The following is a 113,895-nucleotide window of genomic DNA, read 5'->3' as shown; positions in this document are numbered from 1 at the left end:
GAGCGGTTTCTCCTCGATGCCGGTTTCCAGGCGATCCCCGTTCCCGATGAGACGGGCTCCCCGAAAGAGCGCCTGGAGTCCCATGCAGAAGAAGCCCGGAGGATTAGCGACGAAGTAACTGCGGTCAATGCAAAGATCGCGGGTATCTGTAAGCAGCACACCGGCTTCCTGGTAGCATGCGATGAACTACTCACGGCTGACGTAGAGCGGGCGGAAGCCCCGTTGCGGTTTGCTACCACGGAAGAGACCTTCATTACCGAAGGGTGGGTGCCGGAAGACCGGGCGGAGAGGGTCCGGGATGCGCTGGAGAAAGCGACCGACGGGAAGATCTACATCGAAGACCTGGAGATCGACGACGACACCGCGGTCCCGGTGGAGTACGAGAACCCGTCGTTCGCCAGACCGTCGCAGTTGCTCATGGACCTCTACGGGCGGCCGCGCTACTCCGAGCTTGACCCGACGCTGCTGCTGGCCATCGTCTTCCCCATCTTCTTCGGGATGATCCTCGGAGACGTGGGCTACGGCGCCGTGCTGCTGGCCCTGAGTCTCGGGCTGCGGAAGTTCCTGAAGGGCGAAGGAGGAAGAAATCTGCTCAAGGTGCTCGGGGTTTCAAGCATATCAAGCATCATCTTCGGCGTACTCTACAGCGAGTTCTTCGGGTTCTCGCTCCCGTGGGCGCCGGTGATCTTCTCCCGGCACCTCAACATCGGGGGAGCCGCGAGCGGTCACGGGCCTCAGGTTGTCGAACTGATGATCGTTGCGATCTGGATCGGTATCCTGCACATCACGCTCGGGCGCCTTATCGGCGTTCGCAACGCACGGAGCCTTTATCACGGCAAACACGCGACAAAGGCGATGATCTCCAACCTCGGCTGGCTCGGGGTCATGTGGGGCATCCTGCTTCTGATCTGGGCGTTCTTCCCCATCCCGCTGATGCCCGACCTGACGGGTCTGCCCGTTGTCGCCATGGGATTCAACGTCTCCGCTGTGGCGGGGATCGTCCTCTTAGTGGCCGGCGTCATCGGGATCGCGCAGGAGAACCCGCTCGAGATCGTCGAACTTCCGACGATCGTCAGTCACGTGCTGTCGTACGCCCGTTTGACGGCGGTGGGCTTATCCTCGGTCGCAATCGCAATGGTGGTCAACTACATCGCGATCGGGATGATGATCGAGCCCCAGCTTGCAGCAATCACGCCGGTCGGCGTGGTCCTCATTATTGTCGGCATTCTCGTCTTCCTGCTGGGGCACGTGCTGAACACGGCACTCGGCCTCCTCGGCGGCGGTCTGCATTCGATTCGTCTTCATTATGTTGAGTTCTTCACCAAGTTCTACAAAGGTGGAGGCAAAAAGTACAACCCATTCGGTATGAAACCCAAGTTTACGGAGGAATAAGAAAATGGTAGATGTTGGCACAACTCTTGAAATGGTACAGGCATCGCAGGCAGGAATGAGCGCAGTCGGCGCAGGTCTCGCAGTGGGTCTCACCGGCGTCGGTACCGGCCTTGCTGAGATGGGCATCGGTGCGGCGGCCGTCGGTGCGACCGCAGAGAACAGGGATATGTTTGGTCTTGCGCTGCTCTTCACTGTGATTCCGGAAACCATCGTCATCTTTGGTCTTGTGGTTGCACTGCTGCTTCTGTTCTGATGGAGTGAACCATGGGACTCGAAGCAGTCGTCAACGAGATCCGGGAGAAAGGGCGAAAAGAGGTCGAGGCGACCCGGGCGGAGACCCGGGCCGAAGTCGACGCGATCCTCCGGGACGCACAGGAACGTGCTGCCGGGATCAAGGTGTCGGCACAGGAGGAAGCGGACCGGGCGGCCACCCACATCATCAACCAGGAGACCTCTGCGGCGAACCTCGTCGTCAAACGACAGGTCTTAAACGCCCAGAAGACGCTCCTTGACCAGGTCTATTCGGCCTCGCTCGCCGCTGTCGGTTCGCTGCCGGCCGAATTCCAGGAGAAGGCGCTCACCGAGTTGTTGAAAAGAGCGGCGAAGGTGATCAAGAAGGGCGTCGTCCATGCGAACGAGCGGGACCTTCCTATGGTCGAGGCGATTATCTCCCGGCAAAGGACGCTCTCCGGCTATACCGTGGGCGACCCGGTCGAGATTGCCGGAGGCGTCATCGTCGAGAGCAACGACGGCGAACTGCAGATCGATTACAGTTACCGCACGTTCCTGGACGAAGTCTGGGAGTCCGACCTGAAGGATGCGTCAGATATCCTGTTTACATGAGGAGGGTTCATAAATGGCAGGAGTAAGTAGCGGATCGGCCCAGTACATTTACGCCTGCACCCGCATGCGGGTGCGTAAATCGCTGCTGATACCGCGCGAGGATTATCTCCGCATGCTGAATATGAGCCTGCCTGAGATCACCCGGTTCATCGGCGAGACCAATTACCGGTCCGAGATCGATGAACTCGGCACCTCCTTCTCCGGTATCAACCTTGTCGAGGTGGCCCTGAGCTGGAACCTCGCGAAAGAATATCAGAGCATCCTGGAACTTGTCCCGGGAGACCTGAAGCACTTTACCGTCAGTTATCTGCGCCGCTGGGATATCCAGAACGTCGTCACGATCCTGCGCGGTAAGCTGCAGGGGATGCAGCCGGGCAAGATCAAGGAGGTCCTGGTTCCGGCCGGCGGGCTTGACAAGGTCGCTCTCGATCGTCTTCTCGCCGAAGAGTCGCCGGAGAGGGTCGCCGAGGCGCTCAGGGGCGAGCGGTTCTATCCCGTCATCGAGAGGGAACTTCCCCGCGCGACGGAGACCGGGTCGTTTGCCCATCTGGAGAACGAACTCTACAAAGGGTATTATGCCCGGCTCATCGCCGACGCGAAAGCGGGCGTGAAGGGCGGGGATATATTCCTGAAGTACATCGAGCTCGAGATCGATATCCGGAACATCCAGAACCTCTTCCGCCTCCGGGCGGGGCACGTTCATGAGGATGTCCGGGAACTGATGCTTCCCGGCGGCTCGTTCTCGGTGGAGGAACTGCAGCGGCTCTCGGGGATCGAGAACCGGGACGAGTTCATCGACGCTCTTAAGCGGCAGGTGAAGATGGTCCCGCTCTTGAATGCGCTCGAAGGGGTCCGGGACAAGAGTGCCATCCACGAGATCGAGGTTGCATTGACCCGGGTCCAGCTTGAGCAGATGGAGCGGATGTCGAAACGGTATCCGTTCTCGATCCTCCCGGTCCTCGTCTACCTGGAGGAGAAGAAATACGAGGTCGCGAACCTTCGCGCCCTCGCCCGGGGCAAGGAAGCCGGCCTCCCCGGTGAGCGGTTACAGGGCTACCTGGTGATGTAGAAATGGAGATCGCAGTTGTCGGTACCGGTGAATTCATCCTCGGTTTTCGGCTTGCAGGTGTAAGAAAGACCTATACGGCCGAGACCGACGAGCGGCTGGTCGAGTACATCAACCAGGTGCTGGATGACAGAGATGTCGGCATCCTCGTACTGAAGGGCAGCGACATGGAGCGGATCCCTCTGCGGCTTCGCACCACCCTTGAAAACTCCGTCAAGCCGACGGTGATCGCGATTGGCGGAGAGGCGGGCGGCCTGTCGATGAGAGAGAGAATCAAGAGATCGGTGGGTGTTGATCTGTGGAAGTAATGGAAAAAGCAAAAGGAAACAGGACTCAGGGAGTCCTGAAACGGATTTCAGGGCCGGTCGTCACTGCCGTCGGTCTCGACGCACACATGTACGACGTGGTGAAGGTCGGCAATGAAGCACTGATGGGGGAGGTCATCAAGATCCAGGGTGAGAACATCATCATCCAGGTCTACGAAGATACCGCCGGCATCAGGCCCGGCGAGCCGGTGGAGAATACCGGCCTATCGCTCTCGGTGGAGCTCGGGCCCGGGCTGCTGACCAGTATCTACGACGGGATCCAGCGGCCGCTCGAGGTGCTCGTGAACAAGATGGGCAACTTCATCGAGCGCGGCGTATCGGCCCCGGGCCTCTCCCACGAGAAGAAGTGGGAGTTCGTACCCGTGGTGAAGGCCGGCGACGAGGTCCGGGCCGGGGATATCCTCGGCACGGTCCAGGAGACGAACATCGTCCATAAGGTCATGGTCCCGCCCCGGTCGAAGGGCGGCAAGATCAAGAAGATCTCGGGCGGTACTTTCACGGTGGATGAGACCATCTGCACCTTCGAGGACGGCACCGAGGTCACCATGCTCCAGCGCTGGCCGGTCCGTGTGCCCCGTCCCGTGAAGGAGAAGTTGAACCCGGACGTCCCGCTGGTCACCGGCCAGCGAATCCTGGACGGCCTCTTCCCTATCGCTAAAGGCGGAACGGCGGCCATCCCCGGACCGTTCGGGAGCGGCAAGACGGTCACCCAGCAGCAGCTCGCGAAGTGGTCCGATGCCGAGATCGTCGTCTATATCGGCTGCGGCGAACGCGGAAACGAGATGACCGAGGTGCTGACCGAGTTCCCGGCGCTTGAGGACCCGAAGACCGGCCGGCCGCTGATGGAGCGGACGGTTTTGATTGCAAACACCTCGAACATGCCTGTGGCCGCCCGTGAGGCATCCGTGTACACGGGGATCACGATCGCCGAGTACTTCCGGGACATGGGCTACGACGTCTCCCTGATGGCGGATTCCACCTCCCGGTGGGCCGAAGCCATGCGTGAGATCTCGAGCCGTCTTGAAGAGATGCCCGGCGAGGAAGGGTATCCTGCATACCTTGCGGCCCGCCTCTCGGAGTTCTACGAACGGGCCGGCCGCGTGGTGAACACAAACGGCACGAGCGGTTCGGTCTCGGTCATCGGCGCGGTATCGCCGCCCGGCGGCGACTTCTCGGAGCCGGTCACCCAGAACACCCTGCGTATCGTCAAGGTCTTCTGGGCACTGGACGCAAAGCTCTCCCAGCGCCGGCACTTCCCGGCCATCAACTGGCTGAACTCCTACTCGCTCTACCTCGATTCGCTCAGCGAGTGGTACGACCGCGAGGTCTCGCCCGAGTGGAACACGCTCCGGTCCTGGGCGATGGGCGTCCTCCAGAAGGAAGCCGAGCTCCAGGAGATCGTCCAGCTGGTCGGTTCCGACGCCCTGCCCGACGAGGAGCAGGTCACCATCGAGGTGGCGAGGATGCTCCGTGAGATCTTCCTGCAGCAGAACGCCTACGATCCCGTGGACACCTACTGCTCGATGACCAAGCAGTACGACATGATGCGGGCGATCAAGCACTACGCCGACCTTGCCCGTACCGCCCAGGCGGGCGGAGCGACCCCGCAGCAGGTCATCAGCGTGAAGAGCAAGAACGAGCTCCCGCAGATCAAGTTCACCCGGGACTACGAGCCCATGCTCGATGCGATCATGAAAGACATGGAATCTGAATTCGATGCGTTGAGGGCGGCGTGACCATGAAGGAGTACAGGACGATTTCACAGATTGCCGGCCCCCTGGTCTTCGTCGAGAAGACGGAGCCGGTGGGCTACAGCGAACTCGTTAACATCGTGACCGCCGACGGTACGGTCAAGCGCGGCCAGGTGCTGGACACGAGCGACGAGATCGTGGTCGTTCAGGTCTTCGAGACCACCGCGGGCATCGGCAGGGACTCGGGCATCCGCTTCACCGGCGAGACGATCAAGATGCCGGTGGGAAGGGATATGCTCGGTCGTATCCTCTCCGGCGGCGGCAAGCCGATCGACGGCGGCCCGGAGATCGTGCCGGAAAAGCGGCTCGAGACCACCGGTGCGGCCATCAACCCCTACGCCCGTTCGTCTCCCGCGGATTTCATCCAGACGGGTATCTCGACGATCGACGGGACGAACACCCTGGTCCGAGGTCAGAAACTCCCGATCTTCTCGGCATCGGGTCTCCCCCACAACGATGTGGCGCTCCAGATCGCCCGGCAGGCAAAGGTGCCCGGCTCGACGGAAGAGTTCGCCGTGGTCTTTGCGGCCATGGGCATCACCCGGGAAGAGGCCAACTACTTCATGGCCGACTTCGAGAAGACGGGCGCTCTTGAGCGGGCGGTCGTCTTCTTAAACCTCGCGGACGACCCGGCGGTCGAGCGGATCATCACGCCGCGTCTCGCGCTCACCACCGCCGAGTACCTGGCGTTCGACCTCGGCTACCATGTGCTGGTCATCCTGACGGATATGACCAACTACTGCGAGGCGCTCCGCCAGATCGGCGCGGCCCGTGAAGAGGTACCCGGCCGGCGCGGCTATCCGGGGTACATGTACACGGACCTCGCCAGCATCTACGAGCGTGCAGGCATCATCAAGGGCGTCAAGGGCTCGGTGACCCAGATCCCGATCCTGACGATGCCGGGCGACGATATCACGCACCCGATCCCGGACCTGACCGGCTACATCACCGAAGGGCAGATCGTGGTCAGCCGTGACCTGCACCGAAAGGGTATCTACCCTCCGATCAACGTGCTGCCCTCGCTCTCCCGTCTGATGAACCTCGGTATCGGGAAGGGGCACACCCGCGAAGACCACAAGAAGGTCTCGGACCAGCTCTATGCGGCCTACGCGGAGGGTAACGACCTTCGCGGGCTTGTCGCCATCGTCGGGAAAGACGCGCTCTCGGAGCGCGACCGGATGTTCCTTGAGTTCGCCGACCTCTTTGAGGACCGGTTCGTCAGGCAGGGCCTCTACGAAGACCGGTCGATCGAGGAGACGCTCGACCTCGGCTGGGAACTCCTCGCGACGCTCCCCGAAGAGCAGCTCGTGCGCATCGACCGCGAACTGATCCAGAAGTATCACCCGAAGTACCGGAAGAAGGCCCAGGAGTAAGTGTCCATGGCGCTGCAGGATATCAAGCCGACCCGGTCGGAGCTGATCAACGTCAAGCGGCGGATCAAGCTCTCGGAGCGCGGCTACAACATCTTAAAGATGAAGCGCGATGGGCTGATCCTGGAGTTCTTCAAGGTGCTCAAGCAGGCAAAAGAGAGCCGCGGCGCACTGATGGAGCGCTATCGCCACGCGATGGAGATGATCGCCCTCGCCGAGACGGTCGAAGGTGCGATCGGGGTGAAAGCAGCCGCCTTCTCGACGGCGGACATCCCCGCAATCTCCGTCAAGAGCAAGAACATCATGGGCGTCGTCGTCCCGGAGATCCAGGCGTCGTCCGTCCGGAAGGGCGTGCTCGACCGCGGCTACGGGATGCTCGGCACCTCGGCCGTCATCGACGAGACCGCGGAGGCGTTCGAGGACCTGCTTGAAGCCGTCATCGAGGCTGCTGAGATCGAGACGACCATGAAGCGGCTGCTCGATGAGATCGAGGGCACCAAGCGGCGCGTGAACGCGCTTGAGTTCAAGGTGATCCCCGAGCTCACCGAGGCCAGAGACTTTATCAAGATGCGGCTCGATGAGATGGAGCGTGAGGAGCTCTTCCGCCTGAAAAGGGTTAAGGCAAGGAGCGCCTGATCGGGGTTAGGTGATATCCGGTGGGGATCGGTACGCTTGCAGATGTGGGGACGTTGACGGGGACGGTGATGCTGCGGGTGGATTTCAACTCACCCATCGATCCCTCGTCAAACCAGATCCTGGACGACAAAAGGTTCCGTGAGCATCTGCCGACGGTGCAGGCACTTGAGGACGCGCGGCTCGTCGTCCTCACGCACCAGAGCAGGCCCGGCAAAAAGGACTATACGACGCTTGAAGCGCATGCGGCTAAACTGGAGCGGCTCCTCGGCCGTCCGGTGACCTACGTCGACGACATCTTCGGGCGGTGCGCCCGGGAAGCGATCAGGAACGCGGAGCGCGGGGACGTCCTGATGCTCGAGAACCTCCGGTTCGCCGCCGAGGAGAACCTGACCTTAAAACCCGACGCAGCGAAGAAGACCCTTCTTGTCCGAAAACTGGCGTCGATGGCCGACTTCTACGTCAACGACGCCTTCGGCACGGCGCACCGGTCGCAGCCGTCGATCGTGGGGCTGCCGCTTGTGCTCCCGTCGGTGGCCGGCCTCCTGATGGAGAAGGAGGTTGCGAACCTTTCAAGAGTTTTCACCGGTGCGCCGCGCCCGGTCACCTTCGTCCTCGGGGGGACGAAGGTGGACGACTCGATCGCGGTCGCACGGAACGTTCTCGAGCGGGGCACCGCCGACCACGTGATCGTGGTCGGTGTGGTCGGCAATGTCTTCCTGCTTGCGGCAGGCCACGAGATCGGGCGCCCATCGGCCCAGTTGATCGACCAGCTCGGTTACCGCGACGAGATCGAGAAGGCCCGAGACCTCCTTTCGACCTACCGGGACCGTCTCTTTCTGCCGGACTCGGTCGCCGTCCGTGAAGACGACAGGCGCGTCGAGTACCCGGTGGACGCCGTTCCTGAGGACGCTCAGGTGCTGGATATCGGGAGCGAGTCTATCGCCCGCCTCTCAAAGGAGATAACGGGGTCGGGAACGGTTGTGGTGAACGGGCCGGCCGGGCTCTTTGAGGAGGAATCGTTCGCCGTCGGCACGTTCGAACTCCTGAAGGCCGCTTCTACCGTGGAATTCTCGGTGGTGGGCGGCGGACACTCCGGCGCGGCCATCGAGCGGCTCGGCATCGAAGACCGGTTCACGCACATCTCCACCGGCGGCGGGGCGGCAATCGAGTTCCTGACCGGGAAGAAGATGCCCGCCATCGAGGCGCTGGAGATGTCCCGGAAGATCTTCTGGTAAAGGGCGCACTCGCTCCTCTTTTCCCCGAGTTTCCCTTTTTCGGCAGGAGGATCTTGCCTATGCCGTCGGTGCTTGATAGGAGAAGGGCACCGCGTGGCAATGGATGCGGTTCTCAATGACCGCGAAAAATGAGGCGGGGACCACACCCGGAGGTTTCATGGGCCGGTGTAATCTCACTTGTGGTCGCTGGAATGCTGGTGGAACGGCCCTGTCTTCGGGCCGTATCCCGACCGAACCCGTTGTGCCCCTGGTCTTGGGAGGTGTGGACGGTTGTGGTGATTGCTGACTGGTAATGAATGAGTGACTGATGGTCGTCGGGTGTGGTTTTCCCCACACCTGTATCTATATTTGGATGATATAATAATTTCCAAAGAATATTTCAAACAATATACTTGTCGAATCGCTATCCGGCGTCATTGAACGCGTCGTCATGCAAAAGGGAGCGTTATACCCCGATAACTGTCACCGTCATCCTTATATTGCTGTTGTTGCCGGGCAAGGATGCCGGGGCCTCCGCCGGAACCCGGGGCCGGCTACTCCCGGAGGAGGGCGACCCGGGAGCCGACGGGTAGCCCGATATCCGCCCCGATCGGGCCGCACTTGACCGACATCAGGTAGGCTACGGGAGGAAGGTCGCGGTCATCGGAGAGCGACTCGTAGTTTGCCATGCCCTTTGAGATGACGAGCGTCGCGCGGTCGAGTGCGTCGACGAGGGCCGGCGGGGCGAGTTCCCGGTTGAGGCCGAGTTCGGCGACGCCGTCGGTGGTGGTGGTGAGCAGGTCCACCCGCTGGTCGAGGCCGAGCGCCGTTGCATCCTCAAGGGTCGCATCGTTTAAGATCGGTGCGCCCCGGACGGCAACCGTGACGTGCGACCCGTTCTTCTTGAGGCGGTCGGCAAGGAGGGCGTCAAAGACGATCTCCCCGCAGTTGTCGGTGAGGTAGACCACCCGGGAGGCGAGGGTTTCGATCGCATCGGTATCGTCGACGGTCAGCCCCGCCGCAAACTCCCGACGAAAGAACTCGACGAAGTTGTCGGTGACGGTGTGAGCCGAGGAGCCGTAGTCCAGCGTGTTGCCGACGACCGATGCAAGGACGAGGTCGCGGAACGTCGAGAGGCTGCCGCGCACCGCCAGAGAGACCGCCGCCGCGTCTTCGTTGTTGGCCCTCTTCAGGGACCGGTAGGGGTCGGCGTCGCCGATCATCTCGTAGGCGAGGCGGTGCACCCTGCTTGCGATGACCGGTGCGGGCACCGGGTCGGCGGCGATGCGCTGGAGAAGGGCCCGGCACGCCTCGACGGTCTTTCGCACGCGCGCAGGATCGTCGACCGCGAGCCGGCTTTCATATTCTACCCGGGAAATCAGACAATCCGTGCAGTTCCCCTGAAATCTCATGCTACAGGTACTGGAACCTGATACGGGAAAAATGGTATGATGGGGCCACTGCGATTTGAACGCAGGTCAGAAGACCCCCAGTCTCCTAGGATGGCCAGGCTACCCTATGGCCCCTCCCTCTAGTATATGCTCGAATTGCACATATATCTTCTCTTCCGGCGGGGCGTGATCCGACCCTTAGCCCCGCGTTCTCTTGTACTCCTCAACGCTTCGTGTCAACTGTTCCAGTTCGCTGCCGGTAATCTCCATCCTGCCTGTCAGTGCGTTGACCTCGGCGAGAAGCTGCTGAATACGCACGTACATAATGTACATGATAAACAGCAGACAGATGATGATCACCGAGAGCAGGACTATCATGATTGCATTGATGTCCATCATGTTTCTCTCCTGAAAAGTGCGCGGGCAAGCCGCTCGATAAAGCCTTCTTGTACCTTTTCGGGCTCCTCCTCAGCGGGGAACCCCACAAGACGAGCTGCAATTCTTCGGAATGCTTTTGACGATTCGGATCCGGGGGACCCGACGATGACCGGTGTCCTCGCCGCTGCAGCTCTTCGTATGTTCACGTCCTCGGGGATCGTATCGATGATCGACACGCCGAGAGTCTTCTCGATCTTTCCCCTGCTCACGTCGCTGTTCTCCAGGGTCGCCCGGTTGAGGATGGCTCCTCCGACGGCGCCGTCGATCATTTCCGTCAGGATCTTGATCTTCAGGGCATCCACGAGCGAGGATATCTCGGGATTTACGACCAGCAGCACTTCGTCCGCAACGGTGAGCGGTATGACCCCGTCCGCGCCGATGCCGGCGGGCGCGTCGAAGAATAGGAAGTCGCAAGCGTCGGTAAGGTCGCACATCACATCTTTGAGCTTCTGCGGGTCGGCGTTCTGGAACCCCTGGAGCGACAGGCCGCTCGGCACGATCTTGAGACCGTACGGGCCCTCGTACATCGCATCCTGAATCGATGCCTTCCCCGCGAGGACTTCGTGGAGCGTGACCGGTGTCTCCGTGAGCCCCAGCACCAGCCCCAGGTTGGCCATACCCATATCTGTATCGACGACGCAGGTCTCTCTACCGTACTGGGCCAGTGCCGTTCCCAGGTTCGCGGTGACGGTCGTCTTACCGGTCCCGCCCTTTCCTGAGGCGATGGTGTAAGCCCTGATCATCTAAAACCGTCTCAAGGATAAATAGCAGCCGTTATATTTAATCTTATTTGTTTTGCCCTCCCCCTGGGGAGACTCAAATACACTTTTAACGCCGTATGATATCCTTTCTGGGGCATATCTCCGGTTATATGGTTACGGGGTCGGCGCGGTCTTCTCCCGGAGTCGATCTGCAGGCGAACGCCGCTTGCGGGCGGGAGTACCTGCGGATCGGCTCCGGGCTCTATAGGGTGCTGCGATAGCGTGTATATCCTGCGCTCTGCGGCAGGAATACCCTTGTAATTGCAGTGAAATCCAGGAAAAAGGCAATTCGAAGGCAAGAAAGATTCGATATTCATATATTGTGCAATGCAGATATACATGTGATGTGCCTGGGGTTACCTGTATGAATCATCAGCTTTCCATTGTAGAAAACGCCCAAAGATGTATCAATGAGGTTCGGTCCGTCGCCGGTGTCGTTTCCTGCGCTCTTGTATCCAGTGAGGGTACGGTTCTAGGCAGGCACTTCCGGGAAGATGAACAGTCGTCGCCCCTCTTTGCGGTCATGTGTGCGACGGTTCTTGCGTCGGCAGATGCAGCGTGCGGCAGCGTTCATGTTCGGCGGCCATCCTCCGTTACCGTCGCCGCGGCCGACGCTACTATCTTCATCGTGAGTGCGGGGGAGGCCGCTCTGATCGCAGCGGTAATACATAAGTCTGCAGATCTCCCTACAGTACAGAGACGGTTATCGGAACTTGCGGTCAGGTTTGGAGAGGTGGCATAATGTATACGATACTTATCGTCGACGACAGCCCCATGATTGTCGACGTTTTCAGTACCATGCTGGAGCGTGGTGGCTATCGGCCAGTCACCGCGTTTAGTGGTGAGGAGTGCCTGAAGGTCATGAAAACGGCTCCGCCGGATCTGGTTCTTCTGGATATTATGATGGAGCCGATGGACGGCTGGGAGACGCTCGAGAGAATCAAGGCCGATCCCGAGACGCGCGACATCCCTGTGCTCATGCTGACCGCAAAGCCCCTCACCCCCGAGGAGGCCAACGAATACGGGCCCTATATCGAGGACTACATTCTCAAACCCACAACCCACCACCAGCTCTACGAGGCCATCGAACGTGTGCTGGCACGTCGACACTCCATCGCCGCCGATATCGAGCGGGCGCGCAAGGCCGGCGTCGACCCCCAACTCGTCGATGAGTATGAGCGCCTCTCGCGGAGCGTCGATATCAACAAACGCCTCCTGAAGATTCTGGAAACGACCTACAGCATCAAGGATGCCCGGACGGGAATCGGCGAGGACATCACGCGGGCCATAAAGAGCATGGCGGCAAGCATCAAACTCCAGGAAGAGCGCCTGAACCAGGTCAGGATCAGGTTTGCGGATCTCCTGGAGGCCCGGTGATCGCGTTTATCTTCCCGCTCCCGGGAAACCCTTTCTTAGAGCGGCGCGTCGGCCTTTTCCTGCCAGGAGAATGCCGTTTTTAATAACTGTTTTCGCGCTCCTGCCGCCCGATGTAGATGATCGCGATTGTCAGGACGAGGATTGCAGCAAGCGTCATGCCGATATCGAGGGGCGCGACGGACTCGACCCCGAAGGTCAGTACCCGCCGCACCATCGCGGTGATGCCCGCGATCAGGATCGGTGTCACCTGCACCCGATTGGTCCTGAAGTACGCCGTTACCGTCTCCAGGATCTCGACGATGATGAGGGTCAGGAGGAGCGCGTGCAGAACCCGGAGCACGCCCGCGGTCATGTCTTCGGTATGGACAAGCGCTACTATCTGCAGGGCGACGTCGTAGAACGAGATGATCGCAAGCAGAGAGAGTGAGACGGCGATGAGCAGGTATATGCCCTGAGATACCCATGATATGGCGGATGTGACCGTATCGGCATGGTCTTTATAGGGATTCATGCGGACACCCTTGCTCCGGTAAGATATACCTATGAACAGGCTATCGGGGGGGCATTAAACGTTCCGGTTGGTCTCGCGGGGATAGAGAATTGAAAAGTTTATATCGTTGGACTGCGAATTATATGATACGCCTGGAAGTAAGTTATTTATACTATTCTTGCATTGTAATAATGCTGGATGGCAAGTACGCGCGGGGTCTATAGCTCAGTTAGGTAGAGCGCCTGGCTTTTAACCAGGTGGTCGGGGGTTCAAATCCCCTTGGGCCCGTTGCCATGGGCGATGTCTATGGATTTTAAGGTGATGCATCTGATACGCAACTTTTTCGTCGGTGGGGTGTAAGGCGATGGGCACACCACTTGACGTACTCAAACATGAGATGGTTCCGGACCATCAGATTATGGGTGAAGCGGAGGTTTCGGACCTCCTTGCGACGTACCATATCTCCTTAGAACAACTGCCTAAAATTTATCACGACGATCCTGCAGTAAAAGCTATCGGGGCCGATGTCGGGAACGTCATCCGGATTACCCGTGAAAGTCGTACGGCGGGCAGAGCCGAGGCGTATCGCCTCGTCGTGAAGAGACCGAAGAAATAATACATTAGGCCGGGAGCTGATCCATCTGTTAGATAGAAGTGTTTTGTCGAGAGCATACTTTTCACGGGAACACGTAGCACGTCACCAGTTAGATTCTTACAACTACTTTCTTCTGCACAACCTCCAGAAGGTCGTCGATGAACAGCGTGTTATCGAGACCGATATCGAGACCCGTGGTAAAGGTAAAGAGGCCGTATGGGTTGAGCTGGGTAAGATTGAGGTGAAAAAGCCGCTTGTCCGTGAGGCGGACGGCTCGCAGTCCGAACTCTTTCCGAGTGAGGCGCGCCTCCGGAACCTCACGTATGCGGCACCCATTCAACTTGCGATGACGCTCGTCCAGGGCGACGTTCGATCGGACCCGATCGTCACCACCATCGGGCAGCTGCCGGTGATGGTGGGCTCGGCCGCCTGCAACCTCTACAACATGAGCGACGCCGAGCGAACCGAGCACGGTGAAGATCCCCTCGATCCCGGCGGTTACTTCATCGTCAACGGTACGGAGCGGGTGCTGATGACGCTTGAGGACCTTGCCTCGAACAAGATCATGACCGAGTTTACCGAGCGCTACAACGAGCGGATCTACGTCGCAAAGGTCTTTTCGCAGTTCCGGGGTTACCGTGCGCTTGTGATCGTCGAGCGCAACAGGAAGAACCTGCTTGAGGTCTCGTTCCCCTCGGTCGCCGGGCACCTTCGCTTCGTCGACCTGATGCGGGCGCTGGGGCTCCAGGGCGACCACGACATCGTGGAGGCGGTCTCCACCGACGAGGAGATCCTCACCTTCATGATGCAGAACCTGGAGGAGAGCGAGTGCGACACGGTCGACGACGGCGTCATGTACGTCGGGAAGAAACTCGCCCCGAACCAGACCCGCGACTACCAGCGCAAACGGGCGGAGTTCGTCCTCGATAACTACCTCCTCCCGCACTTAAACTACCTGATGCCGGTGGGCTTGAAAGAGGAGGACCCCGGATACCGCGCGGCGGTCGAGGGTGTCCGCCTCGCAAAAGCGCATTTCCTCGGCCGGATGGCCGAAGCCTGTTTCGACCTGGTGCTTGACCGGCGCCGGATCGACGATAAGGACCACTACTCGAATAAACGGCTGAAACTTGCCGGCGACCTTATGGAAGACCTCTTCCGGATCTCGTTAAACCGCCTGACAAGAGATGTGAAGTATCAACTCGAACGGGCCAGCATGCGTCACCGCGACCTCTCGATCGGCACCGCCGTGCGCGCGGACGTTCTGACCGAACGGCTGCTGCACCCGCTTGCCACCGGCAACTGGGTGGGCGGGCGCACCGGCGTCTCGCAGCTCCTGGACCGGGTAGACCACATGGCGGTGCTCTCGCACCTCCGGCGCGTGATCTCCCCGCTCTCCCGTTCGCAGCCGCACTTCGAGGCCCGTGACCTGCATCCGACTCAGTGGGGCCGGATCTGTCCGAGCGAGACCCCTGAGGGTCCGAATTGTGGTCTGGTAAAGAACTTCGCCCAGATGGTCGAGATCAGTAAGGGCGTCATCGATGAAGAGGAAGTGAAGAATATTCTCTATGATATAGGCGTCATTGCCCTCCGGAGGGAGACGGCATGAGGCAGTCGCGTGTCTTCGTCGACGGAGCCCTGATCGGGCTTGTGGACGACCCCCGTGACCTTGTCGCCCGGATGCGCGATATGCGTCGACACGGCGAGATGTCCGGCGAGGTCAATGTCTCCTACAAGGAGTTCAACAACGATGTCATCATTCACACCGATCGCGGAAGGGCGCGCCGCCCATTGATCGTGGTGCGCGACGGCAGGCCGCAGGTGACCGAAGACGACATCGAGCAGCTCCGAAACGGTGAGATGGCTTTTGTGGATCTCGTTCACAAGGGCGCGATTGAGTTTGTCGACGCCGAGGAGGAGGAAGACCTCTACATCGCCATCAACGAAGAGGACCTTACCCCCGAGCATACGCATCTCGAGATCGACCCCTCGCTCATCCTCGGGATCGGTGCGGCGCACGTCCCCTTCCCCGAGCACAACGCAAGTCCCCGGGTCACCATGGGTGCCGGGATGGTCAAGCAGGCGCTCGGGTTCGGGGCGGCAAACATGAAGCTCCGCCCCGATACCCGGGGGCACCTGCTCCACTATGTCCAGAAGCCGCTCACCTATACCCAGACCTCCGACGTGATCGGCTCCGACGAACGGCCTGCGGGCCAGAATTTCGTCGTTGCGATCATCTCGTATGAAGGCTTCAACATTGAAGACGCTCTGATCATGAATCAGGCTTCCATCGACCGGGGCCTCGGGCGCTCGCACTTCTTCCGCACCTACGACGGCGAGGAGCGGCGCTACCCCGGCGGCCAGGTCGACCGGATCGAGATCCCGGACGAAGAAGTCTCCGGCGCGCACGGTGCCGAGTACTACGCGAACCTCGATGTCGACGGCGTCATCAACCCCGAGACGGTCGTCCGCGAGAAGGATGTGCTGATCGGAAAGACCTCTCCGCCGAGGTTCCTTGAGGAACCGACAAGCGAGTTGATCTCCGTCGAGAAACGGCGCGACACTTCGGTCACGATGCGGAGCAACGAACACGGTATCGTGGATACCGTCATCATCACGGAGGGCGAGAACTCCTCGCGCCTCGTAAAGGTCCGGACCCGGGACCTCCGGATACCGGAGATCGGCGACAAGTTCGCGTCCCGGCACGGTCAGAAGGGTGTCATCGGGCTCATCCAGCCTTCGGCGGACATGCCGTTCACCGAGTCGGGCATGACGCCCGACCTGATCATCAACCCCCATGCAGTCCCGAGCCGTATGACCATCGGGCATATGCTCGAGATGCTGGGCGGCAAGGTCGGCTCCCTCGAGGGCCGCCGGATCGATGCGACGGCGTTCCGCGGCGAACGCGAGGCCGACCTTCGGCATTCGCTCAAGGAACTCGGTTTCTCCCACAACGGCCGCGAAGTGATGTACGACGGCATAACCGGCCGGCAGTTCGACGCCGACATCTACATGGGTGTCATTTACTACCAGAAACTCTACCACATGGTATCGAGCAAGATGCATGCGCGGTCGCGCGGCCCCGTGCAGGTGCTCACCCGCCAGCCGACCGAAGGGCGTGCCCGTGAGGGCGGTCTCCGGTTCGGTGAGATGGAGCGGGATGTGATGATCGGTCACGGTGCGGCCATGGCCTTAAAAGAGCGGCTGCTCGACGAGTCAGATAAGGTGACCCAGTGGGTCTGTGCGAAGTGCGGCATGGTGGCGATGCTCGACCGGAAGAGAAAGGTCACGCGGTGTCTTGCCTGCGGCAGCGAAACCGACATCTACCCCGTCGAGATGAGTTACGCTTTCAAACTCCTCCTCGATGAGATGAAGAGCATGGGCATTGCTCCCCGCCTGAGACTCGACGATATGGTGTAACGACAAGGGGGCAGTTTCAAACTATGACCAGTCCAAAACGTGTTGGAAGGATCGAATTCGGGCTCTTCTCCCCGAAGGAGATCCGCAAAATGAGCGTCCGGAAGATCATCTGGGCGGATACCTACGACGACGACGGGTTTCCCTACCCGCAGGGCCTGATGGACTTAAACCTGGGCGTCATCGACCCGGGGCTCCGGTGCAAGACCTGCGACCAGAAGGCGGCCGATTGCCCGGGTCACTTCGGGCATATCGAACTCGCGAAGCCCGTCATCCACGTCGGCTACACCCGGCTGATCCGGAAACTCCTGCGGGTGACCTGCAGGTCCTGTTCCCGGCTGCTGATGACCGAGGAAGAGGTCGAGAAGATCACCGGGCCCGACGAAGGCGAGCTCGCGGGAGATATCGTCTCCGAGAAGGATATCAAGAAAGAGCGTGTCTGCCCCCACTGCGGAGAGCAGCAACTCAAGATCAACTTCGAGAAACCCACCACCTTCTCCGAAGTCTTTGTGGAAGACGGGAGGAAGGTGGAGCACAAGTTGACCCCGGCGGATATCCGGGCGCGCCTTGAGAAGATCCCGGACGAGGACCTGCGGGCGATGGGGGTCAACCCGGACGTCGCACGGCCGGAGTGGACGATCCTTACCGTCCTCCCGGTCCCGCCGGTCACGATGCGCCCTTCGATCATCCTTGAAAACGGGCAGCGGTCTGAAGATGACCTGACCCACAAACTTGTGGATATCATCCGGATCAACCAGCGGTTCAAGGAAAATCAGGATGCCGGCGCGCCTCAGTTGATCATCGAGGACCTCTGGGAACTCCTGCAGTACCACGTCACCACCTATCTCGACAACGAGGTGGCGGGGTGCCCGCCCGCCCGGCACCGGAGCGGCCGGCCCTTAAAGACCCTCTCACAGCGGCTCAAGGGGAAAGAAGGGCGGTTCCGCGGCTCGCTCTCCGGCAAGCGTGTGAACTTCTCCGCCCGTACGGTCATCTCTCCCGACCCGAACCTCTCCATCAGCCAGGTCGGGATACCGCTTGCCATCGCAAACGAGATGACCGTCCCGATCCGGGTAACCCGGTTCAACATCGAGGAGATGAAACAGTACATCCTGAACGGTCCCGAGCGCCCCACCATCAGGTCGCCCTGCGGTGCAAACTACGTCATCCGGCCGGACAACCGGAGGATGCGCCTCTCCGATACGAACCTGGAGACGGTCACGGAGATGATCGAGCCGGGCTGGACTGTGGAGCGGCAGTTAAAAGACGGGGATATCGTCCTCTTCAACCGGCAGCCCTCGCTGCACCGGATGAGCATCATGGCGCACCGGATCGTCGTGATGGACGGGAGGACCTTCCGGCTGAACCCGGCCGTCTGTCCTCCTTACAACGCCGACTTCGACGGCGACGAGATGAACCTGCACATCCCGCAGACCGAGGAGGCGCGGGCCGAGGCCGAGATCCTGGTCTCGGTGCAGGCAAACATCCTCTCGCCGAGGACCGGCGGCCCGATCATCGGGGGTATTCACGACCACATCTCGGGGATCTTCCTCCTGACGCACACGGTCCGTTACTTCGACAAGGAGACGACGCTCTACCTCACCCAGCACCTCCCGATCGAGCACCTCCCCGCACCGGCCAAGATGGATGAGGCCGGTAAGCCTCTCTGGACCAACAAACAGATCTTCTCGCTCATCCTCCCCGACAGCCTGAATATGATCTTTCGTGCCTCGTCGTGCCAGAACTGCGAGACCTGCCGGCGGGAGATGTGCGAGAACGATGCGTACGTCCGGATCGTCGACGGGAACCTGCTCTCCGGCACCATCGACAAGAAGGGTATCGGCGCGTTCGACGGCCAGATCCTGCACCGGATCATCCGGCAGCACGGCATGAAGCGGGCGGTTCAGTTCATCGACGACGTGACGCAACTCTCGATCCGGGGCATCATGCTCAGGGGGTTCTCGTTCGGCATTGACGACGAAGACCTGACCCGGACCGAATACGGCCAGATCGATGAGGTCCTTTCGGGTGCTCTCGGCGATGTCGAACGCCGGATCAAGATCTACAATGAGGGGCAACTTGAACCGATGCCGGGCCGGACGCTTGAGGAGACGCTCGAGATGCAGATCATGCAGGTGCTCGGCAAGGCCCGTGACCGCACCGGTGAGATCGCCGGTCGGCACCTCGGGATGGACAACAGCGCCGTGGTGATGGCGGTCTCCGGCGCTCGCGGTTCGATGCTGAACCTGACGCAGATGGCCGGTTGTCTCGGGCAGCAATCTGTCCGTGGCGAGCGGATCATGCGTGGTTACGAGGACCGGACGCTGCCGCACTTCCGGAGGAACGACCGCGGTGCTGAGGCGCACGGATTCGTCACCAATAGTTACAAGAGCGGTCTTACGCCGACCGAGTTCTTCTTCCACTCAATCGGCGGACGTGAGGGTCTTGTGGACACGGCGGTCCGGACGTCGCAGAGCGGTTACCTGCAGCGGCGGATGATCAACGCCCTGCAGGACCTCAAGGTGGAATACGACGGTACCGTCCGAACGACGGGAGGCCGGATCATCCAGTTCCGCTACGGCGAGGATGGAACCGACCCCGGCCGGAGCAGTTACGGCGCCCCGGTGGACGTGAAAGGGATCGTTGAGAGCGTCTTAAAGGAGGAGGTCAAATGAACAGCGATATGGAGCAGCGGATCGATGCCCTCGATCTGCCCTACCGGACCCGGCAGGACCTGATGACGAGTCTTTCGGGCGTGGATGTTACGGAAGAAGAATTTGACCGTATTCTCTCGATGGTCTTCTCCGAATACGAGAAGAGCCGGATCGAGCCCTGCGAGGCGGTCGGTATCGTGGCGGCGCAGTCCATCGGCGAGCCCGGCACCCAGATGACGATGCGAACCTTCCACTACGCCGGTGTGGCCGAGATCAACGTTACCCTCGGTCTTCCCCGTCTCATCGAGATCATGGACGCCCGGCGCGAGCCGAGCACCCCCACGATGGCGGTTTACCTTCTGGACGACTGGGCGTTCAACCGTGACCGCGCCCGTGAGGTGAGCTGGCAGATCGAGGCCGCGCCGCTCCACGAGTTCGGGGATATCACCATCGACATGGAGAACATGCAGGTTCTCGTCCTGTTGAATAAATCGGTCTGCGACCGGCGTAAGATTGCGGTGGAAGAGATCTTCGAGACGGCGCCGAGGAAGATCCGGGAAAAGCGGCACTTCCGCGACTTCGATGTCGAAGGCGACGTGAAGAAGGCCTCACTCACGTTCACCCCGAAAAACCGGGAAAGTTACCAGAATCTCTTCCAGCTTGCAGAGCATGTCAGAAACGTCATCGTCCAGGGCATCGACGACATCGAGCGGGTCGTTGTCAGAAAAGAAGGCGGGGAGTATATCCTTTATACTGAGGGCTCCAACCTAAAAGATGTCTTCGAAGTTGAGGGAGTCGATACCTCCCGCACCCGGAGCAACAACATCAGCGAGATCGCCGATGTGCTCGGTATCGAGGCGGGCCGGAACATGATCATCCAGGAAGCCTTAAGCACCCTGAACGAACAGGGTCTTGGCGTCGACGTCCGCCATATCATGCTCGTCGCCGACATGATGTGCATGGACGGCGAGGTCAAGCAGATCGGCCGGCACGGTATTGCCGGTGAGAAGGAAAGCGTCCTCTCCCGGGCCGCATTCGAAGTCACCGTCAACCATCTGCTGGATGCAGCAATCGCAAACGAAGTGGATGAATTGAACGGCGTCACGGAGAACGTGATCGTGGGTCAGCCCATTCAGCTTGGCACCGGTGATGTGAAACTCATCGCAAAACCCGTAAACCTGAAAACCTAGGAGAATTACAGTATGGACTTTAATGCTTCGCTACGTAAAGCTGTGAAGACCGGAACCGTGTTCCTCGGCCAGAACAAGACCCGGGAATGCATCGAAGAGGGCAAGGCCAAACTTGTTGTGGTGGCCGCCAACAGCCCCGAATCCGTCAAAAACCTTGTGAAAGAGATCGATATCCCTGTCTACGTCTACGAAGGCTCGAGCGTCCAGCTCGGGAAAGCCTGCGGTATGCCGTACGTCGTCAGTGCGCTTGCTGTGATCGAGCCGGGTGAATCCGATATCCTGAATGCTGCGAGAGTGTAGGACTATGCCACAGGTCGTGCTGACTGAGGAGTGCATGCGCCTTATCTCCCAGTTCGAGAGCCTCACCGGCGCAGGCAGCCGCGACTGCATCGTTGACAACCGCAACGAGCGCATCATCTTCGTGATCAACCCCGGCGATATGGGACTTGCCATCGGCAAGGGCGGGTCGAGCATCAAAAAGGCGTCCGACGTGATGGGTAAACGGATCGAGGTCGTGGAGTACGCTCCTGACCCGGCCCAGTTCCTGCGGAACTGTTTCCTCCCCGCTCAGGTCACCGGTATCGAATTCTCTACCAATGAGGAGGATCTGCAGGTCGCCCTTGTCGAGGTGCGGGATGAAGACCGGGGTCTTGCCATCGGTAAGGGCGGGAAGAATATTTTCAAGGCAAAGGTTCTTGCGCAGCGGCAGCACGATATCGCCGATGTCCAGCTGGCACAGAATGAGGTTGCCTGAATCCCTCTTTTTTGGTCGTTGTTCGTGTTCCACCCCGCGGGTGAGCGATCCGGAAATTCCGGAGGGGCATCTCTATCCGGGAAGTCCCGGGTGTTTCCCGATCAGAAATCTATTTATATTCGTCCGTGCTCCATGAGACTCTCATGAAGAGGGGGTCCGGTGGGCGCGTGGATCTTCACGTCTCTGCAGTGGAACGGGCAGCGTTGTCAGGGGGCCTTCTCCTCGCATCCCTGGCCCTGGTGCTCTGTGTCGGCCTGGCTGCTCCTCCCGCGTCCGCTCTCCCGGACACCGGGGAGAATGCGACTGTGACGGCAACGACCGTCCCCGAGACGGACGACTTCGACGACGAGGAGTCTGAAGAGACGGCGATACCGACCCTGGAAAGGTATGCACCGCCGCGACCGGGCGCAACGATGGCGAAAGCGCACCAGTCGCACGACCGCCCGCTGGTCCAGAGCAGTCACCACCTTGTCGGCCCCGCCGCAGCCTCCCGCACCTCGGAGGAGAATGAGACCGAAACGCCGCTTGAAGCCGCCGGGCCGCGCGACGGACTGTTCGTCAAAGGTGTCGGGGTGCTCCTCCCCCGGACTCCGGAGGACGTCGCCCTCACCCGGAACGGGGTTGAGATTGCAAACCTCGAATGGCTGCTCGACACCGCCATGCACCTCGGCGGCCGGCACCCCCGGGTCGCGTTCGAGGGGGAGACGTTCACCGTCACCGTGACGGTTGAGGCCCGGAACGTGTCGATCACCGAAGAGAACCCGGCCTATGTCGTCCTGGTGCCGCCGCCGGGCGAGACCGGGGTCTACGAGATCACGCGGACACGCGAACTATCGGGTCTCCGGGACGGGGAGCGCGGCGCCTGGGAGTTCTCGGTCACCACCCGCACCGGAAGGCTGACGCTCGACAACCTCACCCTCCCGGAGGAGCGGCTGGTCACCAACCTGACGTCGAACCCGGACGTTTTCGCCTTCCAGGCATACGCTTTTACCGGCGACCAGGAGGTCCCCTCTGCAGGCTTCTCCGACCCGGTGATCGCCGTCCGACCCGACGCGGGAGCGGGAGCGGCGGCGGAGTTGCCCCTCCCCGAACTCTATACGCTTGCAGGCATCGAAAATTCGACGCTCCTCCCGTCGGAGACATTGACCGACGCGTGGGGGCGGGGCGTCGGCCACGAAACAATCGTCGCCGGGGCAACCGGGCACCTTGAGGCCCTGCAGGGCCTCGGGACGGAACACCTGGGGGTCATCTACGACAAAGAAGAGGGCGGCGCGGCGGAGGAATCGGGTGTGTCCCCGTCGTCGCCGCTCGACCTGTTCGCGAAGTTCTTCCGCGGGCTCATGGGTCAGATCTCGGGGACGACAGAGGCAGGCTCTTCGTGAGACATGTTACCCCGATCACCCCTCCCGAAACCGCTTCCAGAGGTATGCGAGCCCGAAACACCCCGAGAGCATCATGTCCCCGAAAGGTGCCGCCTGGTAGGCCTCCGGCAGCAGCCGGAGCCGGTTTGGGCCCGTGACGACCACGGCATCGGTGGCGAGGGGTTTTCTGATCGCCGCCCCGTGACCGCCGTCGTCGAAGACCTCCTTCGAAGTCAGCGTGCCGTCGGTGAGCCGCCGGACGTAGTGTTGCAGTTTTGCGGGGTCGAGCGCGCCGGTGTGATGTTCAAAGAGCCCGTAGATCTCGTGTCCTTTCAGGGTAAAACAGAGGGTGTGCCCGTTCCCGGCGTTGACGAGGGTCACCCCGGTCTCCGCCATCTGCCGGACGTTCGGGTCGCAGAGCGCCCCGATGAGGGCGACCGGCCCGGTGTCGGTGACGAGCGCACCCGGGGCCTGCTTTAGCGCCGCCTGCATCCGGGTCATATCGGGAAGGGGCGGGTCGGTGGCGAGCGAGAGGAGGTTCCAGTCCCCGTCTTCCAGCCGGTCCCGCATGAGCTCGAACCGGTGGATACGGTTGCTCCGGTGCGGGGAATAGCCGTGATCCTGGACCGCGATCGCGACGTTCTCCGGGTATTCGACGCCGAAGAGCGTGAGCGCTTTTCGGATCTCCGGTTCCATATAGTCGGTGGCGTGAACCCTCGCCGCGTCCTCCGGCGGGGTGTCCCTGATCGTAACGCCAATCGCACGCACCCTCTCTAAGTCGTCGTGGATGGTCACGGCGGCTTCGGGAGTGGCATAGACGGGAAGACCTGCTGCGAGGTGCGCCCGTATCGCGTCGGTGCTTGCGCCGCCGCCCATCAGGAACCCTTCCAGGAAGACCGGGCGCCCGGCTTCGGTCGCCTGCCGGACTCTCTTTGCCGTCACCACGGTCGGGGAGGGGAGGACCAGTTTGATGCTGTTCTCAATCGTTCGGCCGGGTTCGTAGACCAGGATGTCCTGGGTGCCCCGGCCGACGTCGATAGCGAGAAGTGATGCCGTCAGATCAATCATCGATCAGAATCTCCTTACACGGCCAAAAAAGGTACGATAGCGGTCAGGCGTCCGCCCGGTTCGCCGCCGGGGACACCCCGCCCACCTTCCCCTGGTCCGGGTGCTTCGGCCTGAGGTCCCGGTACTCCTTCAGGGAGACCGTCAGGTCCCGGGTGAAGGCGAAGTAGCCGATCTGGGTCGTCCGGCAGAGGTTCATCGCCATCTCCATCAGCCCCCGGGGGTCGGGGCGTGCCTCTCCGAGCCAGATATGAAAGATGTTCCCGCCGTCTACGATGGGGAAGAAGACATGCTCGATCTCGATCCGTTTCGTGAGCGGGACCGGGGCCGCCGGAGTGACATGGGTCCCGTTGGTGTAGTAGATGGGGAGGTCGAGCGTCGTGCCGAGCATCTCGAGCGCCCGATCCGCGTCGCCCTTGACGACCTTGATCGCGTGGTCCCGGAACCGCTCGTCGAGGAGGTCGGCGACCGCAAACCGCTGGCCGGTCGTCTCCGCCGGGGTCCGGGCAAGAGCAATCGTCATGTTGTGCTTCTTTGAGAGTTCGCGGGAGTACATCTCGAGTTCGGTCATGGCCCGGACGGCGAGGCGGAACGCCTCTTTTGACTCGTGAAGCTGGTGGCCGGTGAAGTGCTGCACCATCTCGTTGACACCGACGACGCCGATGGTGTAGACGAGTCCTTCGAGGTCGACGGCAACCGCACCGCGTTCACCGGTATTCGGGTCTTTCGGGCGCTGCATCGCAAACGGCATCCGCCCGTTCGCTCGAATGAGGGACATCCACCGGCGCTTGATCCGGTAGAGTTCGACGGCGGTGTCCATGAGCGACTTCAGCTCGGCAAAGAGCCGGTCCTGGTCGCCTTCCGCCTTATATGCCGCCCGCGGGCAGTTGATGGACATCACCTGCCAGGAGCCCATCGAGAAGTGCTTCCCCTCCCGGAAGTAGAGTTTGTCTTCAAACTCGTCGTCCTCGTTGGCGAGGGAGGAGAACTGATAGGCGCAGCAGTTTCCGGTCACGATGCCGAGCGCGGTCGAGAAGGTATGGGTGCCGGTGACGTCGACGAGGTCGTAGACGTAGCCGTTGTAATCGACCGGTTCGATCGAGCGGATGCGGAGCGGGTGGATATCTCCCCGGGCGAGCCTTCCCGTCCCGGCATCGCGGACGACGGGGGGGAGGACCAGCGATACCTGGATTCCCTCTATTCCGCCGAAATTGCATCTGCTCGCGCAGGCAATGCCGACGCACCCGGTTCGGGCTTCTCTCTCCGGGAGGTGCGTGAAGGTCCCGTCGGTCTGCCGGCCCTGCGGCACCTCCGCACGGCATCCGGTCTCCGCGTAGAACCTGTCGATCTGCTCCTGAGCCGTGATCCTGCAGATATAGGTCTTTTGCGGGGCTTTCCTGGTTTCCCGCTCGGCGTAGCTCATCTGCACGCCGAGTTGTCCCGCAAGCCAGATCAACTTCTGGACAGCGTCCCGGGAGGCTGTATTCAGCCTGATGCTCCGGGCACGGCGGCCGGAGGTCGTCCTCCCCGTCGTGCAGAAGGCCGCACCGAGGTAGTTGCCCGCGAGGGTGCGGTCGAGGTTGAAGAGAAGGTCGGGCACCGTTTTATTCTCCCCGGAACCGCACCCGAGGGCGTCGACCAGGAGATATACGAGTTTGCTGTTGATGACGACGGTGGTCCCCGTCGCCGACTTGCGGACCTGCGGGACGCAACCGAGAGCGGTGCGGACGCAGGCAGCGGCGTCCGCCGCAATCTCCGATTCGTGCCCCTTAAACGAGAGCCTGACGGTGTACCGCCGCCCGGCACGGTCGCTCGACCCATCCCTGAGATAGTAGCCGAGGAGCGTTACGAGGTCGCGGCCGACCGGGAGGGTGCGGGGCAGACCGGGCCGTCCGGCGCTCCGGAGCCTCACGCCGTCTTCGGTGACGCGGACTGAATCGGCGTATCCCGCCCGTGTGAGGACCTCGAGAACATCGAGCTCCGTGATCGGGTCTTCGCAGAATCCGCTGGTTCTTAACACCGGCAGGTAGTCGCCGGTCTCGAGGTCCCCGGCGGTCTCTTTCGTGAACCCGTCGCCGTTCAGGACATAGACCGGGTGATCGGGGGTGACGGTGATCTTCCGTCCCGACTCCAGGGTGATCCGGAGGAGGTCCCCGGTATATCGCCGGCGCATCACGCCCCGAAACGGACGGAGCGACGCTTCCAGAGTGGTGAAGTCGACGCTCGGGGCCTTCCCGTCGTAGTAGGCGAGTTCCGTGCCGAAGGGATCGACCCGCCGTCCGTTCGTCGCCGCGGCATCGAAGAGGTCCCGGATCGCCCTGACGGCAACCCTGCCGTCAGGGTCGGCGACCGGGACCAGTTCGTCGCCTGCAAGGCACTGGTAGCATGAGATCCCCTCCCCGGCGCCCCGGTAGCCGGGGATCTGGTTGTCGTAGTAGGGGGTGCCGTACTTGGACGCGAGTTCGAAGGTCATCAGGTAGAGGTCCTGGTAGGTCGGGAGGTCGGGGTGCTCGCGGTTGAACTCCTCGTTCTCGACGAGGAAGTCGGGTTCGATGCTGATCTCGGGTTTCGGGAAGGAGAAGGGCTTGCCCCAGTAGTCCCCTTCGAGCATCACCTCCATCAGCGCCTTGAAGAGGAGCCGGACCTCCCGCTCGAACTCGCCGTAGGTCCGGAGCGGCGCCTGTTTTCCGTCCCAGACCTTGCCGCGGTAGACACAGGGTTTGTCCTTCCAGAGGGTGGGGACGCCCGGGGAGAGCTGGACCGACGAGAAGACCACCTGGCCGCCCCGGGCGACCATCATCTGGGTCATCTCGTAGACGAACATCTGCATCAACTGCTTGATCTCGCCGTAGTCCATCCCTTCGAAGAAGGGCGCCATGAACGTGAGGAAGTTGTAGTAGCCCTGGCCGCCGGCGAAGTTCGTCTGGGCCGAGCCGAGCGCCTTGACCGCGTGGAGGACCGCCACCTCGGCCCGTTTCGCGGGGCCGGCGACCGATGCTTTCGTCCCGTTTCCATCGGGCATCAGGCCGTAGTAGAAGAAGTAGCGCAGGTCCCAGTCCTGGCAGTTGTGGATGAGAAGGCCGTCCGATGCGTAGAACGTGTGGCTTTCCTCGCTCCCGTCGCCGTCGAGGAAGAGGTCGTAAACGTACTCGCCGGTGGGCTCCGCAGGCCCGTTATCGAGAACGGTCTCTTCCCGCCCGGCGGTCTGTATTCCCTTCACCGTGGAGAGGAACCTGTCGATGTGGTCCTGCCGTTCGTCGAGGAACGTGGCGTACCGGGCGAACGTCTCGATGTTCCTTCTCCCGTTGAGCTGGAGCCGGTAGAGCGTCCGTCGCTCCTCCTCGCCGTAGGGTTCGACGATATACGGCGACATCCCGAGTGAGGCGAGCAGAAGCGAGAGTTCCTGCCGGAGTTCCGGCGATGCGGTGGTGTAGTTGACGATGCAGTCCGACTTCTCCGGGCGGTAGTATGTCGAACCGTCTCCGGTGAAGAGAGCGGAGAGGAACTCGTGGAGGAGCACGTCGTCTAAGTGGTAGACGATCCAGGGGAGGCGTTTTCCTGCTGCTCCCTCAGGGATGGCAAAGACGTAGCGGAAGAGCAGATAGGCCGCCTTGCCGCCGAAGTAGACCTGCAGCGCCCGGTTTCGCTCCACCTCGACCCCGTAGATGGTCGTGGTATCGGGAGCGCCGCCGGCGATCGTTGCGTAGGTGTTCAGGCAGGTACGCGCCGAGGCCGTGATCGCGGGCGCCTGGTGGTTCTCGGTTATCGCGAGGTTGTACTGCCCGACTGCCGGGACGGCGTTATAGTTCCCCTCCGAGACGAAGAACCCGAGGAGCCGGACGAGTTCCGGTGTAAGTTCAAGGAGTGCGGGCAGTTCGTGTTCGCTCCCCGTAACCCCGATGGTGATCCCGGCGTAGTCCTCGATGCCGTAGCGGCGGGAGAGGGCTGCAAAGAGCGCGACCGGCATGATTCCGCGCGTATACCACTGTTTCTGGTGCTCGACGCCGAGTTCCCGCGAGATCTCGGTGTATGATGCGGCCCGCCCGCTCTGCACCACGTGACTAAAGACCTCTTCGGCCCCGCGGACGTAGACGTTATCGAGGAGTTCGGCCGGAACCGATGCAGATAGTTCCCGGACGAGGTCGATCGATCCGATCGTCTCCCCGCGGAGACCGTCGGTCCCGGAGATCCGGTAGAGAACGTCTCCGGGCCGGATCTCGTCGGCACGACGGATGGCCATCCCCTCTCCGGTCCGCACCGGGATCCGGTGCTCGCCGGTGACCAGGAGCGACCGTCCGCCCGATGTCCGGATCCGGCGCATCTCGCCCGGGTTCACCTTCCGGCGGGTCACCTTTGCGACGCGCCTCCAGCCCTTCGGCGTGAGCGCGGAGAGGTCACGCGGGTGCCATACATCGCCCTCAATCGGGAGTTCGTCGAGGCGAAGACTCCGGATCCGGTTCTCCATCCGCAGGGGTACGACCGTGCTCCCGTCGATACAGAACGGGCGCGTCCCGAAGTATTCCAGGTCGTGGATATGGAGGTCACCACGGAGGTGGTGGTCCGCAAGGGCCGGCGGGAGCTGCAGGAGGTACTGCTCCTTGCTGATCTTGTCCGCCTTCTTCTTGTGCGAGGTCTCGGCGTTCTCCTGGAGGTTGGCGTTGTCGTGGGCTTCGAATCCCCGCCCGACGTCGATGAGGTGCGCGTCGAAGACCGGGGTTCCCACCCTGGTGCAGACGTTGCGGTAGGAGACAAGACCGCGTTCGAGAAGCGTCATGTTGACGATCTCGCGGATCAGGGGCCCGGAGAGCGTCTGAAGGCCGAGCATCTGGATCTTCCTCTCGACCAGCCGGGCGATCTCCTTCGCCGTCTCCTCGCCGGCTCCCCGGGAGTTGTAGAAGGTCTCGACCAGCCGGGTCTCCTCCGTGATCTGCCGGATGATCCGGTCCCGGTCCCAGTTGAGGAGATACCCTCCCGTGGTCCGGACTTTGGGGAGGGTGGGAAGGAATTTCCCGAACAGGGTTGTTTGCGTTGACCTGTGCGCCGCCAACCTCATGCCCCCGCGATCAGGTCGGCGACAAGGTCCTCCTGGAACGCGCCGCCGGCGAAGAGGTCGCCCGCCGTATAGAAGGCGTCGCCTTTCTGCAGCACCGGCGCTTCCTGGACGAATACGCCGTTCATCCGGAGTTCCGTCAGCCCCTCAGCGGACGCCATGTCGCACTCGACGAAGGAAACACCCCTGGAGGCCAGGAACTCCTTGAGAATTTCGCAATTCGGGCAAAATTCGAGTGTATAGACGATGAATTGCATTGTATCGGAAATGATGATTACCCCCAAGAACGGTCGTTATATTTTGGCTCAGAACGGATATATCCTCTGTTATTTGTGTGAGGGTGCCGTTCGCTGCCGGTGAGGGGCTGTCGCGATCTCTCGCGCCGGGTTTGCGCATCCACCGTCTGCCCGGTGCGGCATCCCCGCACAATCACCATTTTGTAGCGTGAGGTGCGATAGTAGATACTATGGTCAGGACGTTCGTTGCAATCGATCTGCCGGAGGATATCCGCGAGCGGGCTCGCGGGTCCCTGGAGGTCCTGAAACGGTCCGAGGGAAGACTCGCCGTCGTCGATCCCGGGAATCTCCATATCACGGTGAAGTTTCTCGGGGAGGTCGATCCGGCGCTGATCGAGCCGATCGTCGCGGCGCTCGGGGGCGTTCGGGTCGACCCCTTCGATCTGACGGTCGGACATCCGGTCTGCAACCCCCCGAAACGGCCGCGGGTGGTCTGGTGCGACGTTGCGGACGCCGGGGAGAGCGCCTCTCTCGCCCGGCAGATGGACGACCTCCTCGCGCCGCTCGGGTTTCCCCGGGAGAAGCGTCCCTTCCGCCCCCACGTGACCCTCGCACGGGTGAAGGAGTTCCACCCCTCGCTTGCCGACGGGGTGGCCTGTCTCTCTCCCGAACCGCTCGGCCGTTGCCGGGTGGAGAGCATCAGGCTCAAGAAGAGCACGCTTACGCCCCGGGGATCGGTCTACGAGGACCTTGCGGAGGTGCCGCTTTGACCCGGTGCCCCTGCGAGGAGGAGGTGCTCGCGAAGATCCGCCCCACGCCTGAAGAGCAGGCTTACGTCCGGGCGATCGGACAGCGCCTGATCGAGGCGGTGGAGCGGTCGGGGATGGCGAAGGCGATGATGGTAGGGTCGGTCGCCCGCGACACCTTCGTCCGGGGCGACCGGGACCTCGACATCTTCATGCTCTTCGACCCCGCTCTCTCCCGGGAGGAACTGCAGGAGCAGGGGCTTTCCCTCGCGCACCGGATCGCGGAAGAGTTCGGCGCGACCTGGCGCGAGAAGTACGCGGAGCACCCTTACGTCAACGCAACGATCGATTCGCTCGATATCGATCTCGTTCCCTGCTACGCCGTCCCGAGCGCCACCGAGATCAAGAGCGCCGTGGACCGGACCCCGTTCCACACCCGCTACATCCTCGCTCACATCGACGGTTATACCGACGACGTCCTCCTTGCGAAGCAGTTTACGAAGGCGGGGGGGGTCTACGGGTCGGACCACATGACCGAGGGGTTTTCGGGCTACCTCTGTGAGGTCCTGACGATCTACTACGGCGGGTTCCGTCCGCTCCTTCTGGCCGCCGCCCGCTGGAGGCCGGGGGAGGTGATCGATATCGAGGAGCACGGGGCAAAGCGGTTCGAGGACCCGCTCGTCGTCATCGACCCGGTCGACCCGGAGCGGAACGTGGCGGCGGCGCTCTCGACATCACGGATGTTCGAGTTCGTGGAGCTCGCCCGCGGCTATCTCGCGGAGCCGTCGGTGGCGTTCTTCTGCCGGCCGCCGTCTCCGCCGCTCACCCGGGAGGTCTTTTCCCGCCTGCTCGCAGCGCGGGGGACGCACCTCTTCTCCATCACGTTTGCAACGCCGGACTACACGCCCGATACGGTGGTGCCCCAGCTCCGGAAGTCTGCGGGGTCGATCCGGGAACTTCTCGAACGGAGCGGGTTTCCGGTAAACCGCATCGATGTCTGTATGGGGGAGGAGCGGTGCATGCTCCTCTTCGAGCTGATGGCCGGGACCGTCCCGGCGATGCGCCGGCATATCGGGCCGCCGGTCTCGTCGAAGGGGAACGCCGGGAAATTTCTCGAAAAGTACGTCCGGGAAGAGGTCTTCGCCGGTCCCTACGTCGAGGACGGCCGCTACGTTGTGGAGATCGCCCGTCCGTTCACCCGGGCCGCCGACCTGCTGCGGTCGAACGCCCTCTTTGACGTCGCGCTCGGGAAACACGTCCGCGGCTCGATGCAGCAGGGATGGACGGTGCGCGCCGGTGCGGAGTGCTGGGATGAGGAGTTTGCCGGGTTCCTTTCGGGGTTCCTGGAGCGGTCGTCGCCGCTTGCGAGGATCTGGCGGACGACGAGACGGTAGGGCGGCGTTCCCGAATTTCACGGCGGCCTGTATATTGCCTGTCGGCTCATTTTCGAGCCTTGCTGGCCCCCTCTCTCGATAGTCGGTCGTGATCCCGGCGGGTATCGCCATGAGGCGGCACTTCGTCGAACTTCTTTGAAGAAGCCGCAGGAGGTCAAATTGCCGATTTTTTTTCGAAACCCGACGGCTTCTCGAGTTCCCGCCTCTTCGGGGGGACCGTGTTTCACGTGAGGCTTCGGTCCGCCTCCCCCCCGTCACCCCGTCCGCCTCAAAATCTGCTCACCCACCTTGCCTTAAGGGATCATTTGATAAACAAATAGTTTGAATATCAAATAGTTTGAGTGTGAACATATGACGGACATGGAGACGATTGAGCAGCTGAATGCGGAACTGGTCGAATTTTTCAACCGTTTTTCGTCCTGGGAAGCATCGGTGATTCAGCCGGGCCCTCTCACCCTTGCGGAGACGCATGCCATCGAGGTCCTGGGCCACCACGGCAGGATGAACATGAAGAGCCTGGCGCAGAGGCTCGGCGTGACGACCGGCACGGTCACCGTCACGGTCGACCGGCTGGAGGAGGGGGGGCTCGCCCGCCGGACGCCGGCGGAGAAAGACCGGCGGTCCTACATTATCGAGCTCACGCCTGAAGGGGAGGCTGCGTTTCTCGACCACCACCACCACCACCTGCAGCTCGCAAAAGAGATCGCATCGGCCCTGGACGACGGGGAGATCGCCGGACTCGTCGCGATCCTGCAGAAGATCAACGCGATCATCTGAAGGGACCGCGGTATCATGGCTCTGGAATGCGACACACACGGGTGGTCCTGCTCGCCCTCCTGCTGCGGGTCTGGCGGTCTGGACGCCCGCGAGGCAGTCAGGATCGGGGCGGCCGGTGTGCTTCTCGGCGCGGCTCTCGCGGCGGAGCACTTTGCGCTCTCTCTCCCGATCCCGGTCGCGGTCCTCTCTCTCGGGTCGCTCGTGCTGACCGGTCTTCCGATCATCGTGGGGACGGTGCAGGGGCTCCTCCAGCGGCAGCGAAACGTGGGAGAACTTGCGAGTATTGCGATTGTGGCTGCGCTGTACCTGGGTGAATTCACCGTCGCCGCGGAACTGGGCTTCATCATGGCCCTGGGCGAAGTGGCGGAGGAGTACGCCCACCGGCGGTCGCGGCGCGATATCGAGGCGATTGCGGCCGATACTCCGAGGTATGCTTTTGTCGTGCGGGACGGGGAGACCGTCCGGGCGGCTCTCTCCGAGATCGGCCCCGGGGACCGTGTGCTGGTCCGTCCCGGCGACGTCGTGCCCGTCGACGGAACAGTCGCGACCGGCACATCGGCCGTCGATGAATCCCACCTTACCGGGGAGAGCATCCCGGTTGAGAAAGGGCCGGGGGATGCGGTGTATGCCGGGACCATCAACCACGACGGCGCACTGCAGGTGACGGTCCTCCGCGTCGGGGACCGCTCGGCCTACGGGAAGATCATGCAGATGGTCCGGGAGGCGGAGGAGCGCCGCCCTCCTTCCCGCCCGCTTGTCGACCGGCTCGCGGTCGTCTACACCCCGGTGATGCTTGCGGCCGCCGGTGTGGTCCTGCTCGCGACGGGCGACCTGCAACGGTCGATCTCGCTTCTCATCGTCGCCTGCCCCTGCGCCCTCCTGCTTGCAACCCCGTCTGCGGTGCTTGCAGCGATCGGCGCCGGCGCCAGGCGAGGAGTCCTTATCCGGGGCGGCGAGTACCTGGAGGCCTGCTCAAAGATCGATACCGTCGTCTTCGACAAGACCGGCACCCTTACCCTCGGAGACCTGCACGTCACGAAGGTGGTGCCGTTCTGCGGGAGAACGGTTGAGGGGGTGCTCCGGGTCGCGGCCGTTGCGGAGGCGGGATCGGAGCACCCCGTCGCCCGGGCTATCCTCGATGCGGCGCCCGAGCCGGGGAGCCACGCGGCGGACGCGACGGAGATGCACCTGCACCCGGGAGGGGGGATCGAGGCGCGGTCCGGGGAGGCCCGCATCGTCGTGGGGAGCGCCCGTCTCCTCGCCCTGACCGGCATCCCGCTGCCGGAGGAGGCACGCGCGGTTCGGGACACCCTTGCGGCTTCCGGCGTCACGCCGGTCTTCGTGGCGGTGGATGAGGAGGTCGTCGGCGTGATCGGGCTGCAGGACCGGCTCCGCCCCGAGTCCGTCGAAGTCATCGAGCGCCTCAGGCGCGAGGGGATCGAGACTATCGCCATGCTCACTGGCGATCACGAGGTGGTCGCCCGCAGGGTCGCGGCGGAGGCGGGAATACCGGAGGATGCGGTTTACGCCGGTCTGCTGCCCGGCCAGAAACAGGAGTATGTGGAAACCCTCCAGACCGGCGGCCGGACGGTCTGTTTCGTCGGCGACGGGACCAACGACGGGCCGGCGCTCGCCCGGGCGGATATCGGGGTCAGCATCGGTTCGAGAGAGGATACGGTCGCCCTCGAGACCTCGCACGTCGTCCTGATGCGCGGGGGCTTAGCAGAGCTTCCCGACTTCCTCCGGCTCGGGAAGAGGGCGGCGCGGACGATCACCGCAAACGTCCTCTTCGCTCTCGCGTTCTCGTTTTCGATGATAGCGCTCGCCGCTCTCGGCATCCTCTCTCCTGCCGGCGGCGCGATAGCGCACCAGGCCGGAACGCTCATCGTGCTCGCGAACTCGGCAAGCCTCGCCGGGAGAGCGTTCGTGGACCTTCCCGGCGGGCGGTTCGGCCGGCACGGGCCCGGGTCCTGTCCGGCAGCGGACGGTCTGTAATGCCGGTGGCAAGGAGGGGTAGAACCCCCCGTTGTCGTTTTTGCTCGGGCGCGGTTCTCATTCACGCAATTTTTCCGGCGCGTCCCTGAGCGTTATTGCGACCCCATACTGGCCGTTGAAAAGCACGACCGGGACATACGTCGCCAGGCACCGTGCCCCGGTTCCGGAGTCGGTCCGGATCTCCGATACCTGCTCCGTGCCCCGGATCGCCCGGGAGAACGTCTCCGATGCGACCAGTTCCTTCAGAAACGGAGATGAGACCGAGACTGCGGCTCTGTCGACGGTCTCCTCCTTTACGAGGCCGAGGCGGGTGCAGCAGGCCGGGTTGATGGCCCGCACCGCAAGGTCCGCGTCGACGACGATCACGCTCTCCTGGATGTAATCGAAGAGTTCAAGGAGCGAGGGGCGGGAGGAGAGGAGGTACACCTTCGCCGAACCGACGGTGCACATCTCGACCCTGCCCGCCGTCACGAGCATGCCCAGGTACTTGGCCGTCGAGCTGCGGTTGAGGCTGATCCTCCGGGAGATATCGGAGATCGAAAGGCCGTGCGCCTCTTCCTTCAGGAGACTCAGGATTCGTGCCGCCCCATTCCCCGACCCGGGAAGGTTGCGGTGGGGGTCGCCCAATTCTGCTGTCATTGTCCAGATCTGTTTTATCTGGCTCAATATATATTGATTTAGTTAAAGATTGCTTGCTCGTGGCCCGCCGGAGGTGGGGAGGGGCGCTCCGTTGAGATGCCGGTGTATGCGGCGGTCTGTCTCTTCCGGGGTGAGACACCGGTTTGTCGCGGTGCCGGGGATTGTACCGTCCGGGGGTGCAAGATCCCGGGAAAAAATGGGTTTTCGGCACCTTACCAGAGTACAATCGAACCTGTCTGAACGGTTTTGCCGCTGACCCGGTCGATGATCGAATACTCAAGAGGCGTGTTCACCATCGCCCTGAAAGTGCCGCTTGCGCCGTCCGGCGTCCAGGTGATGAACCTGCCCTTCTCAACGCTGGTGCTTTCGGAGTTGTCGTAGCAGCCGTCCGCCGTCAGGATGAACGCGTCCCCGGCCATGAGGACGTCGCTGGCGCTGCCGCCGACGCGCCCGAAGTAGCGCGAGTAGGTGTCGTCCTTCGCAATCAGTTTGCCGGCATCGGCGCAGTACTTCGTCGATTGTGACGGGTCAAAGACGGTATCGTAGCCGATGGCAATGACAGTAGTATCGCGGCTCTTGAGCTGGACGGTGATGTCCCGGAGGGAGATGGGGTCTCCGCCCGTGTGCCGGAGCGTGATCCCGTTGTTGACCGTGAATCCTCCCCCATAGTCCGGGACTTCGTTGGTCGGGTCGTTATCACGGATTTCCGTTATCATCGGCGTGACTTCAAAGGTCAAACTCGGGGCCTGCTTCTGGCCGGAGGTTATGGACCCGGAGAACGAACTCACCAGCGCCGCGATGATGATCGTTACGACGAGCATCAGCATAACGCCGACGACCGGGGAGACTGCGTTGTCCTTCATTGTACGTACACCTCGCCCTGGTAGATGGTCTTCTGGCTCGGGATGTGGATGATCTTAACCTCGACGATGCTGCCCGGGCCGAACTCATATTTAGAGTCGGTGATATCGAACCCGAGCATGCTGGTCCCGGACTTCGAACCGGTACCAGCTGTCGTGCCCGAAGTCAGTACGTCCCCGGATACGAACGTGAAGTTGCCGAAGTCCACCTTCGGATCTCCTTGGCCGCCCCGGGTGGGGTCGTTGAGGTAGGGAATCTTCACCTTGACGCCGCTGATCGTCGCCGCGTTCTTTATTGAGGTGACGTCACCCCGCGTCTGGGTACCGTTTGGCGGAGTATAGTAACTCAAGACCCTCATATCCTTTGTCTGGATGGGGTCTCCGCCGAGGTGCTCGATCAGCATGATGTACTGATCCCTGTCCGGCCCGCCGTCGGAGACGATCTTCACGTCCAGCGCTGCAGAAGGTGTCTTTGGGGCTGTTTCTCCGAATGTGCCGGCAAAAGATGCGACGACTGCGGCGATGACGATCGTCACCACGAGCATCAGCATCACGCCGATCACCGGCGAGACCGCATCGTTCCGGTCCGGTCTCTCATTGTCTATGCTCATACCGTCTCTCCGTAGCAAAAGCCATGTGCGAGTATTGTCCCGGAGTCCCGGTCGCTTAATGTATACTCGGTGCGGCCGTCTGTCATCAAGAACTGACCGCTCGAGTAGGTATTGCCACCATGGTAGCCTGGTTCGACGGAGGGATCTTGACGATCTGCCTGGTATCTCAATATCCGCTGCTTTTCCCAGAGATCAGGAATCCTATTATGACCATCCGAATATATGATGAACCTCTCTCCCGCGTTTAAGAGGGGGTTTTTTCTCTCGGTCGCCGAGAGCCCCGCGCCGAACTTCTCCATGCGGACATCCTTTCTCTCACGGTCCGGGTATCCCTGGGTGTAGCCCCTGGAGGGCGGGTCGTTGTACGTGACCAAGCAAACCGCCATAGTCCCATCATCATAACTGAGATCGAGTTGCAACGTCGTGAGGTCCACTGTGTCGCCGCCGACATGTTCAAACACCATGCCCGGGGCCATCGTTGCAGCGTTGTCGACATACGAGGACACACCGACGTAACGGATCTGTGCATTCGGGGCTTTCTTTGTGTCTTCCATCAACCCTCCGCTGAAAGCACTGACGGTGGCCGCAATGATGATCGTTACGACGAGCATCAGCATAACGCCGACGACCGGGGATACCGCGTTGTTGTTTACCATCTCACCATCACATCCTTGTCGTAGATGAATTTCCCGCTCGGTTTGTGGATTACCGTGATATGTACGACCGATCCTTCCTGAAACCCGAACTTATTCCTCTCAGTGGCATCGAATCCTAAGAAGGGATTTCTCGAAAGTTTAAGCCGCTCGCCAGGGCGCAGGATAACCTTTCCAAATTTTCGTGCCTGCGTGTCACCGGGCCCTAACACAACGTTTTGATTCTCGTTGCTCACCTGCGGAGTGAACGGGTCGGCGTTTTTATCCCACGCAGCCGTTCCGTCCGACGGCAGAGATCCGTCGGTTGTGTGTTTGATGGTTTTACTTGCGTTTCCTAGTTTAGCGGTCCCATACGCCTCAGGCAGGGTATAGGTGGTGACGATCTGCAGGTCTCCGGTATAAAGCGCCTCTCCGCCCAGGTTTTCCATATGTACCACAGTGCCCTTTTCACCGGCACGGACATCAAATCCAAGCGATGCAACCGGTGCTTTTTCATTCGTTCCACCTATGCCCGAGGCAAAGCTGCTCACGACGGCGGCGATGATGATCGTTACAACGAGCATCAGCATCACCCCGACGACCGGCGAGACCGCATCGTCTCGCCTTGGGAGAGTATGACCTTTTCCCGCCCCCGATGCTGTCTTGTGTGTTAGAGTCATGTTGTCGTTCTCCGATCCAACAAGTTTAATTTCGTTATATCAATGAATTTTTCATTAACCTGTGGGCTCTTACATCATATTAATCTTTTTTAAATACTCCATTTTCTCAGGGATTTTTAAAAATTATGCTTTCTAAACCCGCATTTCAAACTTGCATCGTGTCTTTGCATTGCATCGGCATTCCGAAGCCTCACCAGGAGAGGTGCGTCGGGGGTTTCGTCCGTACCGAAGAAAGCGTCAGTATCCGGCGCTTGAATGGAACCTTCTTGTGGGACGGGTGCAACGTCTGGGTGACTGCTGTCTCCGTCCGGCATACAACCGCGCCCAATTCCTATGATAAGTAGGAGGGAGCGTGTCTCTCAAAAAAAGTGAAAACCGGCATGCCGGGTTAGAACACGTGTTCCTGTTCCAGGTATCCCTCGGAGTACACCACGCCGGTCTTGAGGTCCGAGAGAGCGTACTTGCTGCCGCCGTCGACATTGACCCTACCGCTTGACCAACCACTGCCTCGGGGATTTGAGAAGCCGAGGTACGGGAAGTAGTTGCTCGAAGAATCACCCTTATAATAAAACTCACAGTAAATGATGAACCGCTCCCCCGGTTCGATGATCGGGTCTTGCAATTCTTCGAGCGTCAGGCCGCTCCCGAACCTCTGCATACGAGAGCCTGCCGCTTCCTTGGGAAGTGTGACAAACCACCTTCCTGCACCGGTCTGTTCCCCGCTGTCCTCGACGTAGCGTGGATCGACGGCGTCGTTGTAGGTCAGCGTAGCCGCTCCCGATGAACCCGAGCCTATACCTCCGACCCAGAGGTTGAGGTTCCGGAGGTCCAGGGAGCCGCCGCCGGCGTTCTTAAAGACAACTCCTATTTGTCCATAGGTCCAGTACGGTGGTTCGGTATCTTTGTAGCCCGCCGAAGACACCCCGACCAGTTCGACCTGGGCGTTCGACGCCGTACCAACATTCGCCGGTAGGGCGGTTGCAAACGAACTGACAACCGCCGCGACGATGATCGTCACCACGACCATCAGCATAACGCCGACGACCGGCGAGACCGCATGCTCCGTGAATTTTTCCGTCATTACCATGTTGCCACCACATCCTTGTCGTACACGGTCTGACCCGACGGCGTGTGGATGATCGTCACGTGGACGACGGACCCCTCCTGGAACCCGTACTTCACCCTGTCGTCCACATCGAACCCGAGGAACGCCCTCCGGTCCTTGAACCAGTACTGTTCGCCTGGTTTGAACTGGCAGGCGCCGAAGCTGGGCGTCCCGGAACCGACCATGCCGTTCCCGGGAGCCAGGCTTCTGTGAGTCAGATCATCAGGCCAATACGCGTTCACCTGGGGGACGAAGGGGTCCGAGTTCGGGTCCCAGGCGGCGTCTTCCATCACGTCCTCGTCGAGGACGCTGCCGATCGCACCGTCCAGCGTGTGCTTGATGGTCTTGCCGGCATTTACCACGTCCACCCCGTTGTAGGTCTCTGGAACCGTGTAGGTCGTAATGATCTGAATATCCTTGGAATGGAGTGTCTCCCCGGCGACCATGGTCAGCACGACGCACTCCGGTCCGGCACCCGGCCCGTTGGTTGTTGCCCCGCGGCCGACGGCATCTCCCGCGCGCATGCTGATCTCGAACGCCGTCGTCGGCGCTGGCTCGGCAGAGTCGCTGAGGCCGCCGGCAAAACTGCTGACGAGAGCGGCGATGATGATCGTTACGACGAGCATCAGCATCACCCCGACGACCGGCGAGACCGCACGCTCGTTTTCGACGAACGCCTTTAGAGTTCTTTTACCTCTATACATTGTCGGTTACCTCGTTTCTGTTCCGGAGCGCAAAATCACCTGAGGATGATTGTGCCGCTCTGCATGGGCTTGCCGCTCAGCTGGTCGGTGATCGTGTACTTGAAGGGTATATCGGTCTGTACCCTGAACGTGCTTCCCGAATCCTCGGGAGACCAGGTGAGGAACCGTCCCTTCACGATCGTTGCGTCGGTGGTCATTGTGCTGTCGTAACAGTCGTCGGCAACGATCATGAACGAATCGCCGACGGTTATCAACTCATCGCCCCCTCCCGGGAGTCCAAAGTATGTATCGTTGCCATCGGGATTCTCTACGATCGTCACTTTCTCCGTATCGACCGCCGCCGACGAGTTGAGATACGTGTTCATATCGAAGTTGATGACGTTCTCCCCCTGTCTCAACTGGATGGTGATATCCCTGAGGGAGAACGAATCCCCGCCGGAGAGGCGGAACGCAATGCCGTTGTTCGGTTTGAAGTCTGCGCCATGATCCGGGACCCCATTCTCCTTATCCTCATCCGTGATACTGGAGGTATACGATACAGCGAGTGTGACCTGCGGCGCAAGCGTCTCGTCCCGCACAACACTGCCGGAGAATGCGCTCACCATGGCGGCGATGATGATCGTCACGACGAGCATCAACATCACCCCGATGACCGGGGATACAGCATTGTCCTTCATTGTACAATCACCCTCCCGCTGTAGAGGTTTTTCTGGCTCGGGAGATGGATGATCTCGATATCGACTGCGGAACCTCTCTTAAACCCGTATTCTTCGCGTAGCTCCTGCGTCGTGAGATCATTCAAGCCGACAAGGGCGGCTCCGGTCCCTAGAGAGGCCCCCGTGCTGAGTACGTCCCCGGGAGCGAACGTATACTCCCCGAAGTTCGTGCCCGCGTCTCCGGGTTTACCCCGGGCGATGTCGTTGAGGTACGGGACCTTTACGGATGCGATCGTCTCGCCGTTGATCTTCATATTCGCCACTGTCGCATTTCTTGTCATAGCCGTCAATTCTCCGCGCTGCATGGTCTTCCCTGTCGTCGACGGCGGCGTATAATAACTGACGATCCGCATATCGGACGTCGGGATGCTGCTCCCGCTGTGGTGCTCGATCAGCATGACATATTGCGGGTCCGCCGAGTTGCTCCCGCCGTTGGACAGGATCTTTACGTCAAGGGCCGCTGCCGGTGCTGTTTCGGTGTTCCCAAAGGCGTTTCCGGCAAAGACCGATACGAATGCGGCGATGATGATCGTTACGACGAGCATCAGCATCACGCCGATGACCGGCGAGACCGCGTCGTTCTTATCTGAATTCATACGTTTTCCGTTCCTGATCTGATTGTTCATAATACACTTCCCACGAGAGTGCCCGAGGAGATGGCAGTTCCAGTATTTCTGTCGATGAGCGTGTAGGCCGTCCTGCCGCTCACCTCGAACTCGCCGCTGGAATACGGCGGCGCTCCTGGGGGTGCTCCTAGGCCGCGGCGATCCGCAACATAGGCCACACGTCCATAGGTGCTGTCTCCGTTCGTGATGTAGCGGTCAGCGTGGATGATGAACCGGTCCCCGGCCTTGATCTTTGAGTTGGCCACGGTTGTGGCATTCCTCACATCATTAAGGACCCCGACCTTCTTCATCCGGTAGGTGAAATCTTCCGATAGACGGACTTCATTCGGCGCAGTGACCTCGCGATATGTCTCCGACGGTGCGTCGGCATACGCGATCGAGGCCTCGTCTCCCCCGGCCATCGTCGACTTCAGGTGAAGTTCCAGGTCCGAGAGGAGCAGCGTCTCTCCGCCTTTATTCTCGAACACGAGACCGATCTCCCCAAGGCCGTCTATCGGCCCCGTCAGCACCCCGACGTATGCGACCTGGGTTTGGGGTGCGGTGTGCGTATCCGAGACGAACCCTGTGGAGAATGCGCTCACCGTTGCTGCAATGATGATCGTGACGACGATCATCAACATCACACCGATGACCGGGGATACTGCATCTTCGTTTCCTCTCCTCACCATGGTACAATCACATCCCTGTCGTAGATAATGCTCCCGCTGCCGGTGTGAATGATCGTCACGTGCACGGTAACCCCTTCGCCGAACCCGTATCCCGCGGACTTTTTCGTATGCCAGTCGTAGACGCAACGCTGGTCCGTCTCAAACCCAAGGAAGTTGTCGCGGTCGAACGTGAGCCGACTGCCTGGCACAAGAATCGCCGTCCCGAACGTCTGGTCCGCGGTTCGCGTGGAGACGATGCTGTCGTCGTTGGTCACCTGCGGAGTAAACGGGTACCCTGCGGCGCTCTGGTCGAGGGCGTTTTCTGGAATCGGGGCAAGCCGTCCGTCGATGGTGTGTTTAATGACGCGCCCGGCCTCTTGCAGCGAGCTACCGTCATGGCCCGCGCCCCACATCTCCGGAACGGTGTACAAGCTGACGATCTGGAGGTCCTTTGTCGCCAGAGGATCGCCGCCCAGGTGTTCGATGGTCACGTTCGTGTCGTTCGGCCCGGCAACCATCTTGATTGCCAGCGTCGCCGCCGGTGCCTTACTGCTGCTGGACCCGAGGCCCCCGGCGAAACTGCTGACGATCGCGGCGATGATGATCGTTACGACGAGCATCAGCATCACGCCGACGACCGGCGAGACCGCATCATCGTTCACCGGGGCGCAGATGTGCTCTTTTCCCCGGCATCGGTGTTCTTTCCAGGATAACATGTCCATGTCGTTGTTCTCCATCAGACAAATTAATTTTAGTTAGATAAAATTATGTTTAAATGCTTTATCTCTTCCATATGGCATTAACTTTTCTAAATACCCCATTGATTGCCTTATTTTTCGAAAACATGCCTTTCAAAACTGAAATTCTCTGATGCAATGCACCTCTGCATCGCAACAAAGTGAAATAGCGATATAACAAATAAATTTGACAATGTGGTGCATCCCCGCCCCAAGGAGTCTCAGATATATGGACAGATATCGGATCATGGTGGTACTCGCAGCGGCGCTCCTCCTCCTGGCTGTTTTCGCTCCGGCGGCTTCGGCACGGTTCGTAACACCCGAAGGACCCAACGCCGGGATCAGCCCCGGCGATACCGTTTTTCAGGGAGAGAGGACCGTGAACTTTTCGGCGTTCTCCGACCCGGTAAAGGGGAACCCGGTCCGGATGGTCAGGATCGATTCCGGGGGGCAGCAGACCGACCCGATCTCTCTCACCAGCAGCATCGCGAATTACATCCGTGGAAGTCCCGGCCAATACTATCCTGTTTACAGCGACGGGACGGTTGATCAGGGCAGATACTGCCTGGTGCAGGATGTTGCCGGCAGTCTCGGACAGGTGATGATGCGCACCTTTGGGACGGATGTCGAGCCTGTACCGAACCCCAGCAGGCAGAATCCCCTGCCCTACCGGATGGGAATGCAGTTCCTGCTCCCCGACCACAACCTCCCGCTCAGCGAGTTCCAGGGCCCGTGGTACGAGTATGAACTGCAGGGCAACGTCAAAACATCGAGCATCACGAACATTGCCGGGGACACGGTCTCGCTTGAGGACCTCTCCGCAGACCCTGCAGTCTGGGACGACACCCTCGTCTTCCGGTTCGCGGATCAGGGCGGCGTCTCCCGGGACACCCAGGTGACGATGGTCTTCCGGATGACCCTCAACGACCTCAACCGCGAAGTGCCATACACCTTCACGGTGCGGGACTACCCGCCCGCAATCATTCTCAATGAGACGACCGCGGAGCGCGGCGGAGACCTCTACTTCACGGTCCAGGGGACGCCCTTCACGTACTACGACATTACCCTCCCCGAACCCCCGGCGGGGGAGGACTACCCCATCTTTGACGGCGGCGGGTGGGACACCCGGTTCTCCGACTACCATGTGCGCGTTCACCCCGGGTGGGACGGCACCGTCCGGCTGCAGATCCATATCCCGGACGGGGCTCCGGTCACCAGTTATACGATCCAGGCAACCGGCCCCGATATCTTCCAGCCGGTGAAGGCAACCTTCAGTATCGATCAGAAGGTCATGACGCTGGTCTTCGATGAGCCGGACCAGCAGCTCTACGCCATCGGCGACATCATCGAGTTGAGCGGGACCGTAGCCGGCCTCGGAGCCTCGGACTCGCTGTCCCTCGTCCCGCTCTACCTTTACGTCACGGGGCCCAACCTGCCCCCAAACGGCGCGCCCCTGACCGACCTCTCGCGGGCCGTTGAAGACGGCGTACCCGCGACGTTCACCGTGACCTACTATAACCCGCTCCTCAGAATCTGGGGATATTCGTGGGACACCTCGCTGATCTCCTGCGATGCGGGGACCTACACCGTCCATGTCAACTTTCAGCCGATCGGCGAGGAGAGAAGCAATTATCCGGGAGCCCCGGGCTCCATCGACGGCGAGGTCCCGCCGTCGTGGGACTACGAGCTCAACATGCCGTCCCTTCACGCAAAGTTCGATGAAGAGACGGGGGGAGTGTTCGCCCGCGGAGACTACCTCTATTCGTGGTGGTACGGCCGCGGGAGCCCCGGTCATACTTCCAGTTCCGTGGGGCATATGAAGTGGTACATCTTCGGCCCGAACTTCAAGTACGCCGACTATAACCCCCGGTTCCCCCTCGACGACGACGGGTCCTACGGGATCACGCTCGCGCGGAACTTCACTTACGACCTCTCCCCGGGGACTTATTTCATCGTCTACCACCACCCGGGAACGGACAACGAGTTCGACGTCCTGCCCGAGAACAACCTCAACTTCAGGGGTAACGTGAACCGGCTGTACATGGTCGACGGCGGCGAGGTCGTGAATATCGGGATGCTCGAGGGCCGGGCTGCTGCCGAGGCCCTGGTACGGGCGCTGGATTCGTCGTCCAGGGACGACCTCTACGTGATGGACACCTTCACGGTCGAAGACCCGATCGTCCGGATCAAACCGGTCGGGGAAGTGCTCGTCGGGGACGAACTGATCGTCAGCGGGACCACCAACCTTGCCGGAAAAGGAACGACCGCCGACAAAACGGACATTCACGACGACCTGGTCCTGACGATCGCCGCGCTCGACCTCTATGAGTCGGGCAAGGCGAACACCGCGATGAAGATCCCGATCAACGAGACCATCCCCGGAAAATATGACCCGGTCCAGAAGGCGCGGCCGTTCTCCTACGACGAGCATCCTATCGATACCAGTTCCTGGTATCCGGGGATCTACCAGATCACCGTCACCTGTAAGGAGGTCAACTACAAGACGACCAGCACCTTTGAACTCCTCCCTGAAGGGAGCCAGCGAAACGCCACGGTCACTGAGGCGCCAAATCCATTCCCCTCCCTGACCCCCGCGGCCACCGAGACGTGGAACCAGTATTCCCCGCAGGGCTCCCCGGACTCCACCGCCGGCGAAAGGCCCGACTTTACGCCCATATCCCTGCCCACGTCCACCCAGTCCCCCGGGTTTGCGGTGTACCTCGCAATTGCCGCGATGGTCGGAGTGTTCCTCGCGAGGAGGCGGTAACCGTGGACCTCGCCTTTGACGAGTCTCTGTTCAAGAAGGTCATCGGGGTTCTTGTGATCGCCATCGCCGTCGTCGGTGTCGTTGCCGTCCTCTGGTTTTCCGGCATCGGCTTTCCCGGCCAGGAGCAGGAGCCGGCCCCCGTCACCCCGGACCCCTATCTCCCGGACCCCGGGACCGAAGAGGAGCCTCCGGAGGAGACGCCCGCCGGGCCGAAGTCCTACAACTGGTCGTATCAGGGAGCCGGGATGACGATGGACCTCTACATCCCGGAAGATACCTACGAGCGTTTCCTCTCCCCGGCATACGGGTCGGGCGAAGACAAACCGCAGCGCATGGCGGAGTATGTCGTGACCGACGGCGACGACGGGGTCGTCGACGCCGTTGCAGATTGGTTCCTTGCCACGTCCCGTGAGTCGGGGTTCGGCGACAGCGATACCGTCTCTAACGTCCTCGCCTTTGTGGCGAGCCTCAACTACACCACGGACGCGGAACGCCTCGCCTCTGCCGATTACTCGAACTACCCCGTCGTAACCCTTGCCGGGCAGGGAGGCGACAGCGAGGACCATGCCATCCTTGCCGCCGCCATCCTTGACCGGATGGGCTACGGCGTCTCCCTCCTCTACTACCCCGCAACGCATGACCGGCGCACGATCATCCCCGAAGCCACCGCTCTCGGCCTCGTCACCGACGGTACAATCCCCGGGCGGCTCTATTGGGCCGTGGCGGAGGCCCCCGCAGGCAGGTTCGCCTACTTCCCGGAGAACGGGACATATGACGGGTCTCTCCCCGCGAGCGGCGATCCTGCATCGGGGTGGTTCTCCGGCGAAGCCGTCTGGCAGAACGCCACCGGATCGGGCACCTTCGAGGACGTGCGCTACTATCCGGCGAACCGGACGTTCGTCGCCGGGGCGGAAGTGCCGGGTCTCCATACGGTCGTCGTGGAGGATGCCGTCTGGAACCAGCCGATCATCGTCTCGGCGGCCTGGGCCGTGAACACCACGGAGAAAGGCGTCGACCGCAGCGCCTACGACGGGATGGACCCGTTCTTCAACGGCGGAGACGGCCTCTGGCTGGGTCACGTCCTCTCGCGCGACGACCGGCTCGATGCCGGCACCACCGTCGCCGGGAGCCAGCCTCTCGGGGAGGCGCCCCCGTTCTCGGCGAACGAAAGTCTCACGTCGGCTCTTCGCATCCCGGTCTCCAATCCCTCCCCGCCGTTGCTGACCTGGCTTGAGCCGGTCCGGGATTATTACACGGGCACCTGGTACCCGGCCGGGATCTCCTGGACCTACGACGACAAATGGCGGATCCACGACAACTTCCTTGAGATGCGGGACCCGCTGCTCCAGAACCGGGAAGCCTATTCGCTCTGGGGCGTCACCGAAGTCATCGCCCCGGTTCCCTGGCGGGTCGCCTACACCGTGCAGAATATGGACGAAGACCGTTCCGATAAGGAGATGACCCCGTACAGCGACGTCCGGTTCGCGCTCTACCGCATCGAAGACGGTGCCGCCGTCTTTGACCGAACCTTCGGCTGGCAGACGGTCTACGGTGCAGATATGCGAAAGAATGAGGCGGTTTTCGGTCCCGGCGACTACGCGCTGGCGGTCTTTGTCCGGAACTGCGAGGTGGACGTGACCGTCGAGTATCACGGCAAACCGGCAGAAACAGCCTACCACGGAGGGATATGATGTTCGACTTCTCTTCCCTGTTCGGCAGGAGGGTGAAAACGACCCCTGCCGGGGACGGTGTTGTCGCAGACGAAGTCCCCGACCCCGGCCCGATGATCCTCGAACTCCCGCCCGCCGACCCGGCCCTGGACATTGTAGAACGGTACTGGCTGGTCCCCCCGTTCTCCTACGTCAACATCTTCCGAAAGGACGCGATCACCCTCGGCTACGAGGTTGTCGAGCCAAAGGTAACGGAGAAAGAACTGATCGTCCTGGAAGAGACGTTCGAGCAGCTCCGGGCAACGCTCATCTACGACACCGCCCGCAAAAGAGGCGAACTCGGTCTCGATCCGGACCTCCTCAGGAGAGTGATCCGCTCCTTCGACCCGGAGATCGCCGACGACCGGGTGGAGGTACTCATGTACTACCTCCGGCGCAATTTCCTCGGCTACGGAAAGCTCGACCCGCTGATGAACGACGACCGGATCGAAGACATCACCTGCAACGGCCCGGAGATCCCGATCTTCCTCTATCACCGGAGGTACGCCAACATCCAGACGAACTGCGTCTTTGACGGCGAAGAACTGAACAAATTCGTGCTCAAACTCGCCCAGAAGGCCGACAAACAACTCTCCCTCTCGACCCCGCTCATCGATGCCGCCCTTCCCGAAGGCTCGCGAGCACAGATCACCTACTCGGACATCGTCTCTTCCCGGGGGAGCTCGTTTACCGTCCGGAAGTTCCGCGCCGACCCCCTGACTCCGGTCAGCCTCATCGACAACAACACCTACGACGCCGACCTGATGGCGCATATCTGGCTCGCGGTCGAAAACCGCAAAAGCATGATCGTCACCGGGGGAACGGCAAGCGGAAAGACCTCGACGATGAACGCCATCTCGTTCTTCATCCCCCCGGTGGCAAAGATCGTCTCCATTGAGGATACCCGTGAGATCCAGCTCCCACACATCAACTGGCTGCCGATGCGGACGCGGGAGAGCGCCAACGTCAGCGGCACCGGCAACGTCGGCATGTTCTACCTCCTCAAAGCGGCGCTGCGTCAGCGGCCCGAGTACATCATTGTCGGCGAGGTGCGCGGCGAAGAGGCGCAGACCCTCTTTCAGGCGATGAACACCGGACACACCACCTACTCCACCGTTCACGCAGGAAACGTGCAGGAGACGGTGAACCGCCTGACCCACGAACCCATCAACGTCCCGGTGGCGATGTTCAACGCCCTCGACCTTATCCTGGTGCAGAGCCTCCTCTACGAGGGGGGGAGAGGGTTCCGCCGGTGCCTCTCGTTGAACGAGATCCGGGTCGTCGACGACCAGGTCCGGTGGGAGCCGCTCTTTACCTGGGACCACCGGACGGACCGGTTCGTCAGGGTCTACGAGCGGTCGGCCGTCTTTGACGATATCGCCTACCGGAACGGCTGGGACCGGGAGCAGCTCGAAGCCGCCATCGCCGTGCGAAGAGACGCCCTCACGGATATGATTCACCAGGGCGCTCTCTCTCCTTTGAAGGTCGGGCAGATGGTGCAGGAAATGATGGTGCGGGAACAGCAATGACCGATATAGCGACGTTCCGCAACTTCAGGGATGAGCTGGCGCACTCGCTGCTCTCGGCGCACATACCGATCCCCGCCTCCCGGTATCTTCAGTACGGCCTGGTCATAACCCTGCTTGCCGGTTTCCTCTACATCCTCTCCGTTCTCCTCCTCTCCATCCTCGGGGTCGAGGTGAACATCCTCCCCTTCCTCCCCTACGGCGTCACCGTCCTGCTCGGTTTCGTCGCCGTCGTCGGCCTGCTTCTTCTTCTTATTTACCTGTATCCTCTCCTCCAGGCGCAGGGGCGCCGGACGCGGATCGAGGCGGACCTTCCCCATGCCGTCACCTACATGCAGGCGCTCTCCTCGACCATGACGCTCTACGGCATCTTCCGGAGCGTTTATGAGGCGGGCGACCTCTATGGGGAGGTTTCAAAGGAGTGCGGGCTCATCGTCAGGGACGTGGAGGTCTTCGGCCTCGATCTCCTCACCGCGATGCGAAACGTCCAGGAGGTCACGCCGTCCGCCAACTTCAAGGAACTGATAAACGACCTTGCGCTGGTCTACCGGAGCGGCGGCAACCTCACCAGTTTCTTCAACTCCAAGTCCGAGACCTACCGCGAACTTGCGCGGCAGGAGCAGGAGTCGCTCCTCCAGATCCTGGAGATGATCGCCGAGGTCTACGTGACGGCGTTCGTCGCCGGGCCGATCGCGATCATCATCATGCTGGTGGCGCAGAACCTCGCCGGACAGAACCAGCTCGCGGGCATCATGCCGCTCATGTACCTCGGCCTCCCGCTGGGGGCGATTGCCCTCATCTTCATCCTCTACGTCCTCCTTCCGCCGGACAACCTCGACGTCGCGCGCCGCGAGATCCGGGAGTCCGAGTTCGGCACCGAGATCCTGGATGCCGAAACCGGGGGCGAGCCGGACGAAAAATTCCTCAAAAGCCTCGAGTCCCGGAAACGCTGGCTGCGCATCTTAGAGATCCTCCGCCATCCCGTGACCTTCTTCATCTCCGACTATACGGTCGGGGCGGTGATCGGCGTGGGGGCTCTCGGTGCGCTGTTCCTCAGCCTGCAGTTCAGCTTCTTCGAATCGCTCTTCCCCACCTACACCATGGAGGTCTTCCTCTGTCTTGCCGTCATCGTGGCCGTGATCCCGGTGATGATCGCCTACGAGCTGCGCCGCCGCTACGTCATGGCGGTCGAGAAGCAGCTGCCCGAGTTCCTCGCCGAGATCGCGGATATGCGCGACATCGGCATGACGCTGCAGGGCGCCATCTTCATGATCGCCAACACCAAGATGGGCGTTCTCTCCCACGAGATAAAGGTCGCGGCCGATGAACTCAGGCTCGGCTCCAGCGTTTCGGGTGCGCTTGTGCGGATGGAGGAGCGTATCGGTCTTGTCTCGGTGAAGCGGGCGATCTCCCTCCTGGTGCGGGCAAGCGAGGTGACCGATTACATCCGCGAGATCCTGACGATTGCAATCAACGACCTCCAGCACTATATCAAGATGAAGGCGAAGCGGTTGAACGTCTCGTTCGTCTACCTCGCCGTTATCTACCTCTCGTTCGGCATCTACCTCTATTCGGCGTACCAGCTGAACGTCGCTTTCATCTCAAGTTTCTCCGCATACGACGTTACCTTCGATATCAGTGCGAACGTCCGCGAAATGTTCCATGTCGGGATCATCCTCGGGTTCTTCTCGGGGATCATGGCGGGGCAGTTATCTGCGAACAGTATCCTTGCCGGCCTCAAGCATGCCTGCGTGATGCTGGCCGCGACGGTGATCCTCTTTGTCTACATAATATGAAGGCGGTTTCATGAAAGGCAGATTACAGCACGACGAAGCGGTCTCCTCGGTCATCGGCGAGATGATCATGATCGCGCTGGTCGTCATCCTCGTAGCCCTCTTTGCCACGTCGGCGTTCTCCCTGATCCCGGGCGGCCGGGAGCCGAGCGTCGATGTCGCGATGAAGAATGCGAACGGCACTTCCGTGGTGGAAAACGACACCGTCGTGATCTTCTGGCATAAAGGGGGCGACTGGGTGGAGAAGAAGGACCTCGCGGTGGTCGTTATCCGGAAGGAGGATGGGATCAGGGAGGAGTATTCACACCGTGACTTCGACCTCCGCGACCACGCCGACGACGGGACCGCAGCGTTCGATCTCGGCGGATATCTGAATGTCACGCTCAACCCCGAGCTTAAACGCGGGGATATCGTACGGCTGATCACACCGAAGAACGTCATCTATTCGGGGGAGGTCCCATATCCAAGGGTGGTCCCATGATGGAGAAGGACGACGCGGTCTCGACCGTGATCGCGCTGATGCTGGTCCTCGGCATCATTGTCACGCTGATCGCGATCTACTCTGCAACGTATCTTCCCGGGCTGAAGCAGCAGTCCGAGATCGAGCACTCCCGCGAGGTGGCGGACGCCTTTGCCAGGTTCGGTTCGGATATCGATCATGTTGTCTCGGGCAGTCATGTTGTCTCGGACAGGACGAGCACCCGGTTCAGCGAGCCGTTCTCCCTCGGGGGGGGTGATATCCTCTTAAGCCCGGTCCGGTCGAGCGGTTCGGTCACGATAACACAGGTGCCTCTGGTGAACGTAACCGTAACCAACCAGACTGATGCGATGATGACTGGAAATGCCTCCCTGGTGAACGTCTCCTACGTGCCCTCGTTCACGGCCTGGGAGCCGCAGGGCTACCTCTGGGAGTACGGGTTCGTTGCGGTGACGAAAGACAACGTGACGGTGCCCCAGTCTTCGAGTTACAACAACGTCTCCGGGGCACGGGCCGACAGCGGCGAGTTCCTGCGCTCTTTCATCGACATGTCCCGATTCGGGAATGAGATCGTGATCACCCTGGTGAACCTCACCCCTCCCCCTCCGAAAGAAGGCGGGTCGTTCGTCACCGGGAGCGGAAGAGCCGTGCTCAAGCTGAATGCAACCATTCCAGAGCCAGACCGGATCGCCGGCGTAACTAAGCTCGTCTGCAACGATTCCGTCACTCCTTACCTCAACCTCACTACTCTCAACCCTTCAGCCGGGATAAAGGGTCATCTGGAGACACTCTGCAACGATACGATCGAGGACCACCCCTACGATAGGTACTATTTTGAGGAATTGTCCCAGATTCACATGCATACGCTTACGTTCGAGCCTTCCGTGAACGTGACCCTCCGGATCGTGAACGTCGAGGTGGGCGTATGGTAGACCGGGAGGCGGCGGTCTCCTCGGTTATCGGGGTAGTCCTTCTTCTCGCAATCGTGGTCATCCTCGCCGCGCTCGTCGCCTCGTTCGCCGGCGGGGCCGCCGATACAAAGGACCCTCCCCCCTCGGTGGACCTTGCGGTGTATTCCGCCGGAAGCGGGGATGACTTCACCCTCGTCTTCGAGCACCGGGGCGGGGACCAGGTCCGGCTCCGGGACCTCAGGGTCAACACCTGGGTCCACCTGGAGGACGGGGAGCTGCGTGCCGCATCGTACGACTTGAGGGAGGAGCTGGAGAAGGAAAAGCCGTTGAAGTTCATTGAGAACCTTGGTGGAACCGATGTCTGGAGGACAGGAAACGGTTCGAGCACCGGGAACCAGGAGGAGACCGCCGGGTTCCTCGACCTTCCGGAGGACGAACTGGAGGAGTGCATCGGGCGGTCGGCCGTGGTCGAGGTGGCGGTCTACCACCTGCCGAGCGGGGTTCTCCTGCATAAGAGCAGCATTCTCTTAAAGGAGCGGTGAATGGCATGAAGTATGATGGATATTTTTCCGATGACGCTGTGTCCGAGGTGATCGGCGTGATGCTGATGATCTCCGTGACGCTGATCATCGTGGCCCTTGTGGCGGTCTACGCCACCGGTGCGGCCGGGGATACCACGCAGCCGATAAAGGCGGACCTGGTCGCCTCCGGGACGATGGTAGATAAGGACACGGATGCATATCAGGTCGTCTTCGAGCACAGGGCCGGGGATGCGTTCGACGTCGATCAACTGGCGGTGAGCATCGGTTTACGCGAAAATTCTACCCTGCGCATGATACTCAGTAACGACGATACGGGGGAGCGTATCGCGTGCTTTGACCCGGACGAATCGATCGTTCGACTGGGGGACCGGTTTAAAGTCTCCATCGGCGAATATGATAAGGATAATGGCAACGTCACCCTCGGGGGCAGCGAGATCGAGTGTGGTAAGTACCACCTGACCTACCGCTTCATCGACCGGCGGGCCGGTGCGCCCATATCATCGGGAGAGATTTTGATCGACCCGCCGGAGGGTACTCCCTGACGTTCACTGCGCCGAGGACTCTATCTTCACAGGCCCGGGGCGGGGCCAGCCGTGCTGACCGGCGTGACCGCCCCTTCATAGTAAGGCGGCAGTGACACGGTCACCCGGGACGCCGGCCCTCGCTTCTTTTTTGAATCGCTGCGATGCTCCCGGCGGCGGTCGGTGGCTCGATCCGTGCAAGAATACGGCAGCATGGCAGTCCCGGCCCCGGAGGGCTCCTGCCGCCCGGACTTCCGGGACGGTCCGACGAACCGGGGTGTTGACCCCCACGAGAACCTTAGATAGATTCTTATACCTCTAGGCTTACTATGGCCCATCCTCTCCGCGAACGGTGTTTCAGACACTGCTTCACAGTTGAATACCGACCGTCAGGACCGCAGATCCCATAACCAGCATCCCTAACAGGGCCCACCATTTCACTCATCTTCGGATAACGCATGCAATCACCGGGGCGTGTGAGGGAGCAACATCAAACCAGAAGATGTGACATATGATGCGAAACCTCAGTTTGATAATTGTGCTGCTGGTCTGCACGCTCGTCGCGACGTCGAGCGCGGCCGCAGTACACTTCTCGGTAACCTGGAACAAAACCTACGGCGGGCCGGACGCAAACGACTCGGCATACACCCTCCTTTCGTGTCCGGACGAGAAAGGATACCTCTTCGTCGGTGATACCGGTCCGCTCGGGGTAGGGGAACGTAACGCCTGGGCCGTCAACCTGACCGGAACCGGAGACGAGCGCTGGAACCGGACGTTCGACGCCGGCGGGGGGGATGCCGCGCGGGCGCTGGTCAACACAGCCGACGGGAACTACCTCTTTGCGGGGTCACTCATCCTCGATCCCCGGGGAGAGATCGTCTGGAACAGGACGTTTTATGGGGCCGACGTCAATGCATCGTCATACGCGGCCGCAAAGACCCGTGACGGCGGCTACGTCGTCGCCGGGACGGTCACACCCCGGGGGTCCTCTGCCACCGATATCCTGGTGATCAAGGTCAACGCCACCGGGGGTGAAGACTGGAGACGGACCTTCGGCGAACCGGACCGCTCTGATGCCGCATACTCGGTCATTGAGACTACCGACGGCAACATCGCCGTCGCAGGGAGCACTGAGTCGTTCGGGGCGTCCGCCACCGACGCCTGGGTCGCGAAACTCGACCCCGCAGGGGCCGAGGTCTGGAACACGACATTTGGCGGCCCCGGAAATGATACCGCCCGGGCGCTCGCGGCGGCACCGGACGGAGGCCTCGTCTTTGCCGGGAGTTCCGTGAGGTGGGGTGCGGCCAACCGGACCGAGAGTGATGCCCTGGTTGTCAGGATGGGGTCTAACGGCAGGGTTGCCTGGAACCGGACCTACGGAGACGCGGGGACGAACGAGTCCGCCGAATCGATCATCGCCACGGCCGATGGAGGATATCTCTTTGTCGGGGAGAGCGGGCAGAATCCTGCCGGAGGTGACGCCTGGGCCGTCAAACTCGACAGCTTCGGGGGAGTTAAAGGAAGCATGACGCTCGGCGGGGCCAACCCGGGAGACCGGGCGGCATCGGTCGTCCAGGTATCGAACACCGAGTACGCCTTTGCCGGGACGTTCAACGCGACCGGGAAGGATGGGGCGGTGGATACCGATGCCTGGGTCGTCAAATTCACCGTAAATCCGCGGGCTGTGTCGAAAGCATCTTCACAACCGTTGAACCTGCCGGAGAACTGCCCGACGCCGACGAACCCGGAGCCCACACCCACTGCTACATCCACTGCTACACCTACTGTTACACCCACTGCCGCACCATCCTCGATCGGTGACTTCGTCTGGAACGACACCAACAGAGACGGCATCCAGGACTCTGGAGAACCGGGGATCGAAGGCGTCAACGTTACGCTCCTGGATGCGGAACTCTGTGAGGTCGCCGCAACGAAGACCGGTGCGGACGGCAGGTACCTCTTCGCCTGCCTTACGCCCGGAGACTACGTCGTGAAGTTCGTGCCCCCGGCGGGAATGGTCTTTACGAGGCAGGATGTCGGTGACGAGGATGCGTGCGACAGCGACGCGAACCGAACGACCGGCAGAACAAACCAGATCGCCCTCGGGGCCGGGGAGACGCAGGACGGGTGGGACGCCGGATTCATCGTGCCGCAGCCGGAGACAACCGGGTCGGTTGACGGTTTTGTCTGGATAGACACGGACGAAGACGGCATTCAGGACTGTGAGGAAACGGGGCTTCCCTGCGCCTCAATAACGCTCTACTGCACAAACGGCACGCCCGTCGACGCCACGACGACCGATACGGCAGGGCGATACCTCTTCACCTGTCTGCCGCCGGGCGACTACTACCTGATCTTCGACCCGCCGCAGGGCTACACCTTCACTGCCGCATGCCAGGGCGGCGATGACACCCTTGACAGCGACGCGGACCCGGCGACCGGGAGGACAGAGAACGTTACGCTCACCGAGAATAGGACAGAGGCCGCTCTGGATGCCGGGATGGTTGCAGCGACTCCGCCTTCCGGGGAGCCGGGTATCGTCACCGGCTTCGTCTGGCTTGCCATTGACTTAATCGATGAAATTCGCGGCAATGATGATGCTTATTCGGGTATCTGCGTAGAACTCAGAAGTGCCGACGGCGTACTGGTAGACTCGATGATCACCCGGGACGACGGCGTGTACACCTTCTGTGTCGACGAGCCCGGGTGCTACTACCTCCGGTTTGCGCCGTCGAAGCGGTCCAAGGTAACATTCGTCACGCCCGGCCCTTGGAGCGACGTCGACCCCGAGACAGGGACAACGGATACGTTCGACGTTGTGCCGTCAGAGACCGTAACGCGGGATGCAGGGCTGGTCATGGGCGCCCGCGCGTTTTCAGGGGGGGTCTGGTACGACCTGAACGCAGACGGCATCCGTGACCCGGGTGACCCGGGTGTCCCCGGCATCCGCATCCACCTGTTCAATCCCAAGCCCTCACTGATCGGCGGTACAGTCACCGATTCCAACGGCTCATACGGCTTCCCGAGCCAGAAGTGGTCTTACTGGGGCTACGGCGGCGTCTCCTTCCCTCTTCCAGACGGCTACTCTTTCACCGTCCCTGGCCAGGACAGCGATGCCAGGAGGGACGGGGGTTACGCAGATGCGGAACTTGGAACTGAGGGATTTGTGGAAGTCGGGGGAGAAACCCTGAATGCAGGTCTCGTCGGGGAATACCAGACCGAAACCCCGGCGGCAGCATATGGCTGGGTCTACGGAACGACCTGGTACGATAATAACAGGGACGGTGTCTGGGATCACATGGGAGAGGGCATATCCGGCGTCGAGGTCCGGCTCCTGGATGCGGACGGCGCTGTGGTGGCGTCGGCCCACACAAGAAGTACGGTCTACTTCGCCGGGGCAACGTACCTTTTCGGTCCCCTCCTGCCCGGAGAGTACTCCCTTGAGTTCATTCCACCGGAGAATTACGTCTTCACAAACCCCGGCGGGGACAGCCACGCAGACCCGGCGACCGGTATGACCGATCCTTTCACGATCAGCGGGGATGATACAGTCGTCAGGGATGCCGGGATGTATTATGTAGAGCCGCCACAGCCGCCGAGTTTTGTTGCCGGCACCGTCTGGAACGACACCAACGCTAACGGCGCCCGGGACACAGACGAGCCTGTTTTCCCGGGTGTCCGCGTAGAACTCAGGACTCCTGACGACAGGCTGTTGAACTCCACGATCACCGGAGACGACGGTGAGTACATCTTCCGTGTCGACGGGGATTGGCGCTACTTCCTCCGATTTGTGCCGCCGGAGGACTTTGATTTCACCGCTCCCGGCTCCGGGAGCGACGTCGACCCCGGGACGGGAACAACGGATCGGTTCTCCGTTGCGCCGTCGGAGACGTTAACGCTGAACGCAGGGCTGATCAGGGAGGTTCCGGGGGAGACCCGGGTAACACCGGACGGGACCCCGGTGACCCTGGACGGGGACACGGTAACGCCGGACAGGACCCCGGTGACCCTAAACGAGACCCGGGTAACGCCGGATGATACTCCGGTGACCCTGGACGGGGACACGGTAACACCGAATGATACTCCGGTGCCACCGAAAGGGACGGAGGCCGGAAAGGAGGTCTGAGCCACCCGGACCTCTGCTGCATCGGGGCATGTCCCCGCCGGGGACCGCGGCCACGGGAACCGGTTCTCCCGTGTACCGCGGCCTGGTCGACGTACGACGACCCGGTGACAACCGTGCCGTCCGACCGGCACCCGCTCTCCAGGACGGACGATCACGGTTTCGCTGATACTGTCCGTCTTGACCGCACAGACGGTTTCACGACCGTCGCGTCGGACCGGCGCTTCCTTCGGCACGAGCGCCACCGCGCCGATCAGCATGAGCAGGTGGACGACGGTTCATCGTCCCGGGGTCGGCCGTCACCGTGGCGACCGCATCGATCAGTCCCCCGGCGAGGGAATTCTCCGGGATCGCCGCCACCGCGGCATCTCCCGGCGCGAACCGGAGGGCGGCTGCCGGGCAGACCGCGACACATACCCCGGGGCAATCTCGATCGGTATATCCCGTCGGAGAGTTACCTCATTCTATGAACGCAACATCGGCCGGAAAACTCGTCGGCTTCGGCTTCCTCACCTGGCTCCTCCCCTTCCTGCTCTCAATCCCGTTCTATTCGCCGGAGGGTGAGCCGCTCTACGACCTCTTCCTGATCAAGTCGATCCTGCTCGTCTTCTCCGCCGCGCTCGGCACCTTCCTCATCCTGGTCTATTTCAGGGGTGTGCATGCCCGCTTCGTCCGGGAAGGCGCCCTGCTCGGCGGCGTATGGCTCCTGATCAACTGGGCGCTCGACGCCGTCGTCCTCCTGCCTCTCTCCGGGATGGACGCCGGCACCTACATGGCGCAGATCGGTCTTCGCTACCTCGTCATTCCGATCATTGCGGTCGGGATCGGGTATGCGGCAGAGCAGGCGGGGGAGAGAGCGAGGTAACCCCCTCCCCGCCTGCATATGACGGATCAAGATCGGAACGGAATGATCGATATGCTGAGATTGGGGCACTTCGGTCTGAAAAAAACCCTAAATGCCCCCGGCGGGTGAAGGGGGAACGGTCGCTTTGTAGTATGTTTCAAAACCGTTGTTGACGATCGTGGCCCCGCTGGGCACCTGAATGACTATAAGACCCGCATTCAAAAAATCCACACAGGACCCCATAGCATTGAGTAAGCAGAGAAATATGGTGTATCCATTGAGCCAGCTGAAGATCGAAAGGATGTACGGCAGCATCACCGACAATATCAGATAGGGCATGATGGAGATGATGAGAAACCGCCCTTTTTCGATCTCTTCGGTCGTAAAAACAAATCCGAACACTCCGTTTATTCCCCAGAACGTTTTATCCGATCTCATAACATTCGGAATGAACGCGGCGTGAATAAGTTCGTGGGCGCTTATAAAAAGAGGGGCCGCCAGAATAAAAAGCAGGGTAGATAGATTGAAAGGGATCGTGACGGAGAACCGCTGACCGTCTCTTAAGAAAGCATATATCGAAGGATCTAACCCGTACGTGATCGCCAGCGTGATTGCCCCGAGTATAAAGGCAAACGGCAGTGACAGCAACGTTGCAGCCCGGAGGTTTGCGGGCTCTTTGATCTGTTTCCACCCGCTGGATAGTAACTGTATCCTCAATCCTTTATCTGTGAGGGGAATGCTCCTTGCAAATCTCATGAGACATCTTCTAAACTGCTGCTTACACTACCGATGCTCTATGGTTTTTCATCAAATATCACTCTTCCTCTTGATCCTGCGGCCGGGTGAGTCCACCCGGGGCTGTTTGATCGCGAATTCCGGCGTTCCTCCCTTCGGGAGCCGACCGCTCCCCGGCGATGCACCGGGCAGGAACTTTTCGAAACTCCGGTCCGTCAAAAAAAGGGTTATTCCGCCTGGCGCTCTGCTTTTTTCTTCGCCAGGCGCTCGACGGCGGAGAGATCGACGCTGCCGCCGGTCGCAAGCTTCCCCCGCCAGACCGCACGGTCGACGAACCCTTTGCCGATGTCGTTCCGGACGATGAGCGTCGTGTAGCCGTCCGGCGACCCGACGGCTCCGGCCGAGACGTCCGCCTCCACCGCCGTAAAGTCGGTGCAGACCCGGCACCCGGGCCGGACGGACTCTTCCAGGTCGGCGAGCGGAATGGCGACCTCCTCTCCGTCCTGCAGGTAGACGTCCATCTTGCCCTTGATGTCGAGGCGGTTGATCTCCCAGGGCTCGATCTTCTGCTCCGATTGCAGTTTCCCCTCGACCAGCTTCGCGTAGTCGAAGGTCTCCGTGCAGAAGAGGCCGATCACGAGCCGGATCGCCTTCGCGTAGGGCTTGAGGAGGTCGTGGTTGCTCGTCCGTATCATCTGCGTCGCCCGTGCCACGCAGGGCACGCCCACGACGGCGATGCGCCGGTACTTCCGGGTGACCACCGCCTCCTTGAGCGATGCAAGGAGCGGCACCCACCAGGCATAGCGGCTCCCGGCGTGCTGGATGAGCGCATCCGACGAGGTGATCACCGCCGACGACGGCTTCATCGTCCAGGGGTCCCTCGTCACCGTGACGACCGCGTCGATCAGTCCCTCGTCGAGGGCGTTCACGAGGATTGCCGTCACAGCACCGCCGCTCTGCTTGCGCTCGACCGGGAAGACCGACCGGGCCGCTACGACCTCCTGGCATGCCCCGAGCATCTTCCCCTGCGCCGCAAGGTCGGTCCTCGGACAGGCCGCGTAGCACGCCCCGCAGGGCACGTTGTCGTTCTCGGCCTTGCAGTAGCCGATGTTGACCGGCGCTGTATTGTCCTCCGGCGCGAATCGGAGAGCGTCTGCCGGGCAGACCGCCACGCATGCTCCGCATCCGGAACAGAGGTTCGTAGCCCAGACCTCCGACTCCAGGTCCTTGAATGTCTTCATCTCCATGCTCTCACTCCCACGTATACTTCCCGGCAAAAGGCCTTGCACTCGCCGGAATAATCCGGGTGTAATTCGCGTTGACCAGCGGCTCGGGGTCGAGCCCGAAGTCGCCCGCAAATTCACGGAGCACCGGAGCGATCCGGGAGCGGTCCTCATCGGTGAGCAGCACCTTCTTTGCCCCTGCGGCAAGGCGGGCGTCGTCCACCTCCCCACGGATGACGATCTCCCCGCCGTGGATCCCGCTCCCGATCTCCCTGGCTTTCATGACTCCGTCGAGACCGAGGACGATCAGAAGGCCGCCCGCCATGTACTCGCCGAGGAACGTCTGGGCGGACCCTCCCACGACCAGTATGGGGCGCTGCGTCTCATACTGCTTCATGTGTATCCCGCCGCGGTAGCCGATGTCCCCGCGGACGAAGACCGTGCCCCCCCGCATGCTGTGCGCCACCGCATCCCCGGCGCTCCCGTGGATCACGACTTTCCCGGAGTCCATCGTGTTGCCGGGTGCATGCTCCGCGTTGCCGTGGACAATGACGGTCGGCCCGCTCATGAACATGGCAAGGTCGCCGCCCGCGACACCGTTGACCCGGATCGTGGCGCTGCCGCGGAGGCCGTCGCCGATGAACCGCTGCCCGAGGACGTTGTTGACGATGATCTCTTCGGCACCGTCTTCAACGGCCTTCCTGATCTGCTGGTTTAAGGGGGTGTAGTGCATCCCCTTCGCATCGATCGTGACTTGTTTTGCCATTTCTTGCTCACGCTCCCACCGGTTTGACGTCGAGCACGTCAAGGATTCCCTCGTCCAGCATATAGCCCCTGAGCCGGTCGCGGTTGCCCCGCAGGCTCTCGATGCTGTTGATCCCGGCCGCTCCCATCAGTTCGGTGATCTCAAGCGTCCATGCGTGGATCAGGTTCGCCACCTGCTTCGACGCCACATCGGGGTTTAAGCGGTCCACGAGGTCCTGGCGCTGGGTGGCGATGCCCCAGGGGCAGAGCCCCTGATAGCAGTTCCCGCAGACCCGGCATCCCATCGCCGCGAGCGCCGCGGTACCGATGTAGACCGCGTCCGCGCCGAGGGCGATCGCCTTCACGACATCCGGGCTCTCACGGATGCTGCCGCAGGCGATGAGGGAGACCTCGTTTCTGAGCCCCTGCTTGCGGAGCTCCCGGTCGGCGGTCGCGATGGCGACCTCGATCGGGATACCGACGTGGTCGCGGAAGACCCGCGGTGCGGCACCCGTGCCGCCCCGGAACCCGTCGATCGCGACGGCGTCAACTCCGGAACGGGCAACGGCCGCCACGTTCTCGGCGTTGTTGTTGACGGCCGCAATCTTTGCAAAGACCGGCTTCTTCCACCCCGTCGCCTCCTTGACGGCGTGGACGAGCTGGGGGAGGTCTTCGATGCCGTAGATGTCGTGGTGCGGCGCGGGGCTGATGGCGTCGCTTCCCTGCGGGATCATCCTGGTCCTGGAGACATCCGCGCTCACCTTCTCGCCGGTGAGGTGGCCGCCGATCCCCGGCTTTGCGCCCTGGCCGAGTTTGAGCTCGATCGCGGCGCCGCGGTTCAGGTAATCGACGTTCACACCGAACCGGCCGGAGGCGACCTGGACGATCATCCGGTCCTGGTAAGGATAGAGGCCGGGATGCAGTCCGCCTTCCCCGGTACCCATGTAGGTGCCCGTCTCCCGTGCCGCCCGGGCCATCGCAATGTGGGCGTTGAGGCTGATCGCGCCGTAACTCATGTGGCCGAGCAGGATCGGCGTCTCGATCATGAGGTTCGGGGTGAGTTCCGTGGCGAGTTCGACGTCTCCGTTCGGCTTCTGCCGGAAGTCCAGTTTACCCGGCTTCTTCCCGATGTAGGTCCGGAGTTCGACGGGCTCGCGGAGCGGGTCGGTGGGGGGCGTGGTGACCTGGCAGGCGTCCAGCATCAGGCGGTCGAAGATGACCGGGAGGTCCGCGACGCTGCCCATCCCGGCGAGGATGATCTTCCCTGTCCTGGCCTGGTTGTAGATCGCCTCCCTGACCTTTCGATTCCATACCGGGTGGCTCCGGTAGTCGCAGGGGTGCTCCTCAAGCATGATGGCGTCCCGGGGGCAGTAGGTGAGACACCGGTGGCAGGCGGTGCACTTCCGGGAGTTGATAAGGATCGCATCGCCGTCCCGCCGGAAGACGCCGTAGGAACAGTTTTCGATGCACCGGCCGCATTCCATGCACTGTTCACGGTCGATCGTGACCCGGTACCGGAGCGGCATGCTGCCGAGGTTGCAGGAATTCATGGTGCAGCCCTCCCGATCACCGGTTCACCGGCGGCCGGCCGCGTGATCGACTCGACCTTCGGCTCCATGGCGCGGATCGCAACCTCTTCGCTTGCGATGTAGAGGCGGTCTCCACACTCACCGACGACCATCGGCCGGAGTTTGCCCCGGTCGGTGAACCCGACCATCATATCGGGGTTCGCGGCCACGACGGTGAACGGCCCGTTCATCGCCGCAGGGCCGTAAGCGAACCGGATGGCGCGATTCAGGTTCTGCTCGGCTTCGGGCATCCGGTCGATATCCTCCCAGTAGGGTGGGGCAAGCGCCCGGATGGCGAGGTTGATGTCGAGGCCGTGCCGCCGCACCAGGAGGTCGATTAAGTAGGTAATGACCTCGCTGTCGGTGGAGATCGAGCATCTGTACCCGAAGCCCTCGACGTAGCGCCGGTTGGTCCCGTAGGTGGTGGTCTTTCCGTTCTCCACGACGCTCCAGTCGTGCAGGTTGAACGGGTCGGGCCGCTCCCACTTCTCCGGACTCGCCGTCGCGTAGCGGTTATGCGCGAGCCAGAGGTAGCCCTCATAGTCCTCGATACGGTAGTAGTCCGCTACCTCTTCCGGCCTGCCGCCGGGCCCTCCGGCCTTGAAGACGCCGACGTTCTTGCCGGAGGAGACGACTTCGGCGCCGTTTACGCACGCGTTGATCCTCATCACAAGGTTCGTGATGATATCCTTCTCGGGTGCGAGCGAGGGGTCCGGCTTGAAGAAGTAGCGCCAAGGGGTGCAGGGCACCCGGAGGTTTTGCTGGTCGTAGGTCGGGATCGCCTCGTCATGCTCGATCGTCCCCCACTGCTCCAGTGTTGCGTCGACAGCCGCCTTGCTCTCGCAGGCGTCGTCGAAGAAGACATGGAGCGCGTAGCAGTCCCGGTAGTCGGGGTAGATGCCGTAGGCGACGTACCCCGCCCCCTCGCCGCTGCCGCGTTCGTTCATCATGGAGAGGGCCTGTCGGATGCCGGAACCATCCATCATCTGGCGCCTCTTATCTATTACACCAAATATGCCGCACATGGTGACCTCGATTGAGTTAACACTCTGTTGCCACAGTTTTGAACTCTACCCGGGAATATTTGTGTCAATAGGTATTTATTGCATCGGATAGAAGTAGAATTCCACATGTCCCGTGATGCCACTTCTGCGATGCTTGAGCGCATTGAGCAGGATAACGTCGAATTTCTTCGGTTGCAGTTCACCGACCTCCTGGGGCTGCCGAAGAACGTTGCTATCCCGGTGAAGCAGGCCGAAAAGGCGCTGACCGGCGGTATCGGGTTCGACGGGTCGTCGATCGAGGGTTTCGTCCGGATAGAAGAGTCCGACATGGTGCTCAAACCCGACCTCTCGACTTACACCCTCCTGCCCTGGCGGCCCCGGGAGCACGCGGAAGCCCGGTTCGTCTGCGATGTCTACAAGGCGGCCAACGGGAAGCCGTTTGAGGGCGACCCGCGCTACGTGCTCCGGCGGGCGATGGAGGACGCGGCAAAGGACGGGTACGTCTTCAACACCGGGCCGGAACTCGAATTCTTCCTCTTTAAGATGCTCGGCGGCAGACCGACTACGCAGTTCCAGGACGGCGGCGGCTACTTCGACCTTGCCCCGACCGACCTTGCGGAGGACGTCCGTCGTGAGATCATCATCGCCCTCACCGATATGGGGTTCGAGATCGAGGCCTCGCACCACGAAGTCGCCGAGAGCCAGCACGAGATCGACTTCAAGTACAGCGACGCCCTCCACACGGCGGACAACGTCATCACCTTCAAGTTCGTAGTGAAGACGATGGCGCTGATGCGCGGCCTGCACGCGTCTTTCATGGCAAAACCGATCTACGGCATCTGCGGGAGCGGAATGCACACCAACTGTTCGCTTGCAAAAGACGGGGAAAACGCCTTCTACGACCCCGATGCACCCCTCCGGCTCTCGAAGACCTGTATGCACTTCATCGGCGGGCTGCTCAGGCACGCAAAGGCCATCACCCGCGTCGCGAACCCGACGATCAACTCCTATAAAAGGCTCGTCCCCGGCTACGAAGCGCCCTGCTACGTCAGCTGGAGCGCGAGCAACCGGTCGACCCTCGTCCGTGTTCCGAGCCCTCGCGGCAACAGCACCCGCGTCGAGTTCCGCAGCCCCGACCCCACCTGCAATCCCTACCTCGCCTTCGCCGCGATGCTCACCGCCGGGATGGAGGGCGTCCGGGAGGAGATCGAGCCTCCGGTCGGCGTCGATAAGAACATCTATCATATGACCCCCGTCGAGCGGGACCGCGCCGGGATTGAGACGCTGCCCGGCGACCTCTACGAGGCCCACCAGGCCCTGCTCGCCGACGACCTCATCTGCCGGGCGCTCGGTCCCCACGTCGTCGACGCCCTCACGAGCGTCGCGGAAGCCGAGTGGGATGCCTACCGGACGGCGGTCCACCCCTGGGAACTCGACCGGTATCTGGCGACATACTAACTTTTTTTGCAGAATTTTTGACGATAGTCTGTTCTTCTGGACTCTTCCCTACCGGATCAGTCCACATCCGCCACAGCGTTTTTTACGTGATAAGTTACTCATACATGTATATCCATACATCTCAGTTCATCGAGCCGGCCGGTATTACCGCGCCGCGGAATTTGTGCAATGCACCATTGCACAAACCCCCGGTGAGCCAGGAACCCGGAAGAGGTAGATACTTCCGACTGCGAACACCTCTCATTCCTCCAGCAATCTCGCGATTTCCTCCGGGCCGGGGAGTTGGTCCCGGAGTTCCCGGGGCAGTTCCCTCACCGTCCGGTAGGTGGCGACGCCGATGGGCGAGGTGGAGGATTGCAGGGCGTACTCGACGATGGTGCGGTTCTTCTCCTTGCAGAGGATGATGCCGATGGAGGGGTTCTCGCCCTCTTCGCGGACCTGGCGGTCAAGGGCGGCCAGGTAGAACTGCATCTTGCCGACGAACTCGGGCTGGAACTCGCCGATCTTCAGCTCGATGGCCACCAGGCAGCGGAGCCGCCGGTGGAACAGCAGCAGATCGATGAAGTACTCCCTGTCCTCGACCTCCAGACGAAACTGGCTCCCGACGAACGCAAAGACGCCCCCCATCGCCCTCAGGAAGTCTTCGACCCTGCCTATCAGGGCACGCTCCAGGTCGCGCTCGGAGTGCTCCTCTCCGAGTTCCAGGAAATCGAAGGTGTACTCGTCCCTGACCGCGAGTTTGGCCTGCACCTGCAGTTCCGGCGTGAGTGCCCGGTCGAAGTTGGTCTGGCCAAGGAGCGTCTTTTCGTAGCTCTGGTTCTCGATCTGGTGGACGAGCACGCTCCTCGACCAGCCGAATTTGCGGGTCATGCGAAGGTAGAACTCACGCTCCAGCGGCTCGGAACACCGCTCCAGAATAACCAGGTTATGGCTCCAGCCAATTTCTCGCACAAGCTGTGCGAGTTTTTCAGAACCGGCATACGCTTCAAAAAAAGACTTCATGCGCCAGAGATTTGAGGCGGAAAAGCCCCCGATACCGGGAAACTCCTTTTGCAGATCTCCAGACAACTGTTGGACAATTGACTTACCCCAGGTGTCGCCGGCCTGCCGCTCCACGATCATCCTGCCGATATCCCAGTACAGGCCGATCAGTTCCTTGTTGACCGCCCTGAGTGCCCGGTACTGGGCGGCGCGAATGCGCTCTTTGACTTCGAGAAGCAGTGAGCCGTAGTCTTCCGGCAGATTCGAGACCGTCATATCCCAGTTCCTCGAAGTTCTTCTTGATCGTCGCCGCCAGTCGCACCGCTTCAGTGTTGAGGTCTTCCAGTTCCACGTGGATCTCGCGGAGCGCTTCCTCGAAATCCTCCCTCCTCTTCGGGGGCGGCACCCACGTAGCGGCCGGGTGTCAGCAACCGGTCATTGGCCTCGAGCTCGGCCCTGTCCACCGGTTTGACCGGCCCCCTGACGTCGCAGATCTTCGTTTCGGGGAAACTGGCGCTCTTCCGGGAGAACTCTTCCTTGGTCAGTGCCCGGGTCTTCCCGCCACGCGCGGGAAAGTTGGCTTCAACGGTGTCTTTCATCGTCAGGAACCGGCTGTATGCGTGCCGCAGAAAGATCAGACCCATGACAGGCAGGAAATACTCGTTGCTTGCATGGTTCGAGTTCGCCCGCAACTCTCCATCGTTTGAGGTTCCGAAGCGCGATACCTTCATTGCTCCAAGTGTCCGCGTCGTTCGGGCGGCGTGGCTCCTCCCCCTACGTCTGATCGGTTCACGACGCTATCGTGAATCTGAATGCCATCTGAGGAAGGCGGTCTTGAAATGCCGAACCATCCGGTTTAGCAGCACTGCTTGCCGCCGGTCTCTTCTCCTTCGAGGAGGAGTCTTCCGAAGAGCATCCGTTCGAGAATTGTGGCGACGTACTTCATCCGCTGGGCCACCTCCATATCCTCGTAACGGTGGATGTCGGCGTAGACCTGCAGGCGGACGAGGCCGAACCGGAGTCGGTCGAGGTCGTCGTCCTCGAGTTCCGCGGCTTCGTGGAAGATGGGTTCGAGCAGGAAGGGGAACTCCTCGTAGTTCTCGAGCGCCCCGATGACCTTCGAAAATATTGGGAGGGGTTCCTCACCCTTTCCGGCAAGGACCCGCGAGTAGTCCATGGATTACCCCTCGACCTGTTCAACCATGGCGTTCATGATGGCGTCGAAACTCTTCCAGGTCGGGCTATCTTTGCTCTGGCGGATGATGAAGGGTCTTCCTTCGTCGGCCGCCTTCCGCATCTCGGGATCGAGCGGAATGGCGCCGAGGAAGGGCACGCCACGCTCCTTTGCCTCTCGCTCCCCGCCACCTTTGCCGAAGATGTCGATCTCTTCCTTGCAGTGAGGGCAGACGAACCCGCTCATGTTCTCCACGACTCCGAGCACCTGGATGTCGAGTTTCCTGACGAACTCAATCGCCTTGCTCGAGTCGAGGACCGCGACGTCCTGCGGGGTGGTGACGATGACCGCTCCGGCGATGTTCGGGGCGAGCTGGGCGATGGTGAGCGCCTCGTCGCCGGTACCGGGCGGAAGGTCGACGATCAGGTAATCGAGGTCGCCCCAGTTGACGTCTTCCAGGAACTGCCGGATGACCGTCATCTTCATCGGGCCGCGCCATATCACGGGGGTGTTACGTTCCGGGAGCAGGAACGCCATGGAAATGACCGCAAGGTTGCCGGTGACCCTGACCGGCTCGATGATCTTCCCGTCATAGGACTGGAGACGGGCGCTCTCGATCCCGAGCATCTTCGGAATGTCCGGGCCGTGGATGTCGAGGTCGATGAGACCCGTGTTGTAGCCGCGGTTCGCAAGGGAAAAAGCGAGGTTTGCCGAGACCGTGCTCTTCCCGACTCCTCCTTTCCCGGAAAGGACGAGGACGACATGTTTTACGCTGATATCGGCTTTCGGGGGGAGATCCCTCGGGGCTCCCGCATTTCTCGGATCATTGCATCCGGTCGCAGACGGGCAGCCAGCGCAGTTCCCGGCACAGGTTTCGTTATCGGGTTTGGTTGTTTGAGCCATCAGAACTATCCTCCGTGATACAGTATCCTCCCTGAGAAGGACCTGAAGCTACTATATATTAACGCCAATCGTTACAAAAAAGTATAGGTAATGACACATTATCCTGCTCGGCTTGCCGGAGCGGCGTTTCGGGCAGGGGCTATCCCCTGTCGGGAGTAGTCGACGTTTTCGTGTGCCACCCGCCCGTTGCTTTCGGGATACAGTCGATCTCGGGGGAGTAGGGCTTGATGTCCAGCACCGGGGTTCCGTCCAGGGCGTCGAGCCCCCGGACGACCAGGACGCCGCCCTTCCGCCGGATCAGGTCGACGACTCCGAACCCGATCGGGTTCGGCCGGGCGGGTGAGCGGGTTGAAAAGACCCCCCGTTCCCGGGTCTCCCCGGGAGGCTTTGCGAAGAGGTGCCCGCGTTCCGCCCGGTCGAGCCAGTAGAGCACGATGAGGTGGCTGCTCCGCTCCAGGCTATCGAGTCCCGGGACGTAGGCGTCATGGATGTGGATCTCCGCAACGGTATCCGCAAGCCGCCCCTGGCGGGGGGCGTCGCCCCGGACCCGGTAGGGCGACCGAACGACGCCGATGGGAATGCACTCGATTGTGGCCACGCTGTTACCTCCCCGGCCTCTCCGCATCGAGCGTCTCGTTGCAGAGCCGGTCCGCAATCCGGATACAGGGGTGCTCCCGCGGCACATTCTCGAACCTGACCTCTCTGAAATGGCGTACCAGCCGCCGCACCTCGCCTGCAAGGTCCGCAAGGTGCTCTCTCGTGATGCGGTACCGCCCGGTGAGCTGGCGAACGACCAGTTCCGAGTCGGACCGGACGATGAGCCCGCCGCGGGTGAACTCGCGTGCAGCCTCCAGACCGTTGATGACGGCGTGATACTCGGCCACGTTGTTCGTCGCCGTCCCGATAAATCCCGAACGGCTGGCCGCGACGGACCCGTCCTGCACGATCACGTACGCCCAGGCGGCGTCTCCGGGGTTTCCCCTTGAAGCACCGTCGGTATACAGCGTCGTCGTCACCGCGGCCTTCTGTTCGTCTCTTTCCATCATCTACCCGGTTGATCATCGCTCTCCGGCGTGTTATTGGTATCGCTCACCGGAAGATGTTAATATCCCCGTGTGGTAAAGGCGGACCTATGCTGGATACGGGCCGGATCATTGAGGATAAAACGATGCGGGACCGGCTGGGTGTTTTCGAGGACCGGACCGATGCCGGGAGGCGTCTCGCCGCGACCCTCTCGCAGCTGGAGATGATCGTCGAACCGGTAGTCTGTGCCATTCCGGCCGGGGGAGTGCCGCCGGGGCTTGAGGTGGCCCGGGCGCTCAGGGCCCCGCTCCGGATGGCGGTGGTACGGAAGGTGCAGGTACCCTGGAACCCGGAGGCCGGGTTCGGCGCCGTGACCTGGGACGGGCGGGTCTTCCTGAATCGCGCCCTCATGACCGCTCTCGATCTCTCGGAGACCGAGGCGAACGCCGCGATCGCGAAGGCTAAATCGAACGTGGCGGAGCGCTTGAAGAAGTTTTCCGGCGACCGGCGGGAACCGGGACTTGAGGGCCGGACTGCGATCCTGGTCGACGACGGCCTTGCAACCGGGTATACGATGTTTGCCGCAGTCGAGGCGGCCCGGGCCTGGTCGCCCCGCCGGGTTATCGTGGCGGTCCCCACCGGCTCGCTTCACGCCGTTGACTTCATCGCCAGAAAGGCGGACCTCGTCGTCTGCCTGAACATCAGGACCGGCCGCACGTTTGCCGTGGCGCAGGCATACGAGCGATGGTACGATCTTCGCGATCCGGAGGTGCAGGAACTGCTGATCCAGGCCCGGGACATGGGGCTCTTCTGACGCATGGAGGAAGACGGTCGGTCCGGCCCGGTCCCGCCCGCCGCAACAGATTTATGCGCCCCGTCCCATGGTGTGCCGGAGGGGTAAACGAGCATGCAGAACCTGACCATAGCGGTCGATTTCGACCGGTTTCCACCAGAGCACACCTGTGACGGGGAAGATCTCTCTCCACGGATACGGGTCCTCGGGTCGAACGCCCCCTACCTTGCGGTCATCGTGGACGACCCGGACGCACCGAGAGGGACGTTCACCCACTGGCTCGCCTGGAACATCCCGTCGACCGGCGAGATTCCCGCAGGTATCCCGCAGGAGCCCCGAATATCCCACCCGGTCTCTGCCGCCCAGGGGATGAACGATTTTCGGAGGACCGGTTACAGCGGCCCCTGCCCCCGAGAGGTACATCACACCGCTACTTCATCCGGGTATGGAGCCTTGCGCGTGAACTCGACCTCCCTCCGGGGGCGGGGCGGCCCCTCCTCGAAGGTGCGCTCGCGGCAGCCGCCGCCGGCTACGGCGAGACTATGGCGGTCTACGAGCGCAGGAAGGCGCTCGAGACCCCGCCGGAGACCGGGCCCCGCACCTGATGCGCCGGGCGGCTTCCACAATCTTTTTCTTTACGTTATACCGAGAGACGTATCATGAACCCCGAAGTTACCAACCTGATCGTCTCTCTCCGTGATGCGGAGTTTCCGATCTGGACCACATGCGACGGTGCCGGCCTCTCGCCCGAACTGAGGGTCCGGGGACTCATCCCGGCGACGCAGACAATAGCGGTCTTTGCCTTGAACCCGTACGAACCCGGGTGCTCCTTCACTACCTGGATCATCTGGAACCTCTCGCCGGCGTCGGTAATTCCGGAGGGCATCCCGCCGCAGGGCGTCGTGACCACTCCGGTCTCAGCCGTTCAGGGGACGAACGATTACGGAACCATCGGCTGGCGCGGCCCCTGTCCTCCCATGGGGGAGACGCATCGTTACCTCTTTAAGGTTTACGGGCTTGACGCCGCCCTGGAGGTGCCGGCAGGCGCCCGGAAGCAGGACCTCATCGATGCCATGCAGGGGCATGTCCTCCAGTTCGGCGAGACGGCCGCCGTGTACTCCCGGTGATGGCCATCGGTGTTTGAAGGGCGTAAAACCCGGTTCAGGCAGGTCTCACGCGAAGGCACGAAGAACGCGAGGTCTGCCACGAATGTTGTCCGGGTCATCACATCTTCACATGCGTCGACGATATAGGCAGTGACAGGTCGCGGTCAGCAAACGGGGAGTCCACGGCTGTCATGGTCCCCACGCACATATCTATTTATATCTTGTTTCCTGAAGGAGGATACCGAGAGAGACTGCTGTATGATGCCAAAACTGGCCGTGAAACTGGATTTTGATGAGTTCCCGCCGGAGTACACCTGCAGGGGAGCGAACCGGTCGCCCCCGATCCGGGTCGAGGGAATCCTCTCGAACATCGAGTCGCTCGCGATCCTCGCAACGGCGAGCCCCGAGGGCGGAGAGTCGCGGGTGGCGTGGGTTCTCTGGAACCTCCCCTCCGTCGAGCAGATCCCGGCGGGGTTCCCGGAAGGAGAGACGGTGGAGTCGCCCCTCCATGCCCGGCAGGGCAGGAATGATTTTGGTACCCTTGGTTACCGGGGACCCTGCCCGGAGGCCGGAACGACCGAAGTGTATCTTTTCCGGGTCTATGCGCTCGATCTCGATCTCCCGCTTGCGTCCGGCGCGACCTGGGAGGATATGGTCCGGACGATGGAAGGCTCGATGAACCAGGTCGGGGAAGTTGTTGTCTTCGCCACCGGATAAGGGGCGGCCGGTGCGGGAGCGAGAGCTCCCGGCCGGAGAAGAAAAGATATTGAAGCCCTCCCTTACCTCGGATAGGTATCGGCGTGCACCCCGCCGCAAGGGTATCGTGACGGCCCCGGTGAGTGCCGTCCAGGGGACGAACGACTACGGGGGCATCGGCTGGCGCGGCTCCTGTCCCCCGCAGGGTGAGACACACCGGTGCCTCTTCAAGGTCTACGGGCTTGATGCGATGCTCGATCTCGCGCCCGGCGCAGGCAAGCACGACCTCATCGACGCGATGCGGGGCCACGTCCTCGGGTTCGGCGATACCGCCGCTATGTCCTCCCGGTGACCAAACGCACCATTTTAATACCCTAGTCCTGGAAAATGAGTATCATAGGAGTTTGATATGGCACAAAAGTTGGTAGTGAGTCTGGACTTTGAAGAGTTCCCGCCGGAGTACACCTGCAAGGGGGCGAATCGGTCGCCCGCAATCCGGGTCGACGGCGTCCTCCCGAACATAAAATCGCTTGCGGTTCTTGCGACGACGAGCCCCGAGGAGGGGCCGTCGCGGGTGGTGTGGGTCGCCTGGAACATACCCGCCGTTCCGCTGATCCCGGAGGGATTTCCGGTCGGAGGGGTAGTGGAGGCACCTCTCCACGCCGTACAGGGCACAAACGACTTCGGGAGCATCGGCTATCGGGGCCCCTGCCCGGAGGCCGGGAAGATCGAGGCATACCTCTTCCGGGTCTACGCGCTCGACCTCGACCTCGCGCTCGCGCCGGGGGCGACCTGGGAGGATCTGGTCCGGACGATGGAGGGCTCGATGAACCAGGCCGGCGAGGTCATCGCCTTCGCAACCGGGTAAGGAAAGAAGGGCGTGCGCCCGAAAGTAGGGGTTGTCGGGCCCCCTCACAGGGGTATGGGGGGGCTCTCTTTCTGTATCGGCGGGCTTTGTTTCTCGATGTTCTTTGCAATCGTGGCCATCTCCTCGCCCAGCATGCGGATGACGTCGTCCAGAGTGACGATCCCGATCAGTTTCCCGGCGTTGTCGACGACGGGCATTCTTCGGATGCCTTCATCGGTCATCTTCCGGATGGCTTCGTAGATCCCCATGCTGTCCTGAAACGTGATCACGCTCCGGGTCGCGATATCTCCCGCCCGGACTTCGCCCGGGTTCTGTTCCCGCGCCATAACCCCGACCGCGAGATCGCGGTCGGTGAGTATGCCGGCGGGCCGGTTGTCGCCGGTCACGACGACGACGCTTCCGACGTTCTTCTCTCCCATGATCTTCGCCACGTCCACAGCCGGGGTGTCCGGTGAGACGGCGACGACCTGGTCACGGCAGCAGTCCACAAGTCCCATGTTGTTACCTCCGTTGACGACTGATTCATGCCGGATATGATATATGAACATAACCCTTCTCTCGCCCGGCACCCTTTCTTATATACGATCGGCACCGATCCCATCTCACAGAAATGGACTGGCTGCTGATAGTTCTGACTGTAGCGGGCCTCGTTGTCTTCGAAACCGTATCGAGCATCGACAACGCCATTATCAACGCCGACGTCCTCGCGACGATGAAAGAGAAGGCCCGCAGATGGTTCCTTATCTGGGGCCTGCTCTTCGCGGTCTTCGTGATCCGGGGGCTTCTGCCGTGGGGGATCGTCTGGGCGACAAACCCGTCGCTCGGGGCAATAGGTGCGCTGCTCGCGACGTTTTCAAGCGATCCGGACGTAGTGGCTGCGATAGAAGAGTCCGCCCCGATCCTCATGATCTTCGGGGGAATGTTTCTTGTCCTCCTCTTCTTCCACTGGCTCTTTGCAGAGGAGAAGAACTGCTGCCTCCGGACCGAGGCGTTCTTCTCCCGACAGGCCGTCTGGTTCTATGCAACCGCTTCGATCCTGCTTGCCGTCATTGTCTGGTTTGCCCTTCAGATCAACACCATGATGGGCTTTGCGGCCGTGCTCGGCTCCACCACCTTCTTCATCGTTCATGGGTTCAGGCAGAACGCCGAGATGCAGGAAGCCCGGTTGAAGGGAGCGGGGATCTCCGATATCTCGAAGCTCGCCTACCTTGAGGTCCTTGACGCGACCTTCTCTATCGACGGCGTCATCGGGGCGTTCGCCTTCACACTTTCCGTCCCCCTCATCCTGATCGGGAACGGTATCGGGGCCTTTGTGGTCCGGGAACTGACCGTCCGGAGCGTCGACCAGATCCGGAGTTACTGTTTCCTCAAGAACGGGGCGATGTACTCCATCCTGGTGCTCGGGACGATCATGCTCGCGGACAGTTTCGGGTTCCATATCCCGACCTGGCTCTCGCCGATAGCGACGTTCGCCATCGTCGGGTTCTTCCTCTTCCGCTCGGTGCAGGAGCGAAGGAAGGGGGCCGCGGGCGCCGCATGACCGGGTTTCCGGTCGCCTCCCCGTTGCATTCTCCGGGTTTGAAAAGGTTTATCCGTGCCGGGGGACGAATGGTTACCCCATGGCAAAGAGATCTATCGGCCCACGGACTCTTCTTTATCCTCACCCGGTCCTGATCATCGGGACCTACGGCCCCGACGGTCGGCCGGATGCTATGGCCGCCGCATGGGGCGGCATCTGCTCGTCCCGTCCTCCTGCGGTGGCGGTTTCGCTCCAGAAGGTGCGGCAGACCTACGAGAACCTGGTCGAGCGGCGCGAGTTCACGATCAGCATCCCTTCGACGGACTACGTCCGGGAGGCGGATTACTTCGGCATCGTCTCCGGCCGGGAGACGGATAAGTTCGCCGCGACCGGGCTGACTCCGGTGAAAGGCGACCGGGTGAACGCTCCGTACGTCGGGGAGTTCCCGGTGGTCCTCGAGTGCCGGCTCCTCCAGACGGTCGAGATCGGCATGCATACCCAGTTTATCGGGGAGATCCTGGACGTGAAGGTGGACGAGAGCGTCATCGACGCGGACGGCAAACCCGCTGTCGAGAAGATCCGGCCGTTCATCTACGACTCGATGCGGCAGGAGTACTACGAGTTCGGGGATGCGCTCGCGAAAGCCTTCTCCGTGGGGCAGGAACTCAAAAAATAACTTTTTTCATCGTCGACGGTCTCGTTTCGCCTCGACCCAGCGTTTCCGCTTTCCGCACCGTTCGCACCGCTGCTCCCACTCAATGACGTTTGACGAGTACTCGTCGTAGCCGTGCTTCCTGCCCCAGCGATGGAGCCCGATCCTGCAGAGGATGAGTCCGATGGTCGTCATGGTCTCCTGGAGAGTGGTCTCTCCTCCCCGGGGATGAATGTTGTCCCGGCGGGTCCGCCCCCTACGGTATGATCTCGCAGCTGTTGTACTTCCGGTGGTCGAAGTCCTCCATCCGGACCGTTCCTGCCTCGATGAGGCGGCGGACCTCCGGGAGGGCCGTCGAGAGCGACCGATGGAGGTTCTCCACCGTCCCGCAGACGACCCGCCGCCCTTCTTCGGGCCAGGGGCGGGTGATGTTCGAGTAGAGGCACCGGCCGCCGCAGAAGTCGAGGAGACCGCATTCCGTGCAGGGGCTCCCCACGGTCGTCACCGGGAGGCGGAGCGGGTCGGCGGTGGCGATATGCCCGACGTAGTAGTCCTTCATCCCGACCATGATGGGGCAGGGGGCGATGTGCCCGTCGGTCATGATGCTGTAGTTTGCGTGGCCGCAACCGCACCGGAGCATGCTTGGCCGCGATAGCAGCATATCCTGCATCGGGTCCATGAACGGATACCACCGGAGCACCCGCCCCTCCTCCCGCATCGTCTCCACCCAGAACGCGACAAGGTCCCGGATGCCGGGGTTGTAACTCTCCGTTACCCAGGTGGTGTAGTCCCGCATTTCGTAGTCGTTCCAGAAGTTCGCGTCCATCTGCCAGTGGACGGCCGGGAAGGAGAACCGGTCGTTTGCCGTGAGGTAGTGGACGGCCGCTGCGATATCGGTATCCTCGGTCACGGTCATCCGGGCGATCACCTCGCCGGCAAACCCGCCCGCCGCGAGGCAGCGGAGGTTTTTCGTGAGCCGCGCAAATGTCCCCCTCCCGCGGTGGGCGTCGGTGAGCCCTTCGGGTCCGTCGATGGAGACCAGGATCGTGTCGAACCGGTTCGCGGTTGCGTGGTCGAGGCGGTCGAGGAGGGTGCCGTTGGTGTGCAGGATCAGCGCCGAGACCGGGGCGTCGCGGACGATCTCGCGGATGCGGTCGACGGCGAGCAGGGGCTCCCCGCCATAGAAGGTCAGTACGGCCCCGGGGTCCTTTGCGAGGAACCGGTAGAGGTCGTCAAGATCGATATCGAGGTCCACCGGGAGGTTCTCGTCGACGGCGATATCGGGCAGCTCCGGGGGGTCGACGGTGAACGCCTTTCCCCGGCAATAGGTGCAGCAGAGGTTGCAGTTGTCGGTCAGGATGAGGTGATAATACACGGATGGTCTCTTATTATTTCGAGGCCCGGGCGGAAAAAGGTGAAGGATATGGGGCCTCTTTCCCTTGTTTCCCGGCTTACTATCCGGGATGATCTATAACCCCGCCGACGCCCGGAGGCAATCCCGCGATAGCAGGCCCTTCACAGATCGAGAAACTCTTCTTCTGTAAGGCGGTTCGGTATCAGGATCGAGAGGAGCGCCCCTCGGGAACCAGGTTGCGCCAGGGGGGATGTACTCTCAGCCACAAGGAATCCACATCTTCATGACCACGGTTTGATCGGATGAAGCTTCAAATTGCCGTAACGAACGGTATCGGTAACGTCCGGCTTCGCAGGGTCACCTTCTTCACCACGGGCGGCGTCGAGAATACGTTCTGGGTCCAGTAGTTCGCTCCCGTCCCGTTGGCATTCGCCGCGACCACCCGGACCATATGCTCTCCCCGCGGAGCGCTCGGGAAGGTGTGGGACACCTGCTGGACGTCCGGTTCGCTCGTATGTCTCGGGTTGCCGTCGAGGGTTACTGTTGACGACCTGCCAATGGATCTCACATCACGCCCTCCGGTAGTATTCAAGGATGATCGATACTGCGCAGGCCACGATTGCGACGCAGAGGGCGACGAGAGCAATTAAAGCCGGATCATAACCTGCCGGCTTCTCCAGGTCCATCAGGTACCCGCCTTCAATATTGAAGAGGATTATCCCTTTCCCATTTTCAGTCCAGGTGAATGGAAGTTCGAGGAGAAAACCTCCGGTGTACTCTGCAAAGATCTCCTCATGGCCCGTTCCATCCAGGTTGATCAGGTGCAATCTACCGTATTCCCCCTTTTTCACGTGTCCGGTTTCGTATTCCTGACCGAGCCCGTCACGGGTCAGGTACGCAATTTTATCCCCTGTTGGGCTCCATTGGAGGAAGAATGTGTTTCCATCATCGGTCACCTGGCGCTCTTGACTCCCATCGGCGGTAATAGTGAAGATATTCCCGGCTGAGATATAGGCTATGTTCGTACCCGCAGGGTTCCACTGGCATAATCCATCCAGACCCACAGGGTTCCACAGGTACAATCCATCCAGGATACTCTGCTTTGTTTCAACATTCTCTTTTATTTTGATGATATCCGAACCTGCAGAATCGATGATATAGATCGAAGACCTCTCGTTACCTCCTGCTTTGGCCAGTATTGCGATTCTTTTGTTGTCAGGGTTCCAGTCATAGTACGAGAGATCGGCAATACCGGTCATCAGGTCCTTTTTCCAGCTTCCACCGGTATCTGCAACGGAGAGTGAATAATTATCAAATGAGATACTGTGGAGATAAGCGAGTTGCTCCCCGTCCGGGCTGAAACGCGGAATGTTATGACGATCCCACGGACTGCCGGTATAACCGAGTGGTATCTGTACGGCTCCACCGGTTTCGGTGTTATAAACCCATAGATTAGGATCGGAGCGTGACTCTTTATATGCAATCTTCGTCCCGGTATTATCCATCACGGGAAGTGAGGGTAAAGTACGACTGCTGCAGGGAATCGATACCTTCTGGTTACTATAATAATCGAGTACAACAATAGAATTTGACAAATACAGGACTTTTGTATCCTTGAGATCGCCGATATTATAAGTCGGGAGTTGTTCGCAAATCTTCGTCATCGAGTAAGCAGAATGATCTGGAGTAAACCCATACTGGTTTAAAAAGCTAGAAAAAACGGCCAGTAATAGCAGCAGTAACAATAGTTTTTTCATCATATTCTGCACCCCTGCTTCCTGCACTGGATTTTGGATGCTCGCAACGGTTACGGCTATTAACGATCATAAATCAAAATATCCCATTCAAGAGGTTCGTGAGGAAAAGCAGCTCCGGTTCGAACAGGAGATAGTGGATAATAATCGCAACCACTGTTGCGGCTATAATTCGGGGGCGATTTGCGCTCACTATATCTCGGACCCCGAGATACTCAAGGTATCCCAGAGGTAGTAAATACAAATAATAGAGGATATTGCCTGAGTTTCTTAACAGAATATGCCCGGAGAGCAGATCTAATCGTAATATTACCCAGATAAAAGAATAGGCTATTGCGCAACTGTAGAAAATGACGCTGAATGTCCGGATCAGAGGAGGTTTCACCTGCATAATCCGGAGCAGACTGAATAGAACCACTGCTTCTGTCGCAAATATGAGAAAAAATTCAATTGTTGTCGATAGGCCGCCTGTGACACCGGAATAAATGACCGAAAGTACCGAGATTGATTTAAAGCCGTACAAATGCACATTCCAAAGACACCAACCCATGCTACCATATAAAAAACTCAGAATGAAGACAAATATGGCGAAGAACACGACGCCATGCATTGTTTTGCCGCTGTTGACGATCTTGAACGCCTGCGATGGGTGCCGGTAGAAGAGATAGATTAAATGCAGGTAATCAGGCGACTCATCTTTTCCCGGTGTAGCGAATCCTTTTGCTGTAGCATCTGTTTCTTCTTTCATATGTATTCCCGAACCACAATTTCATCAAAGTACAACAGGATTCTCCCCTGCTGTTATCTGGATATCTTGACTTGTTTCAAAACTCTCAACGTAAGTTTCTATTAATTTCATCGTGACCCTAAATTTCACGCAACATTCAGGTTGTACCCACACCACCCATCTGAATTGATTTTCAACGTAAGGCGATCGGCCGCCGGTGGGGAGTATTCCATCCGACTCCATTGTGGCTTCATACCCAAAAGAATAATTTATCGATTCTATTTCGGATAGGTAATTCTTTGGAGACATTATAGCCGCTAAATTTGTAAAAGTCCCAACGTAAGGCAGAAAGCTAACCAATCTTACTAAATTTTCAAGATCTGCACGTTCTTTATAATAATTTTCAAGATTCCCTCCTTTTAATGGAGATATTCCCACGCAAAACCTGTCAATCGATGAAAATAATACAAAATTATCATTGCCAAAGGTTTCATTTATCGATAACTCTATCCCAGTGAAACCACCTAGGTAGATGTCATCTTGAAATAACTCTGCATCTATCACAATAGGAGGCAACTGTAAATCATTATCTACAACCAGGCCGACATTTGACAATGCAAAGAGATAGATCCAGCTTCCATCCGGCAATTGGGCTTTCTGGTACCGTATTTCTGAATTGCTATAGAAATTCAAATACCTCTCGATAGTAATCGGAACATTGCCCGCTCGAAGCGAGCGCAATCCGGAATAATACTGACTTTCACAATAAATTATATCGGGATCGGAGTACTCCGTAACGTTCCAGTTCCATGATCTCTCAACCTCGACGCCAGATTTCTTTGCCATGACCTTTACGGTATGTATTCCAAACGATACCAGTTTAAACTCATGAGAAATTGCCGTGTCTTCGGACGGTGATTTCTCAAGCAGTCTGTCATTGAGATACAATTCCAATAAACAGGGAATATTGACACTTGCACTGAAGATTCTTTTGCCGTCGGTGTCATAATTGCTCACGTTCTCCGCAGAAGGAGTTACAAAAGTTATCACCGGCTTTTCTAGAATCTCCCACGACCACGTGAACGAGTCGCTCCCGTTTGAGTTAGACGCAGTTACGACCACACCATGGATGCCGGCGGAATACCCCGAAAAATTACATTCCCACGTGGCACTGGTTACGGCATTAAACCTGCGCTTTTCCCACCCATCAACGGAAAATATTACCGTCGCCGGTTGATCGACGGTCGCTCTGAAGGTTCTTATGTCCGTTCCTCCAAGGACGTTCGAGATGCTCTGCTCCGGCGGAATCGTGCTCGTGATCTCGGGTGCGGATGTAACGGGAGTCTCCGTGATAACGGCATGAATGATCCCCTCCGTCGATCCTGCCGTGTTTGCCACGACTATCCTGATGATATTTACACCCATTTCAACAACGGTGGTTGCGCTGTCGAAGAGCCATGATACGAAGGTCTCATAGGTGCTGACCGCAAAGGCGACAATATCGTTCACCCAAACCGTGACGGTCGACGCCACATCGATCACAATTTCAAACAGACGATCGAAGAAACTCTCTATCGTATCAACGATACAATCGTATGCAGGTTGAATTGAAGTGATGACCGGAACAGTAACTCCTTCTCCCATTCACCCCACCTCCAGAAATCCGTCGCGGATAAGGTACTGCGGGAGCACCCAGCCGTTGCAGAAGAGGATGTTCCCCTCCTTTTTAATCAGATCAAAATCAGGGTGCATCCTGTAAATCCAGTACCTGTTATTGTGGCCGGCGAATACGCCGCCTTCCTTCCCCACAGGCGTTCCGACCGGTTCGTTCTTTATTGTCCTGTGAACTTCCATGAAATCATCCGTCACCTGCCTGTGTTTCTTTCACCTGCCTGTGTTTCTTGAATCCGCCATGACCCCGGGTAGTCCTCATGGTCTGGTATACAGACGGCTGATAGCAGATGATATCAGGTTCCACCGGTCTGTCACGAAACTTAAGGTTCTGGTTCATGCACGCGCCGATGATAGCGAGATCGTAATCCTCCTTTCTGAACCGTTCCATAAATTCGGCATAGTCGAAACCGTACCATTTCAGATCGGAATAGATGTCCCGGGAGTGCATGATGCCGTGAACATTCGTCCGTCCCGACGGGGTCGCCGACGTCAGGATCGGCAGAAATTACAACCTGGCCACCACCCGCTTCACCGCGACGATCGGATATCGGATTCACCCCCAGGGAGTAAACTCTGAGCCCCACCATGTCCCCGGTTCCCTCGACGTTTGCTCTCTCACCATCCTGCCTCCTCTCTCGCTATCCTGAGTGCATAATCAATCGGACTCCAGTAGATCTGAACTGTCCTGTTGTGTATCACGGTGCCGTTCAACGCCTCGTTTTCGGGTGTGAGGTTACGCACCCACATATCGATCTCTGTGGGCGATGTCATGAAACCTGATATCTGCAACTCAGGATGGTCCTCCCGGAGTTGCGCCAGTTCGGCCCCAAGCTGCTCTAACTCTTTCTCGTACTCTTTCTCATAATCGGCATCGTGAACGACGTTAAATGTCCAGCCGCCGACCTCTCTGCCCTGAAGGGTATCCACGTCGTTTTCATCCGGTATGGAGTAAACATAGATGGTAGCCTGTTTGTTTTGGGGATCAAGCTCCCACGTTCGTACACTCCCGATATCTGCGAAGTGCACAATGTTTTCCATTTCCTCTTTTACTTCATCGGGTAACTCGTCCGCCGTCATATTCGCCTCTTTCAGCGCTCGCCTCACGACAGCAGGCACATAGTGTTCCTGAACGACGTTAAATGTCCAGCCGCCGACCTCTTTGCCCTGAACGGCCCTCACCTCCTTTTCGTACTCTTCACTCCGTATGATGTACGTATAGACGATGACCCGGTTGTTTTGAGGATCGAGTTCCCACTTCCGCATACCCCCGATTTCGGTGTTTTCCATCTCCTCTTTGACTTCATCGGGCAACTCTTCCAGCGTCATATTTGCCCCTTTCAGCGCTCGCCTCACGAATGAAGACACATACACATATGGCTCCCAGACGACGTTAAATGTCCAGCCGCCGACCTCTCTGCCCTGAATAGCACTCAGCTCCGTTTCATGCTCTTCATTCAGTGCGAGGGACGCATAGATGACGACCTGCTTATTTTGGGGATCGAACTCCCACGTTCGTATAATATCTTCGAACTGCACTGTGGCTTTCACTTCTTCCGTTACGTCGTCGGGTAACTCCTCCGGCGTCATATTTGCCTCTTTCAGCGCTCGCTCCACGATTCCAGACCTATGCAAGGACTCATATATCTCCAGGGCACGCTCCCAGATCTCTTCTGATGTCATGCTCTCACCCCCCTGCACTTCTTTAGGCACCCGTTCAGGCGTTGCATTTTTAGCCTCTTCAGGAGAGTGTACTGCTACGATCACCGCTACCGCGCAACAGATGACTCCGATTGCGACAACGGCGGCGATGATTCGTGCAGCCGGTTTTGTCATTCTTCCGCTTCCTCCGGGGTGACGGTGCCATTTTTGTCGATCAGAAACGTCACCTCAGGATCTTTGCGGTCGTAGGTGACACAATCGATTATTCCTATTACTTTGTAGATCTGCACCTTCGTATCCTCTGTTTCTGTCCCCCTGGGCATGTGGGTCTGGTCCCCGGGCTGGATGTCCAGGTTCGCAAACTGGAAGAACTTCCAGTTGGAAAATTCCTTGACGCTGCCACCCAGGTGCTCGGCACAAATGGTATGCCCGAACGGAGGGACCAGGCTACCATTCGTTACCGATGCAATGTAGATATCCAGATCGAAGATCTGCTCCACGTAACAGTGTTCGGGGCAACCGTCCCGCACCCTCCAGTAATGGCGCGACAGCTTATCGATGTAGGGCGTGCTGTGTCCGGCCCGGGCGTACCGCGCTATCGCGTTCTGCAGGCAGTCGGCGCTGAGCCACGGGCCCTCACCGCCCCCGCAGTCCGGAAGGCCGCACCGGAAGTGAGAGAACTGAACGGTCAGATACGGTCCCGCCGGCTCGAAACACTCCTGGTATACCGTCCAGTCCCAGTGATTCTGGCCCGAACCGTTGGTATTCGTGGCAACGACCGAGACGACGTGTACCCCCAATGGCGCCGATTCATGACGATACGACGCATTCTGGGTCGGAACCGGGCTTTCCTGCTTGAGATCGCCGTCGAGGTAAAAGCGTATGATGGCGTACTGATTGGACCGTACCTTGAAGAGCCGGGATGCCTCCGCCTTATCCGTCACTTCCTGTTCGGCGGGATCGATCAGGGTGATTTCGGGCGGCGTGACGAAAATACTCCAGGTCCAGTAGTTCTCTCCCGAGCCGTTCTCGTTCCGTGCGACGACCCGTACCATGTGGACCCCCAGAAACGGTATCTGGAACGGCTGCGACGCCTCCGTTACGTTCGGAAACGTCTGCATCAATGTATCGTCCAGATAGAACTCCAACGTGGCAATCTGATCGACCGAGGCGGTAAATGTTCGTTCAGCCCCGTAAACATAGGGATCGCCGATGTCCGGGTCTTCCGGCTCGACCAGTGTCACCACCGGGGAGCTGCTGCAACTCATGCTTCAGATCTCCCATATTCCGTCATATCCTCGGTATTTTTGACAGTGCTCCTTCGTGAATCAAAGTAAGGCATACTCAAAGCTCCTGAAGAATCCTGATAGTGCAACAGCCATGTTCAGAGTAAAGAGTATCAGAACTGATAGAACGACCAATCCCATCGAAAAGAGCATGCTCCGTTTCGAGTAACTCCGTACCAGGCACGACGCGACAAAACCCGACCATATGATTCCATATAGCAGAAAAAGCAACGTAAAGCCCATGGCCTCGGGAGATAGCCATCCCGTGATGTATGTAATAAAGGATGCAGTAGTTAATCCCACATACAGCGGGATGACAAGGGCCAGATGGGCGGTGCAGGAAATTTTTATCGATTCTTCCAAGCCCAGGCTTGTGCCCAACGCTCTGCTCAGTCCGTAGAAGATCACTGAAAGTGCGGCAGAACCCACCAGAAATCCAAGGTGAGAAGAGAAAAATATGCGAAAAACGAATCCTATCTGACACGCATTTGCTCCATCAAGATATAGTAAACGACAGACACCAAAGATGAAGATTCCGAATGCAAAAAATCCGATGATTAACCAGTAAAGGATCGCCTCTATCAGGCTTTCATCCTGAACTATTGCTGTGATCTGTGTGGGCGATAAAAATAGCAGGAAAATTCTTCTCAATGCCTTTTGAATGAATACAAATTGCATGAGGCGCTATTCCTCCTGACAGGGTCCCCAGATAGGGTCCCAATTAATTTTACCTGCCGCGGTGAAGTGAGATTCATCGCTCAATCTATCTTGCACAAGTGCAAAGTCGGAAGATTTTAGTAGAATCTCGTAGGGTTGCAGGCCATCAACCAGTCTACCCGGTCTCGTAACTCGAGGGACTCGACCTCCCTCAGGTATTAAGGACATAACGTCATATAGATGGGCAACAGCACCCGCAATTTCACTTCCCCCCGCGGGGTATCCCCAATGATATGTAAAAGCATTTACTTTTTGACGATCGTTGCTGACTCTAAATCTATAATCTAGGGGAAGAGACAGGGTGTATGTGTCATCCCGATAACTTTCTAACTTGAATTCATAAACTTCGATATCTATCTTGACCATATATCCAATTGAGTCGGGATGAATGCCCGTTGAGTTTAATATACTACAGTAATCAGAACTTGATCTTTTTCTTTTGAAGTCATCTTTTAATGATACTGGGGTAACGTCGATTTTTTTAATCTCAACTAGATCCTGTAGATCTTCTTTTTTCACATGATCGGAATTCACTTCTGAAAGACTTGCAACAACAATCTCACCATTTGTTGGTATGGTTGGCAGATCGGGATTTCCAACCCAAAACATATTTTCGTAATATATATGCCCTATCTCTCTGGCACCCATGTACTCTCGGTGAATTGCTGTGATCTCCATTTTACCAGCGATATCCCATGTTTTGAAATCGCTAGTCTCAATAACTGCAGGCTCTTCGGTTGAGTTAAAATATACTTCATAATCCGGAAGGAAGGGCAAACACTTAGTATTAATTGTATGGGGGTACTTATTTACTTTTAAGGGTTGTTGGTATCCACACGTTTTCGAATTTGCCGCGACGATTCTCCAGTTTCCATCAATGCATCTACATAGTGTATGGCCCACACAGCGCTCGGCTCCATCCTCACATGGTTGTATTGAACCTAAGTGCCAGTCCCAATGTTTTTGATCGTTCCCGTTGAAATTAATGGCGGATACATTAATCCGGTAATCCCCCATTGGAAGACCTTTTATTGTGCACTTCACTCTTCGACCCGGGTCTATAGAAAAGGTTTTAGAATACATTCTGTCATCAACACGAAAAATAATCCATGCAGGTTGATTGCAGCTCACTTCGAAATCTCTTCTTGAGAAGGCAGGATCAAAGACATCGAGTTCAGTGGGGTTTTCACGTATCAATACTGGCGCATCTGATGCTCGGATATGCCAATTCCAGTGGTTATATCCAACACCGTTTGAATTTTCTGCCTTTACTTCTACCGTATAGTCACCTATCGACGTTTTATTCGATGCAATGGATGCGGCCTGTTCGTCATGATCACTAGTGTACATCACAAAGCCATCAATGGAGATACAGATGAGTGCCATTTGATCGATGAATGTACTGAAGGTTCGCCTTGAACCAAACGTATCGGTAACGTCCTGCTCCGCAGGGTTCACCCTCCTCACCACGGGTGGCGTCGAGAGCACGTTCCAGGTCCAGTAGTTCTCCCCGGTCCCGTTCTCGTTCGTTGCGGTCACCCGGACCATATGCTCTCCCCGCGGAGCGCTCGGGAAGGTGTGAGACACCTGCTGGACGTCCGGATCGCTCGTATGCACGAGGCTGCCGTCGAGATACACTTTCATCGTCGCCGACTGGTCACATGATGCCGTGAACGTCCGTGCCGCCCCGACGGGATCGCCGACATCCGGGTCTTCCGGCTCGACCAGAGTCACCACCGGAGGGCTCGGCGGGAGGCTTCCCATTCACCCCACCTCCAGAAATCCGTCGCGGATCAGGTACTGCGGGAGCACCCAGCCGTTGCAGAAGAGGATGTTCCCCTCCTTTTTAATCAGATCAAAATCAGGGTGCATCCTGTAAATCCAGTACCTGTTATTGTGGCCGGCGAATACGCCGCCTTCCTTCCCCACAGGCGTTCCGACCGGTTCGTTCTTTATTGTCCCGTGAACTTCCATGAGATCATCCGTCACCTGCCTGTGTTTCTTGACTCCGCTATGACCATGGATAATCCCCCTACGGTATACAGACGGCTGATAGCAGATGATATCAGGTTCCACCGGTCTGTCACGGAACTTAAGGTTCTGGTTCATACATGCGCCGATGATAGCGAGGTCATAATCCTCTTTTCTGAACCGCTTCATAAATTCAGCATAGTCGAACCCGTACCATTTCAGATCGGCATAGATGTCCCGGTACTCGGCAGGAAACGCCCCGACCGCTATTGCTTTTTTCCCACTTTTCGGGAAGGAATAGCGGGGATTGATGCTGTCGCAAACAAAATCGCCGGGATTGACAAGGTTGAACCGGTCATCGACCGAGGGGCCGTCAATCTTCCCCCTCGTTTTGGTAAAGACCTTCCGGACGTTTCTGTCGTTGAACAGGTCCAAGAAAAATGTAAGATGACTGTTGGAATCCGACGGCAGCTCCCAGTGTTCGGTGACCCGCTGGCGGCGATACTCCTCCCAGCGGTCCCTGAGATCATAGGAAACGAGTTCGTTTACGTTCTCGAAGAGATCGATAAACGCCGACCCCGGCGGGGAATACGGGAAGGATACCTCGAAGATATAGACATCATAGCCCACCGTGAGCCACTCTTCAAAGGATTTTCGGCTCTTCGCCGCTTCAAGCGGGATGGAATAGTGATAACGATCTTCCTGAAGGTAGGTATGCACATCAAAGAGCCCTTTTTCAGCTTGCAGGCATGCAACTTTTTTCCCCTTTTTCTCGAAGTAGCGGGAGAGAAGGATCGCCGTGGTGGTCTTTCCCTGTTCGGGGACAGAGGCCAGAATGTAAATTTCACTCATGAGTATCAGCGCGCGATTATTCAAATAATATGATCTTATAACAAGCCTATTTTGGAAACTATGTATTTAAAATTACTGTATCCGTTCAGGATTTTTCCTCTGACCGTCCCGAGACCGAACTCATCAGTCGAGCCTGTTGCTGATATGGCCTCATCGGCGTTTCGGGGTAATTCCTCGCCGCGATAGCTGGCCCCTCACAGATCAAGAAATTCTTCCTTTGTAAGGCGGGCCTGTTTCAGAATAGAGAGGAGCGTCCCGCGGGGAATGGGGTCGCGCCGGGGAATGACGACAAGTAGTTTAACTCCATCTTCTCCGGTTTTATTGATCTTGCGGGGGTGAAGGGGGTGGAGCGGGAAGACCCCACCCTTCGGGGTGGGGATGGCACGGCACAACCCAAAGGGTTGTGCCTGTCAGGAAGATGCGGAGCATCTTCCGTGAAGCGGAACCGCCCTTCCTGTAATCAATTTCGATACGATACATTCTTCTATCAATCCATCCAATAATGCTCTATCTGTGTTGCGATAACCAAGCAACCTGGTATCAGGCGCGGAACGCGCCGTTGAGCCTGTGGACCTGCCTCAATGGAGGAGGAATGAAGCAGGAAGCCGCGCCCGAGAGCGCGGGGTAGTTCACAGAGGGCCACATGGCTTCCCTTTCCTCGATGAGGAGCGTAATCGAACCCAATTTTTCTCAGATTCTTTAGTCGTCGGAAGAAACCAGAGGTAACTTCGTCATGCCTCGACCTCAATGACCGAGGTGAACTTATGCCGCGATGTCAGGATCGGCTCAATGTCCTTCAGTATCCCCAGTTCTCTTGCGTTCTCGAGGTAGAGTTCGATCGCTTCGCGAATGTTATCCAGTGCTTCCTCCGGTGTATCGCCACAACTGGCAACCTCGAGCTCCTGGCACTTGGAAACGTATACTCCCTCCTCTTCCCGGATAAGAACTGTCAGCCGCACCCGTGTCATTGTAGCACCTTCAATCATTGAAGTCATCCCAAAAGTGTCCAGCGGCTGAAGATTCATATAATTCAGAGTATTCTGACACATCCCCGCGAAAAATTGAGTGATCTTTGGCGTCAAGCTGCTGACACGGCTTCCCTCTGGGCATCGCCACGCGGGGGAGGGTGAGGTGTTTTGGGACAACCTCATTAACAGTTCACCCACTCGTTATAATATTCTTCTCACCGGGGATCGGGCAGCAGTCGGGTCAGGCAGGCTCTCCCCGAACATACCTTTGAGGGTTGAGATCCCGTGTGCCTGTTCGTCGCCGGAAGCGCAAAGCAGAAGACCCCGCAGGAGAAACCGGGTCATATGACTGAAGAGGAAAAAGAGAATCTCACCGAACGGGTAATCGACCCCCGCGACCTCGTCATCTACCAGCCGGGCTCGATCGTCAGCCGGATGCTCATCTACACAAAATCCGGCACCATCACCGTCTTCGCCTTCGACGCGGGCGAAGGCCTCTCGGAGCACACCGCGCCCTACGACGCCGTCCTCCAGGCCCTCGACGGGGAAGCCCTCGTCACCATCGCGGCTACGGAGTACCACGTGAAGGCGGGCGACCTGATCATCATGCCGGCGACGATACCTCACGCGGTCCACGCCGTCACCCGGTTCAAGATGATGCTGACGATGATCCACGCCGGACCGTGACAGGGCGGAGCCTTCCCTCTTGAACCCGGCGGCCCGACGACGATACATTTTTCCCTCCTCACGACACCACCCACCCTGTCTTGCGCTCCTCCGGCGCGCGAAATGACGATACGGCGATGGAAAAGACCCCGCTCTTTCCCGGGAGTTCCCGGGCGGCGGCATGGCACGCCCTTTCGGCAGACGATGTAGTCGAACGGCTCACGGTCCCGGACGGGGGCCTTTCGGGCGACGAGGTCTCCCGGAGACGGGAGATCTTCGGGGAGAACGCCCTCCCGCAGAAGCGGCCTCCGACCGTGGTCGAGGTATTCCTCCGCCAGTTCATGAGCCCGCTCATCTACGTTCTCCTTGCAGCGGGGATCATATCCGTTCTCTTCTCCGATCTCACCGACGCGGTCTTCATCTTCATCGTCATCCTGATCAACGCCGTCATCGGGGCTTTTCAGGAGGTGAAGGCGGAGCGGAGCGCAACGGCCCTGCAGCAGATGCTCACGTCCTCCGCACGGGTGTGGCGGGACGGCCATCCTGCGGCCGTCCCGGCCGAAGACCTGGTCCCCGGCGACCGGGTCGCCCTGGAATCTGGCGACCGCATCCCCGCCGATATCCGCATTCTCACGGCACGGACTCTTACCGTCGACGAATCGCTCCTGACCGGAGAATCCCACGCCGTCGGGAAGAACCCCGACCCCGTCGACGCGTCCCTGCCCCCCGGCGACCGCCTGAACATGCTGTATGCCGGCAGCACCGTGATGAGCGGCCGCAGCACGGGGATCGTGGTCGCGACCGGCCGCCAGACCGAGATCGGGCAGATCGCCGAGACGGTCATGGCGTCCGGAACGGGCAAACCCCCGCTCGTCATCCGCATGGAGGACTTCTCGCGGAAGATCAGCATCGCCGTCCTCGCCGCCACCGGACTGCTCGCGATCATCGTCCTCGGCCAGGGGATGCCCCCCATCGAGGTCTTCTTCCTCGCCATCGCCCTTGCCGTCTCGGCGATCCCCGAGGGCCTGCCGGTCGCACTGACCGTGGCCCTCTCGATTGCGACGTCGCGGATGGCCGGGCGGCACGTCGTCGTCCGGTTCCTGGCCGCCGTGGAGAGCCTCGGGAGTTGCACCCTGATCGCGAGCGACAAGACCGGAACCCTCACCGTGAACCAGCAGACCGCCCGGGTCGTCGCCCTGCCCTCGGGCGAGGAGTTTTCCGTCACCGGGGCAGGGTATGCGGGCGAGGGCAAGGTCTTCGACGGGAACGGCGCCCTGGTATCCGGGTCCGCCCTCCGCCGCCTGGAGCACCTTGCCCGGGCTGCGACGATCAGCAACGAAGCCGCCCTGGAGCGGACCGACGAGGGGGCCTGGAAGCACCGGGGCGACGCGATAGACGTGGCGTTTCTCGCGCTCACCTACAAACTGGGGCTCGATCCCGCCGGTATCCGCGAGAGCGTGACCTCCGTCGCCGATATCCCCTTCGAGTCCGAGCAGCGGTATGCCGCCGTCTGGTACCGGGAGGACGGGTCGGTCCGGGTGGCGGTCAAGGGCGCCGTCGAGACGGTTCTCCCCTTCTGCCGCACCATGGCCGGGGAGCAGGAATGGAACATGCTCCTCGACCGGGACCGCATACTACGAGACCTCGAGGACCTCTCCTCCCGGGGATACCGGGTGCTTGCCGTGGCCCGGGGAGAGGCGGAGGGCGATTTCTCCCCTGAGGAACCCGGGATGCCTCCCCTCGAACTTCTCGGCCTGGTCGGGTTCATCGACCCCATCCGGCCCGACGTCCCCGATGCCGTGCGCCGTTGCCGCCGTGCCGGGGTCGACGTGGTGATGGTGACCGGCGACCACCCCGCAACGGCTCTCGCCATCGCACGGGAACTGGAGATCGCAGAATCCCCCGCTGAAGTCGTCACCGGCGCGGACCTGGACGAGATCGATCCGCCGACATTGCCAGAGTTCATCGACCGGGTGGAGCGGGGCCGGGTCTTTGCCCGGGTGACGCCGCTGCAGAAACTCCGGATCGTCGAGGCCTACCGGGAGAGCGGAGCGTTCGTCGCGGTCACCGGGGACGGCGTCAACGACGCCCCGGCGCTCCGTAGCGCGAATATCGGAGTGGCGATGGGCTCCGGGACCGACGTCGCCAAGGATACGGCGTCGCTGATCGTCACCGACGACGACTTCGCCTCGATCGTCGCCGGGATCGAGGAGGGCCGGCATGCCTACGACAACGTCCGGAAGGTCGTCTACCTCCTGGTCTCGACCGGGTTTGCGGAGGTCCTCCTCTTCATGCTCGCCCTCATCCTGGGTCTGCCGCTGCCCCTCGTCGCCGTCCAGCTCCTCTGGCTGAACCTGGTGACGAACGGCATCCAGGGAGTGGCGCTGGCGTTCGAGGGAGGCGAGCCCGGCGTCATGAACCGGCCGCCGCGAAGGCCGGAGGAGGGGGTCTTTGACAGGCTGATGATCCAGGAGACCCTCCTCTCCGGCACGGTCATCGCGGTGATTGCAATCGGCGCCTGGTACTGGCTCCTTGGAAACGGGTGGGGCGAGTTCGCAGCCAGGAACCTGGTCGTCCTGCTGATGGTGCTCCTTGAGAACTTCCACGTCTTCAACTGCCGGTCGGAGCACCGGTCGGCTTTCCGCGTCCCTGTGAGCCGCAACTACTTCCTGATTGCCGGCGTCATCGCCGCGCAGGGCGTGCATATCGCCGCGCTCTACGTTCCCTTCCTTCAGGAGGTGCTCCATCTGCAGCCCGTTTCGCTGGTCGAGTGGCTTTCGCTGCTCGCCCTCGCCTCTCTGGTCGTCGTCGTGATGGAGGTCTTCAAAGCGGTCGGGGGATACCGCGCCCACCGTCACCAGACGGGGTTCGGGTAGGCCTCCTCCCGGTAGGGGAGGAAGACCTCACTTACCCGGCTGAAGTCGGCAAGATCGGTCATGATGATGCTCCTCTGTGATACCGTGTAGAGGGTGTCGTCCATGAAGAGCGACCGCTGCACCGCATCCGGTGTGTTCCAGGCGTAGGATGGCCCCTTCTCCCGGTGGGCGACCGTGCCCGCGAGAGTGAGCCCCTCCTCCGGGCTCACCCGGTAGACATAGGCCCCCTGCCAGGTCATGGTGCCGTAGGAGCCGGGGTACTTCGATCCGGGGTTCTCGACCATCTTTATCTCGCTCACCGGGATGACGAGGAGGGCCCTATCCTCCGAGAAGAGGAAGGCCTTGTGGTCGCGGAGCGCAGCAGAGTCGGTCCCGGCCTCCCCGATCACGACGCTGTCGACCTGGACCGGGTTGTTCACGTCCGAGACGTCGAAGAGAGCGATCTTGAGTCCTGCCACCGAGACGCCGCCCCACTCGTTCTCGTTCGTCTCCTTCCCGACACCGATGACGTGGTCGGCGCCGTAGGGGTGGAGGTAGTCGGAGTAGCCGGGGATCTTGAGTTTCCCGAGGATGCCCGGATGTTTCGGGTCCGAAAAATCGATGACGAAGAGGGGGTCGACCCGCTTGAACGTCACCAGGTAGAGCCGGTCGCCGGCGAACCGGGCGGCGTAGATCCGCTCGTCCGGCGCGATGTGCTCGAGCGTCCCGATGGTCTTCATCGCGGGGTCGAGGACGTAGACGTTGTTGTACTGGAGCGACCCCTCCCGCGTCCACTCCTCGACGGTCGTCGCCACCCGGAGGTTCTCCCCGTATTCGTCGAGCGAGAACTGGTTCAGGAGGTGGCCGGGAACCTCTCCCATCGCCCGGTAGTCGATCGCTCCCTGCTCGATTGCGAACCGGTGAATGATCGTCCGGCCCCGGGCGCCGCCGGTGTCCGCCGGCCTCCCGGAGATCTCCGGCCCCGTGCTCTGGTAGCCGATATAGAGGTTCTCCTGCGATGCAAAGAGGGTGGTGTCGTAGCCGAGGAGGAAGGTCTCGGCGTCGAGTGCGCCCGTATCGTTCTGGACGGAGAATGCGCCTGCAGTGTAGAAGACGTAGTTCTGCAGCGGGCTTCCCGGACGGTAGACGTCAGGCCGGATGGGCGCCGCGTCGCCCTCTCTCACCCCGGGAAGGACGATCTCGTCCCGGACCCAGACCGGAGACTCCCGCGTGATGGCGTAGACGTAGTCCCCGACCATCCGGGCGTCGTAGTAGTCGCCGGTGAAGGTCACGTCCCGGACTACCTCCGGGTCAGCCCGGTCGCCGACATCGTGGACGTATGCGTGCGTCACCGTCCGCCAGACCGGGACCGGCGCTACGCTCCCGTCGACGGTGGTCATCTCCCGCTCCGCTCTGGTGGCGAAGACCACCAGGCGGTCTTTGGCAAGGAAGAGCGCCTTCGGGGTCCCGTTGATCCGGGTCTCGGAGACGATCTTCGCGTCCTTTGCCGGGAACGCCTCAACAATCGCGAGCGTCTCGCCCGAGATGATGTAGATGTACCTCCCGTCGTTCTTCAGGAAGTCTGCCTCATCCACGCCCGCTACCTGCACGTTCGTGGTGGAGTAGTCACGGGCTGCTTGCGATGTCGGGGCGGCCGTCGTTGCCGGAGCCGGTGCATATCCGGCCTCAGGCGCGATGCCCCCGGTGGTCCGGTCGCCGCCGCCGTCGTTCCACCCCCCCTGTGCGTGCTCCTTTAAGAACGCCTCGATCTCCTCTTTCGACGCAAATTTCCGTAAGTCGCCGTAGGCCTCCGCACCGGCGTCCTCCGATGCGAGGACGGTCCCGATGATCGCGGTGACCACGAGGCAGCCGAGGACGACCACTGCCGCCGGTTTCCAGTTCTCCATCTCTTCGCGCAAGAGGACCCCACCCCTCAGGGTGGGGAGGAGTTGCGCGTTTCACCCCCACTAAATGAATACATACTTGTCCTCTTAGTGATAATGTTATAGAGATGCTTGTCCAGAAGACGGTGCAGATGGTTATCGAACCTGATCGCGACCTCCGGGAAACGCTTGATGCGTTCACGGAAGTCTGCAATCGGATTTCCCCAACTGCATACAATTCCGGAACGCCTCTCAATGCTCTTCGTCTGCACAGGGCCGTCTACGCGACGACAAAAGGCGCCGTTTCGAGTCAACTTACCTGTACTGCCATCCGGCTCACCGCCGGGGCATACGTGGCGGCTCGAAAACACGGGCACCCGATCCATCGCCCGTTTCACTGGAAGACTCCACACGCTCTCTTTCTCATCGGGAAGAGAGGGCGAGACGCATCCTTCCGGAAGGACGGAACTCTGTCGATATGGACGGTTGCCGGTAGAAAGCATCTTAGCTACTCCGTGCCGGAAGTGTTCCGGGAAACTCTCGCGTCGGCTGTAGAGACCGACAGCGTTGTCGTTACCGTTCGCGGCGATCGTCTCATCGGTCACGTCGCGGTGACGCTGGAAGTTCCAGACATGCCGGGAGTCGTCCCGGTAGGCGTCGATCTCAACGAGACCAACGCCGTTGTTGCGGTAGACGCCGATGGAAGAACTCTGTTCATCACGGGGTTGCACCGAAAAGTGCTCAACATCAGAACGCGCAAGACCACTTCCCGGCTTCAGGTCAAACTTGAAACGAAGAAGGCAGAGGGAACAAACACGAGAAGTGTTGTTCGTGCCCTCAAACGGCTGTCGCTCAAGAGATCGCGGCGAACCCGGGACTTCTGTCATTGCGCATCCAAACAGCTTATCGAATGGGCTCCGCAGAACTGCGTGCTCGTCTTCGAAGACCTCTCGTTCTCGCATGAGAGAAAGACGTCTAAGAAACGTTCCAAAGCCCTGAACCACCGTCTCTCGGTATGGCCCAGAGGCATGATCCGAGCCTTCGCTACCTACAAAGTAGCCGGAAAAGGCATCATCGACGGAGTCGATCCTGCGTACACCTCTCAGATATGCTCTCGCTGTGGGTTGCTTGGAAGCCGTTCTCGTCATTCCTTCTCCTGCCCGCACTGTGGTCACACCGATCACAGCGACATCAATGCCGCGATCAACATTCGGAACCGCTTTACTGCCCTTCGGGACAGTGGGGTGCCGTCAACCACCCCAGAAACCTCTTAGGAAGGCAAGCCCCACCCTTAAGGGTGGGGTAGTTGACATCCGCTCACCTTCCGATGAAGGAAGATATACGCCCTGATGTATCAGTCTTGTGTAGCCTCCGAATATTTTCGAAGTCTTTCCCCGGACCTCCTCCCCCGGGCACCGTCGAGGGGTTTTGCCCGCGGGCCGAAGAGCATATCCCCCACCCCGTCCACACTAAAGGTACCGGTGTCCGGATTCCTGTCGGGCACCTTGGCGGAGGCTGCCGGTTACGTTTACGCTCGACGAACAGATCGCTGCCCTTGAGGCGGAGCGCGAGAGGCTTCTCCGGTTCCCGGAAGAGGAGTTCATCGCGATCATCCGGGACGTGGGGTTCTCCTGCGACCGTTGCGGCCGGTGCTGCACCCGGGAATTCAACGGCCACGTCTTCCTGCTGGAGGATGACGTCGACAACGTCCGTTCGTTTCGGCCGGACGCTCTCATCCCGGCGCCGGGTTTCGAGGCCTGCGACCAGCAGGGGAGGTTCTACGTCTCGGGCTACGCCCTCCGGACAGACCCGGACGGCTCCTGCGTCTTCCTTGAGGACGGCAGGTGCACCGTCTACGACCGGCGGTTCGCCATCTGCCGGGTCTACCCCTACATGCTCCACCGGGAGGCGGACGAAGAAGGCCGGGTCGACTGGCGGCAGATCAGCGGTCTGAACGAGCACGGGTGCTACAACACCCCGATCGAGGACGCCGAGTGCGCCCGGATCGCCCGCGAGACCCGCGCCTACGAAGCGGCGTTCCTCGACCAGGAGATACGGTTCCGGCAGGCTCTCCGCGACCTCTTTGCCTGCGAAGGGCTGCGCTACGTCCGGAGGACCTACGACCTCCTGATGCGGGACTTCCGCAAGGGTGCCGGGGTCGAAGTCCGGGTCTTCCACCGCGGTCTCTTTGAGCCCAACCGGGTCACCTCTGCGATATACGGGTGAGCGGCCGTCTCTCTCCTCCCCGTCCGGGTAAACCTTTATAGCGCTCCGTGGCGACCGGAGACTTACTATGGAGCGGGAGTACGATCTTCTCGTTATCGGGACCGGGGTCGCCGGTTCCGACATCGCCTGGCACTGCCGGGCCGCCGGGATGCGGGTCGCGATCACCGATAGCCGGGACTACGGGGGGACGTGCGCCCTGCGGGGCTGCGTCCCGAAGAGGGTGCTTGCCGGTGCCGCCGCGGCGGTGGCGCGCATCCGCGACCTCTCGGGGCGCGGGGTCCCCGGCGAAGTCTCGATCGACTGGCCGCAGCTGGTCGCGTTCGAGCGCACGTTCACCGACCCGGTCCCCCGGCGGAAGGAGGAGAGTTTCCGGAGGGCGGGGATTCATACCTATCACGGTTCCGCCCGGTTTGCCGGGGAGAACCGGGTCGCGGTCGGCGGCGACACCCTCACGGCCAGGTACATCGCGATCGCCGCCGGTGCGCACCCCCGCCCCCTGGACGTCCCCGGTGCGGACCTCGTGACCCCGAGCGACGACTTCTTCTATCTTGAAGCGCTTCCCGGGCGGATCGTCTTCGTCGGCGGAGGTTACATCTCGTTTGAGTTCGCCCACGTGGCCGCAAGGGCCGGATCGGCGACGACCATCCTTCAGCGGGACGGTCGGGTGCTCACGGGGTTCGACCCCGATATCGTCGACCGGCTGGTGCTGGCTTCAAAGGAGATCGGGATCGACGTGCAGGTGCATATGCCGCTCGTATCGGTCGAGAGGACCGCCGCCGGTCTCCGGGTGCGGGCCGGGCGGACGGGCGAGGAGAAGGTCTTCGACGCCGATCTGGTCGTCCACGGTGCCGGCCGGGTCCCGGCTATCGAAGGTCTCGACCTTGCGGCGGGGAACGTCGAGACCGACCGGCGGGGGATCGCGGTCAACGAATATCTCCAGAGCGTTTCGAATCCCGCCGTTTACGTGGCCGGGGACGCGAACAGAGCAAGTCCGCAGCTGACGCCGGTGGCGGTGAGGGACGCCCATATCGTCGTCGACAACATCCTGCACGGCAATGTGCGGACCGCGGACTACTCCGTCGTCCCGAGCGTCGTCTTCACGACGCCGCCCGCCGCATCCGTCGGGCTTACGGAAGCGGCGGCGAAGGAGAAGGGAATACCCTGCATCGTCAACGCCGGCGACCTCTCGGGTCGCTTCACGAACCGAAGCATCGGCGAGAAGCACGTCGGTTACAAACTCCTGGTCGACGGGGACTCCCGCCGGGTCCTCGGCGCCCACCTCATCGGGCCCCACGTCGAGGAGGTTATCAACGTCTTTGCCCTCGCGATCCGGCACGACCTGACGGTGGACGACCTTGCGCTGGACGCGATACCGTGGGCCTACCCGAGCAGCGTCTACGACATCATCCACATGATCTACCCGCTGGTGAGGAAGTGAGGTGGGGTCTTCTCGTGCATGCGGGTCTCACGCGAAGTGCGAGCCGCGAAGACCGATAGCAACTCTCCTTCGCGGCTTCGCGTAAGCTACCTAATAATAGACGTCGGGAAAAAAGGTCTCGCCGGGGGTGGTGGTTTCAGCCCCCTCACGCGCCGGCGCTCTCATCAGCCGGCTTTTTCGCGGGCTTTTCGGGTTTCACGTAGGTGATGGTGTGGCGCTCCACCGTGTGCTCCACCACCGGCGGGAGGTAGGTCTGCTCCATCGTAAGGCCCCCGAACGGGCAGCCCTCGACACAGTCGCCGCAGGCGGCGCACCGCAGGCGGTCGATCTCCCAGATCTTCGCCTCTTTCTCGATACGGATCGCCTCGCACGGGCACCGTCGCGAGCAGAGGCCGCACGAGCGGCAGGCGGCCGGGTTGAAGACCACGTGCCCCCGGGTGAGGGGGCTCGTCCGCGCCGGGACGGCCGGGTACCGCCGGGTGGCGGGCCCTCCCGCAAGGTTCCGGAGGACGGTCTTTGTCATCTCGAATAATCCCATATCGCTTTCACCTCTCCGTGCAGCTGATGCAGGGGTCGATCGAGAGGACCACGACCGGGACATCGGCGAGCTGGGCGCCGGGGAGCATCTTCACGAGCATCGGAATGTTCGCGAGCGTCGGCGTCCTGATCCGGGACCGGACAAGGTGCTTGGTGCCGTTGCCCCGCAGGTAGTGGACGACCTCGCCCCGCGGCTGCTCCACGCGGGAGAAGTACTCGCCGTCCGGCATCCCCTTCACCTTCACGTCGAGCGGGCCGTCGGGCATGGCGTCGATCGCCTGCCGGATGAGGTCGATGGAGGTGAAGAGTTCCCCGGCCCGGACGGCGCACCGGGCGTAGCAATCCCCGGTGGTCTCGACGACCGGCCTGAAATCGAGGTCGCCGTACGCCGCATAGCCGGTCTCCCGGAGGTCTACCCTGACCCCGCTTGCTCTCACGGTCGGGCCGACGGCCCCGAGGGCGTAAGCCGCGTCCTTTCCGACGACACCGAGCCCCCGAAGGCGGTACTTCACCGTCTCGTCGTTTAAGAAGACGTCGGTGAGGTCCCGGCACTTCTCCTCGAAGGAGTCGAGTGCGCGGTGCATCTCACCGAGTTTCTCCGGTTCGATGTCGCGCCTGACCCCGCCGATCTTGCAGGTGCCCTGGATGACCCGGCCGCCGGTGGTGTCCTCGAGCACATCGAGCACGCTCTCCCGGAGTTGCCAGGACCGCATGAAGAGGTTCTCAAAGCCCATAGCGTCGGCAAAGAGCCCGAGCCAGAGGAGGTGAGAGTGGAGACGCGAGCACTCCGACCAGATCGTCCGGAGGTACCGCGCCCGGTCCGGGACCTCGATCCCCATAATGTGCTCGACCCCCTGACAGTAGCAGAGCGCGTGCATGAAACTGCAGATCCCGCAGATCCGCTCGGCCACGTAGACATACTCGGGAAATTCGCGTTTCTGCACGAGTTGTTCGAGTCCGCGATGGATATAGCCGATGGACGGGACCGCCTCCACCACCGTCTCGTCCTCGAGGACGAGGTCGAGGTGGATCGGTTCCGGCAGCACCGGGTGCTGCGGCCCGAACGGCACGACTATGCGTTCCGGCATGGATCGCCTCCCCTTCTCGTGACGCTGAACGGATACTTCTCCGCCGACCTGATGAACGTCCCCTTAAAGTCGATGTTGATCCCCGTGACCGGGATTCCGAAAAGGTCGTGCATCTCGTTCTCGTAGACGAACGCTCCCCAGTAAGTCCCGGAGATGCTCGGGACCTCCGTCTCCGGCCCGACTGTCAGGCGGAGGTTTCTGAACCGGTAGTCCTTATCGAACGAGTAGTTGATCTCGTATGAACCGCCGATGTCCGTGCACCCGATCTGGACGAGGCGGTAGCCGTCGGCATGGAGTCTCTCGACCTCACGCGTGAGGTCCTCCAGCGCGACGCTGATAGTGGTCTGTTCTTCGTTGACTCTCATGTGCTCTCACCTGCCGCATGTCGCGCACGCTCTTTTTCCTGCGCCGCCCCGGTCATCTTCGCCCGTTTCTCTTCGAGGACCCCGAGCGCCGCAACGACGCCGTCGATGATCTGCTCCGGTCTCGCCGCGCATCCCGGAACGTAGACGTCCACGGGGATAACTTTGTCGACGCCTCCCGTGATGTTGTAGCACTCCCGGAATATGCCGCCGGTTGCGGCGCAGGCACCGATCGCAACGACGACCTTCGGCTCCGGCATCTGTTCGTAGAGGTTCCTGACCACCGCGCGGTTCAACTCGTTGATCCCGCCGGTGATCAGCAGGATGTCCGCATGCTTCGGGTTTCCGGTGTTGATGATGCCGAACCGCTCCACATCGTAGAGCGGCGTCAGGCATGCCAGCACCTCGATGTCGCACCCGTTGCAGCTGGACGCATCGTAGTGAAGGATCCAGGGCGATCGCTTCAGGAATGTCATTACCATACACCTCCGGTCATCACATAGGAGAGGAACGCAAGGTTCACGATACCGAGAACCCCCGCTGCCCACCCGCTCTTCAGGGCCGCCTGCCACCGCGCCCGTGCGGTGACGTTGTCGATGAAGATCTCCGCTCCGTAGGTGACCGCGACCGCAATGATCCCGATAACCGGGTTCCAGGCAAAGAAGAGGTAGATGAACCCGAGGAGGAAGACGTTCTCGTACCAGTGGGCGATCTCGACCGCGCCGAGCGTGGAGCCCGAGAACTCCGTCGTGATGCCCTTGACGATCTCCTGGTGCGCGTGGTGCGACGTCGAGATGTCGAAGGGGGACTTCCGGAGTTTGATCGTGAGGATGACCGCAAAGCCGATGAAGACGCCGGGGAGGTAGAGGATCGCCGGCACGGTTGCGGCGGCGATATCGGCGACGTTGAAACTGTTCGTGACCATGTAGAGCCCGACGGCCGCGAGGATGATCATCGGTTCGTAGGCCATCAACTGGATCAGCTCCCGCTCGGCTCCGATGTGGCTGTAGGGGGAGTGGACCGCGTAGGCCCCGAGCACCAGGAAGACGTGGGCGAGCGTGAAGGCAAAGACGACCAGAAGCAGGTCCCCTCCCGCGAAGAAGAGGGCGCCGGAGACGGCGATGAAGACCAGGTATGCAAGGACGTAGAAGTTCTGCGCTATGGTGACGACGACGTTCTCCTTCTCGAAGAGTTTGCCGACGTCGTAGAACGGCTGCAGGAGCGGCGGTCCGACCCTCCCCTGCATCCGTGCGGTGATCTTTCGATCGATTCCTGCGATGAGGCCGCCTGCGATGGGCGCAAAGATGAGGAAGAGGACCGCACTGATAATTCCGTTCATAGGGCCGCCCCCGCGAGGACCCACGATGCAAGTATCAGGGCGATGCAGATCGCCGCTCCGGGGCGGAAGAGCCGTGCTTCGCCGAAGTACTCGGTGAGGTAGTAGTTCCGTGTCTGAGCCTCCCGCGAGAGGCCGAGGGACCCGGCAAAGTGCAGGTCCGGCGTCGCCGGCCTCCCGCCCATGTAGGCCGGGAGGTGTTTTGCGCTCCTCCGGAAGAGGTGGAACGAGACGGGGAGGATCAGCAAGAGGGCCATCATCAGGAGCATGATGGCGATGTTTGCCTGTGCAAGACCCGTCGTAACCCCGTAGACGGCGAGGACGTAGGGCTCAACCAGGGTCGAGGATATGACCGGGAAGAGGAAGACGGCCGCTATCACGAGGCCTGTGATGATGTAGAGGGGGGCCCAGGACTCCTGGAAGAACCCTTTCTCGACCCGCTCCGTATTCCGGGTGACCGTCACGAGTTTGCCCATCCACTTCGCCCAGAAGAAGACGGTGACGGCGCTCCCGTAGGCGAGGATGGCGATGAAGATCAGGCCGAAGGGGGCCTGGACCCGGACGAACGCCTCGATCGCCGCCCACTTGGAGATCAGCATGCCGAAGGGCGCAAGGAACATCCCGGCGATCCCGACGAACATCATCACCGCCATCTTCGGCATCCGGACGATCAGGCCCTCCATGTCCTCGATGTTGCGGCTCCCGGTCCGATGCTCGATAGCACCGGTCCCGAGGAAGAGGAGCGCCTTCGCGACGGCGTGGAAGACGATAAGGAGGATTGCGGCCCAGACGAGCATGTAGGTCCCGACACCCGCACAGGCGGCTATCAGCCCGAGGTTTGCTATCGTCGAGTAGGCGAGGACCGATTTCGCGTCGCTCTGCGAGATTGCGATTGCGGATGCGGCGAGGAAGGTCACCCCGCCGACAAGCCCGAGAGAGTACCCGGCGAACGTTCCGGCATAGACCGGCGAGAACCGGACCAGGATATAGACGCCGGCCTTGACCATGGTGCTCGAGTGGAGCAGGGCCGAGACCGGGGTCGGGGCCACCATCGCCCCGAGGAGCCATGAGGAGAAAGGCATCAGCGCGGCCTTCGTGATGCCGGCAAACCCGATCAGGACGGCCGGGATCAGGACGGCGGCTGAATCGGGGGAAGCAAGTACCCGGGCGAGGTCGATGCCTCCGCTCGTCGGGGCGGCTATGGCGAGGAAGACGAGCGCCGCGACGAACGCGATCCCGCCGAGGAGGTTCATCACCAGGGCACGGAAGGCGTTCTTCGTCGCCTCCCCCGTCTCCGAATAACCGATCAGCAGGAATGAACTGATGGTGGTGATCTCCCAGAAGAAGAAGAGCCACATGAGGTTATTGGAGAAGACGAGGCCGAACATCGCGGCGAGGAAGACGAAGATGACGAAGAAGAACATCTTCTGCCGGTCGCGCACCTCCGGATGGTGCCGGTGATACGTCTCCATGTACCCGACCGCGTAGACGGCTATGAGACTCCCGATGATCCCTATGATCAGGGCCATAATGATGGAGAACTGGTCGATAAAGAGGTTACTTACCGCATGAAGGTTCTCCGGGAATGTTGCCTCAAGGTACACCACCAGCGCCGCCTGAACGACGGCCAGTAAGATTGCCAGATAGTTTCTGAACTTTGCGCCCATGTAGACGATGAAGAGCGCGAGCCCCATCTCGATGACCACCATGGCGAGGTCGACCGCTCCCGAAGGCGCGGCAAAGTAGACCGCGCCCTCGAACGCGTACCGGATAAGCAGGTATATCGACGCCCCACCGATGACGAGAGCGGAGAGGGCGACCACCGCGTAGCGCAACGCCGTTCGTTTAACGAACAATAAAAGACATGCGACGAGGATGGGAAACAGTATTAGGAAGAGCAGCGTCTGCAACTATTGTCCCTCGTAGGGTAACTATGCCTTACCTACATTATTAATCATTCCAAATGGTACCTCCGGTGACGCTGCGTTTCGGGCCGGATTTTCGTCGTTCCCGTCAATTTCACTCGTGCGGTATCACGCCCCGCACGCCTCCTTCGTGATCTCCGGGAGCATCTCCCCGGTAGCGCGGGATGAAGTGGATGTGGACGTGCATGATGTTCTGTCCTGCGGCCGCCCCGACGTTGACGCCGATGTTGTAGCCGTCGGGATGCCGCTTCCTGTCGGTGAGCGCCCTGCAGTCGTCGATGAGCCGGGCAAACGCCATCTTCTCTTCGTCGGTCGTATCAAAATAACTCGCCACGTGTCGGAACGGTATGATGAGCAGGTGGCCGGGGCTGGCCGGGTGGATGTCGTAACGGGCGTAGCAAAGGTCGTTTTTTGCCACGATATCTTCCGGGGCCGGGTTGCAGAACGGGCATGGCATGGCTCCTGCTCGTTCCCATCCCTCATGAGTGTTTTGGCCGGTCGCGTTACCCGAGGAGGCGGGCGAGGAGTTTCCCGGCGAGGCCCCGGGAGAGGACGACGGCGTGCTCGGTGCACATCTCATGGCAGCAGTAGCACCGGATGCAGCGTGAAAGGTCGATCGCCGCTTTGCCTTCGGCAACGGTGATCGCCTGCACCGGGCAGATCCGCCCGCACTTCCGGCAGCCGACGCATGCCGGGGTGACCACACCGGGCCGGGGAGCATAGATCTTCCCGAACCGCTGGACGACGGCGAGCATCGCGCGCCGCCAGATGCCTGCGCCGCCCCCCGTGTAGGTCGAGGGTTTCCGGAAGTCCGGGACCGCAAACTCCGCCGGGTCGTCGCCGACCGTCCGGACGGAGAGGGGGTCGAAGAGGCCGCGCGCGGCTGCGCTCCTGATGCTCCCGATCTCGCACGGGTCCATGCCGATGAGCCGGGCGAGGACGGTGTCCACGGCCGAATAGTCGCTCCCGGCGAGGATGACCCCTATCTTCCTCGGGCTCCCCGACTGGGGGCCGTCTCCCTCCATCCCCATCACCGCGTCCACGACCTGAAGCCGGGGCTTCATGCACTCGTTGAGATCGACGAGCATCCTCCCGAACGCGTATTCGTTCTGGAACCGGAAGTGGAAGACCGGCTTCTCGAGCCCCGGGATGAGCCCGAAGAGGTTCTTCGCGGCGCCGGTCATCCGGGTCCACATGTGGGTCTTTGCTTTTGAGACGACCACGATTGCGTCGGCCTCTACGGCGGGGGTGATGATGGAGAACTGATTCATCGCCTCCCCCTCCGGGAACCTAACGACCCGCGAAGAGGTATCGTAGTTCAGGGCGGCGCCGGTCTTTGCCGCTGCCGCCGCGTAGCCGGTGCGTGCGTATGCCCGCCGCAGGTTCGCCTCGCTGTAGACGACCCCGGCCCCCGGGCTGTCGCCGATGACGACCCGGCACCCGTGCCGGGCGAGGAGCCGGGCGACGGCGGCGACGACTGCCGGGTGGGTGGTGACGCACTGTTCCGGTTCCTGTCCCTGCAGGAGGTTCGGTTTGAGAAGGACCCGCTCTTTCGGCGCGACAAACCTCTCGATGCCGCCGAGGAGGTCGACCGCGCGGCGGACGGCGGAATCGATCTCCTCCGGGGCGTAACCGTCGCACCGAACGACCGCGACGGTCGAATCCCGCACGGGCGGCTGCATCTCACTCCTCCCCGAGACGACCGAGCGCCTCTTTTGCCGCGAGCATCGCAGCTCCCTGCTTGGTCCGCGCCTCCCCCTCACCGATGAGAGTTTTTCCGACGGATACCCGGGCGGCCCAGATCGGGCAGTTTCCGGGGCCCGTCCGACGGTAGGCGTAATCGAGAACGCCGAGGTTCTCCCGTGCGACGTACTCCTGGAGCCTCCCCCGGTAGTTCCGGCGGCCGTCGCACTCCGCGATCTCCCCTTCAAAGATCGCGAGCACCACCTCCCGGGCCGCGTCGAGGCCGCGATCGAGGTAGATGGCGCCGATCAGGGCTTCGAACGCGTCGGCGACGATGGAGTCGGTCGGCGCCTGCCCCCGTCGCCTGACGACGCCGTCGATGCCGAGGCCCTGCCGGCGCACGATCTCGGCGAGTTTGGTGTTCCTCGTCACCTGGAGTCTCCGGTTCATCTCGCCGGGCGAAAGGTCGTACCCGCCGTAGAGGTGGTCGGCGATGACGAAGTCGAGGACGTAGTTTCCCAGAAACTCGAGCCGCTCGTTGTCGTCGGCCGTCGTTTGCGGGTACTCGGCGCCGTTTGCGTACGACCGGTGGGTCAGCGCCCGGTCGTAGAGGGAGAGGGCCGCATCGGTGACGTCCGTGATCCCGAACGGGGGGCGGGCGAGGAGCGCCCGTATCTCCGCCTTCCGGTCGTTGCCGGAGGGCCCCGGGCGTCCGGGAGGTTTCCGCCCGAGGGGGCTGCCGATGCGAAGTTTTTTCCAGATGGTGGAGAGTCTCATGGCTGTTTTATGCGGGGGCCCTTGCCGCTTCTCTCTATAAATGGCTTGTCTCCTGCAGGATAAACCTTTGCCGGAGGCGGGAAGCCGGGAAACCTTTTCGTTGTCTTGGAATAGAGATCTCTATCCGCAATGCAGTCAGCGACGGTCGAGGCAGGCAGGCGCGTTTACCTGGACATCGAGTTCGGTTACGTCTACGGCACCTGTCGAAGGGTCATCATGCCGATCGAGATCGGTGCGGTCGTTCACCGGCCGGGGGACGACAGCGTTCGTTACAGGGGCGAGCAGTTCCGGTACGACGTTGATGTCGAGATCTGGAAGAAGGTGACCGACTCGTGCGGCAAGACCGTCGGTGTCGCGACGACCGTGGCGAACATGGACCGCGGCGAGTACGGGATGCCCTACGACCATGCCTTTCGGGCTCCGGATAATGAGGTGCCGGCGGCAAAAACAACTGCAAGAGCCGCGTTCGCAGACCTTAAGCATTTTATGGAGTCTCTCCTCTCGGCCGGAGATGCCCCGGCGATCGTCGTCTTTGCGGCGAGTATGGAGAAGGCGGCTTTCCGGGCTGCAGACGTCTCGCTCGACGGGTGTATGCTGGTCGACCTCCAGCGCGAGATCCGTCGGCGCTTTGAGATGAAACAGGTCCTCTCTCTCGATCGCCTCGCCCGTCTCATCGACTTTCACGCCGACGGGTCCGCTGTCGTCTCGACACACTTCCGGTACCCGATCCCCGGGGAGTACCGGGGCCTTCTCGGCGCTCACCGGGGGATGGGCGACGCCGTCCGGACGTTCCTCCTCGCACGCGAGTTCGAAGAGCGGCTTCCGGACCTTGAGGCCCGCGTCCGCGCCCTGGTGGATGCCTGCAGGACCGGGGAGTAAGGAGGGGTTTTGCTCACCCTGTCCGGTTCCCGGTCAGGAGGACGTCGACCTCCGTACCCGCCGGGAGGTTCCCGGCGCCCGCCGGGACGTGCAGGTAGGCGTTTGCACGCACCGCCGTCATCTGCGTCCCGGCCCCCCGCGGCAGGGGAGTGGCGGCATACTGTTCTCCTGCGGGCATGACGGTGAGAAAGACGAACTCGTCGGTCTCAGGGCCGGTCATGACCGCCCCGGCGAGCCTGACCCGGAGGCGCTCCGGGGGCCGGGGACGGAAACCCCACGCCGCGAGCAGGGGAAGGGCGAGTTCCCGTACGACCGTCTGGGCGGCGATCGGGTATCCCGGAAGTCCGATGACCGGTTTACCTTTGATCCGCCCGACGATCGCCGGTTTTCCGGGTTTCATCGCAATACCGTGGACGAGCACATCGCCGAGGTCGCCGATGACCCCGGCGGTGAAGTCCCGGGTGCCTGCCGATGACCCTGCGGAGACCAGGAGCAGGTCGTTCTCGCGGATGCCCCGCCCGATAGCCTCCCGGAGGAGTTCAGGGTCGTCGCGGACGATTCCGTAGCGGGTGCAGGAGGCGCCGGCCTCACCGAGCAGTGCCGCTGCAACGGCGGTGTTGCTCTCGATCACCTCTCCCGGACCCGGGGTCCGACCCGCCGGGACCAGTTCGCTTCCCGTCGGGATGAGGCCGACTTTTACCTCTCTTACATCGACCTCGGTGATGCCGTAGGAGAGGAGCGCCCCGATATCGCAGGGGCGTATCGTGTGTCCCGCCGGGAGGATCATCTCGCCCTCGCGGATCTCCTCACCGGCGGGGTGAATGTGCTCCCCCGGCAGCACCGTCTTCTGGGTGCTCCAGCGCCCTTCTTCCCCGACGATGTCCTCGATCATGACGACGGCATCGTAGCCGGGAGGGATTGCGTTGCCGGTGTTCACCCGGCAGGGGTTTCGGAGCAGGGCCGGGTTACGGTCGCCGGCCCCGAGGGTCTCGCTGCTCACGACAGCAAAGCCGTCCCGTGCGGCGATGTTTGTTGCCGGGACCGTCAGTGGTGAGTGAACGGGCTTTGCCGTTATCCGTCCGGCCGCCCCGGCCGCCGGGACCCGGGTAGTCCGGTCCGGCCGCGGAAAAGTGGACCGCATCATCTCCAGAACCCGTGCGAACGGCTTTCGCACGAGAGCAGACCTCATCATGGTGATCTTGCCTTATCGCCTGCTCGAAACGAACCCGGCATTTGCCCGGAAAAAAAGTTAGATTCTGGTGTAGATATTTGCATACACCGTCTTGCCTTTTGCGACCGGGTGGCGTTCGCCGAGGTCTCCGATGTAGTGGGCAAAGCGGGCCTTCTCACCGTCGACCTCCTGCTCCATCTCGTCGACCAGTTTGAATCCCGGGAGCGGGTTTTCTATCGTCCCGTAGACGTAGATATTGCCTTTCACCATCTGTCCGCCGACGCGGCCTTTGGCGTTGCCCTTGATGATAACCGTGCCGCCTTCGCCGTGGGTGGAGACGTGGATGTCCGCGTCGCCGCCGATGATGATCGTCCCGCCGTTGATGAACGTAGCCGTATCGTTACCGACATTCCCGGCGACCCGGATCAGACCGCCTTTCATGCCGCGCCATTCGCCGCGGGGGGATGAGCCAAGGTGATGATAAGCGTCTCCATCGATGATCAACTCGCCGCCTTCCATCCCGATGCCGCAGAACGAGTCGACGTTCCCTTTTACGTGGATCTTTCCGCCCTTCATCCAGCCGCCGATGTACATGTCGGCGTTCCCTTCGATAACGATCTCGCCGGCAGTCATCTGCTGGCCGATCCGTTTCACACGGGTGCAGTCGCCGCGTAGAACGATCGTTGTCTCGGCCGCGGTCGCTCCGCCGTCGCCTGTGACGGTGAAGTACTTCCCGAGCGGGCTCTTCTGTTTGCCCTCCCAGACGTCGAGGGCGGCGATCTCGGCGGCGGTCTTTCCTGCAAAGTTGTCCGGAGTGATGTTCTGCCCCTCGAGAATGAGTTCGGGGGGGTTGGTCAGGGTGAGAGTTACTGTCTTCATGTTTTATCGCCTCATTCCGTCGTATCTACCTCGATCACCCGCGGGTTGTGGAGATGGTCCGTAAAGAGCGAGTAGTTGCCGAGGTTCACGCTGTAGTGCCTGAGGAAGTGCTCGTAGATGTCTCTCTGCACCTGCGCGTTCTCCGGGACCTTCACGTCGACCCAGATGGTCCGCTTCGCGGGCTCTGCGACGACCTCGCCGTCCTGGACGGTAACGGTGCCGTCTTTCACGAGCCAGGCGCACCGCGAGAACGCCTTCTCGATCTCAGCCGGGTCGGAGGGTATATTCTCGGGGTTGAGCGGGTAGACGGCGATGTCGGCGTCCATGCCGGGGGCAAGCCCGCCGTACATGTTGCTGATGCCGAGCGCCCGTGCCGGCCCGGCCCGGGTCATCTGTGCGATCTCGTAGAGCGTGAGTTCGCGGTCGATACTGTCGATGGACGTGGATTCGATTGTCCTGTTGAGCCACTTGAACGTCTTCATCGTCTCGTCACGCGCCGCCCTGCTCATCAGCCAGGCAATGACCCGCGGATAGCGGGTGAACGGCCCGGCGTTGGGGTGGTCGGTGGTCAGGAAGATTCGCATCATGTCTTTGGCATAGAGGGCGAGTTCCAGACCGACGGCCCACTGGATGGTGCAGACCTTGATGTTCGGGCTGTAGATGTAGGGCACGACGCCTGCGGCGGTCTCGAGTTCCACGTCGGTGTTCGCCCACTTCAGGTGGTTCAACTCGGTGAGGTGGTGCTCGAACGGCCCGTCGGCGGTCATCGTCGTGGTCTCGTCGAGCGTCACCTGGCCCATATCGACGGTGAGGTTGTCGTGGGCGTTCACGTAGTCCATGACATCCTTTGCCTTGGACTCCATGTTCCCCCAGGAGTCGCCGCCGTAGGAGTGGAACTGAAGGTGCGTGACATGCATCACCTGCTCCCGGCCGAAGTTGTTCTTCGGGGTGTAACCCTCGGCGAGTCTGAGCGACTCGAGGGTGTCGACGTAGTTGCCCGGGTTTCCGAGGTTGTTGCAGTGCAGGTGCACCGAGTGGGGGAGGCCGAGGTGTTCGTTCGTCTCGATGAGCCCCTTCACGATCTCCGCCGGGGTGATATCGAAGTACGGGACCGGGTCGTGAATGTGCTCGCAGTTCAGCCCCCATCCCCAGGCTTCGGAGCCGCCGGGGTTGACGACCTTGATGCCGAACCCCCGGGTGGCCCGGAGGAGCCAGGCGGTGTATGCGGCGTTGTTCTCGATCTCGTGATTTTTCAGGTATTCGAGGGTGAACCAGTTGTTCCCGAAGACCGGCATCGCGGAGTTGTCGATGATCGGGGTATCCCGGATCTCTTCGTGGACGTGGGGGGAATGGAGCGGGGGCATCGCCGCCTCGTTGACGAAGACGTAACCCATCCGTGCGTAGTCGTAGCCGGTCTTGAATGTGGAGGGGACCGAGCAGCCCATCTCCATGCGGCTGCACTTCTTGTGCGGGCTCTTGAAGAGTTTATCCTCCGGGCGGAAGAGCCGGCCGATGTTCACCTTCGGCCCGACCACGTGGGAGTGGATATCGACGCCGCCCGCCATCACGGTCATTCTTGCGGCGTCGATTATCTTTGGATTCTTAAGAGCGCTCGTCTCGACGATCTTACCGTCCTTGATGCCGATATCCATCCGGTCGCCCTTGATCCCCTGCAGGGGGTCAAAGACGAACCCGTTCTTGATTAAAAGTTCGCTCATGGTTCACTCCCCCGCACGGACGCCTTCCGGAGCAGCCTTTGCATGTCCCTTTGCGGCTTCCTCTGCCTCCAGTTCGCCGAGCCTCTTGTAAATCCGCTCGAAGAGTTCCTCGTCGCTGATGACCCCTTCTGGCGGGTCGATGACCTTGCGGTACTGGATCGGGACGTTGTCCATCCGATAGACGATGCCCGGCACCTCGACCCCGACGACTCCCACCGGGATGTGGAGGTCGGAGATCTCGCTTGCCATGCAGATGTTCGGGTCGATGGTGATCCAGGGGTGCTTTCTGAGGTGTTTGACCGCCCCAATCGGGAAGTGAGCGCCGGCATCGGTTCCCACGTTGAAGAAGGCGTCAACCTCATCCCGCATCGCAAGGTCGACGGAACTCGTCTCGCCGGGGTTCATGTAGGCGATGTCCCGTTTCGTCAGGTCGAGACAGTAGGGGTACCCGAACTGCCACGACCAGACCGCACCCGGACCGGTGATGTTGTAGTGGCCCCGCATCGCCATGATCGTCCACTTGGTGAAGTCGTTGAGGTCGCGGGTCAGACTGATGGCGATGTCCACGTTGTGGTTCCGGCCGTCGGAGTGGCAGAGCCCCATGCCGTAGAAGATGGTGCCGAACCGGGCTTTTTTCATGATATCGGCAACCTTGAGGATCTGCTCCCGCTTGATCCCGGCGACCTCTTCGGGGATCTCATGACCGCGGATGACTGCGCGGAACGCGTTGAAGAGGTCGTAGTCGTGTCCCTGCTTCACCTGGAGGTAAATGTCCGCCACCTGGGCGGTGTCGGTGTGCCGGGGGTCGATGACGATGATCTTGCGGCTCATGTGGCCCTTGCCGGTGAAGAAGCCGCGGGGGAAGATCGAGTAGCGGGACATGTGCCGCGGATGGGCATGGGCCGGGTTCGCGCCCCAGTAGACGATGACGTCCGCCCTGTTCTTGGTCTCACCGAGGGTGCAGCTCGGGTAGCCGTTGTCGAATATGGCGAGGAACGAACTGCCGTGGCAGATGGAAGCGCAGTTGTCGAGCACGGCTCCCGCCTTCTCGGCGACTTTGGCCGCAGCGGCCATGCCCTCGCAGTTGGTCGATCCGAACCCGTAGATCAGGGGCTTCTTCGCGTTGTAAAGCACTCTCGCCGCGTAATCGACCGCTTCATCGTAAGAGATCTCTTTATAGGTGCCGTCCGGCTGGCGGAGGCGGGGGAGCCGGACTCTCTCGCTCTCCGTTGCGTGGTGGAAGATCTGGTTGCCGATGGCACAGGCGTTCTCCACCTCGAGGATCTTCTTTCCGTCATCCGATACGGTTACGACGAGGTCGTCGCAGCAGACGCCGCAGTAAGGGCATCCGACGTTTTCAATTTTCTTTGGCATCACTGATCACCTTTCCACAGCCCGACGGCGCTCTGGACGAGTTCGAGCGCGCTCTTGCGTCGTTCGCCGGTGACGGGCTCGACCGTCACGGGAAAACCGCTGTACTGGGGCTCCCCGGTCGCCTGGGTCCGGGGAGGAACAATCTGGTTTGCCCAGACACCCTGCGGTATGAACGCAAGGCCGGGATAGAGCGACTGGCGCCCTTTGACTGCCTTGACGATTACGCTTCCGCATTCGCTCGTCACCCGTACAAGCTGGTTCGGGACGAGACCCAGCGCTTTGACGTCGTCGTCGTGCATCTCGATGATCGAGCAGGCCTCAAAGTATTCCGGGGTCGTTTTGCCCTTTTCCATCGCGACGCCTTCTTCGATGGAGCGCTGGGTGATCATGTTCAATGTAATCCTGTTCGCCATGGTTTTGCCTCATTGCTGTTGGTTGGGGCCGGTCTCCTGAAGTTCCGGTGAATCGGCCTGGGGTATGGTGTCCCGATACGGCCGGATTCTCCTCCACGTTTCGAGAGGGTCTACCGGGCTATCCATACCTGGCAACCGGGCCCCCCTGCACGGGGGAGGCCTGCCAGTCAGGTCGCCGGAACGCCGGAAGACCGTCCGATGTGCTGGGGGCCTCCTCACCTGGGGGTATAGAAGCTGCCCGTACAGAGCTCCGTACGGATCGCTTTGTCATAACTTGTAATGATATGTATTTAACCATTCCGTATTTGTAAGTTTATAAAGGTGACCTGCTCTCTCTTAAAACTGCTATTCGGCAATATTTTGCCCAATACGTTGTATTTTGGGGTTGATTAGAAAAAAATATCACAAGATAAAGCGTCGCCGGAGGGTGGTCCTGAAGACACCTGGTTTATATAGTGATTAACCTGCGGTGTGCGGGGATGGTTGCCCCGTCGTCGGCCCGGAGGGGGTGCATGAAGGTGCGGGGGCCGGTCCGTCCCTCTTTTCACCCTGGATGGACTGAATCTCGGGAGTTACGCCGACGGCCGCCCGGCCTGAGGTGTCTGGATTACGGGGGCCCATCATATTGGTATCTCTTCTGTGCTCTGGTGCAATCTGCCGGATTCTGAAAAATGAAGGTTGATGTCCAATGATTCCACGAAACCCGGCCGGGGCGGGTAGGGTTATTATACCTTTGAGTACAACCTATAAAGCCATATACTGTTAGCCTGTTCTCAGGAAGAAAAATATTAATTACTACTATTGTTTTTATCTCTTTTCTTATTAAATAGTTGTCTCCTCTCGGAAATTTCCCGATGGGTTCTCTGATCAGGCCACCCGGGGAAACTCTTTTTAAGTATCGCATTCAACCATCTGAGTAGATTTATCTTACTTCTAAATTATCCTATTCAAAATATAATGAGTATCTGTATTATATTTTAGAAAAAAGTCTATCTAAATTCGCAAATTTTATTATAATCCCTCTTCTACTCTTATAGTCCCATATGGGACGTGCAGTAGCGGCCTTCAGAGACCCGGAGCAGACGTTTGCCCCGGCCTCTCTCATGAACGGAACGTATTGAACAAGGGTAAAAGGATGAAATACTATGGCTAAATACACGGAAACAATCGATCTCTATTCTGATGACGGGAAGCTGCTCAAGAGCGGCGTCACCCTCGACAGAATCAGCCCGCTGGTTAACCCGGCCACAGGTAAGATCATCGACCTGACCAAGCGAACGATCAACGTCAACCTTGCAGGCATCCAGGATGCGCTCAAGACCGGAAAACTTGGGAAGGGCAAGATCAAGGGAAGAGAACTCGACCTCCCCATCATGGAGAACAAGGACGCCATCGTCGCCAAGATCAAGGAGATGATCCAGGTTGAGGAAGGCGACGACACCCGGATCCTGGAGTTCAACAACGGCAAGCTCCTGCTTGTCGAGGTCCCAACGAAGCGCCTGATCAACGCGGCCACCTACGATGCGGCGATCACCTCGGTCGCAGCCGCGACCACCTTCGCGATCGTCGACCAGTTCGGCATCGACGCCTTCAACGCATCCACCGTCAAGGCAGCCTGCTGGGGCGGCTACCCGCACACCCAGGACATGCAGGGTGCGCTCGTTACGTCGATCCTGAACATCCCCCAGAACAACGAAGGTCTCGGCTACGCGCTCCGGAACATTCCGGTCAACCACACCGTCATGATGACCGGCAAGAACGCCCTGCAGGGCGCGGCACTCGCATCCACCCTCGAGACCGCCGGCATCTTCGAGATGGGGTCCGCCGTCGGGCCTTTCGAGCGCGCCCAGCTGCTCGCCTACGCCTACCAGGGCCTGAACGCGAACAACATGGTCTACGACTTCGTCAAGGCAAACGGCGAGACCGGAACCGTCGGTACGGTCGTCCAGAGCCTGGTCGAGCGGGCCATCGACGACCGGGTCATCGCCCCGGGGAAGAAGGGCGGTTACTTCCAGTTCTACGACACGAAGGACCCCATGCTCTGGAACGCCTACGCTGCTGCGGGAACCATGGCAGCCACCATCGTCAACTGCGGTGCCGGACGGTTCGCCCAGGCGGTCTCCTCGACGCTCCTGTACTTCAACGACCTGCTTGAGCACGAGACCGGTCTTCCGAGCACCGACTACGGCCGTGTCATGGGTACCGCCGTCGGGTTCTCGTTTTTCAGCCACTCGATCTACGGCGGCGGCGGCCCCGGTATCTTCAACGGCAACCACGTCGTGACCCGCCACGCCAACGGTGTGGCCATCCCGTGTGTGGTCGCCGCAATGGCGCTCGACGCCGGAACCCAGATGTTCTCGCCCGAGAGCACCTCGAAGATCTTCGCCGACACCTACGGTAAGATCGACGTGTTCAACAAGCCGATCAACCAGATCGCAAACGGAGCCTGAACGAGCAGAGATCCGAATGAACGCCATATTCCCGCAGGGCAGGATTGTGCCGTCGAGGCTGCTTTTGTCATCGGGGAGATCCGGTCGCTCTGCGACGGCTTCTTCACGGAGTTCCCCTACCGGTTCCAGGAGGGCAGGTTCATCATGAAGACTGCTCCGACGGTCGTGGACTACGCGAAGTATGGACCCCGTGCCGATACGACGCTCATCGGCCTTGCGGACCCCCCGGAACGGTGACCCGAAAACCCGGAAATATGGCTGAAATTCGTTCAAAACAGGAAAAAGATAAGATATCAATCGCTTTGAGGTGAATTGAAACATGGCATACAAGCCCCAGTATGGTCCCGGGACATCGATTGTCGCCGAGAACCGGCGCAAGCAGATGAACCCCCACCACAAGCTTGAGAAGATTCGTTCCGTAACAGATGAGGACATCGTGCTGATCCTCGGCCACCGCGCTCCCGGATCGGCATACCCGAGCGCCCACCCGCCGCTCGCCGAGCAGCAGGAGCCCGACTGCCCCATGCGCAAGCTCGTTAAGCCCACCGCGGGTGCAAAGGCCGGCGATCGGGTCCGTTACATCCAGTTCGCGGACTCGATGTTCAACGCCCCCTCCCAGCCTTACCAGCGGACCTACACCGAGATGTACCGCTTCCGCGGTATCGACCCCGGTACGCTCTCCGGCCGTCAGATTGTCGAGTGCCGTGAGCGCGACCTCGAAAAGTACGCAAAAGAACTCATCGAGACCGAGATGTTCGACCCCGCTCGCGTCGGCATCCGCGGTGCGACCGTGCACGGTCACTCGCTCCGTCTTGCCGAGGACGGCATGATGTTCGATATGCTCCAGAGAGACATCCTCGGTGAGGACGGCATCGTCCGCTACGTCAAGAACCAGATCGGCGAGCCCCTCGACCGTGCGGTTGCCGTCGGCAAGCCCATGGACGAGAAGTGGCTCAAGGCCCACACGACGATCTTCCACTCGCTTGTAGGAACGCCCTACCGTGAAGATACCGAGTACATCGAATACGTCCAGCGCATCCACTCTCTGCGGACGAAATACGGCTTCATGCCGAAAGAGGAGTGATAACAATGGCAAAGATTGAGAGATCCCAGAAACTGTTCCTGAAGGCACTCAAGGAGAAGTTCCAGGGACAGGACGTCGAGTCCGAGACCGCCGAGTTCTACAAGTTCAACGGCGTCCGTCAGTCTCCCCGTAAGATGGAGTTCATGAAGGCAAGCCGTGCCATCGAGATGGACCGCGGCATCTCCATGTACGACCCCGAACGCTGCCACCTCGGCGGCATCCCGATGGGCCAGCGCCAGCTGATGACCTACGAAGTCTCCGACACCGGCGTCTTCGTTGAGGGCG

At 60.6% G+C, this 113,895-nt stretch carries 110 protein-coding genes, 2 tRNA genes and 1 pseudogene (1 of these 113 only partly in view); 53 read left to right on the top strand and 60 right to left on the bottom strand.

Annotated elements, in window-relative coordinates; all coding sequences use genetic code 11:
* The 9 genes in view from BP737_RS09800 to BP737_RS09760 are tightly spaced (at most 20 nt apart) and all read left to right on the top strand, a layout consistent with a single transcriptional unit that may run on beyond the window.
* Positions 1 to 1,392, top strand: partial view of a V-type ATP synthase subunit I gene (locus tag BP737_RS09800; protein WP_292410731.1) — the 3' portion only. The gene continues 573 nt to the left of window position 1, outside the view; only the last 1,392 of its 1,965 coding nucleotides appear in the window; the start codon falls outside the window, past its left edge; the stop codon is at positions 1,390 to 1,392.
* 4 nt (positions 1,393 to 1,396) lie between these two features.
* On the top strand, positions 1,397 to 1,645 hold the full coding sequence (locus BP737_RS09795; RefSeq protein ID WP_292410729.1) for an ATPase: 249 nt from the start codon (positions 1,397 to 1,399) through the stop codon (positions 1,643 to 1,645).
* 11 nt (positions 1,646 to 1,656) lie between these two features.
* Positions 1,657 to 2,235 carry a V-type ATP synthase subunit E family protein gene (locus tag BP737_RS09790; protein ID WP_292410727.1) on the top strand — a complete coding sequence of 193 codons (579 nt, stop codon included), beginning with the start codon at positions 1,657 to 1,659 and terminating at the stop codon, positions 2,233 to 2,235.
* Between the two features lie 13 nt (positions 2,236 to 2,248).
* Positions 2,249 to 3,304: a V-type ATP synthase subunit C gene (locus BP737_RS09785; protein ID WP_292410725.1), complete on the top strand. Its 1,056-nt coding sequence runs from the start codon at positions 2,249 to 2,251 to the stop codon at positions 3,302 to 3,304.
* Between the two features lie 2 nt (positions 3,305 to 3,306).
* A complete protein-coding gene (locus BP737_RS09780) occupies positions 3,307 to 3,609 on the top strand; it encodes a V-type ATP synthase subunit F (RefSeq protein WP_292410724.1) in 303 nt (100 codons plus the stop codon).
* The gene (locus BP737_RS09775) at positions 3,609 to 5,363 is read left to right on the top strand and encodes an ATP synthase subunit A (RefSeq protein WP_292410722.1); all 1,755 of its coding nucleotides are present in this window, start codon (positions 3,609 to 3,611) and stop codon (positions 5,361 to 5,363) included. Before BP737_RS09780 ends, BP737_RS09775 begins: the two co-directional genes overlap by 1 nt.
* Before the next feature lie 2 nt (positions 5,364 to 5,365).
* Entirely contained in the window at positions 5,366 to 6,751 is a 1,386-nt protein-coding gene (locus tag BP737_RS09770; protein ID WP_292410721.1) for an ATP synthase subunit B, read from the top strand.
* A gap of 6 nt (positions 6,752 to 6,757) precedes the next feature.
* Positions 6,758 to 7,384, top strand: coding sequence for a V-type ATP synthase subunit D (locus BP737_RS09765; RefSeq protein ID WP_292410719.1), 627 nt, complete (start codon positions 6,758 to 6,760; stop codon positions 7,382 to 7,384).
* A 20-nt stretch (positions 7,385 to 7,404) separates the two neighbouring features.
* Complete coding sequence (locus tag BP737_RS09760) at positions 7,405 to 8,619, top strand: phosphoglycerate kinase (RefSeq protein WP_292410717.1); 1,215 nt, start codon at positions 7,405 to 7,407, stop codon at positions 8,617 to 8,619.
* A 533-nt stretch (positions 8,620 to 9,152) separates the two neighbouring features.
* On the opposite strand, the gene BP737_RS09755 is transcribed toward BP737_RS09760, so the two are convergent.
* The 4 genes from BP737_RS09755 to minD all read right to left on the bottom strand — a co-directional run bounded on the left by BP737_RS09755 (position 9,153) and on the right by minD (position 11,170).
* Positions 9,153 to 10,010: a damage-control phosphatase ARMT1 family protein gene (locus BP737_RS09755; RefSeq protein ID WP_292410715.1), complete on the bottom strand. Its 858-nt coding sequence runs from the start codon at positions 10,008 to 10,010 to the stop codon at positions 9,153 to 9,155.
* 40 nt (positions 10,011 to 10,050) lie between these two features.
* Positions 10,051 to 10,124, bottom strand: a tRNA-Pro gene (locus BP737_RS09750).
* A 63-nt stretch (positions 10,125 to 10,187) separates the two neighbouring features.
* Complete coding sequence (locus BP737_RS09745) at positions 10,188 to 10,388, bottom strand: hypothetical protein (protein WP_292410713.1); 201 nt, start codon at positions 10,386 to 10,388, stop codon at positions 10,188 to 10,190.
* Positions 10,385 to 11,170: a cell division ATPase MinD gene (minD, locus tag BP737_RS09740; protein WP_292410711.1), complete on the bottom strand. Its 786-nt coding sequence runs from the start codon at positions 11,168 to 11,170 to the stop codon at positions 10,385 to 10,387. Before minD ends, BP737_RS09745 begins: the two co-directional genes overlap by 4 nt.
* A 382-nt stretch (positions 11,171 to 11,552) precedes the next feature.
* Between minD and BP737_RS09735 the strand changes: the two genes are divergently transcribed.
* Positions 11,553 to 11,930: a roadblock/LC7 domain-containing protein gene (locus BP737_RS09735; protein WP_292410709.1), complete on the top strand. Its 378-nt coding sequence runs from the start codon at positions 11,553 to 11,555 to the stop codon at positions 11,928 to 11,930.
* On the top strand, positions 11,930 to 12,565 hold the full coding sequence (locus BP737_RS09730) for a response regulator (RefSeq protein WP_292410707.1): 636 nt from the start codon (positions 11,930 to 11,932) through the stop codon (positions 12,563 to 12,565). The genes BP737_RS09735 and BP737_RS09730 overlap by 1 nt, the downstream gene beginning before the upstream one ends.
* Positions 12,566 to 12,644: 79 nt before the next feature.
* Here the strand turns inward: BP737_RS09730 and BP737_RS09725 are convergent, their stop codons facing one another.
* Complete coding sequence (locus tag BP737_RS09725) at positions 12,645 to 13,076, bottom strand: phosphate-starvation-inducible PsiE family protein (RefSeq protein WP_292410705.1); 432 nt, start codon at positions 13,074 to 13,076, stop codon at positions 12,645 to 12,647.
* Positions 13,077 to 13,269: 193 nt separating this feature from the next.
* Between BP737_RS09725 and BP737_RS09720 the strand changes: the two genes are divergently transcribed.
* The 9 genes from BP737_RS09720 (at position 13,270) to BP737_RS09680 (ending at position 23,044) form a co-directional block, all read left to right on the top strand.
* Positions 13,270 to 13,343: transfer RNA gene (locus BP737_RS09720), tRNA-Lys, on the top strand.
* Positions 13,344 to 13,419: 76 nt separating this feature from the next.
* Complete coding sequence (locus BP737_RS09715; RefSeq protein ID WP_292410703.1) at positions 13,420 to 13,671, top strand: DNA-directed RNA polymerase subunit H; 252 nt, start codon at positions 13,420 to 13,422, stop codon at positions 13,669 to 13,671.
* 43 nt (positions 13,672 to 13,714) lie between these two features.
* Positions 13,715 to 15,256, top strand: a complete 1,542-nt coding sequence (locus tag BP737_RS09710; protein WP_292410700.1) for a DNA-directed RNA polymerase subunit B'' — start codon at positions 13,715 to 13,717, stop codon at positions 15,254 to 15,256.
* Entirely contained in the window at positions 15,253 to 17,067 is a 1,815-nt protein-coding gene (gene rpoB / locus BP737_RS09705; protein WP_292410698.1) for a DNA-directed RNA polymerase subunit B, read from the top strand. The genes BP737_RS09710 and rpoB overlap by 4 nt, the downstream gene beginning before the upstream one ends.
* Before the next feature lie 23 nt (positions 17,068 to 17,090).
* Positions 17,091 to 19,739: a DNA-directed RNA polymerase subunit A' gene (locus BP737_RS09700; protein WP_292410696.1), complete on the top strand. Its 2,649-nt coding sequence runs from the start codon at positions 17,091 to 17,093 to the stop codon at positions 19,737 to 19,739.
* A complete protein-coding gene (gene rpoA2 / locus BP737_RS09695) occupies positions 19,736 to 20,908 on the top strand; it encodes a DNA-directed RNA polymerase subunit A'' (protein WP_292410694.1) in 1,173 nt (390 codons plus the stop codon). The genes BP737_RS09700 and rpoA2 overlap by 4 nt, the downstream gene beginning before the upstream one ends.
* 12 nt (positions 20,909 to 20,920) lie before the next feature.
* Complete coding sequence (locus BP737_RS09690; protein WP_292410692.1) at positions 20,921 to 21,208, top strand: 50S ribosomal protein L30e; 288 nt, start codon at positions 20,921 to 20,923, stop codon at positions 21,206 to 21,208.
* A gap of 4 nt (positions 21,209 to 21,212) precedes the next feature.
* Positions 21,213 to 21,662 (top strand): NusA-like transcription termination signal-binding factor, encoded by a 450-nt coding sequence (locus BP737_RS09685; protein ID WP_292410690.1) that lies wholly within the window; start codon positions 21,213 to 21,215, stop codon positions 21,660 to 21,662.
* A 143-nt stretch (positions 21,663 to 21,805) separates the two neighbouring features.
* The gene (locus tag BP737_RS09680; RefSeq protein WP_292410688.1) at positions 21,806 to 23,044 is read left to right on the top strand and encodes a hypothetical protein; all 1,239 of its coding nucleotides are present in this window, start codon (positions 21,806 to 21,808) and stop codon (positions 23,042 to 23,044) included.
* 15 nt (positions 23,045 to 23,059) lie between these two features.
* Here the strand turns inward: BP737_RS09680 and BP737_RS09675 are convergent, their stop codons facing one another.
* The 3 genes from BP737_RS09675 to BP737_RS09665 are packed head-to-tail and all read right to left on the bottom strand — an operon-like array spanning position 23,060 to position 29,395.
* Positions 23,060 to 24,091: a DUF1786 domain-containing protein gene (locus BP737_RS09675; RefSeq protein WP_292410686.1), complete on the bottom strand. Its 1,032-nt coding sequence runs from the start codon at positions 24,089 to 24,091 to the stop codon at positions 23,060 to 23,062.
* Positions 24,092 to 24,134: 43 nt separating this feature from the next.
* Complete coding sequence (gene nrdD, locus BP737_RS09670) at positions 24,135 to 29,141, bottom strand: anaerobic ribonucleoside-triphosphate reductase (protein ID WP_342686155.1); 5,007 nt, start codon at positions 29,139 to 29,141, stop codon at positions 24,135 to 24,137.
* Complete coding sequence (locus BP737_RS09665; protein WP_292410680.1) at positions 29,138 to 29,395, bottom strand: glutaredoxin family protein; 258 nt, start codon at positions 29,393 to 29,395, stop codon at positions 29,138 to 29,140. The genes nrdD and BP737_RS09665 overlap by 4 nt, the downstream gene beginning before the upstream one ends.
* A 209-nt stretch (positions 29,396 to 29,604) precedes the next feature.
* Here BP737_RS09665 and thpR point away from each other — a divergent pair, with 209 nt between their 5' ends.
* From thpR to BP737_RS09645, 4 genes are all read left to right on the top strand, one after another.
* On the top strand, positions 29,605 to 30,144 hold the full coding sequence (thpR, locus tag BP737_RS09660; RefSeq protein ID WP_292410678.1) for an RNA 2',3'-cyclic phosphodiesterase: 540 nt from the start codon (positions 29,605 to 29,607) through the stop codon (positions 30,142 to 30,144).
* A complete protein-coding gene (gene cca / locus BP737_RS09655; protein ID WP_292410676.1) occupies positions 30,141 to 31,514 on the top strand; it encodes a CCA tRNA nucleotidyltransferase in 1,374 nt (457 codons plus the stop codon). Before thpR ends, cca begins: the two co-directional genes overlap by 4 nt.
* A gap of 351 nt (positions 31,515 to 31,865) precedes the next feature.
* Positions 31,866 to 32,291, top strand: a complete 426-nt coding sequence (locus BP737_RS09650) for a MarR family winged helix-turn-helix transcriptional regulator (protein WP_292410674.1) — start codon at positions 31,866 to 31,868, stop codon at positions 32,289 to 32,291.
* Positions 32,292 to 32,306: 15 nt separating this feature from the next.
* On the top strand, positions 32,307 to 34,286 hold the full coding sequence (locus BP737_RS09645) for a heavy metal translocating P-type ATPase (protein WP_292410672.1): 1,980 nt from the start codon (positions 32,307 to 32,309) through the stop codon (positions 34,284 to 34,286).
* Positions 34,287 to 34,343: 57 nt separating this feature from the next.
* Here the strand turns inward: BP737_RS09645 and BP737_RS09640 are convergent, their stop codons facing one another.
* From BP737_RS09640 to BP737_RS09590, 11 genes are all read right to left on the bottom strand, one after another.
* The gene (locus tag BP737_RS09640; RefSeq protein WP_292410670.1) at positions 34,344 to 34,925 is read right to left on the bottom strand and encodes a helix-turn-helix domain-containing protein; all 582 of its coding nucleotides are present in this window, start codon (positions 34,923 to 34,925) and stop codon (positions 34,344 to 34,346) included.
* 212 nt (positions 34,926 to 35,137) lie between these two features.
* Positions 35,138 to 35,788, bottom strand: coding sequence for a type IV pilin N-terminal domain-containing protein (locus BP737_RS09635; RefSeq protein ID WP_292410668.1), 651 nt, complete (start codon positions 35,786 to 35,788; stop codon positions 35,138 to 35,140).
* The gene (locus BP737_RS09630) at positions 35,785 to 36,396 is read right to left on the bottom strand and encodes a type IV pilin N-terminal domain-containing protein (protein WP_292410666.1); all 612 of its coding nucleotides are present in this window, start codon (positions 36,394 to 36,396) and stop codon (positions 35,785 to 35,787) included. Before BP737_RS09630 ends, BP737_RS09635 begins: the two co-directional genes overlap by 4 nt.
* Positions 36,393 to 37,052 carry a type IV pilin N-terminal domain-containing protein gene (locus BP737_RS09625; RefSeq protein WP_292410664.1) on the bottom strand — a complete coding sequence of 220 codons (660 nt, stop codon included), beginning with the start codon at positions 37,050 to 37,052 and terminating at the stop codon, positions 36,393 to 36,395. Before BP737_RS09625 ends, BP737_RS09630 begins: the two co-directional genes overlap by 4 nt.
* A complete protein-coding gene (locus tag BP737_RS09620) occupies positions 37,046 to 37,708 on the bottom strand; it encodes a type IV pilin N-terminal domain-containing protein (protein WP_292410662.1) in 663 nt (220 codons plus the stop codon). Before BP737_RS09620 ends, BP737_RS09625 begins: the two co-directional genes overlap by 7 nt.
* A 388-nt stretch (positions 37,709 to 38,096) precedes the next feature.
* Positions 38,097 to 38,789 carry a type IV pilin gene (locus BP737_RS09615; RefSeq protein WP_292410660.1) on the bottom strand — a complete coding sequence of 231 codons (693 nt, stop codon included), beginning with the start codon at positions 38,787 to 38,789 and terminating at the stop codon, positions 38,097 to 38,099.
* Entirely contained in the window at positions 38,789 to 39,517 is a 729-nt protein-coding gene (locus BP737_RS09610; RefSeq protein ID WP_292410658.1) for a type IV pilin N-terminal domain-containing protein, read from the bottom strand. The genes BP737_RS09615 and BP737_RS09610 overlap by 1 nt, the downstream gene beginning before the upstream one ends.
* A gap of 35 nt (positions 39,518 to 39,552) precedes the next feature.
* The gene (locus BP737_RS09605; RefSeq protein ID WP_292410656.1) at positions 39,553 to 40,194 is read right to left on the bottom strand and encodes a type IV pilin N-terminal domain-containing protein; all 642 of its coding nucleotides are present in this window, start codon (positions 40,192 to 40,194) and stop codon (positions 39,553 to 39,555) included.
* Entirely contained in the window at positions 40,191 to 40,829 is a 639-nt protein-coding gene (locus tag BP737_RS09600; protein WP_292410655.1) for a type IV pilin N-terminal domain-containing protein, read from the bottom strand. The genes BP737_RS09605 and BP737_RS09600 overlap by 4 nt, the downstream gene beginning before the upstream one ends.
* Positions 40,830 to 40,855: 26 nt before the next feature.
* Positions 40,856 to 41,527, bottom strand: coding sequence for a type IV pilin N-terminal domain-containing protein (locus tag BP737_RS09595; protein ID WP_292410653.1), 672 nt, complete (start codon positions 41,525 to 41,527; stop codon positions 40,856 to 40,858).
* A complete protein-coding gene (locus BP737_RS09590) occupies positions 41,521 to 42,243 on the bottom strand; it encodes a type IV pilin N-terminal domain-containing protein (RefSeq protein ID WP_292410650.1) in 723 nt (240 codons plus the stop codon). The genes BP737_RS09595 and BP737_RS09590 overlap by 7 nt, the downstream gene beginning before the upstream one ends.
* Before the next feature lie 229 nt (positions 42,244 to 42,472).
* Here BP737_RS09590 and BP737_RS09585 point away from each other — a divergent pair, with 229 nt between their 5' ends.
* The 9 genes from BP737_RS09585 to BP737_RS09545 all read left to right on the top strand — a co-directional run bounded on the left by BP737_RS09585 (position 42,473) and on the right by BP737_RS09545 (position 56,616).
* Positions 42,473 to 45,010 carry a hypothetical protein gene (locus BP737_RS09585; RefSeq protein WP_292410648.1) on the top strand — a complete coding sequence of 846 codons (2,538 nt, stop codon included), beginning with the start codon at positions 42,473 to 42,475 and terminating at the stop codon, positions 45,008 to 45,010.
* Between the two features lie 2 nt (positions 45,011 to 45,012).
* Entirely contained in the window at positions 45,013 to 46,701 is a 1,689-nt protein-coding gene (locus BP737_RS09580) for a hypothetical protein (protein ID WP_292410646.1), read from the top strand.
* Positions 46,701 to 48,248, top strand: coding sequence for a type II/IV secretion system ATPase subunit (locus BP737_RS09575; protein ID WP_342686154.1), 1,548 nt, complete (start codon positions 46,701 to 46,703; stop codon positions 48,246 to 48,248). The genes BP737_RS09580 and BP737_RS09575 overlap by 1 nt, the downstream gene beginning before the upstream one ends.
* Complete coding sequence (locus BP737_RS09570; protein ID WP_292410642.1) at positions 48,245 to 50,041, top strand: type II secretion system F family protein; 1,797 nt, start codon at positions 48,245 to 48,247, stop codon at positions 50,039 to 50,041. The genes BP737_RS09575 and BP737_RS09570 overlap by 4 nt, the downstream gene beginning before the upstream one ends.
* Positions 50,042 to 50,051: 10 nt before the next feature.
* Positions 50,052 to 50,519 carry a type IV pilin N-terminal domain-containing protein gene (locus BP737_RS09565; protein WP_292410641.1) on the top strand — a complete coding sequence of 156 codons (468 nt, stop codon included), beginning with the start codon at positions 50,052 to 50,054 and terminating at the stop codon, positions 50,517 to 50,519.
* The gene (locus BP737_RS09560; RefSeq protein ID WP_342686153.1) at positions 50,519 to 51,448 is read left to right on the top strand and encodes a hypothetical protein; all 930 of its coding nucleotides are present in this window, start codon (positions 50,519 to 50,521) and stop codon (positions 51,446 to 51,448) included. The genes BP737_RS09565 and BP737_RS09560 overlap by 1 nt, the downstream gene beginning before the upstream one ends.
* Positions 51,442 to 51,969, top strand: coding sequence for a type IV pilin N-terminal domain-containing protein (locus BP737_RS09555; protein WP_292410638.1), 528 nt, complete (start codon positions 51,442 to 51,444; stop codon positions 51,967 to 51,969). The genes BP737_RS09560 and BP737_RS09555 overlap by 7 nt, the downstream gene beginning before the upstream one ends.
* A gap of 5 nt (positions 51,970 to 51,974) precedes the next feature.
* Positions 51,975 to 52,511 carry a type IV pilin N-terminal domain-containing protein gene (locus BP737_RS09550; RefSeq protein ID WP_292410635.1) on the top strand — a complete coding sequence of 179 codons (537 nt, stop codon included), beginning with the start codon at positions 51,975 to 51,977 and terminating at the stop codon, positions 52,509 to 52,511.
* A 490-nt stretch (positions 52,512 to 53,001) separates the two neighbouring features.
* Positions 53,002 to 56,616: an SdrD B-like domain-containing protein gene (locus BP737_RS09545; RefSeq protein WP_292410633.1), complete on the top strand. Its 3,615-nt coding sequence runs from the start codon at positions 53,002 to 53,004 to the stop codon at positions 56,614 to 56,616.
* Positions 56,617 to 56,811: 195 nt separating this feature from the next.
* On the opposite strand, the gene BP737_RS09540 is transcribed toward BP737_RS09545, so the two are convergent.
* Complete coding sequence (locus BP737_RS09540) at positions 56,812 to 56,973, bottom strand: hypothetical protein (RefSeq protein WP_342686152.1); 162 nt, start codon at positions 56,971 to 56,973, stop codon at positions 56,812 to 56,814.
* Positions 56,974 to 57,079: 106 nt separating this feature from the next.
* On the opposite strand from BP737_RS09540, the gene BP737_RS09535 reads away from it, so the two are divergent.
* Positions 57,080 to 57,478, top strand: coding sequence for a hypothetical protein (locus BP737_RS09535; RefSeq protein WP_292410632.1), 399 nt, complete (start codon positions 57,080 to 57,082; stop codon positions 57,476 to 57,478).
* Positions 57,479 to 57,565: 87 nt separating this feature from the next.
* Here the strand turns inward: BP737_RS09535 and BP737_RS09530 are convergent, their stop codons facing one another.
* The 5 genes from BP737_RS09530 to BP737_RS09510 form a co-directional block, all read right to left on the bottom strand.
* Positions 57,566 to 58,213 carry a DUF3267 domain-containing protein gene (locus tag BP737_RS09530; protein ID WP_292410630.1) on the bottom strand — a complete coding sequence of 216 codons (648 nt, stop codon included), beginning with the start codon at positions 58,211 to 58,213 and terminating at the stop codon, positions 57,566 to 57,568.
* Between the two features lie 206 nt (positions 58,214 to 58,419).
* The gene (locus BP737_RS09525) at positions 58,420 to 59,439 is read right to left on the bottom strand and encodes a Coenzyme F420 hydrogenase/dehydrogenase, beta subunit C-terminal domain (RefSeq protein WP_292410628.1); all 1,020 of its coding nucleotides are present in this window, start codon (positions 59,437 to 59,439) and stop codon (positions 58,420 to 58,422) included.
* A gap of 4 nt (positions 59,440 to 59,443) precedes the next feature.
* The gene (locus BP737_RS09520; protein ID WP_292410627.1) at positions 59,444 to 60,181 is read right to left on the bottom strand and encodes a hypothetical protein; all 738 of its coding nucleotides are present in this window, start codon (positions 60,179 to 60,181) and stop codon (positions 59,444 to 59,446) included.
* Between the two features lie 7 nt (positions 60,182 to 60,188).
* The gene (locus BP737_RS09515; protein WP_292410625.1) at positions 60,189 to 61,709 is read right to left on the bottom strand and encodes a glutamate synthase-related protein; all 1,521 of its coding nucleotides are present in this window, start codon (positions 61,707 to 61,709) and stop codon (positions 60,189 to 60,191) included.
* Positions 61,706 to 62,752: a hypothetical protein gene (locus BP737_RS09510; RefSeq protein ID WP_292410623.1), complete on the bottom strand. Its 1,047-nt coding sequence runs from the start codon at positions 62,750 to 62,752 to the stop codon at positions 61,706 to 61,708. Before BP737_RS09510 ends, BP737_RS09515 begins: the two co-directional genes overlap by 4 nt.
* A 105-nt stretch (positions 62,753 to 62,857) precedes the next feature.
* Here BP737_RS09510 and glnA point away from each other — a divergent pair, with 105 nt between their 5' ends.
* Positions 62,858 to 64,189, top strand: a complete 1,332-nt coding sequence (gene glnA, locus BP737_RS09505) for a type I glutamate--ammonia ligase (protein WP_292410621.1) — start codon at positions 62,858 to 62,860, stop codon at positions 64,187 to 64,189.
* A 240-nt stretch (positions 64,190 to 64,429) separates the two neighbouring features.
* Here the strand turns inward: glnA and BP737_RS09500 are convergent, their stop codons facing one another.
* The 6 genes from BP737_RS09500 to BP737_RS09475 all read right to left on the bottom strand — a co-directional run bounded on the left by BP737_RS09500 (position 64,430) and on the right by BP737_RS09475 (position 68,293).
* Positions 64,430 to 65,446 carry a PDDEXK nuclease domain-containing protein gene (locus BP737_RS09500; protein ID WP_292410619.1) on the bottom strand — a complete coding sequence of 339 codons (1,017 nt, stop codon included), beginning with the start codon at positions 65,444 to 65,446 and terminating at the stop codon, positions 64,430 to 64,432.
* 50 nt (positions 65,447 to 65,496) lie between these two features.
* Positions 65,497 to 65,901 carry a hypothetical protein gene (locus BP737_RS09495; RefSeq protein ID WP_292410617.1) on the bottom strand — a complete coding sequence of 135 codons (405 nt, stop codon included), beginning with the start codon at positions 65,899 to 65,901 and terminating at the stop codon, positions 65,497 to 65,499.
* Between the two features lie 125 nt (positions 65,902 to 66,026).
* Positions 66,027 to 66,347, bottom strand: coding sequence for a hypothetical protein (locus BP737_RS09490; protein WP_292410615.1), 321 nt, complete (start codon positions 66,345 to 66,347; stop codon positions 66,027 to 66,029).
* Between the two features lie 3 nt (positions 66,348 to 66,350).
* Positions 66,351 to 67,247: an Mrp/NBP35 family ATP-binding protein gene (locus BP737_RS09485; RefSeq protein ID WP_292410613.1), complete on the bottom strand. Its 897-nt coding sequence runs from the start codon at positions 67,245 to 67,247 to the stop codon at positions 66,351 to 66,353.
* 139 nt (positions 67,248 to 67,386) lie between these two features.
* Positions 67,387 to 67,845, bottom strand: coding sequence for a tRNA (N6-threonylcarbamoyladenosine(37)-N6)-methyltransferase TrmO (gene tsaA / locus BP737_RS09480; protein ID WP_292410611.1), 459 nt, complete (start codon positions 67,843 to 67,845; stop codon positions 67,387 to 67,389).
* Positions 67,846 to 67,849: 4 nt separating this feature from the next.
* Entirely contained in the window at positions 67,850 to 68,293 is a 444-nt protein-coding gene (locus BP737_RS09475) for a ribonuclease HI family protein (protein WP_292410609.1), read from the bottom strand.
* 86 nt (positions 68,294 to 68,379) lie between these two features.
* Between BP737_RS09475 and BP737_RS09470 the strand changes: the two genes are divergently transcribed.
* The 6 genes from BP737_RS09470 to BP737_RS09445 all read left to right on the top strand — a co-directional run bounded on the left by BP737_RS09470 (position 68,380) and on the right by BP737_RS09445 (position 71,733).
* Positions 68,380 to 69,084 carry a phosphoribosyltransferase gene (locus BP737_RS09470; RefSeq protein WP_292410608.1) on the top strand — a complete coding sequence of 235 codons (705 nt, stop codon included), beginning with the start codon at positions 68,380 to 68,382 and terminating at the stop codon, positions 69,082 to 69,084.
* 93 nt (positions 69,085 to 69,177) lie between these two features.
* Positions 69,178 to 69,726: a YbhB/YbcL family Raf kinase inhibitor-like protein gene (locus BP737_RS09465; RefSeq protein ID WP_342686151.1), complete on the top strand. Its 549-nt coding sequence runs from the start codon at positions 69,178 to 69,180 to the stop codon at positions 69,724 to 69,726.
* Positions 69,723 to 70,190, top strand: coding sequence for a YbhB/YbcL family Raf kinase inhibitor-like protein (locus BP737_RS09460; protein ID WP_292410607.1), 468 nt, complete (start codon positions 69,723 to 69,725; stop codon positions 70,188 to 70,190). The genes BP737_RS09465 and BP737_RS09460 overlap by 4 nt, the downstream gene beginning before the upstream one ends.
* 237 nt (positions 70,191 to 70,427) lie before the next feature.
* The gene (locus BP737_RS09455; protein WP_292410605.1) at positions 70,428 to 70,886 is read left to right on the top strand and encodes a YbhB/YbcL family Raf kinase inhibitor-like protein; all 459 of its coding nucleotides are present in this window, start codon (positions 70,428 to 70,430) and stop codon (positions 70,884 to 70,886) included.
* 49 nt (positions 70,887 to 70,935) lie between these two features.
* Entirely contained in the window at positions 70,936 to 71,217 is a 282-nt protein-coding gene (locus BP737_RS09450) for a YbhB/YbcL family Raf kinase inhibitor-like protein (protein ID WP_342686150.1), read from the top strand.
* A 57-nt stretch (positions 71,218 to 71,274) separates the two neighbouring features.
* Positions 71,275 to 71,733 (top strand): YbhB/YbcL family Raf kinase inhibitor-like protein, encoded by a 459-nt coding sequence (locus BP737_RS09445; RefSeq protein WP_292410601.1) that lies wholly within the window; start codon positions 71,275 to 71,277, stop codon positions 71,731 to 71,733.
* 44 nt (positions 71,734 to 71,777) lie between these two features.
* Here BP737_RS09445 and BP737_RS09440 read toward each other — a convergent pair whose 3' ends face one another.
* Positions 71,778 to 72,230 (bottom strand): CBS domain-containing protein, encoded by a 453-nt coding sequence (locus BP737_RS09440; protein WP_292410599.1) that lies wholly within the window; start codon positions 72,228 to 72,230, stop codon positions 71,778 to 71,780.
* A 113-nt stretch (positions 72,231 to 72,343) separates the two neighbouring features.
* On the opposite strand from BP737_RS09440, the gene BP737_RS09435 reads away from it, so the two are divergent.
* Together BP737_RS09435 and BP737_RS09430 are read left to right on the top strand one after the other, a co-directional pair.
* Positions 72,344 to 73,273 carry a DUF475 domain-containing protein gene (locus BP737_RS09435; RefSeq protein ID WP_292410597.1) on the top strand — a complete coding sequence of 310 codons (930 nt, stop codon included), beginning with the start codon at positions 72,344 to 72,346 and terminating at the stop codon, positions 73,271 to 73,273.
* 79 nt (positions 73,274 to 73,352) lie between these two features.
* Positions 73,353 to 73,928 carry a flavin reductase family protein gene (locus BP737_RS09430; protein WP_292410595.1) on the top strand — a complete coding sequence of 192 codons (576 nt, stop codon included), beginning with the start codon at positions 73,353 to 73,355 and terminating at the stop codon, positions 73,926 to 73,928.
* Positions 73,929 to 73,934: 6 nt separating this feature from the next.
* On the opposite strand, the gene BP737_RS09425 is transcribed toward BP737_RS09430, so the two are convergent.
* From BP737_RS09425 to BP737_RS09365, 13 genes are all read right to left on the bottom strand, one after another.
* Positions 73,935 to 74,099 (bottom strand): hypothetical protein, encoded by a 165-nt coding sequence (locus BP737_RS09425; protein WP_292410593.1) that lies wholly within the window; start codon positions 74,097 to 74,099, stop codon positions 73,935 to 73,937.
* Between the two features lie 61 nt (positions 74,100 to 74,160).
* Positions 74,161 to 75,279, bottom strand: coding sequence for a TIGR04084 family radical SAM/SPASM domain-containing protein (locus tag BP737_RS09420; protein ID WP_292410591.1), 1,119 nt, complete (start codon positions 75,277 to 75,279; stop codon positions 74,161 to 74,163).
* Between the two features lie 289 nt (positions 75,280 to 75,568).
* Entirely contained in the window at positions 75,569 to 75,826 is a 258-nt protein-coding gene (locus BP737_RS09415; RefSeq protein ID WP_292410589.1) for a hypothetical protein, read from the bottom strand.
* 1 nt (position 75,827) lies between these two features.
* Positions 75,828 to 77,018, bottom strand: coding sequence for a TolB family protein (locus BP737_RS09410; protein ID WP_292410588.1), 1,191 nt, complete (start codon positions 77,016 to 77,018; stop codon positions 75,828 to 75,830).
* 70 nt (positions 77,019 to 77,088) lie between these two features.
* On the bottom strand, positions 77,089 to 77,760 hold the full coding sequence (locus BP737_RS09405) for a hypothetical protein (protein WP_292410586.1): 672 nt from the start codon (positions 77,758 to 77,760) through the stop codon (positions 77,089 to 77,091).
* Between the two features lie 24 nt (positions 77,761 to 77,784).
* Entirely contained in the window at positions 77,785 to 79,383 is a 1,599-nt protein-coding gene (locus BP737_RS09400; RefSeq protein ID WP_292410585.1) for a hypothetical protein, read from the bottom strand.
* Positions 79,384 to 79,608, bottom strand: a complete 225-nt coding sequence (locus tag BP737_RS09395; protein ID WP_292410583.1) for a hypothetical protein — start codon at positions 79,606 to 79,608, stop codon at positions 79,384 to 79,386.
* A 420-nt stretch (positions 79,609 to 80,028) separates the two neighbouring features.
* On the bottom strand, positions 80,029 to 81,246 hold the full coding sequence (locus BP737_RS09390; protein ID WP_292410581.1) for a hypothetical protein: 1,218 nt from the start codon (positions 81,244 to 81,246) through the stop codon (positions 80,029 to 80,031).
* Positions 81,243 to 82,340, bottom strand: a complete 1,098-nt coding sequence (locus BP737_RS09385) for a hypothetical protein (RefSeq protein WP_292410579.1) — start codon at positions 82,338 to 82,340, stop codon at positions 81,243 to 81,245. Before BP737_RS09385 ends, BP737_RS09390 begins: the two co-directional genes overlap by 4 nt.
* Positions 82,341 to 82,400: 60 nt before the next feature.
* Entirely contained in the window at positions 82,401 to 83,036 is a 636-nt protein-coding gene (locus BP737_RS09380; RefSeq protein WP_292410577.1) for a hypothetical protein, read from the bottom strand.
* A 6-nt stretch (positions 83,037 to 83,042) separates the two neighbouring features.
* The gene (locus BP737_RS09375; protein WP_292410576.1) at positions 83,043 to 84,839 is read right to left on the bottom strand and encodes a hypothetical protein; all 1,797 of its coding nucleotides are present in this window, start codon (positions 84,837 to 84,839) and stop codon (positions 83,043 to 83,045) included.
* Positions 84,840 to 85,898, bottom strand: coding sequence for a hypothetical protein (locus BP737_RS09370; protein WP_292410574.1), 1,059 nt, complete (start codon positions 85,896 to 85,898; stop codon positions 84,840 to 84,842).
* A 731-nt stretch (positions 85,899 to 86,629) separates the two neighbouring features.
* On the bottom strand, positions 86,630 to 86,884 hold the full coding sequence (locus BP737_RS09365; protein WP_292410570.1) for a type II toxin-antitoxin system HicB family antitoxin: 255 nt from the start codon (positions 86,882 to 86,884) through the stop codon (positions 86,630 to 86,632).
* Between the two features lie 327 nt (positions 86,885 to 87,211).
* On the opposite strand from BP737_RS09365, the gene BP737_RS09360 reads away from it, so the two are divergent.
* The gene (locus tag BP737_RS09360) at positions 87,212 to 87,553 is read left to right on the top strand and encodes a cupin domain-containing protein (RefSeq protein WP_292410568.1); all 342 of its coding nucleotides are present in this window, start codon (positions 87,212 to 87,214) and stop codon (positions 87,551 to 87,553) included.
* 80 nt (positions 87,554 to 87,633) lie between these two features.
* Positions 87,634 to 90,408, top strand: a complete 2,775-nt coding sequence (locus BP737_RS09355; RefSeq protein WP_292410566.1) for a cation-translocating P-type ATPase — start codon at positions 87,634 to 87,636, stop codon at positions 90,406 to 90,408.
* On the opposite strand, the gene BP737_RS09350 is transcribed toward BP737_RS09355, so the two are convergent.
* Entirely contained in the window at positions 90,387 to 92,306 is a 1,920-nt protein-coding gene (locus tag BP737_RS09350) for a beta-propeller domain-containing protein (protein ID WP_292410565.1), read from the bottom strand. The two genes, BP737_RS09355 and BP737_RS09350, sit on opposite strands and share 22 nt — an antisense overlap.
* Before the next feature lie 92 nt (positions 92,307 to 92,398).
* Here BP737_RS09350 and BP737_RS09345 point away from each other — a divergent pair, with 92 nt between their 5' ends.
* From BP737_RS09345 to BP737_RS09335, 3 genes are all read left to right on the top strand, one after another.
* Positions 92,399 to 93,544 carry an RNA-guided endonuclease InsQ/TnpB family protein gene (locus BP737_RS09345; RefSeq protein WP_292410563.1) on the top strand — a complete coding sequence of 382 codons (1,146 nt, stop codon included), beginning with the start codon at positions 92,399 to 92,401 and terminating at the stop codon, positions 93,542 to 93,544.
* 241 nt (positions 93,545 to 93,785) lie between these two features.
* On the top strand, positions 93,786 to 94,496 hold the full coding sequence (locus BP737_RS09340; RefSeq protein ID WP_292410741.1) for a YkgJ family cysteine cluster protein: 711 nt from the start codon (positions 93,786 to 93,788) through the stop codon (positions 94,494 to 94,496).
* A gap of 67 nt (positions 94,497 to 94,563) precedes the next feature.
* The gene (locus tag BP737_RS09335) at positions 94,564 to 95,934 is read left to right on the top strand and encodes an NAD(P)/FAD-dependent oxidoreductase (protein WP_342686149.1); all 1,371 of its coding nucleotides are present in this window, start codon (positions 94,564 to 94,566) and stop codon (positions 95,932 to 95,934) included.
* Between the two features lie 145 nt (positions 95,935 to 96,079).
* Here BP737_RS09335 and BP737_RS09330 read toward each other — a convergent pair whose 3' ends face one another.
* The 9 genes from BP737_RS09330 to BP737_RS09290 form a co-directional block, all read right to left on the bottom strand.
* On the bottom strand, positions 96,080 to 96,472 hold the full coding sequence (locus BP737_RS09330; protein ID WP_292410559.1) for a 4Fe-4S dicluster domain-containing protein: 393 nt from the start codon (positions 96,470 to 96,472) through the stop codon (positions 96,080 to 96,082).
* A 7-nt stretch (positions 96,473 to 96,479) separates the two neighbouring features.
* Positions 96,480 to 97,559, bottom strand: a complete 1,080-nt coding sequence (locus BP737_RS09325) for a nickel-dependent hydrogenase large subunit (RefSeq protein WP_292410557.1) — start codon at positions 97,557 to 97,559, stop codon at positions 96,480 to 96,482.
* The gene (locus tag BP737_RS09320; protein ID WP_292410555.1) at positions 97,544 to 97,924 is read right to left on the bottom strand and encodes an NADH-quinone oxidoreductase subunit C; all 381 of its coding nucleotides are present in this window, start codon (positions 97,922 to 97,924) and stop codon (positions 97,544 to 97,546) included. The genes BP737_RS09325 and BP737_RS09320 overlap by 16 nt, the downstream gene beginning before the upstream one ends.
* Positions 97,921 to 98,397: an NADH-quinone oxidoreductase subunit B family protein gene (locus BP737_RS09315; RefSeq protein ID WP_292410553.1), complete on the bottom strand. Its 477-nt coding sequence runs from the start codon at positions 98,395 to 98,397 to the stop codon at positions 97,921 to 97,923. Before BP737_RS09315 ends, BP737_RS09320 begins: the two co-directional genes overlap by 4 nt.
* Positions 98,397 to 99,260 carry a respiratory chain complex I subunit 1 family protein gene (locus BP737_RS09310; protein WP_292410552.1) on the bottom strand — a complete coding sequence of 288 codons (864 nt, stop codon included), beginning with the start codon at positions 99,258 to 99,260 and terminating at the stop codon, positions 98,397 to 98,399. The genes BP737_RS09315 and BP737_RS09310 overlap by 1 nt, the downstream gene beginning before the upstream one ends.
* Positions 99,257 to 101,167, bottom strand: coding sequence for an NADH-quinone oxidoreductase subunit L (locus tag BP737_RS09305; protein ID WP_292410551.1), 1,911 nt, complete (start codon positions 101,165 to 101,167; stop codon positions 99,257 to 99,259). Before BP737_RS09305 ends, BP737_RS09310 begins: the two co-directional genes overlap by 4 nt.
* Before the next feature lie 109 nt (positions 101,168 to 101,276).
* The gene (locus BP737_RS09300) at positions 101,277 to 101,639 is read right to left on the bottom strand and encodes an HIT family protein (RefSeq protein WP_292410549.1); all 363 of its coding nucleotides are present in this window, start codon (positions 101,637 to 101,639) and stop codon (positions 101,277 to 101,279) included.
* Positions 101,640 to 101,685: 46 nt separating this feature from the next.
* Complete coding sequence (locus tag BP737_RS09295) at positions 101,686 to 102,864, bottom strand: DUF362 domain-containing protein (RefSeq protein WP_292410547.1); 1,179 nt, start codon at positions 102,862 to 102,864, stop codon at positions 101,686 to 101,688.
* A 1-nt stretch (position 102,865) separates the two neighbouring features.
* Complete coding sequence (locus BP737_RS09290) at positions 102,866 to 103,642, bottom strand: ribonuclease III family protein (protein WP_292410545.1); 777 nt, start codon at positions 103,640 to 103,642, stop codon at positions 102,866 to 102,868.
* A 129-nt stretch (positions 103,643 to 103,771) separates the two neighbouring features.
* Between BP737_RS09290 and BP737_RS09285 the strand changes: the two genes are divergently transcribed.
* The gene (locus BP737_RS09285) at positions 103,772 to 104,521 is read left to right on the top strand and encodes a hypothetical protein (protein ID WP_292410543.1); all 750 of its coding nucleotides are present in this window, start codon (positions 103,772 to 103,774) and stop codon (positions 104,519 to 104,521) included.
* Between the two features lie 13 nt (positions 104,522 to 104,534).
* Here BP737_RS09285 and BP737_RS09280 read toward each other — a convergent pair whose 3' ends face one another.
* The 5 genes from BP737_RS09280 to BP737_RS09260 are packed head-to-tail and all read right to left on the bottom strand — an operon-like array spanning position 104,535 to position 110,076.
* Positions 104,535 to 105,713, bottom strand: coding sequence for a molybdopterin-binding protein (locus BP737_RS09280; protein ID WP_292410541.1), 1,179 nt, complete (start codon positions 105,711 to 105,713; stop codon positions 104,535 to 104,537).
* A 57-nt stretch (positions 105,714 to 105,770) separates the two neighbouring features.
* A complete protein-coding gene (locus tag BP737_RS09275) occupies positions 105,771 to 106,571 on the bottom strand; it encodes a formylmethanofuran dehydrogenase subunit C (protein ID WP_292410539.1) in 801 nt (266 codons plus the stop codon).
* A gap of 11 nt (positions 106,572 to 106,582) precedes the next feature.
* Complete coding sequence (locus BP737_RS09270; protein WP_292410538.1) at positions 106,583 to 108,289, bottom strand: formylmethanofuran dehydrogenase subunit A; 1,707 nt, start codon at positions 108,287 to 108,289, stop codon at positions 106,583 to 106,585.
* Between the two features lie 3 nt (positions 108,290 to 108,292).
* Positions 108,293 to 109,663 (bottom strand): formylmethanofuran dehydrogenase subunit B, encoded by a 1,371-nt coding sequence (locus BP737_RS09265; protein ID WP_292410536.1) that lies wholly within the window; start codon positions 109,661 to 109,663, stop codon positions 108,293 to 108,295.
* Positions 109,663 to 110,076, bottom strand: a complete 414-nt coding sequence (locus BP737_RS09260) for a molybdopterin dinucleotide binding domain-containing protein (protein WP_292410534.1) — start codon at positions 110,074 to 110,076, stop codon at positions 109,663 to 109,665. The genes BP737_RS09265 and BP737_RS09260 overlap by 1 nt, the downstream gene beginning before the upstream one ends.
* 1,145 nt (positions 110,077 to 111,221) lie before the next feature.
* On the opposite strand from BP737_RS09260, the gene mcrB reads away from it, so the two are divergent.
* The 4 genes and pseudogenes from mcrB to BP737_RS09240 all read left to right on the top strand — a co-directional run.
* Entirely contained in the window at positions 111,222 to 112,526 is a 1,305-nt protein-coding gene (mcrB, locus tag BP737_RS09255; protein WP_292410533.1) for a coenzyme-B sulfoethylthiotransferase subunit beta, read from the top strand.
* 27 nt (positions 112,527 to 112,553) lie between these two features.
* Positions 112,554 to 112,763 (top strand): methyl-coenzyme M reductase operon protein D, encoded by a 210-nt coding sequence (locus BP737_RS09250; protein WP_342686166.1) that lies wholly within the window; start codon positions 112,554 to 112,556, stop codon positions 112,761 to 112,763.
* Positions 112,764 to 112,845: 82 nt separating this feature from the next.
* Complete coding sequence (gene mcrG, locus BP737_RS09245) at positions 112,846 to 113,610, top strand: coenzyme-B sulfoethylthiotransferase subunit gamma (RefSeq protein ID WP_292410531.1); 765 nt, start codon at positions 112,846 to 112,848, stop codon at positions 113,608 to 113,610.
* A gap of 5 nt (positions 113,611 to 113,615) precedes the next feature.
* Positions 113,616 to 113,895, top strand: a pseudogene (locus BP737_RS09240) (methyl-coenzyme M reductase subunit alpha); the annotation flags it as partial.

Origin of the sequence: Methanoculleus sp. UBA291 (genome assembly GCF_002499755.1) — an archaeon.
Lineage (GTDB): Archaea > Halobacteriota > Methanomicrobia > Methanomicrobiales > Methanoculleaceae > Methanoculleus > Methanoculleus palmolei.
Note: the sequence above shows the minus strand (reverse complement) of the source record. Positions and strands in the feature narration are given on the sequence as shown.

Bases quoted from the DNA above. Each gene is read 5' to 3' on its own strand.
- BP737_RS09280 (WP_292410541.1), bottom strand. From the start codon at position 105,713: ATGATGAGGTCTGCTCTCGTGCGAAAGCCGTTCGCACGGGTTCTGGAG.
- BP737_RS09725 (WP_292410705.1), bottom strand. From the start codon at position 13,076: ATGAATCCCTATAAAGACCATGCCGATACGGTCACATCCGCCATATCA.
- BP737_RS09315 (WP_292410553.1), bottom strand. From the start codon at position 98,397: ATGACATTCCTGAAGCGATCGCCCTGGATCCTTCACTACGATGCGTCC.
- minD (WP_292410711.1), bottom strand. From the start codon at position 11,170: ATGATCAGGGCTTACACCATCGCCTCAGGAAAGGGCGGGACCGGTAAG.
- rpoA2 (WP_292410694.1), top strand. From the start codon at position 19,736: ATGAACAGCGATATGGAGCAGCGGATCGATGCCCTCGATCTGCCCTAC.
- BP737_RS09700 (WP_292410696.1), top strand. From the start codon at position 17,091: ATGACCAGTCCAAAACGTGTTGGAAGGATCGAATTCGGGCTCTTCTCC.
- BP737_RS09325 (WP_292410557.1), bottom strand. From the start codon at position 97,559: ATGCCGGAACGCATAGTCGTGCCGTTCGGGCCGCAGCACCCGGTGCTG.
- BP737_RS09555 (WP_292410638.1), top strand. From the start codon at position 51,442: ATGGTAGACCGGGAGGCGGCGGTCTCCTCGGTTATCGGGGTAGTCCTT.
- BP737_RS09765 (WP_292410719.1), top strand. From the start codon at position 6,758: ATGGCGCTGCAGGATATCAAGCCGACCCGGTCGGAGCTGATCAACGTC.
- BP737_RS09285 (WP_292410543.1), top strand. From the start codon at position 103,772: ATGCAGTCAGCGACGGTCGAGGCAGGCAGGCGCGTTTACCTGGACATC.
- BP737_RS09265 (WP_292410536.1), bottom strand. From the start codon at position 109,663: ATGCCAAAGAAAATTGAAAACGTCGGATGCCCTTACTGCGGCGTCTGC.
- BP737_RS09370 (WP_292410574.1), bottom strand. From the start codon at position 85,898: ATGAGTGAAATTTACATTCTGGCCTCTGTCCCCGAACAGGGAAAGACC.
- BP737_RS09400 (WP_292410585.1), bottom strand. From the start codon at position 79,383: ATGGGAGAAGGAGTTACTGTTCCGGTCATCACTTCAATTCAACCTGCA.
- BP737_RS09335 (WP_342686149.1), top strand. From the start codon at position 94,564: ATGGAGCGGGAGTACGATCTTCTCGTTATCGGGACCGGGGTCGCCGGT.
- BP737_RS09425 (WP_292410593.1), bottom strand. From the start codon at position 74,099: ATGACGACCATCGGACTCATCCTCTGCAGGATCGGGCTCCATCGCTGG.
- BP737_RS09675 (WP_292410686.1), bottom strand. From the start codon at position 24,091: ATGATTGATCTGACGGCATCACTTCTCGCTATCGACGTCGGCCGGGGC.
- BP737_RS09525 (WP_292410628.1), bottom strand. From the start codon at position 59,439: ATGGAGATGAAGACATTCAAGGACCTGGAGTCGGAGGTCTGGGCTACG.
- BP737_RS09595 (WP_292410653.1), bottom strand. From the start codon at position 41,527: ATGGTGAGGAGAGGAAACGAAGATGCAGTATCCCCGGTCATCGGTGTG.
- BP737_RS09530 (WP_292410630.1), bottom strand. From the start codon at position 58,213: ATGAGATTTGCAAGGAGCATTCCCCTCACAGATAAAGGATTGAGGATA.
- BP737_RS09515 (WP_292410625.1), bottom strand. From the start codon at position 61,709: ATGAATTCCTGCAACCTCGGCAGCATGCCGCTCCGGTACCGGGTCACG.
- BP737_RS09615 (WP_292410660.1), bottom strand. From the start codon at position 38,789: ATGACGGAAAAATTCACGGAGCATGCGGTCTCGCCGGTCGTCGGCGTT.
- BP737_RS09755 (WP_292410715.1), bottom strand. From the start codon at position 10,010: ATGAGATTTCAGGGGAACTGCACGGATTGTCTGATTTCCCGGGTAGAA.
- BP737_RS09745 (WP_292410713.1), bottom strand. From the start codon at position 10,388: ATGATGGACATCAATGCAATCATGATAGTCCTGCTCTCGGTGATCATC.
- BP737_RS09440 (WP_292410599.1), bottom strand. From the start codon at position 72,230: ATGGGACTTGTGGACTGCTGCCGTGACCAGGTCGTCGCCGTCTCACCG.
- BP737_RS09445 (WP_292410601.1), top strand. From the start codon at position 71,275: ATGGCACAAAAGTTGGTAGTGAGTCTGGACTTTGAAGAGTTCCCGCCG.
- BP737_RS09610 (WP_292410658.1), bottom strand. From the start codon at position 39,517: ATGTATAGAGGTAAAAGAACTCTAAAGGCGTTCGTCGAAAACGAGCGT.
- BP737_RS09545 (WP_292410633.1), top strand. From the start codon at position 53,002: ATGATGCGAAACCTCAGTTTGATAATTGTGCTGCTGGTCTGCACGCTC.
- BP737_RS09310 (WP_292410552.1), bottom strand. From the start codon at position 99,260: ATGAACGGAATTATCAGTGCGGTCCTCTTCCTCATCTTTGCGCCCATC.
- mcrB (WP_292410533.1), top strand. From the start codon at position 111,222: ATGGCTAAATACACGGAAACAATCGATCTCTATTCTGATGACGGGAAG.
- BP737_RS09730 (WP_292410707.1), top strand. From the start codon at position 11,930: ATGTATACGATACTTATCGTCGACGACAGCCCCATGATTGTCGACGTT.
- BP737_RS09625 (WP_292410664.1), bottom strand. From the start codon at position 37,052: ATGGTAAACAACAACGCGGTATCCCCGGTCGTCGGCGTTATGCTGATG.
- BP737_RS09295 (WP_292410547.1), bottom strand. From the start codon at position 102,864: ATGCAGCCGCCCGTGCGGGATTCGACCGTCGCGGTCGTTCGGTGCGAC.
- BP737_RS09565 (WP_292410641.1), top strand. From the start codon at position 50,052: ATGAAAGGCAGATTACAGCACGACGAAGCGGTCTCCTCGGTCATCGGC.
- BP737_RS09270 (WP_292410538.1), bottom strand. From the start codon at position 108,289: ATGAGCGAACTTTTAATCAAGAACGGGTTCGTCTTTGACCCCCTGCAG.
- BP737_RS09430 (WP_292410595.1), top strand. From the start codon at position 73,353: ATGGCAAAGAGATCTATCGGCCCACGGACTCTTCTTTATCCTCACCCG.
- BP737_RS09290 (WP_292410545.1), bottom strand. From the start codon at position 103,642: ATGAGACTCTCCACCATCTGGAAAAAACTTCGCATCGGCAGCCCCCTC.
- BP737_RS09605 (WP_292410656.1), bottom strand. From the start codon at position 40,194: ATGAAGGACAATGCTGTATCCCCGGTCATCGGGGTGATGTTGATGCTC.
- BP737_RS09685 (WP_292410690.1), top strand. From the start codon at position 21,213: ATGCCACAGGTCGTGCTGACTGAGGAGTGCATGCGCCTTATCTCCCAG.
- BP737_RS09780 (WP_292410724.1), top strand. From the start codon at position 3,307: ATGGAGATCGCAGTTGTCGGTACCGGTGAATTCATCCTCGGTTTTCGG.
- BP737_RS09410 (WP_292410588.1), bottom strand. From the start codon at position 77,018: ATGATGAAAAAACTATTGTTACTGCTGCTATTACTGGCCGTTTTTTCT.
- rpoB (WP_292410698.1), top strand. From the start codon at position 15,253: ATGAGGCAGTCGCGTGTCTTCGTCGACGGAGCCCTGATCGGGCTTGTG.
- BP737_RS09470 (WP_292410608.1), top strand. From the start codon at position 68,380: ATGCTGGATACGGGCCGGATCATTGAGGATAAAACGATGCGGGACCGG.
- BP737_RS09435 (WP_292410597.1), top strand. From the start codon at position 72,344: ATGGACTGGCTGCTGATAGTTCTGACTGTAGCGGGCCTCGTTGTCTTC.
- BP737_RS09665 (WP_292410680.1), bottom strand. From the start codon at position 29,395: ATGCAATTCATCGTCTATACACTCGAATTTTGCCCGAATTGCGAAATT.
- BP737_RS09590 (WP_292410650.1), bottom strand. From the start codon at position 42,243: ATGGAGAACAACGACATGGACATGTTATCCTGGAAAGAACACCGATGC.
- BP737_RS09690 (WP_292410692.1), top strand. From the start codon at position 20,921: ATGGACTTTAATGCTTCGCTACGTAAAGCTGTGAAGACCGGAACCGTG.
- thpR (WP_292410678.1), top strand. From the start codon at position 29,605: ATGGTCAGGACGTTCGTTGCAATCGATCTGCCGGAGGATATCCGCGAG.
- BP737_RS09490 (WP_292410615.1), bottom strand. From the start codon at position 66,347: ATGGACTACTCGCGGGTCCTTGCCGGAAAGGGTGAGGAACCCCTCCCA.
- BP737_RS09380 (WP_292410577.1), bottom strand. From the start codon at position 83,036: ATGCAATTTGTATTCATTCAAAAGGCATTGAGAAGAATTTTCCTGCTA.
- BP737_RS09485 (WP_292410613.1), bottom strand. From the start codon at position 67,247: ATGGCTCAAACAACCAAACCCGATAACGAAACCTGTGCCGGGAACTGC.
- BP737_RS09360 (WP_292410568.1), top strand. From the start codon at position 87,212: ATGACTGAAGAGGAAAAAGAGAATCTCACCGAACGGGTAATCGACCCC.
- BP737_RS09560 (WP_342686153.1), top strand. From the start codon at position 50,519: ATGGAGAAGGACGACGCGGTCTCGACCGTGATCGCGCTGATGCTGGTC.
- BP737_RS09600 (WP_292410655.1), bottom strand. From the start codon at position 40,829: ATGAATTCAGATAAGAACGACGCGGTCTCGCCGGTCATCGGCGTGATG.
- BP737_RS09460 (WP_292410607.1), top strand. From the start codon at position 69,723: ATGAACCCCGAAGTTACCAACCTGATCGTCTCTCTCCGTGATGCGGAG.
- BP737_RS09635 (WP_292410668.1), bottom strand. From the start codon at position 35,788: ATGAAGGACAACGCAGTCTCCCCGGTCGTCGGCGTTATGCTGATGCTC.
- BP737_RS09645 (WP_292410672.1), top strand. From the start codon at position 32,307: ATGGCTCTGGAATGCGACACACACGGGTGGTCCTGCTCGCCCTCCTGC.
- BP737_RS09330 (WP_292410559.1), bottom strand. From the start codon at position 96,472: ATGGGATTATTCGAGATGACAAAGACCGTCCTCCGGAACCTTGCGGGA.
- nrdD (WP_342686155.1), bottom strand. From the start codon at position 29,141: ATGAGGTTGGCGGCGCACAGGTCAACGCAAACAACCCTGTTCGGGAAA.
- BP737_RS09790 (WP_292410727.1), top strand. From the start codon at position 1,657: ATGGGACTCGAAGCAGTCGTCAACGAGATCCGGGAGAAAGGGCGAAAA.
- BP737_RS09300 (WP_292410549.1), bottom strand. From the start codon at position 101,639: ATGCCATGCCCGTTCTGCAACCCGGCCCCGGAAGATATCGTGGCAAAA.
- BP737_RS09510 (WP_292410623.1), bottom strand. From the start codon at position 62,752: ATGTGCGGCATATTTGGTGTAATAGATAAGAGGCGCCAGATGATGGAT.
- BP737_RS09465 (WP_342686151.1), top strand. From the start codon at position 69,178: ATGCAGAACCTGACCATAGCGGTCGATTTCGACCGGTTTCCACCAGAG.
- BP737_RS09475 (WP_292410609.1), bottom strand. From the start codon at position 68,293: ATGATGGAAAGAGACGAACAGAAGGCCGCGGTGACGACGACGCTGTAT.
- BP737_RS09385 (WP_292410579.1), bottom strand. From the start codon at position 82,340: ATGAGTTGCAGCAGCTCCCCGGTGGTGACACTGGTCGAGCCGGAAGAC.
- BP737_RS09455 (WP_292410605.1), top strand. From the start codon at position 70,428: ATGATGCCAAAACTGGCCGTGAAACTGGATTTTGATGAGTTCCCGCCG.
- BP737_RS09715 (WP_292410703.1), top strand. From the start codon at position 13,420: ATGGGCACACCACTTGACGTACTCAAACATGAGATGGTTCCGGACCAT.
- BP737_RS09500 (WP_292410619.1), bottom strand. From the start codon at position 65,446: ATGACGGTCTCGAATCTGCCGGAAGACTACGGCTCACTGCTTCTCGAA.
- BP737_RS09640 (WP_292410670.1), bottom strand. From the start codon at position 34,925: ATGACAGCAGAATTGGGCGACCCCCACCGCAACCTTCCCGGGTCGGGG.
- BP737_RS09620 (WP_292410662.1), bottom strand. From the start codon at position 37,708: ATGACTCTAACACACAAGACAGCATCGGGGGCGGGAAAAGGTCATACT.
- glnA (WP_292410621.1), top strand. From the start codon at position 62,858: ATGTCCCGTGATGCCACTTCTGCGATGCTTGAGCGCATTGAGCAGGAT.
- BP737_RS09345 (WP_292410563.1), top strand. From the start codon at position 92,399: ATGCTTGTCCAGAAGACGGTGCAGATGGTTATCGAACCTGATCGCGAC.
- BP737_RS09570 (WP_292410642.1), top strand. From the start codon at position 48,245: ATGACCGATATAGCGACGTTCCGCAACTTCAGGGATGAGCTGGCGCAC.
- BP737_RS09585 (WP_292410648.1), top strand. From the start codon at position 42,473: ATGGACAGATATCGGATCATGGTGGTACTCGCAGCGGCGCTCCTCCTC.
- BP737_RS09775 (WP_292410722.1), top strand. From the start codon at position 3,609: ATGGAAAAAGCAAAAGGAAACAGGACTCAGGGAGTCCTGAAACGGATT.
- BP737_RS09535 (WP_292410632.1), top strand. From the start codon at position 57,080: ATGAACGCAACATCGGCCGGAAAACTCGTCGGCTTCGGCTTCCTCACC.
- BP737_RS09550 (WP_292410635.1), top strand. From the start codon at position 51,975: ATGAAGTATGATGGATATTTTTCCGATGACGCTGTGTCCGAGGTGATC.
- BP737_RS09650 (WP_292410674.1), top strand. From the start codon at position 31,866: ATGACGGACATGGAGACGATTGAGCAGCTGAATGCGGAACTGGTCGAA.
- BP737_RS09260 (WP_292410534.1), bottom strand. From the start codon at position 110,076: ATGGCGAACAGGATTACATTGAACATGATCACCCAGCGCTCCATCGAA.
- BP737_RS09795 (WP_292410729.1), top strand. From the start codon at position 1,397: ATGGTAGATGTTGGCACAACTCTTGAAATGGTACAGGCATCGCAGGCA.
- BP737_RS09495 (WP_292410617.1), bottom strand. From the start codon at position 65,901: ATGAAGGTATCGCGCTTCGGAACCTCAAACGATGGAGAGTTGCGGGCG.
- BP737_RS09735 (WP_292410709.1), top strand. From the start codon at position 11,553: ATGAATCATCAGCTTTCCATTGTAGAAAACGCCCAAAGATGTATCAAT.
- BP737_RS09405 (WP_292410586.1), bottom strand. From the start codon at position 77,760: ATGAAAGAAGAAACAGATGCTACAGCAAAAGGATTCGCTACACCGGGA.
- BP737_RS09630 (WP_292410666.1), bottom strand. From the start codon at position 36,396: ATGAGCATAGACAATGAGAGACCGGACCGGAACGATGCGGTCTCGCCG.
- BP737_RS09785 (WP_292410725.1), top strand. From the start codon at position 2,249: ATGGCAGGAGTAAGTAGCGGATCGGCCCAGTACATTTACGCCTGCACC.
- BP737_RS09770 (WP_292410721.1), top strand. From the start codon at position 5,366: ATGAAGGAGTACAGGACGATTTCACAGATTGCCGGCCCCCTGGTCTTC.
- BP737_RS09520 (WP_292410627.1), bottom strand. From the start codon at position 60,181: ATGGCAAAACAAGTCACGATCGATGCGAAGGGGATGCACTACACCCCC.
- BP737_RS09320 (WP_292410555.1), bottom strand. From the start codon at position 97,924: ATGAGAGTCAACGAAGAACAGACCACTATCAGCGTCGCGCTGGAGGAC.
- BP737_RS09275 (WP_292410539.1), bottom strand. From the start codon at position 106,571: ATGAAGACAGTAACTCTCACCCTGACCAACCCCCCCGAACTCATTCTC.
- BP737_RS09575 (WP_342686154.1), top strand. From the start codon at position 46,701: ATGTTCGACTTCTCTTCCCTGTTCGGCAGGAGGGTGAAAACGACCCCT.
- BP737_RS09375 (WP_292410576.1), bottom strand. From the start codon at position 84,839: ATGGGAAGCCTCCCGCCGAGCCCTCCGGTGGTGACTCTGGTCGAGCCG.
- mcrG (WP_292410531.1), top strand. From the start codon at position 112,846: ATGGCATACAAGCCCCAGTATGGTCCCGGGACATCGATTGTCGCCGAG.
- BP737_RS09390 (WP_292410581.1), bottom strand. From the start codon at position 81,246: ATGACAAAACCGGCTGCACGAATCATCGCCGCCGTTGTCGCAATCGGA.
- BP737_RS09365 (WP_292410570.1), bottom strand. From the start codon at position 86,884: ATGATTGAAGGTGCTACAATGACACGGGTGCGGCTGACAGTTCTTATC.
- BP737_RS09680 (WP_292410688.1), top strand. From the start codon at position 21,806: ATGAAGAGGGGGTCCGGTGGGCGCGTGGATCTTCACGTCTCTGCAGTG.